The sequence below is a fragment of the Nocardioides marinisabuli genome (genome assembly GCF_013466785.1).
In the GTDB taxonomy this organism is placed as follows: domain Bacteria; phylum Actinomycetota; class Actinomycetes; order Propionibacteriales; family Nocardioidaceae; genus Nocardioides; species Nocardioides marinisabuli.
Window position 1 is genome coordinate 1516445 of the sequence record NZ_CP059163.1, and the last position, 115343, is coordinate 1631787.

At 71.9% G+C, this 115343-nt stretch carries 101 protein-coding genes, 3 tRNA genes and 1 pseudogene (2 of these 105 running past the window's edge); 71 read left to right on the top strand and 34 right to left on the bottom strand.

What is annotated here, in order from left to right:
* The 3 genes from H0S66_RS07335 to H0S66_RS07345 form a co-directional block, all read right to left on the bottom strand.
* Window positions 1–311, bottom strand: the 5' portion of a protein-coding gene (locus H0S66_RS07335; RefSeq protein WP_179614808.1) for an ABC transporter permease. The gene continues 694 nt to the left of window position 1, outside the view; the window shows 311 of its 1005 coding nt (coding positions 1–311); its start codon is at window positions 309–311; the stop codon falls past the left edge of the window.
* 40 nt (window positions 312–351) lie between these two features.
* Window positions 352–2007 (bottom strand): ABC transporter substrate-binding protein, encoded by a 1656-nt coding sequence (locus H0S66_RS07340; protein WP_179614809.1) that lies wholly within the window; start codon window positions 2005–2007, stop codon window positions 352–354.
* A gap of 240 nt (window positions 2008–2247) precedes the next feature.
* Window positions 2248–5235, bottom strand: a complete 2988-nt coding sequence (locus tag H0S66_RS07345) for a replicative DNA helicase (RefSeq protein WP_179617246.1) — start codon at window positions 5233–5235, stop codon at window positions 2248–2250.
* A 622-nt stretch (window positions 5236–5857) separates the two neighbouring features.
* On the opposite strand from H0S66_RS07345, the gene H0S66_RS07350 reads away from it, so the two are divergent.
* Genes H0S66_RS07350 through H0S66_RS07360 form a run of 3 tightly spaced genes read left to right on the top strand, consistent with a single transcriptional unit; the run spans window position 5858 to window position 9100 of the window.
* Window positions 5858–7243 carry an MATE family efflux transporter gene (locus tag H0S66_RS07350; protein WP_258017148.1) on the top strand — a complete coding sequence of 462 codons (1386 nt, stop codon included), beginning with the start codon at window positions 5858–5860 and terminating at the stop codon, window positions 7241–7243.
* Window positions 7244–7253: 10 nt separating this feature from the next.
* Window positions 7254–7826 carry a hypothetical protein gene (locus tag H0S66_RS07355; protein ID WP_179614811.1) on the top strand — a complete coding sequence of 191 codons (573 nt, stop codon included), beginning with the start codon at window positions 7254–7256 and terminating at the stop codon, window positions 7824–7826.
* 59 nt (window positions 7827–7885) lie between these two features.
* Window positions 7886–9100, top strand: coding sequence for a hypothetical protein (locus H0S66_RS07360; protein WP_179614812.1), 1215 nt, complete (start codon window positions 7886–7888; stop codon window positions 9098–9100).
* 84 nt (window positions 9101–9184) lie between these two features.
* On the opposite strand, the gene rplI is transcribed toward H0S66_RS07360, so the two are convergent.
* From rplI to rpsF, 4 genes are all read right to left on the bottom strand, one after another.
* A complete protein-coding gene (gene rplI / locus H0S66_RS07365) occupies window positions 9185–9631 on the bottom strand; it encodes a 50S ribosomal protein L9 (RefSeq protein ID WP_179614813.1) in 447 nt (148 codons plus the stop codon).
* A gap of 14 nt (window positions 9632–9645) precedes the next feature.
* Window positions 9646–9882, bottom strand: coding sequence for a 30S ribosomal protein S18 (rpsR, locus tag H0S66_RS07370; protein WP_179614814.1), 237 nt, complete (start codon window positions 9880–9882; stop codon window positions 9646–9648).
* Window positions 9883–9981: 99 nt separating this feature from the next.
* Window positions 9982–10587 (bottom strand): single-stranded DNA-binding protein, encoded by a 606-nt coding sequence (locus tag H0S66_RS07375; RefSeq protein WP_179614815.1) that lies wholly within the window; start codon window positions 10585–10587, stop codon window positions 9982–9984.
* A 137-nt stretch (window positions 10588–10724) separates the two neighbouring features.
* Complete coding sequence (rpsF, locus tag H0S66_RS07380; RefSeq protein ID WP_179614816.1) at window positions 10725–11015, bottom strand: 30S ribosomal protein S6; 291 nt, start codon at window positions 11013–11015, stop codon at window positions 10725–10727.
* Between the two features lie 260 nt (window positions 11016–11275).
* Between rpsF and H0S66_RS07385 the strand changes: the two genes are divergently transcribed.
* From H0S66_RS07385 to H0S66_RS07400, 4 genes are all read left to right on the top strand, one after another.
* On the top strand, window positions 11276–12283 hold the full coding sequence (locus H0S66_RS07385; protein ID WP_179614817.1) for a serine/threonine-protein kinase: 1008 nt from the start codon (window positions 11276–11278) through the stop codon (window positions 12281–12283).
* Between the two features lie 208 nt (window positions 12284–12491).
* A complete protein-coding gene (locus H0S66_RS07390; RefSeq protein ID WP_179614818.1) occupies window positions 12492–13301 on the top strand; it encodes a deoxyribonuclease IV in 810 nt (269 codons plus the stop codon).
* A 10-nt stretch (window positions 13302–13311) separates the two neighbouring features.
* A complete protein-coding gene (locus H0S66_RS07395; RefSeq protein WP_420846869.1) occupies window positions 13312–14502 on the top strand; it encodes a lipid II:glycine glycyltransferase FemX in 1191 nt (396 codons plus the stop codon).
* Between the two features lie 7 nt (window positions 14503–14509).
* On the top strand, window positions 14510–15619 hold the full coding sequence (locus H0S66_RS07400; RefSeq protein WP_179614819.1) for an alanine racemase: 1110 nt from the start codon (window positions 14510–14512) through the stop codon (window positions 15617–15619).
* A 97-nt stretch (window positions 15620–15716) separates the two neighbouring features.
* Here H0S66_RS07400 and H0S66_RS07405 read toward each other — a convergent pair whose 3' ends face one another.
* The gene (locus H0S66_RS07405) at window positions 15717–17171 is read right to left on the bottom strand and encodes a glycosyltransferase family 87 protein (protein WP_179614820.1); all 1455 of its coding nucleotides are present in this window, start codon (window positions 17169–17171) and stop codon (window positions 15717–15719) included.
* Complete coding sequence (locus tag H0S66_RS07410) at window positions 17168–19450, bottom strand: transglycosylase domain-containing protein (protein WP_258017149.1); 2283 nt, start codon at window positions 19448–19450, stop codon at window positions 17168–17170. The genes H0S66_RS07405 and H0S66_RS07410 overlap by 4 nt, the downstream gene beginning before the upstream one ends.
* Window positions 19451–19642: 192 nt before the next feature.
* On the opposite strand from H0S66_RS07410, the gene H0S66_RS07415 reads away from it, so the two are divergent.
* The 3 genes from H0S66_RS07415 (at window position 19643) to H0S66_RS07425 (ending at window position 25605) form a co-directional block, all read left to right on the top strand.
* A complete protein-coding gene (locus H0S66_RS07415) occupies window positions 19643–20332 on the top strand; it encodes a PadR family transcriptional regulator (protein ID WP_179614822.1) in 690 nt (229 codons plus the stop codon).
* Between the two features lie 20 nt (window positions 20333–20352).
* Window positions 20353–21438, top strand: a complete 1086-nt coding sequence (locus tag H0S66_RS07420) for an inositol-3-phosphate synthase (protein WP_179614823.1) — start codon at window positions 20353–20355, stop codon at window positions 21436–21438.
* Between the two features lie 195 nt (window positions 21439–21633).
* A complete protein-coding gene (locus tag H0S66_RS07425; RefSeq protein ID WP_179614824.1) occupies window positions 21634–25605 on the top strand; it encodes a PKD domain-containing protein in 3972 nt (1323 codons plus the stop codon).
* Window positions 25606–26003: 398 nt separating this feature from the next.
* On the opposite strand, the gene H0S66_RS07430 is transcribed toward H0S66_RS07425, so the two are convergent.
* Both H0S66_RS07430 and H0S66_RS07435 read right to left on the bottom strand, forming a co-directional pair.
* Window positions 26004–26501 (bottom strand): SRPBCC family protein, encoded by a 498-nt coding sequence (locus H0S66_RS07430; protein ID WP_179614825.1) that lies wholly within the window; start codon window positions 26499–26501, stop codon window positions 26004–26006.
* A gap of 33 nt (window positions 26502–26534) precedes the next feature.
* A complete protein-coding gene (locus tag H0S66_RS07435) occupies window positions 26535–27947 on the bottom strand; it encodes a CCA tRNA nucleotidyltransferase (RefSeq protein ID WP_179617248.1) in 1413 nt (470 codons plus the stop codon).
* A gap of 115 nt (window positions 27948–28062) precedes the next feature.
* On the opposite strand from H0S66_RS07435, the gene H0S66_RS07440 reads away from it, so the two are divergent.
* From H0S66_RS07440 to trxA, 7 genes are all read left to right on the top strand, one after another.
* Window positions 28063–30429: a DUF6049 family protein gene (locus H0S66_RS07440; protein ID WP_179614826.1), complete on the top strand. Its 2367-nt coding sequence runs from the start codon at window positions 28063–28065 to the stop codon at window positions 30427–30429.
* Window positions 30426–32081 carry a murein biosynthesis integral membrane protein MurJ gene (gene murJ / locus H0S66_RS07445; protein WP_258017150.1) on the top strand — a complete coding sequence of 552 codons (1656 nt, stop codon included), beginning with the start codon at window positions 30426–30428 and terminating at the stop codon, window positions 32079–32081. The genes H0S66_RS07440 and murJ overlap by 4 nt, the downstream gene beginning before the upstream one ends.
* A gap of 55 nt (window positions 32082–32136) precedes the next feature.
* On the top strand, window positions 32137–34239 hold the full coding sequence (locus tag H0S66_RS07450) for a protein kinase family protein (protein ID WP_179614827.1): 2103 nt from the start codon (window positions 32137–32139) through the stop codon (window positions 34237–34239).
* A 7-nt stretch (window positions 34240–34246) separates the two neighbouring features.
* The gene (gene sigM, locus H0S66_RS07455) at window positions 34247–34963 is read left to right on the top strand and encodes an RNA polymerase sigma factor SigM (protein WP_179614828.1); all 717 of its coding nucleotides are present in this window, start codon (window positions 34247–34249) and stop codon (window positions 34961–34963) included.
* Window positions 34964–35095: 132 nt separating this feature from the next.
* Window positions 35096–35878 carry a hypothetical protein gene (locus tag H0S66_RS07460; protein ID WP_179614829.1) on the top strand — a complete coding sequence of 261 codons (783 nt, stop codon included), beginning with the start codon at window positions 35096–35098 and terminating at the stop codon, window positions 35876–35878.
* A gap of 131 nt (window positions 35879–36009) precedes the next feature.
* Window positions 36010–37005: a thioredoxin-disulfide reductase gene (gene trxB / locus H0S66_RS07465; protein ID WP_179614830.1), complete on the top strand. Its 996-nt coding sequence runs from the start codon at window positions 36010–36012 to the stop codon at window positions 37003–37005.
* A 101-nt stretch (window positions 37006–37106) separates the two neighbouring features.
* A complete protein-coding gene (gene trxA / locus H0S66_RS07470) occupies window positions 37107–37430 on the top strand; it encodes a thioredoxin (protein WP_179614831.1) in 324 nt (107 codons plus the stop codon).
* Window positions 37431–37471: 41 nt separating this feature from the next.
* Here trxA and H0S66_RS07475 read toward each other — a convergent pair whose 3' ends face one another.
* Window positions 37472–38155: a GNAT family N-acetyltransferase gene (locus H0S66_RS07475; protein ID WP_179614832.1), complete on the bottom strand. Its 684-nt coding sequence runs from the start codon at window positions 38153–38155 to the stop codon at window positions 37472–37474.
* 100 nt (window positions 38156–38255) lie between these two features.
* On the opposite strand from H0S66_RS07475, the gene H0S66_RS07480 reads away from it, so the two are divergent.
* Entirely contained in the window at window positions 38256–39569 is a 1314-nt protein-coding gene (locus H0S66_RS07480) for an aminotransferase-like domain-containing protein (RefSeq protein ID WP_179614833.1), read from the top strand.
* A gap of 43 nt (window positions 39570–39612) precedes the next feature.
* Window positions 39613–40380 carry a lysophospholipid acyltransferase family protein gene (locus H0S66_RS07485; protein WP_179614834.1) on the top strand — a complete coding sequence of 256 codons (768 nt, stop codon included), beginning with the start codon at window positions 39613–39615 and terminating at the stop codon, window positions 40378–40380.
* A gap of 161 nt (window positions 40381–40541) precedes the next feature.
* On the opposite strand, the gene H0S66_RS07490 is transcribed toward H0S66_RS07485, so the two are convergent.
* From H0S66_RS07490 to rpmH, 8 genes are all read right to left on the bottom strand, one after another.
* Window positions 40542–41576: a ParB/RepB/Spo0J family partition protein gene (locus tag H0S66_RS07490; protein ID WP_179614835.1), complete on the bottom strand. Its 1035-nt coding sequence runs from the start codon at window positions 41574–41576 to the stop codon at window positions 40542–40544.
* Window positions 41573–42511, bottom strand: coding sequence for a ParA family protein (locus H0S66_RS07495; RefSeq protein ID WP_179614836.1), 939 nt, complete (start codon window positions 42509–42511; stop codon window positions 41573–41575). Before H0S66_RS07495 ends, H0S66_RS07490 begins: the two co-directional genes overlap by 4 nt.
* A gap of 219 nt (window positions 42512–42730) precedes the next feature.
* Window positions 42731–43450 (bottom strand): 16S rRNA (guanine(527)-N(7))-methyltransferase RsmG, encoded by a 720-nt coding sequence (gene rsmG, locus H0S66_RS07500; RefSeq protein WP_258017151.1) that lies wholly within the window; start codon window positions 43448–43450, stop codon window positions 42731–42733.
* A gap of 49 nt (window positions 43451–43499) precedes the next feature.
* Entirely contained in the window at window positions 43500–44051 is a 552-nt protein-coding gene (locus H0S66_RS07505) for a Jag family protein (RefSeq protein WP_219633634.1), read from the bottom strand.
* Complete coding sequence (gene yidC, locus H0S66_RS07510; RefSeq protein ID WP_179614837.1) at window positions 44048–45052, bottom strand: membrane protein insertase YidC; 1005 nt, start codon at window positions 45050–45052, stop codon at window positions 44048–44050. The genes H0S66_RS07505 and yidC overlap by 4 nt, the downstream gene beginning before the upstream one ends.
* Window positions 45053–45055: 3 nt before the next feature.
* Window positions 45056–45364: a membrane protein insertion efficiency factor YidD gene (yidD, locus tag H0S66_RS07515; protein ID WP_179614838.1), complete on the bottom strand. Its 309-nt coding sequence runs from the start codon at window positions 45362–45364 to the stop codon at window positions 45056–45058.
* On the bottom strand, window positions 45361–45705 hold the full coding sequence (gene rnpA / locus H0S66_RS07520) for a ribonuclease P protein component (RefSeq protein ID WP_179614839.1): 345 nt from the start codon (window positions 45703–45705) through the stop codon (window positions 45361–45363). The genes yidD and rnpA overlap by 4 nt, the downstream gene beginning before the upstream one ends.
* A 19-nt stretch (window positions 45706–45724) precedes the next feature.
* The gene (gene rpmH, locus H0S66_RS07525; protein WP_179614840.1) at window positions 45725–45862 is read right to left on the bottom strand and encodes a 50S ribosomal protein L34; all 138 of its coding nucleotides are present in this window, start codon (window positions 45860–45862) and stop codon (window positions 45725–45727) included.
* Window positions 45863–46412: 550 nt separating this feature from the next.
* Here rpmH and dnaA point away from each other — a divergent pair.
* From dnaA to H0S66_RS07605, 18 genes and pseudogenes are all read left to right on the top strand, one after another.
* Window positions 46413–47858 (top strand): chromosomal replication initiator protein DnaA, encoded by a 1446-nt coding sequence (gene dnaA, locus H0S66_RS07530; RefSeq protein ID WP_179614841.1) that lies wholly within the window; start codon window positions 46413–46415, stop codon window positions 47856–47858.
* Window positions 47859–48255: 397 nt separating this feature from the next.
* Entirely contained in the window at window positions 48256–49395 is a 1140-nt protein-coding gene (gene dnaN, locus H0S66_RS07535) for a DNA polymerase III subunit beta (protein WP_179614842.1), read from the top strand.
* 63 nt (window positions 49396–49458) lie between these two features.
* On the top strand, window positions 49459–50376 hold the full coding sequence (gene gnd / locus H0S66_RS07540) for a phosphogluconate dehydrogenase (NAD(+)-dependent, decarboxylating) (protein ID WP_179614843.1): 918 nt from the start codon (window positions 49459–49461) through the stop codon (window positions 50374–50376).
* Between the two features lies 1 nt (window position 50377).
* On the top strand, window positions 50378–51550 hold the full coding sequence (gene recF / locus H0S66_RS07545; RefSeq protein ID WP_179614844.1) for a DNA replication/repair protein RecF: 1173 nt from the start codon (window positions 50378–50380) through the stop codon (window positions 51548–51550).
* The gene (locus H0S66_RS07550; protein WP_338037234.1) at window positions 51540–52136 is read left to right on the top strand and encodes a DciA family protein; all 597 of its coding nucleotides are present in this window, start codon (window positions 51540–51542) and stop codon (window positions 52134–52136) included. The genes recF and H0S66_RS07550 overlap by 11 nt, the downstream gene beginning before the upstream one ends.
* A gap of 254 nt (window positions 52137–52390) precedes the next feature.
* Window positions 52391–54544 carry a DNA topoisomerase (ATP-hydrolyzing) subunit B gene (gyrB, locus tag H0S66_RS07555; RefSeq protein WP_338088072.1) on the top strand — a complete coding sequence of 718 codons (2154 nt, stop codon included), beginning with the start codon at window positions 52391–52393 and terminating at the stop codon, window positions 54542–54544.
* Between the two features lie 54 nt (window positions 54545–54598).
* Window positions 54599–57367, top strand: coding sequence for a DNA gyrase subunit A (gene gyrA, locus H0S66_RS07560; protein WP_179614846.1), 2769 nt, complete (start codon window positions 54599–54601; stop codon window positions 57365–57367).
* Complete coding sequence (locus tag H0S66_RS07565; protein WP_179614847.1) at window positions 57367–58059, top strand: DUF3566 domain-containing protein; 693 nt, start codon at window positions 57367–57369, stop codon at window positions 58057–58059. Before gyrA ends, H0S66_RS07565 begins: the two co-directional genes overlap by 1 nt.
* 117 nt (window positions 58060–58176) lie before the next feature.
* Window positions 58177–58253 (top strand) — tRNA-Ile (locus H0S66_RS07570).
* A 52-nt stretch (window positions 58254–58305) separates the two neighbouring features.
* Window positions 58306–58431, top strand: a complete 126-nt coding sequence (locus tag H0S66_RS20050) for a DLW-39 family protein (RefSeq protein WP_258017152.1) — start codon at window positions 58306–58308, stop codon at window positions 58429–58431.
* Window positions 58432–58479: 48 nt separating this feature from the next.
* Window positions 58480–58555: transfer RNA gene (locus H0S66_RS07575), tRNA-Ala, on the top strand.
* Window positions 58556–58823: 268 nt separating this feature from the next.
* The gene (locus H0S66_RS07580; RefSeq protein ID WP_179614848.1) at window positions 58824–61862 is read left to right on the top strand and encodes an amidase family protein; all 3039 of its coding nucleotides are present in this window, start codon (window positions 58824–58826) and stop codon (window positions 61860–61862) included.
* A gap of 145 nt (window positions 61863–62007) precedes the next feature.
* The gene (locus H0S66_RS07585; protein WP_179614849.1) at window positions 62008–62913 is read left to right on the top strand and encodes a hypothetical protein; all 906 of its coding nucleotides are present in this window, start codon (window positions 62008–62010) and stop codon (window positions 62911–62913) included.
* A 131-nt stretch (window positions 62914–63044) separates the two neighbouring features.
* Window positions 63045–63398 (top strand): annotated as a pseudogene (locus tag H0S66_RS20990) (SURF1 family cytochrome oxidase biogenesis protein); the annotation flags it as partial.
* A 59-nt stretch (window positions 63399–63457) separates the two neighbouring features.
* Window positions 63458–63781, top strand: a complete 324-nt coding sequence (locus H0S66_RS20380) for a hypothetical protein (RefSeq protein ID WP_258017153.1) — start codon at window positions 63458–63460, stop codon at window positions 63779–63781.
* Window positions 63778–64167: a DUF3817 domain-containing protein gene (locus tag H0S66_RS07595; protein ID WP_218876248.1), complete on the top strand. Its 390-nt coding sequence runs from the start codon at window positions 63778–63780 to the stop codon at window positions 64165–64167. Before H0S66_RS20380 ends, H0S66_RS07595 begins: the two co-directional genes overlap by 4 nt.
* Before the next feature lie 19 nt (window positions 64168–64186).
* A complete protein-coding gene (locus H0S66_RS07600) occupies window positions 64187–65029 on the top strand; it encodes a patatin-like phospholipase family protein (RefSeq protein WP_179614851.1) in 843 nt (280 codons plus the stop codon).
* A 7-nt stretch (window positions 65030–65036) separates the two neighbouring features.
* Entirely contained in the window at window positions 65037–66056 is a 1020-nt protein-coding gene (locus H0S66_RS07605; protein ID WP_179614852.1) for a 1-acyl-sn-glycerol-3-phosphate acyltransferase, read from the top strand.
* Between the two features lie 16 nt (window positions 66057–66072).
* Here H0S66_RS07605 and H0S66_RS07610 read toward each other — a convergent pair whose 3' ends face one another.
* A complete protein-coding gene (locus H0S66_RS07610; protein ID WP_179614853.1) occupies window positions 66073–66882 on the bottom strand; it encodes a hypothetical protein in 810 nt (269 codons plus the stop codon).
* A gap of 185 nt (window positions 66883–67067) precedes the next feature.
* Here H0S66_RS07610 and H0S66_RS07615 point away from each other — a divergent pair, with 185 nt between their 5' ends.
* Both H0S66_RS07615 and H0S66_RS07620 read left to right on the top strand, forming a co-directional pair.
* Window positions 67068–67580: a peptidylprolyl isomerase gene (locus H0S66_RS07615; RefSeq protein ID WP_179614854.1), complete on the top strand. Its 513-nt coding sequence runs from the start codon at window positions 67068–67070 to the stop codon at window positions 67578–67580.
* 44 nt (window positions 67581–67624) lie between these two features.
* Window positions 67625–68557, top strand: a complete 933-nt coding sequence (locus tag H0S66_RS07620) for a rhomboid family intramembrane serine protease (protein WP_258017154.1) — start codon at window positions 67625–67627, stop codon at window positions 68555–68557.
* 388 nt (window positions 68558–68945) lie between these two features.
* Here the strand turns inward: H0S66_RS07620 and H0S66_RS07625 are convergent, their stop codons facing one another.
* Complete coding sequence (locus tag H0S66_RS07625) at window positions 68946–69404, bottom strand: cell division protein CrgA (protein ID WP_179614855.1); 459 nt, start codon at window positions 69402–69404, stop codon at window positions 68946–68948.
* Window positions 69405–69500: 96 nt separating this feature from the next.
* Between H0S66_RS07625 and H0S66_RS07630 the strand changes: the two genes are divergently transcribed.
* A complete protein-coding gene (locus tag H0S66_RS07630) occupies window positions 69501–70325 on the top strand; it encodes a DUF881 domain-containing protein (RefSeq protein ID WP_218876249.1) in 825 nt (274 codons plus the stop codon).
* A 4-nt stretch (window positions 70326–70329) separates the two neighbouring features.
* Here H0S66_RS07630 and pknB read toward each other — a convergent pair whose 3' ends face one another.
* From pknB to H0S66_RS07665, 7 genes are read right to left on the bottom strand one after another with little or no spacing between them, the layout of a single operon-like run.
* The gene (pknB, locus tag H0S66_RS07635; RefSeq protein WP_179614856.1) at window positions 70330–72156 is read right to left on the bottom strand and encodes a Stk1 family PASTA domain-containing Ser/Thr kinase; all 1827 of its coding nucleotides are present in this window, start codon (window positions 72154–72156) and stop codon (window positions 70330–70332) included.
* Window positions 72153–73865 (bottom strand): protein kinase domain-containing protein, encoded by a 1713-nt coding sequence (locus H0S66_RS07640; RefSeq protein ID WP_179614857.1) that lies wholly within the window; start codon window positions 73863–73865, stop codon window positions 72153–72155. Before H0S66_RS07640 ends, pknB begins: the two co-directional genes overlap by 4 nt.
* On the bottom strand, window positions 73862–75364 hold the full coding sequence (locus H0S66_RS07645; RefSeq protein ID WP_179614858.1) for a peptidoglycan D,D-transpeptidase FtsI family protein: 1503 nt from the start codon (window positions 75362–75364) through the stop codon (window positions 73862–73864). The genes H0S66_RS07640 and H0S66_RS07645 overlap by 4 nt, the downstream gene beginning before the upstream one ends.
* A complete protein-coding gene (locus H0S66_RS07650) occupies window positions 75361–76776 on the bottom strand; it encodes an FtsW/RodA/SpoVE family cell cycle protein (protein ID WP_258017155.1) in 1416 nt (471 codons plus the stop codon). Before H0S66_RS07650 ends, H0S66_RS07645 begins: the two co-directional genes overlap by 4 nt.
* Window positions 76773–78113: a PP2C family protein-serine/threonine phosphatase gene (locus tag H0S66_RS07655; RefSeq protein WP_179614859.1), complete on the bottom strand. Its 1341-nt coding sequence runs from the start codon at window positions 78111–78113 to the stop codon at window positions 76773–76775. Before H0S66_RS07655 ends, H0S66_RS07650 begins: the two co-directional genes overlap by 4 nt.
* Window positions 78110–78598: an FHA domain-containing protein FhaB/FipA gene (locus H0S66_RS07660; protein ID WP_179614860.1), complete on the bottom strand. Its 489-nt coding sequence runs from the start codon at window positions 78596–78598 to the stop codon at window positions 78110–78112. The genes H0S66_RS07655 and H0S66_RS07660 overlap by 4 nt, the downstream gene beginning before the upstream one ends.
* Window positions 78591–79304, bottom strand: coding sequence for an FhaA domain-containing protein (locus H0S66_RS07665; RefSeq protein WP_179614861.1), 714 nt, complete (start codon window positions 79302–79304; stop codon window positions 78591–78593). Before H0S66_RS07665 ends, H0S66_RS07660 begins: the two co-directional genes overlap by 8 nt.
* Before the next feature lie 185 nt (window positions 79305–79489).
* Here H0S66_RS07665 and H0S66_RS07670 point away from each other — a divergent pair.
* Window positions 79490–79576, top strand: a tRNA-Leu gene (locus H0S66_RS07670).
* 97 nt (window positions 79577–79673) lie between these two features.
* On the opposite strand, the gene H0S66_RS07675 is transcribed toward H0S66_RS07670, so the two are convergent.
* Window positions 79674–80000, bottom strand: coding sequence for a DUF1508 domain-containing protein (locus H0S66_RS07675; RefSeq protein WP_179614862.1), 327 nt, complete (start codon window positions 79998–80000; stop codon window positions 79674–79676).
* A 439-nt stretch (window positions 80001–80439) separates the two neighbouring features.
* Here H0S66_RS07675 and H0S66_RS07680 point away from each other — a divergent pair, with 439 nt between their 5' ends.
* The 23 genes from H0S66_RS07680 to H0S66_RS07790 all read left to right on the top strand — a co-directional run bounded on the left by H0S66_RS07680 (window position 80440) and on the right by H0S66_RS07790 (window position 103893).
* Window positions 80440–80796, top strand: a complete 357-nt coding sequence (locus tag H0S66_RS07680; RefSeq protein WP_179614863.1) for a hypothetical protein — start codon at window positions 80440–80442, stop codon at window positions 80794–80796.
* A gap of 246 nt (window positions 80797–81042) precedes the next feature.
* Entirely contained in the window at window positions 81043–83490 is a 2448-nt protein-coding gene (locus H0S66_RS07685; RefSeq protein WP_179614864.1) for a type I restriction-modification system subunit M, read from the top strand.
* Window positions 83487–84722, top strand: a complete 1236-nt coding sequence (locus H0S66_RS07690; RefSeq protein WP_179614865.1) for a restriction endonuclease subunit S — start codon at window positions 83487–83489, stop codon at window positions 84720–84722. Before H0S66_RS07685 ends, H0S66_RS07690 begins: the two co-directional genes overlap by 4 nt.
* Window positions 84719–87835 (top strand): type I restriction endonuclease subunit R, encoded by a 3117-nt coding sequence (locus H0S66_RS07695; RefSeq protein WP_179614866.1) that lies wholly within the window; start codon window positions 84719–84721, stop codon window positions 87833–87835. The genes H0S66_RS07690 and H0S66_RS07695 overlap by 4 nt, the downstream gene beginning before the upstream one ends.
* Complete coding sequence (locus H0S66_RS07700; RefSeq protein WP_179614867.1) at window positions 87822–88544, top strand: M48 family metallopeptidase; 723 nt, start codon at window positions 87822–87824, stop codon at window positions 88542–88544. The genes H0S66_RS07695 and H0S66_RS07700 overlap by 14 nt, the downstream gene beginning before the upstream one ends.
* Window positions 88545–88735: 191 nt before the next feature.
* Window positions 88736–90028, top strand: coding sequence for an HsdM family class I SAM-dependent methyltransferase (locus H0S66_RS07705; RefSeq protein ID WP_179614868.1), 1293 nt, complete (start codon window positions 88736–88738; stop codon window positions 90026–90028).
* 3 nt (window positions 90029–90031) lie between these two features.
* Window positions 90032–91192 carry a restriction endonuclease subunit S domain-containing protein gene (locus H0S66_RS07710; RefSeq protein WP_179614869.1) on the top strand — a complete coding sequence of 387 codons (1161 nt, stop codon included), beginning with the start codon at window positions 90032–90034 and terminating at the stop codon, window positions 91190–91192.
* Window positions 91180–92151 carry a hypothetical protein gene (locus H0S66_RS07715; protein ID WP_179614870.1) on the top strand — a complete coding sequence of 324 codons (972 nt, stop codon included), beginning with the start codon at window positions 91180–91182 and terminating at the stop codon, window positions 92149–92151. The genes H0S66_RS07710 and H0S66_RS07715 overlap by 13 nt, the downstream gene beginning before the upstream one ends.
* 204 nt (window positions 92152–92355) lie before the next feature.
* A complete protein-coding gene (locus tag H0S66_RS07720) occupies window positions 92356–93294 on the top strand; it encodes an IS3 family transposase (protein WP_179614871.1) in 939 nt (312 codons plus the stop codon).
* Between the two features lie 80 nt (window positions 93295–93374).
* Complete coding sequence (locus H0S66_RS07725; RefSeq protein WP_179614872.1) at window positions 93375–93785, top strand: hypothetical protein; 411 nt, start codon at window positions 93375–93377, stop codon at window positions 93783–93785.
* A complete protein-coding gene (locus H0S66_RS07730) occupies window positions 93782–94153 on the top strand; it encodes a hypothetical protein (protein ID WP_179614873.1) in 372 nt (123 codons plus the stop codon). The genes H0S66_RS07725 and H0S66_RS07730 overlap by 4 nt, the downstream gene beginning before the upstream one ends.
* A 448-nt stretch (window positions 94154–94601) precedes the next feature.
* A complete protein-coding gene (locus H0S66_RS07735) occupies window positions 94602–95204 on the top strand; it encodes a TetR/AcrR family transcriptional regulator (RefSeq protein ID WP_179614874.1) in 603 nt (200 codons plus the stop codon).
* Entirely contained in the window at window positions 95201–95716 is a 516-nt protein-coding gene (locus H0S66_RS07740) for an SRPBCC family protein (protein ID WP_179614875.1), read from the top strand. Before H0S66_RS07735 ends, H0S66_RS07740 begins: the two co-directional genes overlap by 4 nt.
* Entirely contained in the window at window positions 95713–96927 is a 1215-nt protein-coding gene (locus tag H0S66_RS07745; protein WP_179614876.1) for a cytochrome P450, read from the top strand. Before H0S66_RS07740 ends, H0S66_RS07745 begins: the two co-directional genes overlap by 4 nt.
* A gap of 65 nt (window positions 96928–96992) precedes the next feature.
* A complete protein-coding gene (locus H0S66_RS07750) occupies window positions 96993–97976 on the top strand; it encodes an SDR family NAD(P)-dependent oxidoreductase (RefSeq protein ID WP_179614877.1) in 984 nt (327 codons plus the stop codon).
* Between the two features lie 54 nt (window positions 97977–98030).
* Entirely contained in the window at window positions 98031–98828 is a 798-nt protein-coding gene (locus tag H0S66_RS07755) for a DUF4129 domain-containing protein (protein WP_179614878.1), read from the top strand.
* The gene (locus tag H0S66_RS07760; protein WP_179614879.1) at window positions 98825–99292 is read left to right on the top strand and encodes a hypothetical protein; all 468 of its coding nucleotides are present in this window, start codon (window positions 98825–98827) and stop codon (window positions 99290–99292) included. The genes H0S66_RS07755 and H0S66_RS07760 overlap by 4 nt, the downstream gene beginning before the upstream one ends.
* Window positions 99293–100264, top strand: coding sequence for an AAA family ATPase (locus tag H0S66_RS07765; protein WP_179614880.1), 972 nt, complete (start codon window positions 99293–99295; stop codon window positions 100262–100264).
* Between the two features lie 47 nt (window positions 100265–100311).
* Entirely contained in the window at window positions 100312–101565 is a 1254-nt protein-coding gene (locus H0S66_RS07770; protein ID WP_179614881.1) for a DUF58 domain-containing protein, read from the top strand.
* Window positions 101562–102077: a hypothetical protein gene (locus H0S66_RS07775; protein ID WP_179614882.1), complete on the top strand. Its 516-nt coding sequence runs from the start codon at window positions 101562–101564 to the stop codon at window positions 102075–102077. The genes H0S66_RS07770 and H0S66_RS07775 overlap by 4 nt, the downstream gene beginning before the upstream one ends.
* Before the next feature lie 46 nt (window positions 102078–102123).
* Window positions 102124–102825, top strand: a complete 702-nt coding sequence (locus H0S66_RS07780) for a hypothetical protein (RefSeq protein ID WP_179614883.1) — start codon at window positions 102124–102126, stop codon at window positions 102823–102825.
* A 115-nt stretch (window positions 102826–102940) separates the two neighbouring features.
* The gene (locus H0S66_RS07785) at window positions 102941–103423 is read left to right on the top strand and encodes a glutathione peroxidase (RefSeq protein WP_179614884.1); all 483 of its coding nucleotides are present in this window, start codon (window positions 102941–102943) and stop codon (window positions 103421–103423) included.
* Complete coding sequence (locus H0S66_RS07790) at window positions 103420–103893, top strand: SRPBCC family protein (RefSeq protein ID WP_179614885.1); 474 nt, start codon at window positions 103420–103422, stop codon at window positions 103891–103893. Before H0S66_RS07785 ends, H0S66_RS07790 begins: the two co-directional genes overlap by 4 nt.
* 110 nt (window positions 103894–104003) lie before the next feature.
* Here H0S66_RS07790 and H0S66_RS07795 read toward each other — a convergent pair whose 3' ends face one another.
* Both H0S66_RS07795 and H0S66_RS07800 read right to left on the bottom strand, forming a co-directional pair.
* A complete protein-coding gene (locus H0S66_RS07795) occupies window positions 104004–106373 on the bottom strand; it encodes an MMPL family transporter (protein ID WP_179614886.1) in 2370 nt (789 codons plus the stop codon).
* Between the two features lie 82 nt (window positions 106374–106455).
* Window positions 106456–107082, bottom strand: a complete 627-nt coding sequence (locus tag H0S66_RS07800; RefSeq protein WP_179614887.1) for a TetR/AcrR family transcriptional regulator — start codon at window positions 107080–107082, stop codon at window positions 106456–106458.
* A gap of 155 nt (window positions 107083–107237) precedes the next feature.
* On the opposite strand from H0S66_RS07800, the gene H0S66_RS07805 reads away from it, so the two are divergent.
* Window positions 107238–108575 (top strand): NAD-dependent malic enzyme, encoded by a 1338-nt coding sequence (locus H0S66_RS07805; RefSeq protein WP_179617257.1) that lies wholly within the window; start codon window positions 107238–107240, stop codon window positions 108573–108575.
* A 27-nt stretch (window positions 108576–108602) separates the two neighbouring features.
* On the opposite strand, the gene H0S66_RS07810 is transcribed toward H0S66_RS07805, so the two are convergent.
* Entirely contained in the window at window positions 108603–109412 is an 810-nt protein-coding gene (locus tag H0S66_RS07810) for a hypothetical protein (protein ID WP_179614888.1), read from the bottom strand.
* Window positions 109413–109571: 159 nt separating this feature from the next.
* Here H0S66_RS07810 and H0S66_RS07815 point away from each other — a divergent pair, with 159 nt between their 5' ends.
* From H0S66_RS07815 to H0S66_RS07830, 4 genes are all read left to right on the top strand, one after another.
* A complete protein-coding gene (locus H0S66_RS07815) occupies window positions 109572–109946 on the top strand; it encodes a hypothetical protein (RefSeq protein WP_179614889.1) in 375 nt (124 codons plus the stop codon).
* Window positions 109947–110069: 123 nt separating this feature from the next.
* Window positions 110070–111572: a fatty acid desaturase gene (locus H0S66_RS20995; RefSeq protein ID WP_179614890.1), complete on the top strand. Its 1503-nt coding sequence runs from the start codon at window positions 110070–110072 to the stop codon at window positions 111570–111572.
* A gap of 41 nt (window positions 111573–111613) precedes the next feature.
* Complete coding sequence (locus tag H0S66_RS07825; RefSeq protein ID WP_246305117.1) at window positions 111614–111763, top strand: ferredoxin; 150 nt, start codon at window positions 111614–111616, stop codon at window positions 111761–111763.
* Window positions 111764–111846: 83 nt separating this feature from the next.
* A complete protein-coding gene (locus tag H0S66_RS07830) occupies window positions 111847–112422 on the top strand; it encodes a TetR/AcrR family transcriptional regulator (RefSeq protein WP_258017156.1) in 576 nt (191 codons plus the stop codon).
* 81 nt (window positions 112423–112503) lie between these two features.
* Here the strand turns inward: H0S66_RS07830 and H0S66_RS07835 are convergent, their stop codons facing one another.
* Window positions 112504–113394, bottom strand: coding sequence for a GTP-binding protein LepA (locus H0S66_RS07835; RefSeq protein ID WP_179614892.1), 891 nt, complete (start codon window positions 113392–113394; stop codon window positions 112504–112506).
* Between the two features lie 22 nt (window positions 113395–113416).
* Between H0S66_RS07835 and H0S66_RS07840 the strand changes: the two genes are divergently transcribed.
* Both H0S66_RS07840 and H0S66_RS07845 read left to right on the top strand, forming a co-directional pair.
* Complete coding sequence (locus H0S66_RS07840) at window positions 113417–114838, top strand: MFS transporter (protein ID WP_258017157.1); 1422 nt, start codon at window positions 113417–113419, stop codon at window positions 114836–114838.
* On the top strand, window positions 114835–115343 hold the start of the coding sequence (locus H0S66_RS07845) for a M15 family metallopeptidase (protein WP_258017158.1). It continues 826 nt past the right edge of the window; 509 of the gene's 1335 nt are visible here — the first part of the coding sequence; its start codon is at window positions 114835–114837; its stop codon lies off the right edge, out of view. The genes H0S66_RS07840 and H0S66_RS07845 overlap by 4 nt, the downstream gene beginning before the upstream one ends.

Genomic DNA, 115343 nt, shown 5'->3' on the forward strand with positions numbered 1-115343 from the left:
GTGGTGGCCAGCTCGATCGTGGCGGGGAACCGTTCGAAGAAGGTCGTCAGGACCGGCTGGCCGGTCTTGATCGAGTCCCCGAAGTCGCCCTGCAGCAGTGCCTTGACGTAGATCAGGTACTGCTGCAGGAGCGGTTGGTCGAAGCCGTAGGACGCGTTGACCCGGGCGATCCCCTCCGGGGTGGCGCGCTCCCCCAGCAGCGACCGCGCAGGGTCACCGGGGAGAGCGCGCACCCAGGCGAAGAGGAGCACCGAGAGGCCGAACAGCACCGGCACCAGCAGCGCCAGGCGCCGCAGCGCGAACTTCAGCATCGACTGCCTTCGGAGTCAGAGGTGCGGGGACGGGTGCCGGTCAGCCGACCGAGACCACGTTCCAGACCTCGTCCTGCACCGGGCTCTGCTGGTAGCCGCTCACGTCGGGACCGAAGGCCAGCGACGGGACCGGGTGGGCCAGCGGGACACCGGGCAGGTAGTCCATGACGAGCCTGTTTATCTCCTCGTAGAGTGGCTCCTGCTCCTCGGGCGTGGGCAGTCCGCGGGCCTCGCGCAGGGCGTCGAAGATCTCCGGGTTGTCGAAGCCCCACTCGCTGCTCTTGGCGCCGAAGAAGACGCCGAGGAAGTTGTCGGTGTCGTTGTAGTCGCCGGTCCACCCGAGCAGGTGCAGGCCGTGCTTGGAGGTGCCCTGGATCTTCTCGAGGTAGTCGGGGCTCCACTGGTCGGCCGTGGGCTTGATCTTCAGGCCCACCGCCTCGAGCTGGGAGCGGATCACGTTGAACGTGTCCTCCGGCTGGGGCATGTACGGGCGGCTGACACCGGTCGGGTAGTTGAACTCGATGGTGGCGCCGTCGGCACCGGCGTCGGCGAGCATCTGCTTGGCGAGCTCGGGGTCGAACTCGTAGGTCTGCACGTCGTCGGTGTAGCCCATCACGCTGTCCGGGATGAACTCGATCGCCGGCTGGGTGCCCTCGGGCATCGAGGCGCTGATGATCTCCGGGATGTTGAGCGCGTGCGCGATGGCCTGGCGGACCTGGGGGTCGTCCAGCGGCTTCTGCTGCTGGTTCATGCCGAGGTAGAGGACGTTGAAGGGGTCCCGGTTGACGATCTGGAAGCCCTCCTCCTCGAGCGGCGCGATGTCGGCCGGGCCGACCAGGTCGAAGCCGTCGATCTCGCCGGCACGCAGCGCGTCGGCACGGGCCTTCGGGTCCTCGATCGCGACCACGACGGCCTCGTCGACGATCGCCGGGTCGCCCCAGTAGTCGTCGTAGCGCGCCAGGGTGACGTCCTGCCCGCGGTTCCAGGCGTCCAGCATGAACGGGCCGGTGCCCGTGGGGTGCTCGGTGGAGTACGCGGAGTTCTTCGGGTTGGTGGCCCCGTCGTCCTGGAACTCCTCCAGCGCGCTGGGGCTCTGCATCGAGAACGCCGGCAGCGACAGCGCGGAGATGAAGCCGGCGAAGGGCTCCTTCAGGTTGATCGTCGCGGTCAGCTCGTCGTCGGCGGTGCAGGAGTCGTAGATCGCGGAGTCGGCGCGGTCGCCGGTCGCGAAGCCGCGGAACAGCGCCGCGTAGTAGTAGGTCAGGTCGTCGGTCTGGGCCGACTCGGGCATGTTGTACCAGCGGTCGAAGTTCGAGCAGACCGCCTCCGCGTCGAAGGCGGTGCCGTCGTGGAACGTGACGTCCTCGCGCAGGTCGAAGGTGTAGCTCAGGCCGTCCTCGCCGGTCTCCCACTCGGTCGCGAGCAGCGGCGCGGGGTCGGCCGTCCCGGGCTCGGTGCCGACGAGGCCCTCGAAGATCTGGCGGGCGACCCGGAAGCTCTCGCCGTCGGAGGCGAAGAACGGGTCGAGGGTCACCGGCTCGGCGGACCCGGCGAAGACGAAGGTGCCGCCGCTCGCGCCGTCACCACCGTCGCCCGCGTCGCCGTCGCGCTCGCTCTCGGCACAACTGGTCAGGATCAGCGCAGCGGCGGCCAGTCCGACCAGACCTGCGCGCGTTGACTTCTGTGTGGACCGCACGTGTCACCTCAATTCGTCGCGTCTCGCCCGAGTGACGAAACAGAACCTGCGGGACAGTAGCGCGCCGATGTGACGTAGAGCACTAGCCCGGCCCCCGATCGCGTGTCGCGATCCGGCAACGATTTCTGGGAGGGCCACTCGCGTGTCCGGCCGTACCGACCGGGAGTGTGGAGTCGTGGATGAACCAGGTTGATCTAGGACTCCACACTTCCAGCCCGTCGTCGGCGAATGCCTCCGCCGTCAGTGCGCCATGTCGACGAACCGCGAGTAGTGACCCTGGAAGGCGACCGTGATGTCGCGGGTCGGGCCGTTGCGGTGCTTGACCACGAGCAGGTCGGCCTCGCCGGGGCGGGTCGACTCCTTCTCGTAGGCGTCCTCGCGGTGCAGCAGGATCACCATGTCGGCGTCCTGCTCGATGCTGTTGTGCAGGGCGATGCCGTTGGCGACGAAGTTGTGCACGCCCAGGACCGTGGCGTCGTACACCGGCTGCTCGCCGATGGGCTCGACGCTGGCGATGGCATCCCAGTAGATGTCGTTGGTGGCCAGGACCTCGAGGTCGGCGTCGCCGAGGACTCCGGCCACCTCGGCCAGCCGTTCGCGGCTCGGGGCGTGCTTCCACATGGTCGAGCCGCCGAACGAGGTCCCCATGGCGGTGGCGAACTCGCGGTGCGTCATCCGGCGGTCCGCCAGCTCCTGGCGCACGCGCCCCCAGACCTCCTGCGGCACGGTGTCGAGGTTGGTGTTGGGCCGGACGTCGCGCAGCGCCGCCGCGAGGCGGGCGACCTGCTCGCCGCGGGCACCGTGCACCCCGATGTCGTCGAGGAACCGCAGCTGGTTCTCGGCCCCGACGACGTGCACGTGCCAGCCGTCGCGGTAGCCGGCCTTGCGGACCCGCTTGATGCGGGTGAAGACGTTGAACCTGGCGAGGAGCCTGGTCACGTCGTCGGCGAGGCGGCGGCTCGTGGTGGCGTAGTAGACCCTGCCCGTCCCGCGCTTCTCGTCCAGGTGGACGCACCCGTCGGTGGCCCACAGGTGGTGCAGGAAGAGGCCCACCTGCTCCTTGGGCAGCCCGAAGACCCAGTCGGGCACGAACTTCTGGTGGCTGCGGAGACCGAAGAGCGCGTCCTCGTCGAGCCAGGCCGCGATCGGGTTGCGCCGGCCACGGGCGAGCCGGTACGGCGCGGGGAGGCGCAGCGTGGTGACCCGGGCGGCCGGGTACTCGTCGCGGACCGCGGTGATGCCGAACCGGCGGGAGGCAGCCTCGGCCACCGCCGCGAGGTTGGCCTCGTCGACGCTGGCGTAGCGCAGCGGCTGGCGCTCGACGAAGGACCCGTCACCGAGCAGGTGCGCGAGCAGGACGACCTCGTCGGGGTCGCGCGGAGTGATCTGCATCGGGGGCGGCACGTGGCGCACCGAGCCCACGCGCGAGCCGGTCGTCAGCTCGGCCAGCGGCACCCAGCCGTCGTAGGTCAGGAACGGGTGGTTGCCGGTCGCCTCCACCGTGCGCCCCGAGGCGAGCGTGACCCGGTACGTCGCCTTCGTCCCGCTGGGGAAGGCGTGCGTCAGGGTGCGCGGCACCAGCTTGAGCCGCTCGTCCAACGCCCAGACGGGGACGTCGGTCGCGCCCGTCGCCATCAGCTCGCCCAGGGTGATCTCGGCGTTCGTGTCGGCGCGCAGGAGCCGGGTGTCGGCGGTCAGGCAGCCGGACTCACGCAGGTCGCTCATGGCAGGGCGCTTGTCGGCGCGCTGCTCAGAGCCACGGTTGAGCTGCGACAGCGCGATGATCGGGACCTCGAGCTCCTTGGCCAGCAGCTTGATCTGGCGCGAGAACTCCGAGACCTCGAGCTGGCGCGACTCGACCTTCTTGCCCGAGCTCATCAGCTGCAGGTAGTCGATGACGATCAGCTGCAGGTCGTGCTTCTGCTTCAGCCGCCGCGCCTTCGCGCGGATCTCCATCATCGTCATGTTGGGGCTGTCGTCGATGAAGACTGGGGCCGAGGAGACCTCGCCCATCTTGCGCGCCAGCTTGGTCCAGTCGTCGTCACCCATCGCGCCGTTGCGGATGTGGTTGAGCGGCACCTTCGCCTCGGCCGAGAGCAGACGCATGGTGATCTCGGAGCGCGTCATCTCGAGGCTGAAGAAGACGCTGGTCAGGTTGTTGTGGATCGACGCCGCACGGCAGAAGTCGAGGGCCAGGGTGGAGTTGTGCGTCGGGATCATCGACCGACCCGCGAGATACAGGTGGTCCTCGTTGTCCACCTGGACGCAGCGCACCGGGACGGACTCCACCGCCACGACGTCGACGAGCTTCACCTCGGACCCGTCGGGCATGGCGATCACATGCGTGGCGCCGCGGTCTGCGGCCAGCTCGGCAGTCGTGGCCACTCCGCTGCGGCCGGTCGCCAGTGCCGTGGTCAACCACTGGTGCTCGGCGTCGGCGACGATCCGCGAACCGTCGGAGAACTCGACCTCGTAGCAGGGCCGTCCGGTCATCACGTCGGTCGCCGCGACCACCCTGGTGGGACGACCCTGGGCGTCGTACAGCAGGTCGCCGACCGCGACGTCCCCCATGGTGGTCCACCCGGTCGGGGTGGGCAGTGGGGTGTCGAGCGCCAGTGCCTTGCCCATGGCGGGGCGGGCCGCGACGATGATCATCTGGCCCTTGTGCAGGCCGTTGGTCAGCTCGTCGAGGTCGGCGAACCCGGTGGGCACGCCGTAGATGCCCGACTCGCGGTTGCCGATCGCCTCGATCTCGTCGAGGACGCCGTCCATGATGTCGGAGAGCGGGGCGTAGTCCTCGCCCGACCGCTTCTCGGCGAGCTTGAAGACCTCGGCCTGGGCCTGGTCGACGATGTCGTCGACCTCGCCCTCGCCGGCGTAGCCGATCTGCACGATCTTGGTGCCGGCGTCGACGAGGCGGCGCAGCACCGCCTTCTCGCGCACGATCTCGGCGTAGTAGCCCGCGTTCGCCGCGATCGGGACGTTGGCAGACAGCGTGTGCAGGTAGGGGGCCCCGCCGACCTTCTGCAGCTCACCCCGACGCTGCAGCTCGGCGGCGACGGTGACCATGTCGACCGGCTCGCTGCGGCCGTAGAGGTCGATGATCGCGTCGTGGATCGTCTCGTGGGAGGGCCGGTAGAAGTCGCCGCCGCGCACCCGCTCGGTGACCTCGGAGATCGCGTCCTTGCTGATCAGCATCGAGCCCAGCACCGACTGCTCGGCGGCCATGTCCTGCGGCGGCGTGCGGTCGTTGGGGCCGCTGCGCGGACGCTCGCCCGGCGCGTAGGAGACGGGCCCGTCGCCCCAGTCCTCGTAGGGCGGCTCCTCGGCCGTGCGGCCGCTCTGCTCGGTGACGCTCAACGTGCTCTCCCATGGCTGGTCCCGGACCGACCCCGTGCCGGCTGGGCCGGTGCCCACGACGCTAGGACCGGCCACCGACAACGCGGCGCCGGACCTCGTGGAGACCGGTCCCGGACGACGTCTCGAGGACCTCGTCCGCGTGACCGTACGTGGGGATCCGCCTCAGCGGAAAGCGAGTTGTCCACAGGGCCTGGGGATAACCCGGGGATGCCCGTGGACGACACGCGAGGACGTGTGCACTGCCTGGGGACACAACTGTGGAGAACCAAGTCACGGCAACGACAAAACGCCCTCTGACCTGGGCGAACGGATCTCCCCACCTGTGGACAGAAAATTGTGGGCAGGACGACGTCGTTCACCCGCCGGCCGCGCTCCGGATGCCTGGATGTTTGTCGACAAAGCGTCGACTAGCGCAGTTTCCACAACTTGTCCCCAATACGGGACAGATGCCGGCGACCGGTCTCGACCAGCACGCGCCTACGATCCGCGGGTGAGCCCGCGCAGCGCCCCGTCCGAGCACCGGGCCACCGATCGCGAGATCTGGCGGCTGGCCGTCCCGGCGTTCCTCGCGCTGGTCGCCGAGCCGCTCTTCCTGCTCGGCGACGCGGCCGTCGTCGGCCGGCTGGGCACCCCCGAGCTGGCCGGTCTGGGCATCGCCGCGGTGGTGCTGCAGACCGCCGTCGGCCTGTGCGTCTTCCTCGCCTACGGCACCACCGCCGGCGTCGCGCGCCGCCTCGGCGCCGGCGACCTGCGTGGCGCGCTGGCCCAGGGCGTCGACGGGCTCTGGCTGGCGGTCGGGATCGGGGTGGTGACCACCGTGGCCGGCGTCGCGCTCACCGACCCGCTGGTCGCGGCCTTCGGTGCCGGGCCCGAGATCAGCGAGCAGGCCACGACCTACCTGCGCATCGCCTTCCTCGGCACCACGCCGCTGCTGGTGATGCTCGCCGCCACGGGGGTGCTGCGCGGCCTGCAGGACACCCGCACCCCGCTGTACGTCGCCGTCGGCGGCAACGTGCTCAACATCGTGCTCAACGTCGTGCTCGTCTACCCCGTCGGCCTCGGCATCGCCGGCTCGGCGATCGGCTCGGTCGTCGCCCAGGTGCTCAGCGCCGCCGTGCTCACCGTGGTCGTCGTGCGCGGCGCCAGGGCGCAGGGCGCCCCGCTGGGCCCCGACCTGCCCGGCATCCGCCTGGCCGCCCGGGCCGGGGTGCCCCTGGTGGTGCGCACCCTGACCCTGCGCGCCGCCATCCTCACCACGACGTACGCCGTCACCCTGGGCGCCGCCCCCGGCGCCGGGCTCGACGTCGACCTGGCCACCCACCAGCTGGCGATGACCCTGTGGGGGTTCCTGGCCTTCGTGCTCGACGCCATCGCGATCGCGGCGCAGGCCCTGACCGGACGCACCCTCGGCGCCGGCGACGTGGCAGGCACCCGGCGGCTGACCCGGCGGATGCTGCGCTGGGGCGTGGTCAGCGGGGTGGTCACCGGAGTGCTGCTGGCCGCCGCGAGCCCGCTGCTCGGCCCGCTCTTCAGTCGGGACGCAGCCGTCCACGAGGCGCTGGTGCCGGTGCTGCTCATCGCCGCCCTGGGCCAGCCCGTGGCCGGCATCGTCTTCGTGCTCGACGGGGTGCTGATCGGAGCCGGTGACGGCCGCTACCTGGCCGTCGGGGGGCTCCTCACCCTGGTCGTCTACCTGCCCGTCGCCCTGCTCGCCGCCTCGTGGGGCGGGCTGCTGGCCCTGTGGGTCGCCTACACGACGGCTTTCATGGGCTCGCGGATGCTGGTGCTGGTGCTCCGCGAGCGCAGCGACGCCTGGGTGGTCACCGGCGGGGGCACCCCCGGCCCGTCCCGGACCCGCTCGGGCGCCGGGTCGTAGGCTCCCCGCCATGGCCCCGCTCTCCCTGGTCGCCTCGGGCCTGCTCCTGGTCGCGCTCGTCGCGCCCGTCGGCGGGTACGACGTGCTGGCCGACTGGGTGGGCTGGGCCCTGGTCGTGGCGGCGCTGCGCCGCCTGCCCCGGACCTCGGCGACCCGGCAGCGACCGGTCCTGGTCGGGCTGGCCGTCACCGCGGGCCTGCTCTCCGCGCTGCTGTGGTTCCCGCTGCTGCACGAGGCGCTCGCCGACGTCGACCCCGCCATCGCCTGGGCGCTGAGCCTGCCGGCGCTGCTGGTGACGGTCCTCCTGGCCCACGAGCTGGCCGCGGCCGCCGCCGGCGCGCACGACCCGGCCCCGCGGCGGCGCTGGCACCTGGTGCGCACCGTCGCGGTGCTGGTCGCCGTGCTGCCCGTCCTCGTCTACGGCGCTGGTCTGGACCAGCTCGAGCCCCTCGCCTTCGTGCTCGCCGACCTCCTGATCCTCACCGTGATCGTGATGCTGCTGGTCGATGCGCGGCGCCCGTGGGCCGGCGGCACCCCCCGCGACTTCGGTCGAAGCGCCGCGAGGACCGCCCGGGATTCGTAGCCTGAGGCGGAGCGGGGCGTTGAAGCATCGACCCCGCCAGCCCCCTCGGAGGAATCTCGATGACCGTCCCCCCGTCCGTACGTCGTGGCGCGGCCCTGTCCGTGGCCGCTCTCGTCGGCGCCCTGCTGCCGGTGCTCGCGATGCCGGCCGCCCACGCCGAGCCCGGCTGCCTCAGCGAGGCAGCACCTCCCGGCGAGCTCCCGATCCCGCTGCCGCTGCCCTCGCCGATCGGACCCGGCGACCGGTGCGACGACAGCGAGCCACCCGTCACCTCGGCCGTGACGGCCTCCCCCGCCCCCAACGAGGCGGGCTTCATCGCCCAGGACTCGGTGACCTTCACCTTCTCCGGCGCCCACACCGACGCCGACACCGACCCGATCGCGTTCGAGTGCCAGTTCTTCAACACCCCCGAGGCCCCGCCCGAGGACGAGTGGACCGCCTGCACGAGCCCGATGACGTACGACGACCTCGAGGACACCCGGCGCGAGCTCGGTGGTCGCGAGACCCCCTACACCTTCAGGGTGCGGGCCTACGACGCCGCCGACCGCAAGATCGACGCCACCCAGAACGACCTGATCCTGGGTTCCAACGGGGCCGAGACCGACCTGCCCGACGTCGACCAGACGCCGGAGGAGGCCACCTTCAAGCTCGACACGGTCGCCCCCGTCGCCCGCATCTTCAACCAGCCCTTCGACCCCGAGACCCCCGACCGCCCGATGCTCACCACCGACAGCCCCACGCTGCGCATCACCGGCTCGGAGTCGCCGCTGGTCTACACCTGCGACATCGACGGCGAGGCGATGCCCTGCCGCGACGACCACGTGACCTTCAAGGACCTCGGGCCCGGCACCCGGACCCTGAGCGTCTCGGTGACCGACCGGGCCGGCAACACCTCGGCCCTGCCGGCCACGACCAGCTTCACGGTCCCCGAGGACCTGGTCTCCCCGGGCCGTCGCTGGGCGACCAAGCGCCGCGCCAAGTCCTTCGGCGGCGACTACCTGGAGGCGTCGGCGTACAAGACCAAGATCACCGTCGCCGGCGTCGACGTGCGCGAGGTGCGCCTGCTGGCCACCACCGGGCCCACGAGCGGCAAGCTGAAGTACAAGATCCCCGGCGGCGTGTGGCAGAAGGTCAAGCTCGGCGGCAAGCGCACCACCCGCAGCGACGTGGTCGTCGTGCGCAACGAGCAGAGCGCCTCCTTCACCGGCAAGATCGCCTTCCGGGTGATGAGCCGCGGCAAGCCGGTGCAGCTCGACGCGATCATGCTGCGCTGAGCCGCAGCCCCGACGCACGACGACGGGCCCGGACCTCCAGTGGAGGTCCGGGCCCGTCGCGGTGCTGCAGGGTGCTGCTGGGTCTCAGGCCTTGACGACGTTGAGGGCCACCGTGGCGGACACCTCGTCGTGCAGCCGCACGGAGACCTCGTGGTTGCCGAGCGAGCGGATCGGGTTCTTGACCGCGATCGTGCGCTTATCGACGGCCTCGCCGGTCGTCTCGGTCAGCGCCGAGGCGATGTCGGCGGGGGTGACGGCGCCGAAGAGACGCCCGCCCTCGCCGGCCTTGACGGCGACGTTGACCGTCGACGCCTCGAGCTTGGCCTTGATCTCAGCGGCGTGGTCGTGGTCGCGGACCGCGCGGCTGGTGCGCGCGGCCTTGATCGACTCGACGGTCTTCTCGCCGCCGCGGGTCCAGCGGATGGCCACGCCACGGGGCACGAGGTAGTTGCGGCCGTAGCCGTCCTTGACCTCGACCACGTCGCCCGGGCCACCGAGACCGGTGACCTCCTGGGTCAGGATGAGCTTCATCGTCCGTGCTCCTCTCAGCGACCGGTGGAGGTGTAGGGCAGCAGGGCCACCTCGCGGGCGTTCTTGACGGCGATGGCCACGTCGCGCTGGTGCTGGACGCAGTTGCCGGTCACCCGACGCGCGCGGATCTTGCCGCGGTCGGAGATGAACTTGCGAAGGAGGGTGGCGTCCTTGTAGTCGACGCCGCTCGCCTTCTCCTTGCAGAACTGGCAAACCTTCTTCTTGGGCTTGCGAATCACTGCCTTGGCCATTGTGGTGCTTCCTTTCTAGAAGCCCGCCCCGGAGTGGCTACCGGGTCGGAATGGGTCAGGTTTGTCTGGACAGGTGGTGCTGGACCGAGCGGTCCAGGATCAGAACGGGGGCTCCTCGCCCACGCCGGGGGCGCCCCAGGGGTCGTTGCCCTGGGCCGGGGCCGGCCGGGACTGGCCCCCGCCGAAGCCGCCGCCCTGCTGGCCCCCCTGCTGGGGAGCCGGCGAGGCCCACGGGTCGTTGGCCGGGGCTGCGCCCTGGCCCCCGCCCTGCTGGCCGCCGCCGGAGTAGCCTCCGCCGCCGCCCTGGCCGCCACCGGAGTAGCCTCCGCCGCCGCCCTGACGGGTCGTGCGGGCGACCTTGGCGGTCGCGTAGCGCAGGGACGGGCCGACCTCGTCGACCTCGAGCTCCATCACGGTGCGCTTCTCACCCTCGCGGGTCTCGTAGCTGCGGGCCTTGAGCCGGCCCTGGACCACGACGCGCATGCCCTTCTGGAGGGACTCGGCGACGTTCTCCGCGGCCTGCCGCCAGATCGAGCAGGACAGGAACAGCGCTTCGCCGTCCTCCCACTCGTTGGTCTGACGGTTGAGGGTGCGCGGCGTCGACGCGATCCGGAAGTTGGCCACGGCCGCCCCCGAGGGGGTGAAGCGCAGCTCCGGGTCGTCGACGAGGTTGCCGACCACCGTGATGACGGTCTCGCCTGCCATGAGGTCTCCCTAGCGGTGTGCTGATCCTGGTGCTGTTCGGTCGTCCGAGACAGCGTTCGCGACCATGGTGGCCGCTCGCGCCGACATCGGACAGGGGTCATCCACAAGTGGACGACCCGAGGCGTCGAGCCGGGGGCTCAGTGCGCGTCGGGCCGGATGACCTTGGTGCGCAGGATCGCCTCGTTGAGGCCGAGCTGACGGTCGAACTCCTTGACCGTGTCGGGCTCGGCGTTCAGCGAGATGACGGCGTAGATGCCCTCGGCGTTCTTCTTCACCTCGTACGCGAGGCGACGACGTCCCCAGACGTCGACGGACTCGACGGTGCCACCGTCCTTGGTGATCACGTTGAGGTACTTCTCGAGGGACGGCTGAATCGTCCGCTCTTCGAGGCTGGGGTCGAGGATGACCATCACTTCGTAGGCACGCATAGCGGTCTCCACCTCCTCTGGACTCGGCGGCCACGGTCTCTCCGTGGCAGGAGGGCTGTGCGAAACCCGCACCCGGCGCACCGCTGAGCGGCGGGCTGGTGGGAGCGGGGCCCGAGGACACGGACCCGTCGGTGGGTCGTGCGATCTCGGACAGCGCAAGATACCAGCGCGCCGCGGTGTCGGCCCAAACGTCGTCCACAGCCCACACGCGCGCGAGGACCCAGGCGTGCGCCGGGCGGGGACGGGGTAGGGGGCTGGCGATGAGCCACCGTCACGCCGCCCCCTCCCTCGCCCCCTCCGTGGCGCCCGCCCCGACGGGCCCGCCGGCCCGCCTGGTCGGGCGCTACGAGCTGGCCGACCGCATCGGCGCCGGGGCGATGGGGTCGGTCTGGCGGGCCTGGGACCACCAGGCCGGGCGCTGGGTGGGCGCCAAGGTGCTCGACCAGGCCCGAGGTGGCGCCCCGACGGAGGCCGCCGGGCTGCTGCTGCGCTTCGTGCGCGAGCAGTCGGTGCGCATCGCGCACCCCCACGTGGTCGCCCCGACCGGCTGGGCGGCCGAGGACCACGTCGTCGTGCTGACCATGGACCTGGTGCGCGGCGGCTCGCTCGACGTGCTGCTCGCCGAGCACGGCGCGCTGCCCGAGAGCTACGTGCGGGTGCTGCTGGCCCAGCTGCTGCGCGCGCTGGCCGCGGTGCACGAGGCCGGGGTGGTGCACCGCGACGTCAAGCCCGCCAACCTGCTCCTCGAGCCGACCGGCGCCGCCCGGCCCCACCTGCGCCTCGGCGACTTCGGCGTCGCCACCCTCCAGCACGAACCGCGCCTGACCCGGCACCCCGGCGCGGTCGGCACCGACGGCTACATGGCCCCCGAGCAGGCGCGGGGGGCGCTGCCCGACCCCCGCCAGGACCTGTACGCCGCCGGCGTCGTGGCCCTCGAGCTCCTCACCGGCCGTCCGCCCACCCGCGAGGGCCCGCCGCCTCTCCCGCCCGGTGACCTCGCCGGTCTGCTGGCGGCGCTGACCAGCCCCGACCCGGCCGGCCGGCCACCCTCGGCGCTGGCCGCCCTCGAGCGGCTGCACCGGCTGGGCGTGCCGCCGGGCACGCCCTGGGACGAGGAGCCCGGCCCGCCGTACGTGCCCGACCGCCTCGGCGAGCCGCCGGCGCCGCGCGCGCCCAGCCGGGGTCCCGACCGGCGCACCGTGCTGGCGGCCTGCTGCCTGGTCTCGGCCGCGGTCCTCTGCGTGGTGGCGCTCGCGCTGCTCGTGTGAGGCCGGCCGGGGCTCACCGACGGCGCAGCAGCACCAGCCCGACGAGCACCAGCACGAGCGCGAGGAGCAGCAGCACCGTCGCCGCCACGAGCCGCTCGTCGGCGACCAGCGGCAGGGGCACGCTCACGTCCACGGCACCAGCGTGCCCGGGCCTCCGGCCCGCAAACCCCCGGGCGGGGGCGTCGGTGCCCGCTCCTAGGCTGGGGCCATGTCGTCGAAGTCCCAGCAGCTGCCGATCGGTGCCCACGTCGACCAGGCCGACCCGGTCGGGGAGGCGCGCGAGCGCGGGGTCCCGCTGGTGCAGATGTTCCTCGGCGACCCGCAGGGCTATCGCGGGCCCGAGGTCGCCCACCCCGGCGGGGCGGCGGGCCTGCGCGCCGAGGCCGAGGAGGCCGGGGTCGACCTCTACGTCCACGCGCCGTACATCGTCAACGTCGCCACCACCAACAACCGCATCCGGATCCCCAGCCGCAAGCTGCTGCAGCAGCACATGGACGCCGCCGCCGAGATCGGCGCCAAGGGACTGATCGTGCACGGCGGGCACGTCAACAAGGCCGACGACCCCGCCGTGGGCTTCGACAACTGGCGCAAGGCGGTCGAGGCGACCGACCTCAAGATCCCCCTGCTCATCGAGAACACCGCCGGCGGCGACAACGCGATGACGCGCTACCTCGAGCGCATCGAGGGCGTGTGGGCCGCGATCGGCAGCGCCGAGGGCGCCGACATGGTCGGCTTCTGCCTCGACACCTGCCACGCCCACGCCGGCGGCAACGCCCTCGAGACCGTCGTGGCCGACGTGCTGGCCATCACCGGGCGCATCGACCTGGTGCACGCCAACGACAGCCGTGACGACTTCGGCTCCGGGGCCGACCGGCACGCCAACTTCGGCGCCGGGCGCATCGACCCCGACCTGCTCGCCTCGGTCGTGCGCGACGCCGGCGCGCCCGTGGTGATGGAGACCCCCGGGCCCGCCGAGGCGCACGTCGCCGACGCGGCCTGGCTCCGCGATCGGCTGTAACGTCGCGGCTGTGAGCCCCGCAGCGACCCGTGCCGAGCCCAGCGCCCCGCTGAGGGTGCAGGAGATCCCGCCCGCCGACCACCTGGCCTTCCTGGACGGGCGGTCCTCCGCGAGCTTCCTGCAGACCCCCGCCTGGGGCCGGGTCAAGGCCGAGTGGCGCCGCGAGTCGCTGGGCTTCTTCGCCGGCGACGAGCTCGTCGGCGCCGCCCTGGTGCTCTACCGCCAGCTGCCCCGGCTCAAGCGCTACCTGGCCTACGTGCCCGAGGGCCCGGTCATCGACTGGGGCGACGACGACCTGGCCCGCTGGCTCGAGCCGCTGGCCGCGCACTGCCGGGCCCGGGGGGCCTTCGGGGTGCGGATGGGCCCGCCCGTGGTCACCGCCCGCTGGAGCGCCCAGCAGGTCAAGGACGGCATCGCCGACGACGCCGTACGCCGCCTCGGCGACCTGGCGCCGCTCGAGCGCGACGTCGTGGGGGCGCGCGTCGTCTCCCAGCTCGAGTCGCTGGGCTGGCGCCACCAGGGCGTCGAGGGCGGCTTCGCCGCCGGCCAGCCGCAGTTCGTCTTCCAGGTGCCGCTCGTCGACGACGACGCGGCGCCCCTCGACGAGGACGCCGTGCTCAAGGCGATGAACCAGCAGTGGCGGCGCAACATCAAGAAGGCCGCCAAGGCCGGCGTCGAGGTGCAGTCGACCTCGGGCGTCGCCGAGGCCCTCGAGGCGCTGCCGGACTTCCACGAGCTCTACGTGCACACCGCCGAGCGCGACCACTTCACCCCGCGCCCGCTCTCCTACTTCCGCACCATGGTCGAGGCGCTGGCCGGCGAGGGCGAGCAGCTCGGCCAGCCCGACCGCCTGCGCCTGCACCTGGCGCGCCACGAGGGCGACCTGGTCGCGGCGACCATCGCGATCCGGGTCGGCACCCACGCCTGGTACTCCTACGGCGCCTCGTCGACCGAGAAGCGCGACGTGCGCGGCTCCAACGCCGCGCAGTGGGCGATGATGCGCGACGCCCTCGCCGCCGGCGCCCACGTCTACGACCTGCGCGGCATCACCGACACCCTCGAGGCCGACGACAGCCACGTCGGGCTGATCCAGTTCAAGGTCGGCACCGGCGGCCAGGCCGTCGAGTACGCCGGCGAGTGGGACCTGCCGCTCAACAAGGTGCTCTACCGCGCCTTCAGCCTCTACATGGCGCGCCGGTGACCGCGCGATGAGCCTCACGCTGACCGTCGACGGCCCCCGCTGGCGCGAGCACCTGCGCCGCACCGCCGCCGCCCACCCCGGGCTGGTGCCCGTGGTCAAGGGCAACGGCTACGGCTTCGGGCTGGGCCGCCTCGCGCGGCGTACCCAGTGGCTGGCCGAGCAGGACCTGGGCCACGAGCCCGGGGCCGGCACCTGCGACACCCTGGCCGTGGGCACCTACGACGAGATCGGCGAGGTCGCCCAGCGCTTCGGCGGCAGCATCGTGGTGCTCACCCCCTGGCGACCCTTCGGGACCGCGCTCGAGGCGACCGACGACGACCACCTGGCCGAGCGGCTGGTGCACACCGTGGGCCGGCTCGAGGACCTGCGCGACCTGCTCGAGCGCCGCCCGCGGGCGCGGTTCGTCCTCGAGCGGATGACCAGCATGCAGCGCCACGGGTTCACCGCCCGCGGCCTCTGGTCGGTCGGCGAGGTGCTGCGCGCCCACCCCGGCGCCCGCCTCGAGGGCGTCGCGATGCACTTCCCGCTCGCGCACGGCTCGCACACCTCCGAGGCCTCGCGGCTGCTCACCGACGTGGTCGGCGCCGAGCTGCCCGAGGGCGACGGCGCGCGCACGGTGTGGGTCTCGCACCTCAGCGACGCCGAGCTGGCCGGGCTGGCCGCGCGCTGGCCGGAGTACCGGTTCCGCTCCCGGATGGGCACCGGGTTGTGGCTCGGTGAGCGCTCCGCACTGAGCGTGACCTCGACGGTCCTCGACGTGCACCCCCTCGAGCGCGGCGACGTCTTCGGCTACCGCGGGCGCACCGCCCCGAAGTCGGGGCACCTGCTGGTGGTGACCGGCGGCACCGCCCACGGCATCGGCCTCGAGGCGCCCACCGGGGACCTCGGGCTGCGCGGTCGCGCCGCCACCCTGGCCCGCGGCGGCCTCGACGCCGTCGGGTTCGTGCGCTCGCCGTTCTCCATCGACGCCAAGCAGCGCCTCTTCGCCGAGCCGCCGCACATGCAGGCCTCGATGCTCTTCCTGCCCACCGGCGCCCGGGTCCCGGCCGTCGGCGACCTGCTCGACGTCCGGGTCCGCTACACCGCCACCACGTTCGACCGCGTCGTCGTCACCTGAGGCTGCCCGGCGGAGTCGTGGCCCGGCTGCATGAGTCCCCGGTCGACCGGTGACTCATGCACTTGTCAGGTGTTGCAACACCCACTAAGTGCAGGAATCACCGGCTGACCGGGGACTCATGCACGGGCGCCGGGGCCCCCGGGGGTACGTCGGTCGGGGGCGGTGGGGGCAGCGGGCGGCGTACGGGGTCGTGCTGGGGGCGCCACACGTCGCGGGCGACCAGGGCCACCAGGTAGAGCTCGGCACCCACCCGCAGCACGATCGCCACCCAGTAGAAGCCGGCGTCACCGCCGCCCCCGGCGTCGAGGAGCCCGCCGAGGTACCACCACACGGCGGCGAAGTAGAAGACCTCGCCGGCCTGCCACACCAGCTGGTCGCGCAGGCGGGGGCGGGCCAGCACGGCGAGGGGCAGCAGCCACAGCACGTACTGCGGCGAGTAGACCTTGTTGACGAGCAGGAAGCCCGCCACCAGCAGGAAGCCCAGCTGGGCCAGGCGCGGGGTCTCGGGGGCCAGCATGCCGAGCACGAAGACGCCGGCGCACCAGGCGGCGAAGAAGGCCAGCGACGCGGTGTTGATGGTGGAGGGGTCGATGTCGAGGTCGCCGGCCTGCGCGGCGACCAGCCACAGCGAGCCCAGGTCGGCGCCGCGCTCGGAGTTGAAGGACCAGAAGACCCGCCACTGCTCGTAGCCGGTGAGCACCGCCGGCAGGTTGGTCAGCAGCCAGGCCACGCCCGCGCCCAGCCACACCACGCCGAGCTCGCGCCAGCGGCGCCCGCGCAGGCAGATCACCAGCACCGCGCCGAGCAGGAACAGCGGGTAGAGCTTGGTGGCGGTGCCGACCCCGATGAGCACCCCGGTCAGCAGCGGCCGCCCGGTCGCCCACGCCCACAGGGCGCCGGCGACCAGCACGACGGCGAGCAGGTCCCAGTTGACCAGGCCGGTCAGCAGCAGCGCGGGCGAGACCGCGAACCACAGCGCGTCCCACGGCCGACGCGCGTGGGTGCGGGCCAGCAGCCACACCGCGAGCAGCGTCAGCACCGCGAAGCCCAGGGCGTTGACGATGACGAAGGCGCGGATCTCGCGCTGCACCTCGGCGTCGCCGAACAGCGAGCCGGGGTCCGCGGCGCGGCGCTCGGCGAGGTCGGGCAGGCCCCCGAGGCCCTCGGTCAGCCCCTGCGCCACCAGCGCGGTGCCCCACGCCCAGTAGGAGATGCCGACGGGGTACTCCATCACCTCGGGGTAGCGCTCGCGCAGCGACTCGTCGCCGGAGTAGGGCCACGCCCGCTCCGCCAGCGCCCGCCCGGTGTAGAGGTAGGGCAGGTCGGAGTAGCACATCTGGCTGAAGCGGGCGTCGCTGTCGCTCCAGGTGTCGGAGTAGCACGGCGCCTTCTGGAGCATCCCCAGCGCCACCACCACCGCGGCCAGCGCGAGCAGCACCCGCACCGGCGTCCACCAGGGGTGCCGCCCGGCCCGCTCGCCGAGCGGCCCGCCGAGACCCTCGCTCAGGGTCGCGGCGAGCGGGTCCTCGCGCGTCGGCGCGGCGTCGGTCACTGCGTACGGCGTCGCTCGGCCGTCGCCGCGCCGCCGGCGCGACCACTCGGGCTGGCCGAGGGCCCGCCACCGCTGGCGGCGCCGCCGGACGGCGACTGCGACGGCGACGACGAGGGGCTGCTCGACGGCGAGGAGCTGCCGCTGGGCCCGCAGAGGATCCCGTCGCAGTCGTCGGTGGGGCTCGGGGTCGGCGTGGGCGCCTGGGTCGTCGGCTCCTCGGTGGGGGTCGGCTCCTGGGTCGGCGTCGGCTGCCTGGTGGGCGACTGCCGGGTCGGCTGCGGGGTGGTGGGCGCCGGCGGCGCGGTCGTCGGCGCGTAGCCCGGGGGCGCCTCGCCGTCGACGAAGACCGGCTCGGGGAACTCCTCGACCTCGAGGCCCTCCATCAGGTCGCTCATCACCGCGAGCCAGGTGTCGGCGGGGTAGGCGCCGCCGAAGTACTCCGGCAGCCAGCCCTGCAGCTGCTCGTTGCCCTTGCCGCGCACGTACATCACCGCGGTCGACATCTGCGGGGTGTAGCCGGCGAACCAGGCCGAGGAGACCTCGCCCTTGCCGTTGGTCGCGGTGCCGGTCTTGCCGGCCGCGGGCCGGCCCAGCGCCAGCGCCGCTGTGCCCGAGCCGCCGGTGACGTTCTGCTGCAGGGCGTAGGAGACGTCGGCGGCGATGTCGGCGCTGACGGCGCGCTCGGTGCTGTCCTCGTGGGTGTACTCGACCTCGCCGTCGGCGTTCACGACCTCCTCGACGACGTACGGCTCGGCGTAGACGCCCTCGTTGGCGATCGTGGCGTAGGCGTTGGCCATGTTGATCGGGCTGACGGTCGCGTTGCCCAGGGCGATGCCGGTGATCGGCTCCAGGCCCGGGGACGTCGGCGGGATGCCGGCCGCGTTCTTGCCGGCCTCGGCCGGCGGCACGCCCATCGCGTTGGCCATGTCGAGGACCTTCTGCGGGCCCTTCTCCATCGCCAGGGTCATGTCGATGAACGCGGAGTTCGCCGACTTCTGGGTCGCGTAGACCATGTCGATGGCCGACCCGTAGCTCTGGTCGCCCTGGTTCTCGATCTCGGTGCCGTCGGGCAGCTCGTAGGGCGAGTTGCCGTCGAAGGTGTCGCGCAGCGAGAAGCCCTCCTTGATGGCCGCGGCGAGCGCGAAGGCCTTCATGGTCGAGCCGGCCTGGCCGCCGGTGACGGCCCAGTTGTACTGCGACTGCACGTAGTCCTGGCCGCCGTAGAAGCCGCGCACCGCACCCGTGCCGGGCTCGACGCTGGCCACTCCGACGTGCAGCTGCTTGTCGCCGAAGCCCTCGGGGCGGGCCTCGAGGACGCCCTCCTCGGCGGCCTTCATGGCCTCCTCGGTGAAGGTGGTGGTCACGCGCAGGCCGCCGCCGTCGATCTCGTCGTCGGTGAAGCCGAGCCGGTTCAGCTCGTCGCGCACCATCTCGAGGACGTGGCCCTTCTGGCCGCCGTAGGTGCTCTCCGCGGCGATCTCGGGGAACTTCGGCAGCCGCTTGACCGCCTTCTCCGCGGCCTCGGGTGTGATCGACTCGAGCTTCTCCATCTGGCTCAGCACGTAGGCGTAGCGCCCCTCGAGCAACCGCTTGCTCTCCTTGCCGCCGGCCGGGTCGAAGCGCGAGGGATTGTTGAGCACCGAAGCCAGCACCGCCGACTGGCGCAGGTTCATGTCGGTGGCGTCCTTGCCGAAGTACGCCTGCGCGGCCGCCTGCACGCCGTACGCGCCGCGACCGAAGTAGATGGTGTTGAGGTAGCCCTGCAGGATCTCGGTCTTCGACTGCTTGCGGTGCAGCTTGAGGGCCAGGATCGCCTCCTTGACCTTGCGCTCGTAGGAGCGCTCCTGGGTCAGGTAGAGCACCTTGACGTACTGCTGGGTGATGGTCGAGGCGCCCTGGGTGTCGTCACCGGAGGCGTTGTTGAAGAAGGCGCGGGCGATGCCCTTGGGGTCGAGCCCGGAGTCGCTCCAGAAGGACTGGTTCTCCGCGGCGACCACCGCGTCCTTGATCGAGTCGGGCATCTCCTCGTAGCTGATCGAGGTGCGGTCCTGGGTCGCGAAGCGGCCGGCCTCGGTCTTGCCGTCGTCGTAGTAGACGAAGGTCGTCTCGGTCTCGAACTCGGCGTTGGGGTCCGGGATGTCGGTGCTCTGGTAGAGGTAGAAGAACCCACCGGCAGCCAGCAGCGCGCCCACGAGACCGGCGATCGAGCCCCACTTCAGGACGCTCAGCGAACGCTGCTTCCACGTCCGCGGGGTCTTCTTCTTCGGCGTCTTCTTCACGGCCGGGCCCTCGGCCCTGCGCTTGGCTGTCACGTCGGTGCTGCTCCAGGGGAAGGGGGCGCGACCAGCACGCCCGGTGGTCCGGACCGTCCATCAGGGTACGCAACCGGCCCGAGGACGCACCGATCCTCGCGACCCGGCGTGATAGAAGCAGTTTTCTCATCGCGGGGATATATCGCTACGATATGTCGCATGGCACGCCGTGGAGAGACCATCGAGCTGGCAGTCCTCGGACTGCTGCACGAGGGACCCATGCACGGCTACGAGCTGCGCAAGCGGCTGAACCTGATGCTCGGCTGGGGCCGGGTGCTCTCCTACGGCTCGCTCTACCCGACGCTGAAGAAGATGCTGCGCGCCGGGCTGATCGAGGAGTCCGCGCCCACCCGCACCCCGGTGAGCCGCCGGCCCCGGATCACCTACCAGGTGACCCCCGCCGGCACCCTCGAGTTCGAGCGCCTGATGTCGGAGGTCGGCCCCACCGCGTGGGAGGACGACAACTTCGACATCCGCTTCGCCTTCTTCTCCTCCACCGACATGGAGATCCGCCTGCGGGTCCTCGAGGGACGCCGCACCCGGCTCCAGGAGCGCCTCGAGCGGGTGCAGGGCCAGCTGTCGATGACCCAGAAGGAGGTCGACCGCTACGCCGCAGAGCTGCAGCGCCACGGCGTCGAGTCGGTCGAGCGCGAGGTCAAGTGGCTCTCCGACCTCATCAACGCCGAGCGCGGCGTGGCCCACCCCGGCCCGCACGAGCGCACCACCGGCGAGCAGCACGACGACCTGCCCGAAGACCAGCACGAAGACCAGCACGTCCCACCGGCCGCCTCACCCGAGGTGCCGGCGACCACAGCTCGACTCGCCGGCCCCGCGGCCGGCGAGTCGTGAGACAAGGAAGGAACGACCCGATGGGTTCGGTTCGAGTAGCAATCGTGGGAGTCGGCAACTGCGCCACCTCCCTCGTCCAGGGTGTCGAGTACTACAAGGACGCCGACCCCGAGGGCAGCGTCCCCGGTCTGATGCACGTCATGTTCGGCGACTACCACGTCAAGGACGTCGACTTCGTCGCCGCCTTCGACGTCGACGACATGAAGGTCGGCAAGGACCTCTCCGAGGCCATCCACGCCTCGCAGAACAACACGATCAAGATCGCCGACGTCCCGACCCTCGGTGTCGAGGTCCAGCGCGGCCCGACCCTCGACGGCCTGGGCAAGTACTACCGCGAGACCATCGAGGAGTCCGGCGCCGAGCCGGTCGACGTCGTGCAGGTGCTGCGCGAGCGCGAGGTCGACGTGATGGTCTCCTACCTGCCCGTGGGCTCGGAGGAGGCGGACAAGTTCTACGCGCAGTGCGCCATCGACGCGGGCGTCGCCTTCGTCAACGCCCTGCCCGTCTTCATCGCCTCCGACCCCGAGTGGGCCAAGAAGTTCGAGGACGCCGGCGTCCCGATCGTCGGCGACGACATCAAGAGCCAGGTCGGCGCCACCATCACGCACCGCGTGATGGCCCGCCTCTTCGAGGACCGCGGCGTCACGCTGGACCGCACCTACCAGCTCAACGTCGGCGGCAACATGGACTTCAAGAACATGCTCGAGCGCGAGCGCCTGGAGTCCAAGAAGGTCTCCAAGACCCAGGCCGTCACCTCCAACCTGACCGGTGAGCTCAAGGGCAAGATCTCCGACCGCAACGTCCACATCGGTCCCTCGGACCACGTCGAGTGGCTCGACGACCGCAAGTGGGCCTACGTGCGCCTCGAGGGCCGCGCCTTCGGCGACGTCCCGCTGAACCTCGAGTACAAGCTCGAGGTCTGGGACTCCCCGAACTCCGCCGGCATCATCATCGACGCCCTGCGCGCCGCGAAGATCGCCAAGGACCGCGGCATCGGCGGCCCGATCATCTCGGCGTCGTCGTACCTGATGAAGTCCCCCCCGGTGCAGCTGCCCGACGACGAGGGTCGCCGCCGCGTCGAGGCCTTCATCGCCGGCGAGGAGTAAGCACCTCCCCCCAGCACGACCCAGCACGACCCAGCACCGAGGACGGCGCGGACCCACCGGGTCCGCGCCGTTCGTCGTACCCCCCTCGCGGGTGAGGGCGGTGAAGAAGGGCGGCCCGCTCGTAACCCGTGGCCCACGGGGGTCGTTGGCCCGGGGTACGCGCCCCTACCGGGGGCGCCCGTCTCGAGGACCACCATGCATCCCACACCCCGCCACCGCCGGCGACTCAGGGCCACCGCCCTGCTCGCCGCCGGCACCACCGCTCTCTCCGGTCTCGGCGCCCTCGGTCTCGGTGCGGCCACGGCTGCCACCGCCGAGCCCGCTAGCAGCCTCAGCAGCGCCACCAGCGCCGTCGCGGCGGCGTCCGCGCCCGGCGTCATCGCCGCCCCGCCCAGCAAGGCCTCCCTCGGCGACCTCGCCGTCGAGAACAGCTTCGTCTCCTCGGTCGGCTGGGTGAAGCCCGCCGAGAGCTACCCCTCGCGGATCCTCCTGACCAACGCGGGCACCACGCCGGTCACCGGCGTCACCGTCAGCGTCACCGCCCCGCGCGGCAGCACCATCACCGCCGTGCGCCCGCCGAGCGGCACCTCGACCACCCCGGTCGCCTCCGGCGGCACCGACACCCTGACCTGGACCGTGCCCCTGGTGCCCGCCGGCAGCGCGGAGTCGCCCGCCCGGGTCACCCTGGTCCTCGAGCACGAGGCCGACTCGCTGGCCCAGGAGCCCACCATCGTGTGGCGCGACCTGTCCAGCACCGCGAAGGTGACCCGCGCGGCCCAGAGCACCAGCGTCACCAGCCACGGCCCCAAGGTGATCCCGCCCAACGAGATCTACGAGACCGCCCGCTACGGCGACCGGCCGTTCCCGATCGTGCCGGTGCAGTACACCGACCGGAAGTACCAGGCCACCCACACCGGCGGTCAGCTCGAGAAGATCATCAACGACCCGACCTTCGAGGGCTCGACCTTCAACCTGTTCCAGGAGATGAGCCTGGGCCAGCTGTTCCCCGAGGGCACGGTGCCCTCCGCGGGCCTCGACGGCACCGACTTCGCCTACGAGCCGGGCTTCGACTTCACCGGTGTCGAGCTGGGCCAGACCTGCACGGGCGGCCTGACCTACGCCGACTCCCCGCTCGACCCGGCCGGCACGCCGCTCTACCCCGAGCGGATCAGCGACGGCGTCTACAACCTGCCCGGCAACACCGCCTACTACGGCGCCGACGCCAACGGCTCGGCCCTGGTCGGCGCGCTGGCCGGGGTCGGTGCGCTGCAGGCCATCGACAGCGGCTGCGGCACCCCGGGCAAGATGGTCTACGACGCCGCCGCGATCGCCGACCCCGAGGTCGACTACTCCGACTTCGACACCGACAAGGACGGCGTCGTCGACTTCTTCATGGCCGTCTTCGCCGGCTGCGGCGGCAACGGCGCCTCCCAGCTCACGATCCTGGGCTGCGAGTACACCGACGTCTCCTACGACAACGTGTGGCCGCACTCCTCGTCGCTGGAGTTCTACTACACCGACCCCGAGACGGGTCTGGCCGGCTTCACCACCGACGACCAGCTCAAGGACCTCGAGGGCCGCCCGCTCTGGTACACCGACACCACGCGGACCACGATGACCACCACCGACAAGGGCAAGGACCTCGTCGTCTACGTCCGGGTCGGGCCCTACAACGTCAACCCCGAGACCGCCATCGACGCGGCCAGCGTCATCAGCCACGAGTACGGCCACTCGCTGGGCCTGCCGGACTTCTACTCCACCGGCAGCCGCGAGACCTACGGCGACTGGAACCTGATGGCCACCGACCAGTCGCAGAACATGGACGCGTTCTCGCGCCAGGAGATGGGCTGGGTCGTCCCGCAGGTCCTCGACGCCTCGACCTCGGTCACCGGCTGGAAGGACTCCAAGACCGACATCGACGCCATCACCTGGCAGACCCCCGACGGCACGCCGTACACGCTGCGCGAGGGCACCGACGGGCGCGTGCAGAACTCGCCGATGTACGTCGCCAAGCTCCCCGGCCGCCAGCTCCTCGACCCGGCCGTCTTCGACTCCGGTGACAAGGCGAGCAAGACCCACGCCTGGTGGTCGGGCTCGGGCAACGACTTCGGCTGCGCCCCGCAGAGCGGTCGCAACCTCGACGTGGCGATCCCGCAGCTGGCCACCGTGCCGGCGGGCAGCACCGTCGAGCTGTCGATGAAGTCGTGGTGGGACATCGAGTGGGACTACGACTACGGCTTCGTGCTCACCACCACCGACGGCGGCAAGACCTACACATCCAACGAGTCGGAGAACGGCTACACCACCTCCAACACCGACCCGTTGGCCGGCAACCCCAACCAGAACCAGTGCCAGGCCACCTTCGACCACGGCCTGACCGGCACCTCCGGCAGCTACGCCGCCGGCTCGGAGGCCCTCGACCGCAAGCTCGGTGAGACCCCCGAGGCCGTCTTCCTCGCCGACCGCTACGACATCAGCGAGCTGGCGGGCAAGGAGGCCGGTGCGCTGCGCTTCAGCTACGCCACCGACCCGGGCCTGGCCCGGCCCGGCTGGTTCGTCGACGACCTCAAGGTCACCGTGACCGAGCCCGGCAAGGCGCCGTACGACGTGCTGGTCACCGACCTGGAGACCAGCGGCGGGCCCGACGACGGCCGGATCTTCAACGGCGGCTGCCGCAAGGACCTGACCGTCGCCCAGAGCTGCACCCAGGGCTGGAAGTTCCTCCAGGCCGGGGCGGCCTCCGAGCAGGACCACGCCTACTACCTGGAGATGCGCGACCGCTCCGGGTTCGACTTCGACGGCAAGGGGCAGGCCGACCGCGGCGGCGCCGCCTTCGAGGCCGGGCTCTCCCTGGTCTACACCGACGAGGCGCACGGCTACGGCAACACCGGCACCGACAACCCGCCGGCGCAGTCGCCGCTCGACGCGACCCCGACGCCGGGCAGCGACACCCCTGAGCTGAACGACGCGGCCTTCACGGCCGCGGCCGCCCGCTCGAGCTTCTCCGACGCCCCGGCGAAGCCCCACGTGGACAACTACTCCGACCCGAGCACCACCTCGGGCGACTGGGAGTTCGCCTTCGGGTGCCTGGGCTTCACCGTGAGGTCGATGTCGGGCGACGACGCCGCACCGGCCAACAACCTCACCGGCGACGTCGACCTCACCGTCGGCTCCGGCTGCGGGGAGTTCAACTACGGCTACCTCGACGAGGAGCCCGCCGCCGACAACACCGCACCGGAGGCCGTCGCCAAGGCGACCCCCACCACGGTCGGCACCGGTGAGGACGTGACGCTCTCGGCCGAGGGCACCACCGATGCCCAGAGCGGCGTCGAGGACCTCGACTTCGTCTGGGACTTCGGCGACGGCGGCGAGACCAAGGACGCGACCGGCGAGGTCGTGACCGCGTCGTACGGCACGCCCGGCACCAAGACCGCCACGGTCACGGTGACCGACCCGCAGGGCGCCGTGGACACCGCGTCGGTGACCATCACCGTCACCGAGGACGGTGCCGGTGGCGGCGAGAACACCGCCCCCACGGCCGAGGCGAAGGCCAAGCCCGCGCGCGCCACCGACTCCCGCTCGGTGCGGCTCTCGGGCAAGGGCTCCAGCGACCTCGAGACCGGCTCGAAGGACCTGAGCTACACCTGGGACTTCCACGACGGCGGCAGCGAGGTCGACGCCCGTGGACGCCGCACCAAGCACCGCTTCCGCGAGGTCGGCGTCCAGAAGGTCACCCTGACCGTCACCGACGAGGACGGCGCCAGCGACACCGACACGATCCGCTTCCGCGTGCACCGCTTCTCGGCCTGCCAGTCCGGCAAGGTCGAGCGGTCGGGCTCGTGGCGCACGGTCGGCTCCCAGCGCGGCCCCGGCGGCAACTACTGCGACAACGCCGCCAAGGGCCAGGGCCAGGGCAAGGACGTGCTGCGCCTCGACTTCAGCGGCCCGCAGGCCGCCGTGGTCTACGGCACCGACGCCCAGGGCGGCAAGGCCACGGTGCTGGTCGACGGCCAGCGCGTCGGGGTCATCTCGTTCAAGAACGACGAGCCCTCGCGCCGGGTCAGCCTCGAGCGGGTCTTCAACGGCCTCGGCAAGGGCCAGCACACCCTCGTGCTCAAGGTCCGCTCGAAGTTCGCCTACGTCGACGGCTTCGTCACCAAGAAGTAGTCACCACCGCACCACCGACCGGCGCCGGTCCCCTCGGGGGCCGGCGCCGCGTCGTCGTACGGGGGGTCGCCGTCGGTCGAGCAGTGACGAGCGCCAGCGAGGAACGTCGTCGAGACCCCGCGAGAACCGCGCTCGCCGTACGCCATGGGCTCACCGGGTCTCGGCGACGCTCGAGCCTTCGGCCCTCACTGCTCGACCAACGGGGGGGGCACCGTTGGTCGAGCAGTGACGAGCGCCAGCGAGGAACGTCGTCGAGACCCAGTGAGGTGCGCGCTTGCCGTACGCCATGGGCTCACGGGGTCTCGGCGACGCTCGAGCCTTCGGCCCTCGCTGCTCGACCAACGGCGGGCGCCCTGGTTGCTCGGCCAACGGGGTGCCGCTGGCCGACCAGGCGGCGGTCAGGACTCGAGGGTGGCGCGCATCCGCTCGAGGGTGCGCTGCATGCCCTGCTGCATCTCCTGGCCGAAGGCGGGGACGCCGCCGAAGGCGACCTTGGTCAGGCCCTTGGAGAGGGGAGAGATGCCGTCGGGGGTCTCGCGGCGGTGCACGATGCGGGTGCGGGTGCCGTCGTCGAGGGGCTCGAGGGTGAAGGACCACACGGTCCAGTTCTCGGTGACCCGGAAGGCGATCTCGCGGTGCGGGTCGAAGCGCACCACCTTGGCCTGGGTGGGCCAGTGCATCCAGCCCCGGTGGTTGAGGTTGACCATCCGGCTGCCCGGCCCGACGGCGCCGCCGGGCACGAAGGTGCGGCGCACCTGCGGGCTCCACTCCGGCATCCGGCGCAGGTCGCTCACCAGCGCCCAGGTCTGGGCCGGGGTCGCGTCGACCTCGATCTCGGCACGCAGGTCGTGCTCGCGGTGGTCGGGCGCGTTGCTGGGGGTGGCTGCGGTGGTCATGAGCGGACCGTACCGTCGGTATGGGCCGGTCGGCTACCGCTGCGCCCACCAGGCGAGCAGCTCCTCGCGGGCGCGCTCCTCGCCCAGCGGGCCGTCGTCCATCCGCAGCTCGAGCAGGTGCCGGTAGGCCTGGCCGACCTCGCGCCCCGGCCCGATCCCGAGGATCTCCATGATCTGGTTGCCGTCGAGGTCGGGGCGCATCGCGCCGAGCTCCTCGGCCTCGGCCAGCCGCTCGATGCGGGCCTCGAGGTCGTCGTAGGTGCGAGCGAGCCGCTCGGCCTTGCGACGGTTGCGGGTGGTGGAGTCGGCGCGGGTCAGCACGTGCAGGCGGGTCAGCTGGTCGCCGGCGTCGCGGACGTAGCGGCGCACCGCCGAGTCGGTCCACTCCCCGCTGCCGTAGCCGTGGAAGCGCAGGTGCAGCTCGACCAGGGCGCTGACCGCCTCGATCTCGTCGTTGGAGAAGCGCAGCGCCTTCATCCGCTTGCGGGTGAGCTTGGCGCCCACGACGTCGTGGTGGTGGAAGGTGACGGTGCCGTCGTCGAGGAAGCGCCGGGTGCGCGGCTTGCCGACGTCGTGCATGAGCGCGGCCAGCCGCGAGACCAGGTCGGGCCCGCCGAGGCGCTCCTCCTGGTCGATCGACTGCTCCAGCACGGTCAGGGTGTGCTCGTAGACGTCCTTGTGGCGGTGGTGCTCGTCGCGCTCCAGGGCCAGCGCGGGCAGCTCGGGCAGCACCCGCTCGGCGAGCCCGGTCTCGACCAGCAGCGTCAGCCCGCGGCGGGGGTGCGGCGCCATGACGAGCTTGACCAGCTCGTCGCGCACCCGCTCGGCCGAGATGATCTCGATCCGCTCGGCCATCGCGGTCATCGCCGCGACCACGGACTCGTCGACGTCGAAGCCGAGCTGGGCGGCGAAGCGCGCCGCGCGCATCATCCGCAGCGGGTCGTCGGAGAAGGAGTCCTCGGGGGTGCCGGGCGTCCGCAGCCTGCGGTGGGCCAGGTCGAGCACCCCGCCGTACGGGTCCTCGACCTCGCGGCCGGGCAGCCGCACCGCCATCGCGTTGACGGTGAAGTCGCGACGACCAAGGTCGCCGGCCAGGGTGTCGCCGAACGCGACGTCGGGCTTGCGCGAGGACGGGTCGTAGGACTCCGAGCGGTACGTCGTCACCTCGACCTGCCACTCGCCCTTGCGGCAGCCGATGGTGCCGAAGTCGCGGCCCATGTCCCAGATCGCGTCGGCCCAGCCCTTCAGCAGCCGCTCGGTCTGCTCGGGCCGTGCCGAGGTCGTGAGGTCGAGGTCGTTGTGGTGGCGACCCAGCATCGCGTCGCGCACCGGCCCACCGACCAGGGCGATCTCGTGGCCGGCGTCGGTGAAGCGGCGACCGAGCTCGTCGATCACGGGGGCGATGCGGTCCAGCTCGGCGGCGACCGATCGCTGCACCTCGACCATGCTGAGGGGGGCGGGCTCGTCGTGGGGCACGGGCCGACAGTCTAGGTGCGCCTCCGCGCAGCGGGTGCGGTGCACGGTGCCCGGCCCCGTGACGGGGCCCCACTAGAGTCGGGGCGTGGTCCTCCCCCGTGCACTGCCCCCTGCCCACGGGGCCCGACCCGGTCGACCCGGTCGACGCAGGAGCCGCCGCGGGCGCCTGGCTGCGGGCACGCTCTGCGCCGCGCTGGTCGGCACGCTGGCCGCCGTGGGGGCGCCGAGCGGCACCGGGCCGGCGTACGCCGCCGCGGCCGAGGACCCCGCCGAGCCGCTCAGCGTCACCATCGACTCGCTGACGCCGGGCGAGCTGCCCCGGTCGGGCCCGATCGAGGTGACCGGCACCGTCACCAACGTCGACGACCAGACCTGGACGACCGTCAACCTCTACCCCTTCCTCGGCGACTCGGCCCTGACCACGCCGGCCGAGCTGAGCCGGGCGCGCGACACCCCGGTGCGCAACTTCGTCGGGGCCCGGGTCACCGACCCGGGGCCCTACGCGACGATCGAGACGCTGGAGCCGGGTGAGTCGGCCGACTACTCCTTCACCGTGGCCCGCTCGCGCCTCGACGTCGACGAGCGCGGCGTCTACTGGTTCGGGGTGCACGCCCTGGGCCAGGACGCCGCCGGGCGCGACCTCAACGCCGACGGCCGGGCCCGCACCTTCCTGCCCTGGGTCGGCGCCGAGGAGCGCAGCCTGCCGGTCTCGGTGGTGGTGCCGCTGCGGCGCCGGGTGCTCCACGAGGCCGACGGCCGGGTCGCCGGGCTGGAGTCGTGGAGCCGCGCGCTCGACGCCGACGGTCCGCTCGCCCGGCTGGTCGAGTTCGGGGCGGGCGCCGACGGCGCCCCGCTGACCTGGCTGGTCGACCCGGCCGTGACCGACGCCGCCGGGCGCCTGGCCGCCGGCAACCCCGCCCGGTCCATCGAGCCGACCATCGACCCCCGCGACCCCGACGCCCCCGACCCCGACGGCACCGACGGCACCGATCCCTCGGGGAGCTCGAGCCCCTCGGGCCCCGCCGAGGACGGGTCGACGGATGATCCCTCGGCCCCCGCGGACCCCGACTTCCCCGAGACCACCGGGACCGTGCCCGAGCGCCTCGGCGACGACGCCGTCGACGGGCTCGACGCCGAGCAGGCCGCGCTCGCGCGCAGCGCCGGCGACTGGCTCGACGACCTCGCCGCCGCGGTGGGGTCGGGCTCCCAGGTGCTCGCGCTGCCGTACGGCGACCTCGACGTGGCCGCCGCCTCGCGGCTGGCCCCCGAGCTCTACCGCTCCGCGCGCCGCCGCTCCGGCTCGGAGCTGGAGGGCGTCGAGCTGAGCACCAGCCCCGGGCTGGCCTCGCCGCTGGGCTTCCTGCCCGTGGAGGCCCTGGCCGAGGCCCGCGAGGACGAGACGATCCTGCTCACCGACCGGATGCTCGGCGGCCAGCGCGCCGACGACCCGCTGCCGAGCGTGGTCTCCATCGAGGGGCGCGACGTGGTGCTCTCCTCCTCGGGGGCCGTCGACGGCGGCCCGGGCCCGGGCGAGCGGCTGTCGTCGCTGGCGCTGCGCCAGCGGATCCTCAGCGAGGCCGCGGTGCGGCTGCTCGACACCGGTCAACGCTCCCCCCTGGTGCTGACGCTGCCGCTGGGCTGGGTGCCCGACGGCGACCCGGCCGACTTCTTCGAGGGCCTGGGCACCTCCTGGGTCGACCTCGACACGGTGGCCGAGGCGACGGCCGACCGCCGCGCGCGCCGGGTCGACAGCGACGAGCTGACCTACCCCGACTCGCAGCTCGAGGCCGAGCTGGGCGCCGCCGACCTCGCCGCCGCGACCGAGCTCGTGGCCGCCGGCCAGCACCTGCAGGACCTGCTCACCTTCAACGACCGGGTCGCCTCGGTGGTCTCCGCGCAGGCCTACCCGACCGCCTCCTACCTGACCCGCCCGGTGCGTGCCGCCGCGCTGCGCTCGGCCCAGGCCGCCACCGACGACGTGCGCGACCTGCTCGGCGCCGTCGAGGTGAGCGCCCCGCCCGGCGTGACCCTCTCGAGCGCCAGCGGCCGGCTGCCGGCGACCATCACCAACACCCTCGACCAGACCGTCACGGTGCGCCTCGACGCCCGCTCCGACCAGCCGATGACGCTGCGGGTGCCCGAGAGCATCGAGGTGCCGCCCGAGAGCTCGACCACGGTGCTGCTCAACGCCACCACCGAGCAGCAGGGGGTGCACAACGTGACCCTGGTGCTGACCGACGTCAACGACGTGCCGCTCGGTGACGTCGACGTGGTCCCGATCCGGGCCGCCCAGGTCAGCCGGGTGATCTGGCTGATCATGGGCGCCGGCGCCGCGCTGCTGCTGGGCGCCATCGTGGTCCGGCTCGTGCGCCGGGTGCGCGCGGCCCGCGCCGAGCACCCCGACGAGCACTCTTCCGGGCACCCCTCCGACGTCCCCCAGGAGCAGGCGTGAGCACCACCAGCACCGACGAGGAGCGCTCCAGCATCCTCGGCTCGTCGGCCGTGATGGCCGCCGGCACCACCTTCTCGAGGCTGAGCGGCTTCGTCCGGGCCACGCTGCTGGCGGCCGCGCTCGGCAACCTGCTGCACGCCGACGCGTTCCACATCGCCAACACGATCCCGAACATGCTCTACATCCTGCTGGCGGGCGGCGTCTTCAACGCCGTGCTGGTGCCCCAGCTGGTGCGGGCCCTGACGGACGACGAGGACGGCGGCGAGGCCTACACCAACCGCGTCGTGACCCTGGCCGGGCTCTTCCTGGCCGCGGTCACGGTGCTGCTGGTGATCGCCGCGCCGCTGGTGGTGGGCCTCTACACGACCGACTGGCCCCCCGAGGTCCGCGACTCGACGGTCGACTTCGCGCGCTACTGCCTGCCGCAGGTCTTCTTCTACGGCATGTTCGTGCTGGTCGGGCAGATCCTCAACGCCCGTGGCACGTTCGGGCCGATGATGTGGGCGCCGATCGCCAACAACGTGGTCGCGGTGGCCACCCTGGTGGTCTACCTGCTGGTCTTCGGCGCCGCCCGGGAGTCCGAGCGGTTCGCCGGGTTCAGCACCTCCCAGGAGCTGCTGCTGGGCCTCGGCTCCACCGCGGGCATCGCGCTGCAGCTGCTGGTGCTGCTGCCCTACCTGCGGCGCGCCGGCTTCCGCTACGCACCGCGCTTCGACTTCCGGGGCACCGGCCTGGGCCACACCCTGCGCCTGGGCGTGTGGACCGTCGGCTTCGTGGTGGTCAACCAGGCGGCGTACACCGTCGTGATCTGGTTGGCCTCGACCGGTACCGCCGGTCGTGACCCCGAAGGCACAGGCGCGACGGTTTACGCCGCGGCGTTCCTGATCGTGATGGTGCCGCACTCGATCATCACGGTCTCGCTGGCCACCGCGATCCTGCCGCGGCTCTCGGCGCGCGCCGCCGGCGGCGACCTGCGGGCGCTGGGCGAGACGCTCTCCTCGACGCTGCGCACCGCGCTGGCGGTGATCGTGCCGTTCGCGGCGCTGCTGCCGCTGCTGGCCCCCGACCTGCCCCGCATCCTCTTCGGGTACGGCGCCGCCGCGGACTCGGTCGACAACTACGTCACGACCCTGGCGCTCTTCGGGCCGGGGCTGGTCTTCTTCACCGTCCACTACGTGGTGCTGCGCGGCTTCTACTCCCTCGAGCAGACCCGCACCGTCTTCTTCGTGCAGTGCGCGGTCGGCGTGACCAACGTGGTGGTCGCCCTGGCCCTGGTGCTCAGCACCGGTGCGGCCTTCACCGCGCCCTCGCTGGTGCTGGCCTACGCGGCGGCGTACGCCGTCGGCTCGGTCGTGTCGTGGTCGGTGCTCTCGCGCCGGGTCGGCGGCCTGGGCGGGCGGGCCCTGCTGCGCTTCGCCGTGCGCGCGCTGCTGGTGGTCGCGGTGAGCACCTCGGTCGCCGCCGCAGCGGCCTGGGGCCTGCACCAGGTCGGCCCCGAGGAGAGCCGGCTGATGGCCGGCCTGCGGGTCGTGGTGACCGGCGCGGTCGACGTCGCCGTCTTCCTGGTCCTGGCCCGTCTGGTGCGCCTGCGCGAGGTGACCGACGTGCTGCGCACCCTCACCCGACGCGCCCCCGCCCCGCAGCACGACTGACCCCCCTACGATGGCGGGGCAGCCACCCACCGCCGAGCCCCCGCGAAGGAGCGCAGTGCCCCACTCGATCCGGCCCGGTGACCTGCTCGCCGGCCGGTACCGGCTCGTCGACCTGCTCAGCGAGAGCGGGAGCGGGCGGTTCTGGCGCGCCCACGACCGCATCCTGGAGCGCCACGTGGCGCTGCACGTCATCTCCGCCGAGGACCCGCGCGCCGAGGGTCTCCTCCGCGCCGCCCGCCGCTCCGCCACCGTGCTCGACCCGCACATCCTGCGGGTGCTCGACGCCGAGGAGGTCGACGGCCTCTGCTACGTCGTCAACGAGTGGGGCACCGGCACCTCGCTCGACATCATGCTCGGTGCCGGCGGCGTGCTCTCGCCGCGCCGGGCGGCCTGGCTGGTCGCCGAGGTCGGCGCCGCCGCCACCGTCGCCCACGCGGCCGGGGTCGCCCACGGCCGGCTCAACCCCGAGAACGTGCTGGTCGACCTGCACGGCTCGATCCGGGTCATCGGGTGGTGCGTCGACGCCGCGCTGCACGGCCGGCCCGAGAGCCGGGTCGAGGACGACGTCGACGACCTGGCCGGGCTGCTGTACGCCGCGCTGACCGGCCGCTGGGCCGGCGCCTCCGACTCCGCCGTCGTCTCGGCACCCCGCGAGCACGGCCGGGTACTGCGGCCCCGGCAGGTGCGGGCCGGGATCCCCCGCCAGCTCGACGTGCTCTGCGACGAGGTCCTCGACCTGTCGGGGCGGGGCCGCGGGCTGCGGGCCCCCGAGTCGGCGCGCGGCCTGACCGCGGCCCTCGAGGACTTCGTCGGGGACCCCACGGGCATCCCCGAGTCGCTGGTCGAGCGGCTGGTCTCGCGCGGCAGCGGCCCGGTGCGCTTCAGCGCGGTGCCCGAGCTGGGGCTGCGCCCTGCCGACGAGCCCGAGGTCGAGCCGACCCGGGTCGTGCGGGCCGAGGACCTGCCCCGCGACGAGCCGACCGTGGTCGTCCCCACGCCCGAGCCCACCCCGTCCGACGAGCCGGCCGCCTCCGACGTACCGGCCCCGTCCGACGTATCGGCACAGCCCGACGAGCCCACCGTCGTCACCGAGCTGCCGAGCGGCGACCCGGACACGAACACCGACACCGCGGACACGGACACCGAGGCGGAGCCGGTGGAGGCCCCCGACGCCGCGGGGCCGACGACCCAGGCCGACGGCCGGCAGGCCGCCTCGTCGGTCGACCTGCCGACCGAGGCGGGCCTGCCCTCCTTCGACGAGCAGGAGGACCGCAGCCGCCGCCAGGTGCCCGGCCCCCCGCCACCCCCGCTGGAGGAGCCGACCCCGCGTCCGCTCTTCGCCCCGGAGCCGCCCGAGGGCACCCCGGTCCGCCGGGCCCGGCCCGGCGCCGCCTCCACCCCGACCGGCGCCGGCGACTACTGGCCCTGGGACACCGGCACCGGGCACGGCACCGGCCACGGCACCGGCGTGGGCGCGCTGGGCTCGATGACCCACACGGGCAGCGGGCTGCTCGACACCGGCGTGCCCGCCGACGACGACCAGGTCCCCGGGCGCAGCACCTTCCGCCTCGCGGCCCTGCTGCTGGCCGGTGTGCTGCTGGTGGTCGCCGTGGCGGTCGCCTTCAACCTCGGGCGCGGCCGCACCCCGCTGGGCAGCGTCCCCGACGACGAGGCCTCCCCCACCGCGGGGACCTCGGCCACCGCCTCGGCCACGCCCGAGCCGCTGACCGGGCTCAGCGTCACCGACCTCGACCCCCAGGCGGACCCGCCGGAGGAGAACCCCGAGCTCACCCCGCTGACCGTCGACGGCGACCCCGCCACCAGCTGGCGCACCTCCACCTACCGCCAGGACCTCGGCCCCGCCGGGCTCAAGACCGGCGTCGGCCTCGTCGTCGACCTCGGCGACCCGGCCGAGGTGCGCGGCGTCGAGCTCGACCTGCTGGGCGAGGGGTCGCAGGTCCAGCTCTTCGTCACCGACGAGGCGCCCAGCGGCGTGGCCGACCTCGAGCCCGTCGCCGACGTGAGCGCCGGCACCCAGGAGCGCATCGAGCTCGACCAGGCCGTGGCCGGTCGCTACGTGACCGTGTGGTTCACCTCCCTGCCCGACGTGGGCGACGGATTCCGCGCCGAGGTCTCCGAGATCCGGGTGCTCGGGTGAGCACCCGATGAGGGGGCACCGCCAGGACGAGCGGCCGCTGGCCGAGCTCGACGACCGGGCCCTGCTGGCCGCCCACGTGGCGGGTCGCGAGGGTGCCTTCGGCGAGCTCTTCGCCCGCCACCGCGACCGGCTCTGGGCGGTCGCGCTGCGCACCTCCGGCCACCCCGAGGACGCCGCCGACGGCCTGCAGGACGCCATGGTCGCCGCCTACCGCCGCGCCGGGTCGTTCCGCGGGGACGCCGCCGTGACCACCTGGTTGCACCGCATCGTCGTCAACGCCTGCCTCGACCGGCTGCGGGCCGCGCGCGTACGCCGTACCGACCGGCTGCCCGACGACCTGGAGGAGTACGGCGACCGGGGCGACGCCCGCACCGCCGCCCCCGAGACCGAGGACCCCGCCGAGCACTCGGTGCGCGCGGAGCGGCGCCGGGCCGTGGTCGACGCCCTGGGCACCCTGGGCGCCGACCAGCGCGCCGCCATCGTCCTCGTCGACATGGAGGGCTACCCGGTCGCCGAGGCGGCCCGCATCCTCGACGTCGCCGTAGGGACCGTGAAGTCGCGCTGCTCGCGCGGCCGGGCCCGCCTCGCCGCCCACCTCGCCGACCTGCTGGTCGACGACGACCGGGCCCCGGGCCAGGCCCACCACCCCGCCGCAGGGAACCCCGACGCGGGCCCGCACGTCCGACCTGACGACCCGCGCGGACCACCCGCTCCGCGCTCCTGACCCTGGGCCCGACCCCGAGCCCGCCCCGAGCCTGACCGCACCGGCTGGCAGACCCCGGCCACCGGCAGCAGCTGGCCACCGGGGAGGATGACCCGTCAGCACCCACCCGCACCAGCCACCCGAGGAGGCGAGATGTCCGGGCACCCGACGCCCTCCCCCGAGGAGGAGGCCCGGCTGCGGCGCCTCCTGGCCGACGCCCGGCACGAGGCTCCCGTGCCCGGCGACGTGGCCACCCGCCTCGACGAGGTGCTCGCCCGGCTCGAGGCCGGCGAGGACGTGCCCAGCGGGGTCAGCGGCACCGGGGTCCTCGAGCTGGCCGCCGCGCGCCGCCGGCGCGCCGCCTCGATGCTCGTCGCCGCCGCGGCCGTGATCGCCGTCGGGATCGGCCTGGGCCAGGTCGTCGACCTGTCCGGTGCAGGCTCCAGCGGTGACTCCAGCAGCGCCGGCGAGAGCGTGGCCGACGAGCTCGGCGCGCGCAGCACCGCCCCCGACCGCGGGGAGACCAGCGACGAGCCGGGCTACGACGCCGGGGCCGAGAGCGGTCCCGCGGCCGGGTCCACCCTGACCCGCGACCAGCCCAGCCGCGGTGTCGTGGTGGTCGACCGGCGCTTGGCCCGCGTCGACGACGACTCCTTCGGCGACGACGCGGCCGTGGTGCAGCGTCGCGCCATCCGGGTCGGCGGCGGCCCCTCGGCCAGGGTGGCCCGCCTGCGCGCCGCCCCCCGTCCCGTCGCGCGACGCTGGCAGGACTGCGCGCCGGCCGAGTGGGGCGCGGGCCTGCCCGTGGCCGTCCTGTACGACGGCGAGCCGGCCGTGCTGGCCTTCCGCGAGCCCGCGGGCGACAGCCAGGTCGTCGACCTGCTGCAGTGCGGCACCGGTGGGGTGCTGCGCAGCACCACCCTCCCCCGTCGATGACCCGCCGCTGACGCGCCGCTGAGACCTGCCTCACCCGCTCCGGCACCTCCGGGAATGCCGCTCGCCTAGGATCGGTTGGACCCGACGGACCGGGAACCGGTCCACCCCCAGACCGAGGAGCAGCTGGACGCATGTCCGAGAACGACATCCGCAACGTGATCATCATCGGCTCGGGTCCCGCCGGGTACACAGCGGCGGTCTACGCCGCCCGTGCCAACCTGCACCCGCTGGTGTTCGAGGGCTCCGTCACCGCTGGTGGCGCCCTGATGAACACCACCGAGGTGGAGAACTTCCCCGGCTTCCGCGACGGCATCATGGGCCCGGCCCTGATGGACGAGATGCGCGGCCAGGCCGAGCGCTTCGGCGCCGAGCTGGTGGCCGACGACGTCGTCGAGGTCGAGCTGGCAGGCGAGGTGAAGACGGTGCGCACCGCCACCGACACCCACCGCGCCCGCGCCGTCATCCTGGCGACCGGGTCGGGCTACCGCGAGCTGGGCCTGCCCCGCGAGAAGGAGCTGTCGGGCCGCGGCGTCTCCTGGTGCGCGACCTGCGACGGGTTCTTCTTCCGCGACCAGCACATCGCGGTCGTCGGCGGTGGCGACTCGGCCGTCGAGGAGGCCACCTTCCTGACCCGCTTCGGCTCGAAGGTCTCCCTGATCGTGCGCCGCGACGAGCTGCGCGCCTCCAAGATCATGCAGGAGCGCGCCTTCGCCGACCCCAAGCTCGAGATCCTGTGGAACACCAAGGTCGCCGAGATCAACGGTGCCGACAAGCTCGAGTCGCTGACGCTGGAGGACACCACCACCGGCGAGCAGCGCCCCCTCGACGCCACGGGCCTGTTCATCGCGATCGGCCACGACCCGCGCTCCGAGCTGCTCGTGGGCCAGATCGACCTCGACGACGAGGGCTACGTCGTCGCCGAGCACCCGACCACCGGCACCAACCAGCCCGGCGTGTTCGCCTGCGGCGACCTGGTCGACCACCAGTACCGCCAGGCGATCACCGCGGCCGGCACCGGCTGCGCGGCCGCGCTCGACGCCGAGCGCTACCTCGCCGAGCTCGAGCACGTCGCGGCCACGCCCGCCGAGGCCCAGGCCCGCGCCGACGCCGAGGCCGTCGGGGCCTGAGCCCCACCGGCGCGGGTCGCGGAACATCGCGGCCCCGCCGGGTGTTCCTCCACCGCAGCACCCACCACCTCCCCGCACCCCAGATCCCGAAAGGTCCCACCATGGGCAACATCTCCGCCGTGACCGACGCCGAGTTCGACCAGACGGTCCTGATGGCCGACAAGCCGGTCCTCGTGGACTTCTGGGCGGAGTGGTGCGGCCCGTGCCGCCAGGTCGCCCCGATCCTCGACGAGCTCGCCGGCGCGCACGGCGAGAAGATGACGTTCCTGAAGATGAACGTCGACGAGAACCCCGTGACCCCCTCGTCGTACCGGGTCACCGGCATCCCGACGATCAACGTCTACCAGGGCGGCCAGGTCGTCAAGACCATCGTCGGCGCCCGTCCGAAGGCCGCGCTGCTCAAGGAGCTCGCGGACTTCATCTGAGCCGCCGCGCCCAGCAGACCGCTCGGCGAGCCCCCGTCACCTCACGGTGCCGGGGGCTCGCTGCGTTCGGCGGCCGGTACGCCGGCCGGGCGCACCACGCCGCGCAGCCGCTCGATCGCGGCCTCCACCTCGTCGCGCCAGCTGAGCGCGGAGCGCAGGTCCATGCGCATCCGGGGCGTGCGGGGGTGCGGACGCTGGGTGCCGAAGCCCACGCCCCCGAGGAAGCCCACCGGCAGGGTGCAGCGCGCCACCTGGGTGGCGCCTGCGGGCTCCGCGCCCCCGGACGGGGCCACGGGGCCCCCGACGTGCCCGAAGGCCTCCACGGCGCGGATCCCGCCGCGCCCGAGCAGGTCGCGGGCCATCGCCTGCACCAGCACCCGGCCCAGCCCGCCCCGGGCGTGCTCCGGGGCGACGTACCCGCTCACCAGCAGCACGGCATCGGGCGAGACCGGCGAGGTCGGGAAGGCGTCGGCCCCGGGCACCAGGACCGGTGGCGCGTAGACCAGGTGGCCGACCGGCCGGGAGTCCACGAGCACGACCCGCCCGCAGGAGCCCCACTCGCGCAGCACCCGGGAGACCCAGGCCGCCCGCTCGTCGGCCGCCTCCTGCGGCGTGCAGGGCCGGGAGCGGCGTACGGGGTCGAGCTGCCAGGCCGCGCACGTGCGGCACGGCGCGTCGAGCTCCTCGAGCAGGTCCAGCGTCAGCCGGACGACCCTGCGCGCCACCCACCTCACCTGCCTCGCCGACGACTGTGAGCCGATCGACCCGACCAGCACGCGATCCCCGCGTGCACACGAGCCCGGCATCCCTCATGCTAGACCTGTCATGGATTCCTCACCCGCGCGCTCGCAGACCCGACTCGACTCGTTCGTCGACCGCTACGCGGCGCGCACGGCCGGCATGACCGCCTCGGAGATCCGGGCCCTCTTCGCCGTGGCCTCGCGGCCGGAGGTCGTCTCGCTGGCCGGCGGGATGCCCAACATCTCCGGGCTCCCGCTCGACGTCGTCGGCGGCGCCATCGGGGACCTCGTGGAGCACCAGGGCACCGTGGCGATGCAGTACGGCTCGGGCCAGGGCGTCCCCGAGCTGCGCGAGCAGATCACCGACGTGATGCGCCTCGAGGGCATCGAGGCCCACCCCGACGACGTCGTGGTCACCGTCGGCTCCCAGCAGGCCGTCGACCTGGTCACCCGGGTCTTCTGCGACCCCGGCGACGTCGTGATCTGCGAGGCGCCGTCGTACGTCGGCGCGCTGGGCGTCTTCCGCGCCTACCAGGCCGAGGTCGTGCACGCCGAGATGGACGCCCACGGTCTCGTGCCGGAGGCGCTGCGCCAGGCGATCGCCTCGGTGAAGGCCGCCGGCAAGACGATCAAGTTCCTCTACACGATCCCGAACTTCCACAACCCGGCCGGCGTGACGATGTCGGCTCAGCGGCGCACCGAGGTGCTGGAGATCTGCCGCGAGGAGGGCGTGCTGATCCTCGAGGACAACCCCTACGGGCTGCTGGGCTTCGAGCGCGAGCCGCTGCGGGCGCTGCGCGCCGACGAGGCCGACACGGTGATCTACCTGGGCTCGTTCTCCAAGACCTTCGCCCCCGGCTTCCGGGTCGGCTGGGCGCTGGCGCCGCACCCGGTGCGCGAGAAGCTGGTGCTGGCCCAGGAGTCGGCGACGCTCTGCCCGCCGCAGTTCTCCCAGATGGCCGTCTCGGCGTACCTGGCCAAGCACGACTGGGTCGGCCAGATCAAGCAGTTCCGCGAGATGTACCGCGAGCGGCGCGACGCGATGGTCTCCGCGCTCGACGACATGATGCCGGCCGGGTGCACGTGGAACGTGCCCGAAGGCGGTTTCTACGTGTGGCTGTCCCTGCCCCCCGGCATCGACGCCAAGGCGATGCTGCCGCGTGCGGTCACCGCGCGGGTGGCCTACGTGCCGGGCACCGCCTTCTACGCCGACGGCTTCGGCTCCAGCGCCATGCGCCTGTCGTTCTGCTACCCCACCCCGGAGCGGATCCGCGAGGGCGTGCGCCGCCTCGCCGGGGTCCTGGAGGCCGAGATGGAGCTGCGCGCCACCTTCGGCGCGACCACGCCAGAGCGCGGTCTGCCCAGCGGCTACGACGCCCCGGGCACCGACGTCTCCTGAGCCTCACCCCCCGTCGCGCCGGCGGCGTGGCAGGATCGCTCCTGTGCTGGACCTGACCTATCCCCCGATCATCGTCGCTGCCAAGACCGGATTCCGGCTCCTGGGCCAGCGCATCACCATGACGGGCACCGAGCACGTGCCCCGCGAGGGCGGCGTCCTGCTGGCCTGCAACCACGTGGGGTACGTCGACTTCGTCTACGGCGGCCTGGCCGCCAACCCCTCGGGGCGCCTGGTGCGCTTCATGGCCAAGCGCGAGATCTTCGACCACCCGCTGGGTGGGCCGTTGATGCGCTCGCTGCACCACATCGAGGTCGACCGCGGCGAGGGACTGGCCTCCTTCCGCACCGCGGTGGACTTCCTGCAGCGCGGCGAGGCGGTCGGGATCTTCCCCGAGGCGACCATCTCGCGCTCGATGGACCTCAAGGAGTTCAAGACGGGCGCGGTGCGGATCGCCGCCGAGGCCGGGGTGCCGGTGGTCCCGGTGATCCTGTGGGGCACCCAGCGGATGATGACCAAGGACCACCCGCGCGACTTCTCGCGCGGCAAGACCATCTCGCTGAGAGTCGGCGAGCCCCTGCACCCCGACGGAAGCGACCCGGTCGCCGAGACCGCGCTGCTGCGCGAGCGGATGACGACGATGCTCGACGCCGCGGTCGCGGCGTACCCCGCCGACGAGCAGCCCCCCGGCTCCTGGTGGGTCCCCGCCCGCCTGGGCGGCTCGGCCCCCACCCCCGAGGAGGCCGCCCGCCTCGACGCCGAGGAGAAGCGGGCCCGCGCCGCCAAGCGCGCGGCGAAGCGCGCCTCCAGCTGAGGCCGGGCCGGGAGTTTCATCGGGCACCCGATGGAACTGGCGGGGCCACCATGAAGCTTCGTGGTGGTGGCAAGAGATTCATCGGGTGCCCGATGAAACTCTCGGCAGGCGATATGTCGACAAATAGACTTGTCGCTACATCGATGTAGCGATCTGGCGACTCAGATCGGGCGGTCCTTGCGGTTGCGAGGGTCGATGACGTCGATGATCCGCTGCAGGTCCTCCAGCGCGGCGAACTCGACGGTGATCTTGCCCTTGCTGCGGCCCATGTCGACCTTCACCCGCGTCTCCAGCCGGTCGGAGAGCCGCTCTGCGATGTCCTCGAGCCCCGGAGCGGTGGGCTTGGAGCGCCGGGTGCGCGGCCCCGGCCGGTCGTGGTCTCCCACGGCGACGATCTCCTCCAGGCCGCGCACGCTGATGCCCTCGGAGACCACGCGCTGGGCCAGCCGGTCCTGCAGCTCCGCGTCATCGACGGCCAGGAGGCTGCGGGCGTGGCCGGCGGAGAGCACACCCGCCGCCACACGGCGCTGCACGGCGGGGCTCAGCCGGAGAAGGCGCAGCGTGTTGGAGATCTGCGGGCGCGAGCGGCCGATGCGCTGGGCCAGCTCGTCGTGGGTGCACCCGAAGTCCTCGAGCAGCTGGGCGTACGCCGACGCCTCCTCCAGCGGGTTCAGCTCCGAGCGGTGCAGGTTCTCCAGCAGCGCGTCGCGCAGCATGTCGGTGTCATCGGTCTCGCGCACGATGGCCGGGATCGCGGTCAGGCCAGCCTGCTGCGAGGCACGCCAGCGCCGCTCCCCCATCACCAGCTCGTAGCTGTCGGGGGCGGTGCGACGCACGACGACGGGCTGGAGCAGCCCGACCTCCTTGATGGAGTGCACGAGCTCGGCCATCGCGTCCTCGTCGAAGACCTGGCGGGGCTGCACCCGGTTGGGCACGATCTGGCCCACGGGGATCTCGCTGAACCAGGCTCCGTGCACGGGAGCCAGGCCGCGGTCGGCCGCCTCGGCATCGGCCGTGGCCCGCGCCGCGTCACCGGGAGCGGGAGCACCGATCTCAGCCCCGTCGACGCCGGTGGCCCCGGGGGCGTCGCCCGCACCCGGGCCGTCCTGGGACGGGGGAGTCACCGGGGCGGTCGGGATGAGCGAGCCCAGGCCCCGGCCGAGTCCCCGGCGGGTGGCGGGTCGGGGTGCGTTCACGAGCGGACTCCTCGGCTGGTGATCTCGCGCGCGGCCTCCAGGTAGGACAGCGCGCCGGGCGAACCGGGATCGTAGGTCATCACGGTCTGGGCGTAGGACGGCGCCTCGGACACGCGCACCGAGCGGGGGATCGCGGTGCGCAGCACCTGGTCGCCGAAGTGCTCGCGCACCTCCTCGGCGACCCCGGCCGCCAGGCGGGTGCGCCCGTCGTACATGGTGACCAGGATCGTGGACACGGCCAGCGCGGGGTTGAGGTGGGCCCGGACCATGTCGACGGTCTCGAGCAGCTGCCCCAGCCCCTCCAGCGCGTAGTACTCCGCCTGGATCGGGATCATCATCTCCTCCCCGGCCACCAGCGCGTTGAGCGTGAGCAGACCCAGCGAGGGCGGGCAGTCGACGATGACGTAGTCGAACCGGTCCTCGCCCGCGTCGGCGGCGCTGCCGACCGCGGGGTGGCCGTGGATGGCCTTGCGGAGTCGGCCCTCGCGGGCCACGACGCTGACGAGCTCGATCTCCGCGCCGGCCAGGTCGATGGTGGCGGGCACCACCCAGAGGTTCTCGACATCGGGGCACGGGCTGATCACGTCCGCGAGCGGCTCCCCGTCGACCAGCGCGTCGTAGGTGCTGGGCACCCCGCGGTGGTGGTCGATGTTCAGGGCCGTCGAGGCGTTGCCCTGCGGGTCCAGGTCAATCACCAGCACGCGCTGCCCCAGCTGCGCCAGCGCCGCCGCCACGTTCACCGTCGTCGTGGTCTTGCCGACCCCGCCCTTCTGGTTGGCCACGACGAACACTCGGGTCGCGTCGGGTCGAGGGGCGGGCGGCAGCGAGCGTGAGCGAAGCCGCACCGAGAGGCTGTGCTCGGCGGCGCGGGCCAGGGGAGTGGCGTCATCGGCGAAGCCGGAGGGCTGGTCGGCCAGGTCGGCCGCGGTCCGCACCCGGTAGGGCGGCGGTTCGGTTTCACGTGGAACATCGGTCCCGCCGTCGGCTGTTTCACGTGAAACCTCATCGGGGCCGACCATCGGTACTCCTGTGGATAACTTGCTGAAACTGTGGAAAGTCACGCTCAGCACGCGACATGGACCGGTGGATAACTCTGGGGAGGGACCCCGGCATCACCCCGCGACCCGTTGCGGCCGAGCCGCGACCCGTCGGGGTCACGACCGCCCGCGGGGGCGGCCACGGCGACCGCCGCGGCGAGACTTCCGTCCGGGGCGAGCCGCGGGGGACGCCCCGGTGCGCTGTGGGGGCCAGGATACCGACGCCGGGTCCGCCCAGGCCACCCGGAGCACCCACGTGGCCTCGTCGAGGACGCCGTCCCCCAGCCGACCGATCTCGGGATCGGCACAACCCCAGGCCTCGAGCTCGTCCCTGGTCCGGTCGACCTCCTCGGCGACCGAGGAGCCCTTCATCGCCACGAGGGCCCCGCTGGGCGACACCAGCGGCATCGACCAGCCGAGCAAGCGCTCCAGGGGCGCCACGGCGCGCGAGGTCACCACGTCGAACCGTCGCTGCCCGTGCAGCTCCTCGGCGCGTGCGCGCACCACCTCGACCTGGTCACCCAGCCCGAGGTCGGAGACCACCTCCTCGAGGAACGTCGTGCGCCTCAGCAACGGCTCGACGAGGGTCACCCGGACGTCTGGGCGGGCCAGTGCCAGCACCAGCCCGGGCAGCCCGGCACCCGAGCCGATGTCGCAGACCTCCACCTGGGGCGGCACCCACTCCGACAGCACGGCGCTGTTGAGGACGTGCCGGTCCCACAGCCGCGGTACCTCGCGCGGTCCGATCAGCCCCCGCTCGACGCCCGCCCCCGCCAGCAGACCGGCGTACCTCTCGACCAGCTCCAGCCGCCCGGACGGGAACACCCCCCGGGCCACGGCGGGCACGGGGGGTGTTTCACGTGAAACCGGGCCCGGAGGCTGCTGGTCACTCAGGGAGGATCACCACGAAGCGTCGGGGCTCCACGCCCTCGGACTCCGAGACCAGCCCGGCCTCGGCCACCGCGTCGTGGACCACCTTGCGCTCGAAGGGGCTCATCGGCTCGAGGTCGACCCGGCGCCCGGACTCGCGGACCTCCGCGCACTTCTCGGCGGCGAGCGCCTCGAGCTGGGTGCGCTTGTCGGCGCGGAAACCCGAGATGTCCAGCATCAGCCGGGACCGCTCACCGGTCTCGCGGTAGACCGCCAGGCGGGTCAGCTCCTGCAGCGCGTCGAGCACCTCGCCCCGCGCACCGACCAGCTGGGAGAGGTCGGCCCCGACGATCGACACGGCGGCGCGGTCGCCCTCCACGTCCATGTCGAGGTCACCGTCGAGGTCGGCGATGTCGAGGAGCTCCTCGAGGTAGTCGGCCGCGATGTCGCCCTCGTTCTCGAGCCGCTCGAGGCGCGAGGTGTCGCTCTCACCGGCGGCGGGAGTCGACCCGGTTGCCGCGTCGTCGCCCTCCTCGAGGGTCACGTCCTGGGTCACGTCCTGGGTCACGAGGAACCTCCGTTGGTCGAGTCCGGCTTGGAGGAGCCGGACTGCCGGCGCTGCTGCCGGGTCTGCTTCTTGGGCTGCTGGCGCTGCGCGGGGCGGCGCTCGGTCGGGGGAGCCACGGGCTCGTCGACGGTGACGACGTCACCGTGCTTGACGGCCTTGGCCTTGTCGCGCTGCTGCTTGGCCTCGAAGGCCGGCGTGCCAGGAGCGGGGTTGTTGCGGATCACGTAGAACTGCTGGCCCATGGTCCACACGTTGGAGGTGGTCCAGTAGAGCAGCACGCCGATCGGGAAGGCCACACCACCGAGGCCGAAGGCGACGGGCAGCACGTACAGCAGGAGCTTCTGCTGCTGGGCGTAGGGGCCGGAGAGGGCGTCCGCGGGCATGTTCTTGCTCATCAGCTGGCGCTGGGTGAAGAAGGTCGTGGCGGTCATCGCCAGCACCAGGACCAGGGCCAGGAACATCACGCCGGGGTCCCCGCCACCCTCGCGCCAGATGCCGGCCTGCCAGAAGCTGTCGGCGATCGGGATCTGGCCGAAGATCTCCGCCTCACCGAACTGGCGGGCCAGCTCCTCGGTCAGGAAGCCGTGCGCCGTCTGGTTCTTCGCGGCCTGGTCGAGCAGCCGGAAGAGCGTGAAGAAGATCGGCATCTGCAGCAGCAGCGGCAGGCAGGACGCGAACGGGTTGGTGCCCGAGTCCTTGTAGAGCTTCATCGTCTCCTGGGCGAGACGCTCCCGGTCGTGCCCGTACTTCTTCTGCAGCTCCTTGACCTTGGGCTGGATCAGCTGCATGTTGCGGCTGGCCTTGATCTGCTTGACGAACAGCGGGATCAGCAGCGCACGGATCACCACGGTCAGGCCGATGATCGAGAGCACCCAGGACATGCCGCCGGCCGGGTCCAGGCCCAGCTGGTCGAAGAGCTTGTGCCAGAGGATCAGGATGCCGGAGATGGCGTAGTAGAGCGGCGTCGCGATGAAGCCGAAGATGTCGCCGATGATGCCCACCGATCAGGCTCCTTGCTGGGTCGTGTGCGGGGGAGGTGCGGGGCAGGGGGACTCGGTCTCGCCGGGTGGGGCGCTGTCCGACCTCGCTGGCGCCCCCCGTGCCGGCGGGACCGGGTCGTAGCCGCCGGCCGCCCACGGATGGCAGCGCCCGACGCGTCTGGCGGCCAGCCACGTGCCCCTCAGACTGCCATGCACCTGCACGGCCTCGAGCGCGTACGCCGAGCAGGAGGGGTGGTAGCGGCAGACCTGCCCGTAGATCGGGCTCACCAGCAGGCGGTAGGCGCGCAGCAGCGCGACCAGCACGTGCTTCACGGCTGCACCCGCGCCAGGCAGCGGCTCAGGTCGGTGGCCAGACCGGCGTACGACGCGGACGCTGCCTCGGGCAGCGCCCTGACCACGAGCACAGCAGAGCCCGGGAGCGACGGAACGTGCTCCCGGGCCAGGTGGCGCAGTCGGCGCTTCACGCGGTTGCGGACCACGGCGTTGCCCACGGCCTTGCTCACCACGAAGCCGATGCGCACCCCGTCGCCGTCGTCGTCACCGTCGACAGCGAGGAGGTGCACCACCAGCGTGCGGGATCCCGCGCGCCGACCTCCGCGTGAGGCGGCTCGGAAGTCCGAGCCGTCACGCAGACGGTGGGCGGCGGGGAGCAACGGCCGTGGGGGCCGTGGCTCAGACCGAGATGCTCTTGCGGCCCTTGCGGCGCCGGCCGTTGAGGATCGCGCGGCCGGCGCGGGTGCGCATGCGCAGGCGGAACCCGTGCACCTTGTGGCGACGGCGGTTGTTCGGCTGGTACGTACGCTTGCTCACGGCTGATGTTCTCTTTCGCTGGACGTCTGTGCAGTGTCGACCCGGCCTGGTCCGAGGGGGTCTCCCCGGCTGCGGCGCAGGTTGTGCCCGTGCGCGGACGCACGGTCGGTGTCGCCCTTCGGCTGGCACCGCCCACCCACGACGCAGGCCCCGCAGGTACGGGGTTCGGCGTGGACATGCGGCACCAGTCGACATCGAGTGACCGGCCAACGGTACGCGCGGGGTGAGACCAGGGTCAAACCGGCGCACTCTACCTGTGGAGCAGCCCCGCGAACCTGTGGACAACATCTTGCTGGGGCCCGGCACGGGGGGATAGGTTCGACGCTCTCGGGGACCCCCTCGGGGTGCGGTCGGACCTGGGCGAGAGCCCGGGGCGCGTCCGCCGCGCGGGGTCGGAAAAGCGCTTCTGATCTGGGCAGACGTGATTCGGATCCGGCGGCCTCACGGTCGCCGGAGCCACACCCCCAGTACCCCACCCACACCACCCACAGCCTGTGGAAAAGGTTGTGGAACGAGGTGGGACCAGACCGGACGAGGCAGGAGATCCACCGTGGAGGACAGCAGCTCGGAGCTGGGGAACGCGTGGGCCAGCGTGCTCGCGGACCTGCAGCCCAACCAACGGGCCTGGCTGCGCGCCAGCGAGCCCGTCACCCTGCACGGCAACACCGCCATCGTGGCGGTGCCCAACGACTTCACCCGCAACCAGCTCGAGGGCCGGCTGCGCGGGCAGCTCGAGGACGCGCTCACGGTGCGCTTCGGCCGCGAGATCCGGATCGCGGTGACGGTCAACCCGGAGCTGGAGGAGGGCCTCGCCGACGTGCCTCGTCCGGCCACCCCCGCGGAAAGTCACTATGTCGACATGTCGACTCAGGTGGTCCCGGTCCCGGTGGAGGCGCCCATGGCGCACGTCCCGGACGAGCGTCCGGCGCCCGCGCCGGTCCAGGCGCCCAGCGCCCTCGAGACGAGGCTGAACCCGAAGTACACGTTCGAGACCTTCGTGATCGGCTCGTCCAACCGCTTCCCGCACGCCGCGGCCGTGGCGGTGGCCGAGGCCCCGGGCAAGGCGTACAACCCGCTGCTGGTCTACGGCGACTCCGGGCTGGGCAAGACCCACCTGCTGCACGCCATCGGCCACTACGTCCGCTCGCTCTACAACGGCGCCAAGGTGCGCTACGTCTCGAGCGAGGAGTTCACCAACGAGTTCATCAACGCGATCCGCGACGACCGGCAGGACCGGTTCAAGCGGCGCTACCGCGACGTCGACGTGCTGCTCATCGACGACATCCAGTTCCTGGAGGGCAAGACCCAGACCCAGGAGGAGTTCTTCCACACCTTCAACACCCTCCACAACGCCAACAAGCAGATCGTGCTGACCTCCGACCGCCCGCCCAAGCGGCTCGAGGCGCTGGAGGACCGGCTGCGCAACCGCTTCGAGTGGGGCCTGATCACCGACGTGCAGCCCCCGGACCTCGAGACGCGGATCGCGATCCTGCGCAAGAAGGCCGCGATGGACCGCCTCACCGCGCCGCCCGACGTGCTGGAGTTCATCGCCTCCAAGATCCAGACCAACATCCGCGAGCTGGAGGGTGCGCTGATCCGGGTCACGGCCTTCGCGAACCTCAACCGCCAGGAGGTCGACATGACCCTGGCCGAGATCGTGCTCAAGGACCTGATCCCCGAGGGCGGGGAGCCCGAGATCACCGCCGGCCTGATCATCGCCCAGACCGCCGCGTACTTCGGGCTGGCCATCGACGAGCTCACCGGCCCCAGCCGCGGTCGCCACCTGGTGATGGCACGCCAGATCGCGATGTACCTGTGCCGCGAGCTGACCGACCTGTCGCTGCCCAAGATCGGCGCCCAGTTCGGCAACCGCGACCACACGACGGTGATGTACGCCGACCGCAAGATCAACCAGCTGCTCGCCGAGCGGCGCGCGGTCTTCAACCAGGTCAGCGAGCTCACCAACCGCGTCAAGCTGCAGGCCCGCCAGGGCTGAGCCCCGCGGGTCGAGCCGGCGCCCCGCCGCCGGTCGAGCCTGTGGACCAGGTGCCCCCCGACGTGCGAACTACACGGGGAGGATCTGTGGAACCACAGCGGACGGCGGCGCACGGACGAGGTGGCTGCACACGCCGACGCTGCTCGTCCGGATCCTCCTCCACACCCCCTGTGCACAGACATCGAGCGTGCTGACCTGCACGTTCGATGTTCATCCACAGATTCCACCGTTGCTATGACTCCTACGGACCTCCACCTAGGTCACGAGACCGGTCAACTTGTCCCCGATCCCCTTCCTGGGGAAAACGCCCCGGACCTCCCGACGCTCCCGCCCTCGTGGCAGGATCTGTCATCCATCCGCCCCAGACCGCGCCCGCCTCGAAGAAGGACTCCCCACCGTGAAGTTCCGCGTCGAACGTGACGTGCTCGCCGACGCCGTCGCGTGGGCAGCCCGCAGCCTCCCGGTCCGACCCAGCGTGCCCGTGCTCGCCGGCCTGCTGGTCGAGGCGACCGACCAGGGCCTGGTCCTGTCGACCTTCGACTACGAGACCTCGGCGCGGGCCACGCTGCCCGCGGAGGTCTCCGGCGAGGGCCGGGCGCTGGTGAGCGGGCGGCTGCTGGCCGACATCTGCCGCAGCCTGCCGGCCAAGCCGGTCGAGATGGTGATCGACGGGGCCCGGGTCTCGCTGACCTGCGGCTCGGCGCGCTTCAGCCTCCAGACCATGCCGGTCGAGGACTACCCCTCGCTGCCCGAGATGCCCGCCGCGACCGGCACCGTGCAGAGCGACCTGTTCGCCCACGCCGTCGCCCAGGCCGTCACCGCGGCCGGCCGCGACGACATGCTCCCGGTGCTGACCGGTGTGCGCATCGAGATCGACGGCTCGTCGATCTCGCTGCTGGCCACCGACCGCTTCCGGCTCTCCCAGCGCGAGCTCGGCTGGGATCCCCGCACGCCCGACGAGTCGATGGCCGCCCTGGTGCCGGCGAAGGTGCTCGGCGACACCGCCAAGTCGCTGACCGCCGGCAGCGAGGTCACCATCGCCCTGGCCGCCAGCGGGTCGGGCGAGGGCATCATCGGCTTCGAGGGTGCCGCCGGCGGCGGGATCCGGCGTACGACGACCCGGCTCCTGGACGGCGAGTTCCCCAAGGTCCGCAGCCTGTTCCCCAGCGAGCACCTCACCGTCGCCAAGGTCGACAAGGCGGCGCTGATCGAGTCGGTCAAGCGCGTCTCGCTGGTCGCCGAGCGCAACACCGCCGTCCAGCTCGCCTTCAGCGACGGCGTGCTGACCCTCGACGCCGGCTCCGGTGACGAGGCCCAGGCCTCGGAGTCGATCGAGGCCGACGTCGACGGCGAGGACCTGACGACGGGCTTCAACCCTCAGTTCCTGCTCGACGGACTCACCGCGATCGACGAGTCGGTCGTCGAGCTGGCCTTCACCCAGGCCTCCAAGCCGGTGGTCATCAGCGGCTCGCCCGCCGAGGGCGACACCGACCCCGGCTTCCGCTACCTGCTGATGCCGCGCCGCCTGCTCTCCTGACCCGGGCGCGCGGCCCCAGCAGCACAGCCCACCCGCAACCGGCCCCACAGCTAGGAGCGCACCATGGACATCGGACTCGTCGGACTCGGCAAGATGGGCGGCAACATGCGCACCCGTCTGCGCAACGCCGGCCACACCGTCATCGGCTACGACCTCGACCCCGAGAAGCGTGACGCCGACAGCCTCGAGGCGATGGTGGCCGAGCTGCCCTCGCCCAAGGTCGTGTGGGTGATGGTGCCCTCGGGGAAGATCACCCAGGAGACCGTCGACGCGCTCGGCGAGCTGCTCGGCGAGGGCGACCTGGTCATCGACGGCGGCAACTCGCGCTGGACCGACGACCAGGCCCACGCCGCCCAGCTCGGCGAGAAGGGCATCGGCTTCGTCGACTGCGGGGTCTCCGGCGGGGTCTGGGGCCTCGAGAACGGCTACGCGCTGATGTACGGCGGCAGCCCCGAGGACGTCGAGAAGGCCCAGCCGATCTTCGACGCGCTCAAGCCCGAGGGCGACTTCGGTGCCGTGCACGCCGGCAAGGTCGGCGCCGGGCACTTCTCCAAGATGGTCCACAACGGCATCGAGTACGCCGTCATGCAGTCCTACGCCGAGGGCTGGGAGCTGCTGCAGGCCGTCGACGTCGTGGACAACACCACCGAGGTCTTCCGGTCCTGGCGCGAGGGCACCGTGATCCGCTCGTGGCTGCTCGACCTGCTCGTCGGGGCCCTCGACGACGACCCGGGCCTGGCCTCGATCGCCGGGTACGCCGACGACTCGGGCGAGGGCCGCTGGACCGTCGAGGCCGGCATCGAGAACGCCGTCGCCACCCCCGCGATCACGGCCGCGCTCTACGCGCGCTTCGTCTCGCGCCAGGACGACTCGCCGGCGATGAAGGCGGTCGCGGCCATGCGCAACCAGTTCGGCGGCCACGCGGTCAAGGGCGTGGAGAAGACGACCGACGAGCCCGGCCCGGAACCCGACCTGGCATGACGTGCACGTCTCGCACCTGACCCTGCACGACTTCCGCTCCTACGCCACCGCCGAGGTGGCGCTGGAGCCGGGTGCCACGGCGTTCATCGGGCGCAACGGCCAGGGCAAGACCAACCTCGTCGAGGCGATCGACTACCTCTCGCGGCTCTCCTCCCACCGCGTCGCCTCCGACGCACCGCTGGTGCGGGCGGGGGCCGAGCAGGCCGTGGTCCGCGCGGCCGTGGTCCGCGACGGGCGCACGGCCGTGCTCGAGGTCGAGCTGAACCCCGGGCGCAGCAACCGCGCCCGGGTCAACCGGTCGCCGCTGCCCCGGGCCCGCGACATCGTCGGCCTGGTCCGCACGGTCGTCTTCTCGCCCGAGGACCTCGTGCTGGTCAAGGGCGACCCGTCCGACCGCCGCCGCTTCCTCGACGACCTGCTCGTGCTGCGCGCCCCACGCCTGGCCGGGGTCCGCGCCGACTACGACCGGGTGCTGCGCCAGCGCAACTCCCTGCTCAAGACCGCCGGGCAGGCCCGCCGCGGATCCTCCTCGCAGGAGGGGGCGCTGGCCACGCTCTCGGTGTGGGACGACCACCTCACCCGCACCGGCGGCGAGCTGCTGGCCGAGCGGCTGGCGCTGGTCGAGGCGCTGCGTCCCTACCTGGCGCGGGCCTACCAGATGGTGGCGCGCGGGGCCGGCCGCGACGACGCGGCCCTGGAGTACCGGCCCAGCCTCGACATCGGCGAGGCCCGGTCGGCCCCCGACCTGGCTGCCGCGCTGCTGGCCGAGGTGGAGCGGCGCCGCGGCGACGAGCTCGACCGGGGACTGTCGCTGGTCGGCCCGCACCGCGACGACCTGCTGCTGAGCCTGGGCCACGGCGCCGCGAGCGACGAGCAGGACGCTCCGCAGCGGCTCCCGGTGAAGGGCTACGCCTCGCACGGGGAGTCGTGGTCCTTCGCGCTCGCGCTGCGGCTGGCGTCGTACGACCTGCTGCGCGACGACGGCGACGACCCCATCCTGATCCTCGACGACGTCTTCGCCGAGCTCGACACCGAGCGCCGCGAGCAGCTGGCCGACCTCGTGGCCGGTGCCGAGCAGGTGCTCGTGACCGCGGCGGTGGCCGCCGACGTGCCGAAGGCCCTCGCCGGCGTGCGCTACCTCGTCGGTGGCGGCGAGGTGCGCCGTGAGTCCTGAGGACTCGCCCGGGGACGCACCCGGGCAGCAACCCGAGCAGCAACCCGGCGAGCAGGCGGGCCCGGCGGAGGGGGTGGGCGAGGAGGAGCACGTGGACGACGGGCTCGACCTGGCCCGTCGCATCGCGCGCGCCACGGCCGGGGCGGGCGGGACGCCCGCCAGAAGGCGGCGGCCGCGGCGGCCGGGCGGGTCGCCGGGCGACAAAGGATCCGGCGCCCACCCCGACGACCGCGACCCGCAGACCCTCGACTCGACCCTGGGCAGGCTGGTGGCCGACCACGGCTGGGAGCTCGACCTGCGGGTGCACGGGGTCTTCGGCCGGTGGGTCGAGATCGTCGGCGCCGAGCTCGCCGACCACTGCACCCCCGAGTCCTTCGCCGACGGGCGGCTGGTCGTGCGCACCGACTCCACGGCGTGGGCCACCCAGCTGCGGCTGCTGGCCCCCTCCCTGGTGCGCCGCCTCAACGAGGAGCTGGGCCACGGCACCGTGACGGTGATCGAGGTGCTCGGCCCGCACCTGCCGACCTGGCGCAAGGGTCCGCGGTCGGTGCGGGACGGGCGCGGCCCCCGCGACACCTACGGCTGAGCGGACCGGGGCCGGAGGTCGCACAGGCGATCTGGGGCGCTGTGGGTGGTACCCGTACCCGTCGACACCCCCGGCAGGCGCTCCCAGAGGCCTCCACGAGCCCGTGAGCGACTCTTTTTGCGTCCCGACACCGCGTTGCTGGGGACGAGAGCGTGTCCTGCGGGCTCCTGAGCGGTAACATGGCCCCCGGGTCGCCTCTGGCGACCCGACCCATGTCCTGGCTCGCCCCACGAGCCTGCAACGAAGAGGTGGACGTGTCCGACGAGACCCCGACCCCGGACGACCAGCAGGACCCGGCCGCAGCCCCCGCGGCGACAGCACCTCCCCCCGAGACCTCTCGGGCGGTCGTCGAGGACAAGCGTCCCAACGGGGTCGAGTACGACGCCTCGGCGATCCAGGTCCTCGAGGGCCTCGAGGCGGTGCGCAAGCGCCCCGGCATGTACATCGGCTCCACCGGCGAGCGCGGCCTGCACCACCTGATCTGGGAGATCGTCGACAACGCGGTCGACGAGTCGCTGGCCGGCTACTGCGACCGCATCGTGCTGACCCTGCTGGCCGACGGCGGGGTGCGGGTCGAGGACAACGGCCGAGGCATCCCCACCGGCACCGCGCCGGGCCAGGAGCTGCCGGCGCTGACGCTGGCCCTGACCGTCCTGCACGCGGGCGGCAAGTTCGGCGGCGGCGGCTACAAGGTCTCCGGCGGCCTGCACGGCGTCGGCGTCTCGGTGGTCAACGCGCTGTCGACCCACGTCATCGCCGAGGTCAAGAACCGGGGCCACCTGTGGCGCCAGTCCTTCTCCATCGGCGTGCCCGACGCCGACCTCGAGCAGGTCCGCCCGCTGCGCGACGACGAGGGCACCGGCACCACGATCACCTACTACCCCTCGCCCGACATCTTCGAGACCACCACGCACTCGCTGGAGACGATCACCTCGCGGGTGCGCGAGTACGCCTTCCTCAACAAGGGCCTCGAGATCGTCGTGCGCGACGAGCGCCCCGCGGCCGACGCGGTGATGGACGCCGTCGAGGACGAGACGGTCGCCGACGACGTCGACGGCAGCGGTCCCGCGGCGATGCAGCGCGGCGCGGCCGGCGGCAGCGAGCAGGTCTTCCGCTACGACCGGGGCCTCGTCGACTTCGTCGAGCACCTCAACCGCACCAAGACCGTCGCCAACCCCTCGGTGATCTCGTTCGAGGCCGACACCCCCGAGTCGGTCGAGAACCACATGAGCCTCGAGGTGGCGATGCAGTGGAACACCTCGTACGCCGAGTCGGTGCACACCTTCGCCAACACCATCAACACCCACGAGGGCGGCACCCACGAGGAGGGCTTCCGCTCCGCGCTCACCTCGCTGATGAACAACGCCGGCTTCGACTGGGGGTTGATGAAGAAGCAGGAGGACCGGATCACCGGTGACGACATCCGCGAGGGCCTGACCGCGATCATCTCGGTCAAGCTCGGCGAGCCGCAGTTCGAGGGCCAGACCAAGACCAAGCTCGGCAACACCGAGGCCAAGGGCTTCGTGCAGCGCGTGGTCAACGACCAGCTCGGTGCCTGGCTGGAGCAGAACCCCCAGGAGGGGCGCGACATCATCCGCAAGGCCCAGGCCGCGGCGCAGGCCCGGGTCGCGGCGCGCAAGGCGCGCGACCTGGCCCGCTCGCGCAAGGGCCTGCTCGGCGGCGGTGGGCTGCCCGGCAAGCTCTCGGACTGCCAGTCGACCAACCCGGCCGAGTGCGAGGTCTTCATCGTCGAGGGCGACTCGGCCGGTGGCTCGGCCCGCCAGGGCCGCGACCCGCGGATCCAGGCGATCCTCCCGATCCGCGGCAAGATCCTCAACGTCGAGAAGGCACGCATCGACAAGGTGCTCGGCAACGCCGAGGTGCAGTCGATCATCTCCGCCCTGGGCACCGGCATCCAGGAGGAGTTCGACGGCGACAAGCTGCGCTACCACAAGGTCGTGCTGATGGCCGACGCCGACGTCGACGGCCACCACATCAACACGCTGCTGCTCACGCTGCTCTTCCGCTTCATGCGTCCGCTGATCGAGCACGGCCACGTCTACATGGCCCAGCCGCCGCTCTACCGGCTGCGCTGGAACAAGCCGCACGAACACGAGTTCGTCTTCTCCGACGCCGAGCGCGACGCGCTGCTGCGCGAGGGCCAGGCCGCGGGCAAGAAGCTGCCCAAGGAGAACGCGGTGCAGCGCTACAAGGGTCTGGGCGAGATGAACGCCAAGGAGCTGTGGGAGACCACGATGGACCCCGACCACCGGCTGATGCTCCAGGTGACCCTCGACGACGCCGCGCACGCCGACGAGATCTTCTCGATCCTGATGGGCGAGGACGTCGAGCAGCGCCGCTCCTTCATCCAGCGCAACGCCAAGGACGTCCGATTCCTCGATATCTAGGTATCTAACCCAGACCTTAGACAATCGTAGAAGCGACGAGAGAGACACAGACACGTGACTGAGACCCCCACCGACGGCGGCGGCACCGGCGGACGCATCGAGCCGGTCGAGCTGCAGACCTCCATGCAGCGCGCCTACATCGACTACGCGATGGCCGTCATCGTCGGCCGCGCCCTGCCCGACGTGCGCGACGGGCTCAAGCCGGTGCACCGCCGGGTGCTCTACGCGATGTTCGACGGCGGCTACCGCCCCGACCGCGGCTTCTCCAAGTGCAGCCGCGTGGTGGGTGACGTCATGGGTCAGTACCACCCGCACGGCGACACCGCGATCTACGACACCCTGGTGCGCCTGGCGCAGCCGTGGGTGATGCGGGCGCCGCTGGTCAACGGCCAGGGCAACTTCGGCTCGCCCGGCAACGACTCGGCCGCGGCGATGCGGTACACCGAGTGCCGGATGGCCCCGCTCGCGCTCGAGATGGTGCGCGACATCGAGCAGGACACCGTCGACTTCCAGCCCAACTACGACGGCCGCTCCTCCGAGCCGGTCGTGCTGCCCTCGCGCTTCCCCAACCTGCTGGTCAACGGATCCGCGGGCATCGCGGTCGGCATGGCCACCAACATCCCCCCGCACAACCTGCGCGAGGTCGCCTCCGGCGCCCGCTGGGCCCTGGAGCACCCCGACGCGACCAAGGAGGAGCTGCTCGACGCGCTCCTCGAACGGGTCAAGGGCCCCGACTTCCCCAACGGCGCCACGATCGTGGGCCGCGAGGGCATCGAGCAGGCCTACCGCACCGGTCGCGGCTCGATCACCCAGCGCGCGGTCATCGAGGTCGACGAGGACAGCAAGGGCCGCACCTGCCTGGTCATCACCGAGCTGCCCTACATGGTCAACCCCGACAACCTGGCCCTCAAGATCGCCGAGCTCGCCGACTCGGGCAAGGTGCAGGGCATCTCCGACGTGCGCGACGACACCTCCGACCGCACCGGCCAGCGGCTGGTCGTGGTGCTGCGCCGCGACGCGGTCGCGCGGGTGGTGCTCAACAACCTGCTCAAGCACACCGAGCTGCAGACCAACTTCAGCGCCAACATGCTCGCCCTGGTCGACGGGGTGCCGCGCACGCTGTCGATCGACGCCTTCATCTCCAACTGGGTCGCCCACCAGGTCGACGTCATCCAGCGCCGCACCCGCTTCCGCCTGGCCGAGGCCGAGCGCAACGCCCACATCTACCGCGGCCTGGTCAAGGCGCTCGACGCCCTCGACGAGGTCATCGCGCTGATCCGCCGCTCCCCCGACGCCGACGAGGCCCGCACCGGCCTGATCGAGCTGCTCGACATCGACGACGTGCAGGCCGAGGCCATCCTGGCGATGCAGCTGCGGCGCCTCGCGGCGCTGGAGCGCCAGAAGATCATGGACCGCCTGGCCGAGCTCGAGCTGATCATCGCCGACCTCGAGGACATCCTGGCCAACGAGACCCGGCAGCGCCAGATCATCTCCGACGAGCTCGAGGAGATCGAGGAGAAGTACGGCGACGACCGCCGCTCCCAGATCATCGCCGCCGACGGCGACCTCTCGATGGAGGACCTGATCCCCGACGAGGAGCTCGTCGTCTCCATCACCCGCGGTGGCTACGCCAAGCGCACCCTGCGCCACCAGTACCGCCTGCAGAAGCGCGGCGGCAAGGGCGTGCGCGGCGCGACGCTGCGCGGCGACGACGTCGTCGAGCACTTCATCGCCACCACCAACCACCACTGGCTGCTCTTCTTCACCACGGCCGGCCGGGTCTACCGCACCAAGGCCTACAACCTGCCCGAGGCCTCGCGCGACGCCAAGGGCGGCCACGTGGCCGGGCTGCTGTCCTTCCAGCCCGACGAGTCGATCGCGCAGGTGCTGGCGATCCGCGACTACGAGCAGGCGCCGTACCTGGTGCTCGGCACCCGCAGCGGCCTGGTCAAGAAGACCCGCCTGGGCGACTACAACTCCCCGCGCCAGGCCGGCGTCATCGCGATCAACTTCCGCGAGGACGACGACGAGCTGATCGGCGCCGAGCTGGTCGGCCCCGACGACGACATCCTGCTGGTCTCGCGCAAGGGCCAGGCGGTGCGCTTCCGCGCCGACGACGCCCAGCTGCGCCCGATGGGCCGCGCCACCTCGGGCGTCTCGGGCATGAAGTTCCGCGAGGGCGACTCGCTGCTGTCGATGTCGGTGATCCGGGCCTCCCAGGTCGCCGCCGAGGTCGCCGCCGGGCTCAGCGAGACCAACGAGGACACCCCCGACGTCGACCCGGCCTCGGCCGGGCTCGTCGAGCCGGTGGAGCCCACGGAGGTCAAGGCGCAGTACGTCTTCACCATCACCGACGGCGGCTACGCCAAGCGCACCCGCATCAACGACTACCGCCTCACCAACCGCGGCGGGCTCGGGGTCAAGGCGATGGGCCTGGCCAACGAGGACCGCGGCGGCCTGGTCGGCGCGTTCATCGTCGAGGAGGGCGACGAGGTCCTCTCGATCACCGCCTCCGGCCAGGTCGTGCGCAGCCCCGTCAACGCGGAGTTCAGGCCCACCGGCCGTTCGGCGATGGGCGTGAAGTTCGTGACGCCCAAGAAGAACGACTCCGTGGCCGTCGTGGCCCGCTCGGTCGAGGCCAAGGTGGACGCCGAGGACGGTCTCGACGAGGGTGTCGAGGACGGGTCCGTCGAGGGCACCGCGCAGCTCGAGAACGAGGCCGGCTCGGCCTCGGGTGCAACAATCGGTGCCGACGACGCGTCCGAGACGGTGGAGCAGAGCCGCGAGGGCGGGCCTGCCGACGACACCGAGGGTGAGAGCTGATGACCGAGCGTTCGACCGAGCCCCGCTCGACCTCCGGGTCGAGGCCCGCCGCGAAGCCCGGCTCCAAGCCGCCGGCGAAGCCGGCCGGCAGACCGGCGGGCAAGCCGGCCGGCTCCCCGGCCGGCGCCCAGTCCGGCAAGCCGGCGGGAGCGGGCGGCTCGTCCGACGACACCGCGGTGCGCCCGCCCCTCACCGAGCGCCTCCAGGGCCGCGTCACCCGCGCGGCCGAGGAGCACAAGGCCAACCGCGAGGCGAAGAAGCAGGCCGCGAGCGCGGGGTCGACGGCGCCGGCACCGACGTCCGGCAAGGGTCCCTCGCGCGGGCCTCGCCGGGCCCGGCTGCGCCTCACGCGCATCGACCCGTGGTCGGTGATGAAGACGGCGTTCCTGCTCTCGGTGGCCTTCGGCATCGTCACGGTCGTCTCCGTGCTGATGGTCTGGACGGTCCTCGACGGGGCGGGGGTGTGGGAGTCGATCAACCGCACCGTCACCGACGTGGTGGGCCAGGAGAGCGCGTCCGACTTCGACGTCGAGAACTACATCGGCACCTCGCGCGTCATCGGTTTCACGATGCTGATCGCGGCCGTCGACGTGGTGCTGCTGACCGCGATCGCGACCCTCGGGGCGTTCCTCTACAACATGGCCGCCGCCCTCCTGGGCGGCATCGAGGTCACGCTGGCCGAGGACAACTGAGGCCCGACGACCTCGGCGGCACCGCGTTTTGTCCACGCGCGAGCGCGTCGGGTAGTCTCCCCTCTCGGTCGTCCGGGTCGCTGACTCGCGCCGACCCCGCCGGTTCGCGCCGGTGTGGGGCCTATAGCTCAGACGGTTAGAGCGCTTCCCTGATAAGGAAGAGGTCACAGGTTCAAGTCCTGTTAGGCCCACCACCCCTCCAGCTCCACCCACCAGCGTGATCCGATCCGTGCCGGGAGGCCAGCCGTGAAGAAGATCCTGATGCTCCTGCTCGCTGCCGGTGGCGCCCTCGCGGCGAAGAAGAAGTACGACGAGTCGCAGGCCGAGCAGGCCCTGTGGGCCGAGGCCACGGACCCGGTCGCCAAGAGCTGACCACCGGGCCGGACGACGCCCGGGCCGCGCGGTCCGAAGTCGTCACCGGGGGCCTTGGCGCAATTGGTAGCGCACCTGCTTTGCAAGCAGGGGGTTAGGGGTTCGAGTCCCCTAGGCTCCACCACCACCTCGCACGCCCAGCGCCGTCGCGGCGCCCCTGTGGCTGTGCCCAGGCCCCACCCGGCCGGCTCTGCCCCCTCTGGCCGAGCGCGCTGCTGCGCGCTGGGCACGCGTAGCAGAAGCAGGCGACCTGCGGCGCCCGTCCCACCGCTGACCTGGGGTGATCCACCGCACAGGTCACGAAACGTCGCCGCAACCTGACGGGTGTCAGGCGGTAATCAGGGGTGGTTAGAACTCGTGGGCCCCATCACCCACGAAACGAGAAGCCCTCCATGTCCTCTGCCTCCACGGCACCCCGCCCCACCCGGTGGACGGCCGGTCTCGCCGCCGCCGCGGTCGGCGCCGGTGTCCTCGCGACCGCGCCCCCGGCGCTGTCCCAGACCAGTGTCGACACCGACAACGGCGCCACCATCGCCATCAACGATGCCCGCCGGCCCGGCCTCGACACCGGTTCGATCCGCAGCGTCTCGGGCTCCAAGCTCGAGGGCTTCGGCAACGTCTTCGTGCACGTCGACCCCGTCGACGGCGACGAGCCCCGGATGAACGACCAGATGGTGCGCGGCTACGGGCTCACCGCCTCCAGCGCCGGCTCCTACCACTCCACGCGATCGGTGCGCCTGGGTGACGTGCTGATGACCCGACGGGTCGAGGTCTCCCCGGGGACCAGCACCACGAGCTTCTTCGACACCTTCACCAACACCGCGGCCGAGCCGGTCTCGATCGAGGTCTCCTTCGGCGGATCACTCGGCTCCGGCCTCACCTCGACCACGAGCCCCAACAAGGCGAGCGTCATCGACTCGAGCAGCGGCGACGACGTGGTCGACCCCACCGACACCTGGATCGCGGCCGCCACGCCCGGCGCCACCCGCCCGACGGGCGTCGTGGTGGGCTCGGGCGTCGACTCGCTGACCGACCAGCAGTCCGACCCGTTCACCACGCCGTACGTCGCGACCGGCAGCCGGGCCAACGACCTCGGCTTCCTGCGCGAGCTGAGCATCGAGCCCGGCGAGACCGAGTCGCTCCTGCAGTACGCCGTCATCGGCGCGGTCTCCGACACCACCCAGGTCGCCCTCGACGCGGCCGCGCTGGCCGCCGCCCCCGACCTGTCGACGCTGAGCATCGACGAGATCTGCACCCTGCAGAACTGGGACCTGGCCACCTACGAGGCCGCCTGCGTGGGCGCGGAGCCGCTGCAGGTCCCCGCCGCCGACCCCCAGGTCGAGCACATGACCGACGTCGCCTACGACGTCACCGGCAAGACCATCGCCGACCTGCAGGCCGACATGGAGGCCGGGACCGTCACCTCGGTGCAGATCACCCAGGCCTACCTGGACCGCATCGAGGCCTACGACTCGGGCTCGTGGGGCTTCCACTCCTTCATCACGGTGGCCGACGACGCCGTCGAGCAGGCCCGCGAGGCCGACCGGGCCCGCGCCGCCGGCGCCACCGGCGACCTGCTCGGCGTGCCGATCGCGCTCAAGGACATCTACGACACCGAGGACATGCCCACCACCGGCGGCACGCTCGCGCTGGAGGACTGGGAGCCGGGCCGCGACGCCTGGCAGGTCGAGAAGCTGCGCGAGGCCGGGGCCGTGATGATCGGCAAGACCAACCTCTCCGAGTTCGCCAACTCGGGCTCGTGGAGCGACAGCGGCTTCATGCAGAGCTGGAACGCGCTCTACCCCTCGAAGACCTCCTTCGGCTCCAGCGGCGGCTCGGCCACCGCGGTCGGCGCCGACCTGGCCCCGGCCGCGATGGGCACCCAGACCGGTGTCTCGCTCTACGCGCCCTCCACCGGTGCCGGGCTGTCCACCTTCCGCGGCACCGACGGCCTGACCAGCACCAACGGCGTGATGCCGCTGACCTGGGCCACCGACTACGCCGGCGCGATGGCCAAGTCGGTCACCGACCTGGCCATCCTGCTCGACGCCACGGCCACCCAGGAGACCGGCAACAACCCCGAGGACCTGCTCACCTCGCGCGTCGACAACGACCTGCGCCCGGTGGAGTGGAAGTCGTCGCTGAGCGCCGACGCCCTCCAGGGCCGCACCATCGGCTACGTCCCCACGGCCTTCCAGTCCTCCTCCGTCGTCGACGACACGGCCGGACAGGTCGCGCTGGCCAAGGCGCGCGCCGCGATCGAGGCCGCGGGCGGCACCCTGGTGCCGCTGGCCGAGGGAGCGGCGACGTCGCCGTCGGCGCCGCCCAGCGCGGACTACCCGACCAGCGGCAACGCCGGTGCCGAGGGCTGGGAGCGCTACATCGCCGAGGAGCGCCCCGGCGTCTTCCCCTACACGACCAAGGAGCTGAAGGAGCACGAGGCGAACCTGCCCTACAACGTCTCCGGCAACTACACCGCGCAGCCGATGGACGACGCCAGCGTCGAGAACCTGCTGGCCCGTCGCGACGCCTACAAGTCCAACGCCGCCGCCTGGATGGACACCGCCTTCGGTGACCAGCCGGTCGACGCCGTCATCTACCCCGGCTTCCTGAGCAGCATGGGCAACAACGACGCCTCCTCGGCGATCATGAGCGCCGACCGCGCGTCGGGCGTCATCACCCAGAGCGTCGGCCTGCCCACCGCCATCCTCCCCGTCGGCTCCAACGACGAGGGCCAGTCCAACAACATCCAGATCGTCGGTCGCGCGTGGCAGGACGCCGACGTCCTCGGGATGGGCTACGCCCTGGAGCAGAAGGCCGACGCCGCTGTGCAGACCACCTTCGCGCCGGCGCTCGAGTGGAGCGGGCCGGCCGAGTCGGTGACCTCGCTGAGCCTCGACAGCACCGCGACGACGTACGGCGAGAGCGCCACGGCGACCGTCTCGGTGGCGGCCGACCCGGCCGCCACGGGCTCGGTCACGGTCGAGGTCGCCGAGACCTCGGTCAGCGGTGAGCTGGTCGACGGCAGCGTCGAGCTCGAGCTGCCCTCCGACCTGCCGGTCGGCACGCACCTGGTGACCGCGACCTACGAGGGCTCGCCCACCGTGTCGCAGAGCGTGGCCACCTCGACCCTCAAGGTCACCAAGGCGGCCCCGTCGCTGAGCGTGGCGCTGACCAAGAAGGTCGTGAAGCTGGGTCAGCGCGCCAAGCTCAAGGTCCTCGTCGACGGCGCGACCAGCCGCGCCACGGTCCTGGTCTACGACGGCGACGACGTGGTGAAGTCGACCACGGTCCGCAACGGCTCGAAGAAGGTGAACCTGCCCAAGCTCGGCCTGGGCAGGCACCGCCTGCGCGCCTACGTGGTCACCGGCGCTGACTACGAGGCGGCGTGGAGCCGCAAGGCCATCCTCCGGGTGGTCCGCAAGAAGTAGCAGCCCCGGCACCTGAGCCGGCACCTCAGCCGGCACCTGCGGAGCGGCAGCGCCTCGGACCCTCGGGTCCGGGGCGCTGCCGGCTGCTCGGCCCGCATCGGGGGGATCGGCCGTGGCGGCGGGGTCGCGGTGGCAGAATCACCGGGTGCTCTCCCGTCTCCCGCTGCTGCTCGCCGCCGCCGTCGTGGCGCTCGCCGGGTGCAGCAGCCCGATCGAGCCGCCCGACGCCAACGAGCCGGCCGTGCCGCTGGCCACCGAGACGGCTGCCGACGAACGGCCCCCGGCCGCCCGGGTGGTGCTCGACTACGTGCCCGCCGACGTGGCGCGGGTGACGGTCACCGACTACGACCAGGTGGCCCTCCAGCTGGGGCTGGGCGAGCTCTCCAGCGACCTCGACGCCGAGGAGCGCTCCGAGTTCTGGCGACGGGCCGAGACCGAGACGGTGCTGCTGGCCGACGGGCTGCTGCGCCCGGTGCAGGGCCGCCTGCAGCAGCAGTTCTCGATCGGCCAGGAGGACGTGCGCTGGGAGGCCCGGCTCTTCGACGCGGCCGGGCGCGAGGTCGGCTTCGTCCAGCAGTGGGCCGCGGTCGTCGATCCCGCCGTGCTGCGCCGCGCCGCGGCCGCGGGCGTCGGTGCGCTGCGCGGGGCCACGGTGGTGGCCGAGGAGAGCCTGGTGCTCTCCGGGGTGGCCGCACCGGTCGAGGAGCCGTGGGGCGGGGACCAGGTCGGCGCGCTCGTCGACGGCCCGGCCACCTCGACGTACCTCGAGCTCGGCTGCGTCGACGAGGCGGGTGCGGGCGACCTCGACGAGCTGGCGGCGTACACCCTGTCCTTCGGCAGCGTGCTGGCCACCGCGCGCCTGGGCGCCCCCCGCCGCGACCTCTTCGACCGCCTCGAGGCCGCCGCCGGCGACGAGGCCTTCGCCGAGGTGTTCTCCGGCGGTGCCGCCGACCCCTCCAGCGGACGGCTCGGCTACGAGATCGCCTCCCCGGCGCGCGCCGCCGCGCTCACCCTGCGCCGCCAGCTGCCCTTCGCGGCGTGCGCTGACTGACGGGCACGACTGAGGGGCGCCACTGAGGGGCGACTCACAGCCGGGCCCGCCCGGGTCCCGCCTATCCTGGAGCGGTGACTCCGGCCCTGTCGCCCCGCTACTGGGGCGCCCACCTGCTCGCGCTGGTGCTGGTGGCCGCGGCGGCCGGCCTGGGCTGGTGGCAGTACGCCGCCTACCAGGCCCAGCAGGAGGCCGAGGCGCGTGACCTGACCCGCGCCGACCCCGTGTCGCTGGCCGAGGTGATGGGCCCCGACGACCCGTTCCCCGCCCCGTCGGTGGGCCAGCCGGTCACCGTCGAGGGCACCTGGGTGCCCACCGGCACCGTCTACGTCGCCGGCCGCGAGCACCAGGGCACCGACGGCTTCTGGGTGCTGACGCCGCTGGCCGTCGGCGGCGCCGACGAGCCGGCCCTGCCGGTCGTGCGCGGCTGGGTCGCGAGCCCCCACGACGCGACCGCCCCCCCGAGGGCGCCGGCTCGGTCCAGGGCTGGCTGCAGCCCGCCGAGGGCACCGGAGCGGCCGACGACGACCGCACCGACGACGTGGTGCCCCAGGTGCGCACCGCCGACCTCATCCAGCACGTCGAGCAGGACCTCTACGGCGCCTACGCCGTCGTCGACCACGACGCACCGGTCAACGAGGCCCTCGTGGGCGCCGACGCGCTCGAGCCCGCCGACCTCGCCGCGCTGCCCCGGGCCGCTGGCTCCACCGGCCTGCGCAACCTGCTCTACGCGCTGGAGTGGGTGATCTTCGGCGGCTTCGCGGGCTTCGTGTGGTGGCGCTACGTGCGCGACCTCACCCGCGCCCCGGTCGTCGAGGCACCGAGCGAGCCGGAGCCCGAGGACCGCCCGGTAGCGTCGACCACGTGAACGACGAGCTGCGCGCCCCGCTGCGGGCGTACCGGGTGATGGCCACGATCGTGGGCGTGCTGCTGGTGGTGCTGGTGCTCATCGGGCTGCCGCTGCACTACGGCTACCTGGTCTCGGACGCCGCCTGGCTGGCCCAGGACAGCGGCGCCGGCTGGCAGCTGGGCTCCGACATCTCCGCCTACCTCGGCGTGGCGCACGGCTGGCTCTACATGATCTTCCTGTTCTGCGCCTTCTGGCTCTCGCGCCGGGCCGAGTGGGAGATCGGGTTCACCGCCGTCACCCTGGCCTCCGGCACCGTGCCGCTGCTGAGCTTCTGGGCCGAGCACCGCGCGACCCGCCGGGTGCGGGCCCTCCAGGCCGCCGACGCGGCGCCCGCGCACCGCTGACGACGGACGGCACGAGCCGATGACCACCGCCTTCGTCCTCGGCGGTGGTGGCGCGCTCGGTGCCGTCGAGGTCGGCATGGTCGCCGCCCTGCTCGAGCGCGACGTGCGCCCCGACCTGGTGCTCGGCACCTCCGTCGGCGCGATCAACGGTGCCTTCCTGGCCCAGGAACCCGGCCCCGGGGTCGTCGAGCGGCTCACCGGGCTGTGGCGCTCCGTGGCCGCCAACCGCCACGAGGTGTACGGCGACCGCCCGCTGCGCAGCGTGCGCCGCGCGGTCGCGACGGGCACCCACCTCTACTCCGCCCGGCCGCTGGCGACCCGGCTGCGCGAGGAGCTCGGCGACGTCGACTTCGCCGACCTCGCGGTGCCGCTGCAGGTGTGCGCGGCCAGCATCGAGCGGGCGGCCGAGCACTGGTTCGACAGCGGCCCGGTCGTCGAGGCGGTGGTGGCGAGCGCCGCGGTGCCGGGGCTGCTGCCCCCGGCCCAGGTGGGCGGGGAGCACTTCCTCGACGGCGGCATCGTCAACTCGGTGCCCGTCGCCCGCGCCCACCAGCTGGGCGCCACCCGCATCTTCGTGCTCCAGGTCGGCCGGGTCGACCGGCCGCTCCAGCCGCCCCGCCGGCCCTGGGAGGTCGCCCGGGTCTCCTTCGAGGTGGCCCGCCGGCACCGGATGAACCGCGAGCTCGCCGAGCTGCCGCCCGAGGTGGAGGCGCACGTGCTGCCCGCGCGGGGCACCTCGGCGCGCGACGACTCGGTGCGGGCCGGCACCGACTTCCGAGACGTCGAGCGGCGCATCGAGCTGACCCGGGTCGCGAGCGGGGAGTACCTCGACGCCCTGGGCCGAGGAGCGGGGCTGACATGATCACCGCGTGAGCATCCTGCGCCGGGCCGTGACGGCGCCGGTGGTGGTGCTCCTGACGGTGCTGGTCTGGGTCACGCTGCCGCTGTGGCTGATCGGCGCGGCGGCGCTGTCCCCCTTCGTCCCCGGGCACTGGCGGGCGCTGCGGCTGACCTGGCTGCTGGTCGTGGCGCTCACCGCCGAGACCCTGCTGCTGGCGGTCCTGCTGGGCACGTGGCTGGCCAGCGGCCTGGGCGCGCGGCTGCGCACGGCGTACTGGGAGGGCGTGCACTACGACCTGGTGCAGGGCACCATGTGGCTGCTCTTCAGCGAGGCCCGCCGGGTGCTGCACCTGAGCATCGTCACCGAGGGGCCGGCCCCCGACGCCCACCCCGGCGAGCCGCTCCTGGTCTGCTGCCGACACGCCGGCCCGGGCGACTCCTTCACGCTGGTCCACGCCCTCATGGACTGGTACGACCGCGAGCCGCGGGTGGTGCTCAAGGACACCCTGGCCTGGGACCCCGTCGTGGGCACGCTGCTGCGCCGGCTGCCCTCACGGGCGATCAGCCCCGGCTCGGGGGAGGACCTCGAGGCCCAGATCGCGGCGCTGGCCTCCGACCTCGACCGCGACGACGCGTTCGTCATCTTCCCCGAGGGCGGCAACTTCACCCAGGAGCGCCGCGACCGCGCGATCGAGCGGCTCGACGGGCTGGGCCTGCACGCCATGGCCCGCCGCGCCGAGACGATGATCCACGTGCTCGCCCCGCGCCCGGGCGGCGTCCTCGCGGCGCTCGACGCCGCGCCCGAGGCCGACGTGGTGATGGTCGCCCACACGGGGCTCGACCACCTGCTCACCGTGCGCGACCTGTGGCGCGAGCTGCCGATGGACAAGCAGCTGGTGATGCGCTGGTGGCAGGTGCCGCGCGAGGAGATCCCCCGCGGGCGCGAGGAGCGGATCGAGTGGCTCTACGACTGGTGGCAGCGCATCGACGAGTGGGTCGAGCAGCACCGGCCGGAGGATCTCTCCCCCGGCCGGCGCGCCCGACGCTAGACGACCAGCAGGTCGATCAGCTGTTGTGCTTGTCGTCGTCGATCTCGACGACCTCGGCGGGCTCGTCGGGCGTGGTCACCTCGTGGGCGGACCCGGCGGCCTCGTCGGCGAGCGCCTCGTCGGGCGAGGAGCCGCCCGTGTCGTCGCTGGCCCCGGCCATGGGAGCCGCCGGGGTGGGGGCGGCGCCCGCACCGGCCGCCGTCGCGGCAGCGGCCGCACCGGTGCTGCTCGCGGGCGGGCTCGGCACGTAGGAGGACTGCCAATTCTGCGACTCCTTGCCGCCCTGCAGCTTCTTGGCCACGACCCCGGCCACCGCGGCCAGGCCGCCGACCAGGACCAGCTTCTTGAGCTTGCCGCCCTTCTTCTTGGGCTTCTCGCCCTTCAGCTCCGCGACCTTGCCGGTGGCCCTGCCGCCCAGCTCGCCCGCGCGCGCCGCGGCGCGCTCGTTGAGGTCGGTGGCCTTGGCGCCGGCGTACGCCGCACCCGAGGCGACCAGCGGGGCCGCCTTGGCCTTGGCGTCGGCCAGCGCGGGGCCCGCCTTCTCGCGGGCCTCCTGGCCCAGCACCACGGCGCGGTCGCGGGCGTCCACGACGTACGGCGTGGCGCGGGTGCGGGCGTCGACCAGCGCCGGACCCGCCTTGGCGCGGGCGTCGGCGATGGCCGGGCCCGCCTTCTCCTTGGCGTCGGCCACCAGGTGGCGCGCCTCGTCGCGGGCGGTGCTGACCGCCGACTCGACCTGGGGACGCACGGAGTCCACGACCTGCTCCACGTAGTCACCGGCCTGTTCGATGAGGGACTTCTTCTTGCGCAGACGCATCCGCGTCACTTCCTCTCCTCGGTTTGTGATCCATTCGACCACGACGGCCATGGACCCACCCTGGCACCCTGCGCCCCACCCAGGGGTGCGAGGTCACCTGCAGGAGGGCCTTTTGCGCCTCCGTGCGAGGATCGTCCCGCACGCACCACGCGTCGTCGTACACCCAGAAGTACCCCCTCTCGCGAAAGGCAGTCATGGCGGACCCGCAGGCCATCCTCAAGACCAACCGGGGCGACATCGTCCTGAACCTCTTCCCGAACCACGCGCCCGAGACGGTCGCGAACTTCACGGGCCTCGCCACCGGCGAGAAGAAGTACGACGCCGGCAACGGCAAGACCGGCCCGTTCTACGACGGCCTGGGCTTCCACCGCGTCATCGCGGGCTTCATGATCCAGGGCGGCTGCCCGCTCGGCACCGGCACCGGCGGCCCCGGCTACACCTTCAAGGACGAGCCGCACCCCGAGCTGGTCTTCGACAAGCCCTACCTGCTCGCGATGGCCAACGCCGGCCCGGGCACCAACGGCTCGCAGTTCTTCATCACCCTGGGCGCCACGACGTGGCTCAACCACAAGCACACCATCTTCGGTGAGGTCGCCGACCAGGCCTCGCGCGACGTCGTCGACGCCATCGGCAGCACCCAGACGGCCGCGGGCGACCGCCCCGTCGAGCCCGTGGTCATGGAGTCCGTGGAGATCGTGGAGGCCTGAGGCACCCGCCTCACGCGCCCACCCCACGCACACCGCCTGATCTCGTGAGCCAGTCGCCCTCGCCCGAGCCGGGCCCTGGCGTCGGGGTGCCGGTCTGCTACCGGCACCCCGACCGCGAGACCTACATCCGCTGCCAGCGCTGCGACCGGCCGATCTGCCCGGACTGCATGCACGACGCCTCCGTGGGCTTCCAGTGCCCCGAGTGCATCGCGGCGGGCGCGCGCGAGACCCGCCAGAACCGCACGGCGTACGGCGGGCTGCGCCCGACCGACGCGAGCCGCACCTCGATCGCGCTCATCTCGCTCAACCTCGGCGTGTGGCTGGCGATCCTGCTCACCGGTGGCTCGGCCAGCCGGCTGGTCGACCTGCTGGCGCTGCGCACCAACGGCGTCTGCCTGACCTCCGACGGCGGCTTCGACGTGCCCCGCGCGGTCTGCGACGGGGCCGGCACCTGGCTGCCGGGCTTCGTCGACGGCGCCTTCTGGCAGGTCCTGAGCGCCGGCTTCACCCACGTGCAGCTGATGCACCTGGGCTTCAACATGCTCGCGCTCTACATCATCGGCCCGCAGCTCGAGGCCGTCCTGGGCCGGGCGCGCTTCCTCGCGCTCTACCTGCTCTCGCTGCTGGCCGGCTCGGTCGTCGTGCTCTGGGCCGCCGGCCAGTACGGCGCGACCGTGGGCGCCTCGGGCGCCATCTACGGTCTCTTCGCCGCCCTGCTGATCGTGGCGCGCAAGATCGGCGCCGACATGCGCCAGCTGCTGATCCTGGTCGGCATCAACGTCGTGATCACCTTCGCGGTGCCCAACATCTCCTGGCAGGGCCACCTCGGCGGCTTCCTCGGCGGTGCGGTCGTCGCCGCCCTGCTCGTGCACGCCCCCCGCGGCCCGCGCCGCTCGGCCTTCCAGCTCGTCGGGCTGGTGCTGGTCGGCCTGACCCTGGTCGCCGCCGCGGTCCTGCGCATCGCCGCCCTCTCCTGACCCGGCGCAAATACCCCGCCGACCCGGCGCATATCTCGCGCTGAGCCGTCCTGGATCTCGCGCCGAGCCGGCGCGAACCCGCACGTCCTGCTGCCGCGCCGGCGGCGTACGCCGGTCCGGGCCGGCTCGACGGGAGATGTGCGCCGGGTCAGCGCGGGATTTGCGCCGGGTCAGCGCGGGATATGCGCCGGGTCAGCGCGAAGTCTGGGCCGGGCGGGCGGGTGGTTGTCCACAGGTGGATCCACAGGTGTGGAGAACTACACGCGTGTGATTCCTCCACAGCGTTGTCCCCAGATGTGCAGAACCGCCCGCCACCGGAGGGTGACGGGCGGTCCTGGTGCGGTGCTGTGTCGAACGCTGGGGCGGGCCCGCGCGGGGCCCGGCGGGATCACTCCCAGCGGGTGGCGAAGATGAAGCCGACGCCCATGAAGGCGATGCCGACGAAGAGGTTCGACTGCAGCAGGTCGTTGAAGACCGGGATCTGGTCGAGCTTGTCGTTGGCGAAGATGTAGTAGACGCAGATCCACACCAGGCCGATGAGGAAGCAGCCGAGCATGCCGGTGACCACGCCGCGGCCGCGGCCCATGGGGGTGCTGGGGTGCGCGGAGATCGCCAGGCCCAGGAAGAGCAGCCCGAAGCCGATCACGTAGTTCCAGCGCACCAGGTCGGCCATCCAGGCAGGGCTGCCCGGCTCGGCCTCGAAGTCGGTCGGGTCGGCGCGCACGCCGAAGTAGTAGTAGAGCACCCATGCGATGCCGGCGACGACCAGCAGCAGCGCGGCCACCGACCGGGGCGTCACGACCGGGCCACCCGGCTCGGCCAGCTCGTCCTTGACCTTCTGTCTCACGTCTACTCCTGCAGGTGGTGGGCCACGACGCGTCCTCGCAGCCTGCGGCCCCCGCGGGCTCGGTGCGCCCGTGGGTCGCGGGCTACCTTAGTGGTCATGACGACGGGTTCCCACGCGAGGCCGGACCCGGGGCCGGGTCCCCGGGGCTGGTGGGCCCGCGTGCGCGCTCGTGCGGGCGTCGTGGCCGGGGGGTCGCCCGACGCGCGCCGCCCCGGTGGCTGGCGGGTCCTGACGCCCACGGTGGCGCTGCTCTGCGGCAGCCTCTTCACCGTCAGCGCCATCAGCTCCGACGGCACCGACCTGCGCCCCGGCATCACCGACCTGGTCAGCCTGGTCAGCTCGGAGGCCGAGCAGTACGAGCAGCTGCGCAGCCGCGTGGAGTCGCTGACCGAGGAGGTCAACGACCTGACCAGCAGCCTCGCCGACCGCGACGTCGCCCGCGTGCAGGGCCGCATCGCCGACTACGCCGACCCGGCCGGGCTGGTGCCCGTCGAGGGCGAGGGGATGACGGTCACGCTGACCGACAGCCCCCTGGGCAAGGACGACACCGACCAGCCCGAGCGGTTCCTGGTCGTGCACCAGCAGGACATCCAAGCCGTGGTCAACGCGATGTGGCGCGCCGGGGCCGAGGCGGTCACCATCCAGGGCCAGCGGCTGGTCTCCACGACCGGCATCAAGTGCGAGGGGCCCTCGGTGACCCTGCACGGCGTGCCCTACCCGCCGCCGTACGTCATCTCGGGCATCGGCGACCCCGACGAGCTGCGGGCCTCCATCGACGCCGACCGCTACCTCTCGCTCTACCGCCAGCAGGCCGAGCAGGACGACATCCTCATCGGCTGGGACGCCGAGGCGGACGAGAGCATCGAGGCGCCGGCCTACTCCGGCCTGCTCGACCTGTCGTACGCCGAGCCCATCACCTGACGGCTCAGGCGCGGGGCCGGCGCCGACCCTGGCGTCCGTTGCCGTTGCCGTTGCCGTTCCCACGGCCGTTGCCGCCGCCCAGCAGCCCATCGGACGGGGAGGGGTCGTCGGAGGGCTCCTCGCTGGGCTCCTCCGAGGGCTCCTCGCTGGGCTCCTCGGACGGCTCCTCGGTCGGCTCCGGCTCCTGGGCCACGAAGAGGTTGACGTCCTGGCCCTGGGAGAGCCGCTCCCCGGCGGCCGGGATCTGCTCGGTGACGGTGCCGGGCTCGGCGTCGGGGTCGGAGTCCTCGCGGATCACCGGGTTGAAGCCGGCGTCGCGGACCTTCTGCTCGGCGACCTGCTGGGGGTCGCCGACCACGTCGGGCACCTTCTCGGGGCCTTCGGAGACGATGATCGTGACCGTCGAGCCGTCCTCGACCTGGGTGTCGGCCGGCGGCTGCTGCTCCAGGACGAGGTTGCGGTCCTCGTCGGAGGAGCGTCGCTGCACGTCGACGTCGAAGCCCTGGCCCTCGAGCGTGCTCGCCGCCTGGTCGCGGAAGAACCCGGTCACGTCGGGCACCGCCACCTCGGGCAGCCCGGCCGAGACGGTCAGCAGCACCGTGGAGCCCGGGGTGACGAAGCTGTCCCCCGAGGGATCCTGGGCGATGACGCGCCCGGCGGGCCGGTCGGAGGTCTCGAACTCGGTGTCGACCCCGAACCCCTCCTCGCCCAGCAGCCGGCTCGCGGCGGCCTCCTGGCGCCCGACCACGTCGGGGACCGCCACCTCCTCGGGCGCCGAGGGGAAGAGCCGTGGCCACACCAGCGCGCCCGCGACGACGAGACCGATGACCAGGAGCCCGAGCGCCACCAGCCAGCCGACCGGCCGACGCTCCTCCTCCACCGGCGGCAGCGGCGCGGCCTGGGTGGGCACCGGCCGCGAGGCCACCGCGGTGGCGGCCACCGGGGGCGGCAGCGGCGGGGGCACCGTGGCCTGCACCGGCCGTCCGGCGAGGTAGCGCTCGATGTCGGTGCGCATCGCGGCCGCGGACTGGTAGCGGTCCTCGACGCGCTTGGCCAGCGCCTTCATCACGATGGCGTCGACCTCGGGCGGCAGGTCGGTGTCGTGGTCGGAGGGAGGCTGGGCCTGCTCGCGCACGTGCTGGTAGGCCACCGCGACCGGGGAGTCGCCGACGAACGGCGGTCGCCCGGTGAGCAGCTCGTAGAGCAGGCAGCCGGCGGAGTAGACGTCGCTGCGCGAGTCGACGGTCTCGCCGCGCGCCTGCTCGGGGGAGAGGTACTGCGCGGTGCCGACCACGGCCGCCGTCTGCGTCATCGTCGAGGAGGCGTCGCTGATCGCTCGCGCGATCCCGAAGTCCATCACCTTGACGTCGCCGGTCGGGGTGAGCATCACGTTGCCGGGCTTGATGTCGCGGTGGATGATCCCGGCCCGGTGGCTGTAGTCGAGCGCGGCCAGCACGCCGCTGGTGATCTCGAGGGCCCGCTCGGGCAGGATCTTGCGGCCCTCGCGCAGGATGTCGCGCAGGGTGCGCCCGGCGACGTACTCCATCACGATGTAGGGCTGCTGCACCCCGGAGCCGTCGGTGGCCTCCTCCTCGCCGGTGTCGTAGACCGCGACGATCGCCGGGTGGTTGAGCGAGGCCGAGGACTGCGCCTCGCGGCGGAAGCGGGCCTGGAAGGTCGCGTCGCTGGCCAGGTCGGTGCGCAGCCGCTTCACCGCGACCACACGGCCCAGCCGGGCGTCGGTGCCCTTGCGGACCTCGGCCATGCCGCCGCGACCGAGCATCTCGCCGAGCTGGTAGCGCCCGCCGACGGTGGGAGGGGTGCCGCTCATCCGGTCGCTCCTTCCGTGGGCCCGCCAGCGGTGCCGGCCGCCGGGCTGGTGGCGGGGGCGGCGCTCGGGCGGCCCGAGGGGGAGCCGCTGGGGCTCTGGCTGGTGGTCTGGCTGGGGGTCTGGGCGGGGTCGGTGGGCACCGGCTCCTCGCTGGGGGTCGGGGAGGGCGCGGGGGCCTGGCCGTAGTAGCCCACGGTGACCGTGTCGCCCTCCTGGAGGGTGCCGGTCGGGTTGACCGACGCGACCACGCCCTCCTCCTGGGTGCCGTCGTTCTCGATCTCGTCGAGGGTCACCGAGAGGCCCTGGCCGCGCAGGTCGGCCTCGACGTCGCGCACCTGGCGCCCGGTGTAGTCGGACTCCGCGATCTCGACGGTGGCCGGCTGCGTCGGGGTCGGCTCGGTCGGCGTGGGGGTGGGCTCCGCCGACGACGACGTGGGGGACGGCTCGCGCGAGGGCTGCTCGACGGGGGCCTCCTCGTCGTCGCCGCCGGTGACGAGCAGCACCACGATCAGGGCCCCGACGGCCGCGAGCAGCAGCACCATCAGCACGATCGCCCACGGGCTGCGCCCCGAGCCGCGGTGCCCGTCGCCGTCGCTGGTGGTGGTCGTCGTGGTCACCGGCCCGGCGGCCGGCGTGCCGTCGGCGGGGGTCGCCCCGGCGGCCCCGGCGGCCCCGGCACCCAGGCCGGCCCCGGCACCCAGCCCGGCCGCTGCTCCCGCCGCCGCCCCGGCGCCCGCCGCCGGCATCACGCGGGTGGAGTCGGCGGGCTGGTCGACGACCGCGGTGGCCGCGGTGCCGGCGCCCGCGCCCGCGCCGCTGGGGTCGCGCAGCGCCGCCGCGAACGCCTGCGCGTCGGGCCAGCGCTCGGCGGGATCCTTCGCCAGCGCGCGTCGTACGACGGCCGCGAGCGGCGCCGGCACGGCCTCGGGCAGCTCGGGGACCGGCTGGTTCAGGTGCGCCAGCGCGGTGGTGACCGGGGAGTCGGTCTGGAAGGGGCGGCGCCCGGCCAGGCACTCGAAGGCCACCACGCCGAGGGCGTACACGTCGGAGGAGGCGGTGGCGGTCTGGCCGCGGGCCTGCTCGGGCGAGAGGTACTGGGGGGTGCCCATGACCTGGCCGGTCTGGGTGACCCCAACGGCCTCGGCGGCGCGGGCGATGCCGAAGTCGGTGACCTTGACCCGGCGGTCCGGGGTGACCAGCAGGTTGGCCGGCTTCACGTCGCGGTGCACGATGCCCGCGGCGTGCGCGGCAGCCAGGGCCGTCGCGGTCTGGGCGAGCAGGTCGGAGGCGACCTCGGGGTCCATCGGCCGCCCGGGGCGCAGCAGCGCCGAGAGCGGCTGGCCCTCGACGAGCTCCATCACCAGGTAGGGGCGAGGCAGCCGGGGCCCGTCGCCGGTGGCGGCCTCGCCGAAGTCGTAGACCGCGGCGATGCCGGGGTGGTGCAGCGAGGCCGCGTGCTGGGCCTCGGTCTCGAAGCGGCGGCGGAACTCGGGGTCCTCGGCGTACTCGGCCTTGAGCAGCTTCACGGCCACCTGGCGCCCGAGCGTGGTGTCGGTGCCGCGCCAGACCTCGCCCATGCCGCCGGTGGCCAGGCGGGAGTCGAGCCGGTAGCGACGGGCGCCGTCGGCGTAGCCCTCGCCGTCGCCGGAGCCGTCGTCGGGCCCGTCGCCGGTGGGCAGCACGCCGGTGGGGGTGTCGTCGTCGCTCATCGGTTGATCACCGCTTCCATGATGGCCTTGGCGACCGGGCCGCCGAGCAGGCCGCCGGCGATCTCGCCGCGGGCCCGGCCGGGGGCGTCCTGGATCATCACCGCGACCGCCACCTGCGGGTCGTCGGCGGGGGCGAAGGACACGAACCAGGCGTACGGCGCCACGTCGTCCTGCCCGCTCTGGGCGGTGCCGGTCTTGCCGGCGACCTGGAGGCCGGGGATGGCGGCCGGGGACGCGGTGCCGTTGTCGACGGTGGAGACCATCAGCTCGGTGAGCTGGTCGGCGGTCGAGGCCGACACCGCCTCCGAGAGCTCCTCCTGGTCGGTGGCGTCGAGCTGGTCGAAGTCGGGGCTCTGCACCTCGTCGACGAGGAACGGCTTCATCACGGAGCCGTCGTTGGCGATGCCGGCGGCCACCATCGCCATCTGCAGCGGGGTGGCGGCGACCTCGAACTGGCCGATGCCGGTCTGGCCGGTCTGCGGCTCGTTCATCCCCTCGGGGAAGCGCGAGGTGGCCTGGGGCAGCAGGTCGTCGAAGTACTGCTGGTTGAACCCGAAGGCCTCCGCCTGCTCCTGCATCGCGTCGGCGCCGAGGTCGACGGCCAGCCGGGCGAAGGTGGTGTTGCAGGAGTTCTCCATCGCCTGGGCGAAGGGGATGCGGTCGGACCCGCAGTCGCGGCCCTCGTTGTCGATGAGCCCGGAATCGTCGCTGGTCAGCGGCAGCTGGTAGCTCGGCCCGCCGGGCACCAGGTCGTCGGCCTCGTAGTCGCCGCTCTCGATCGCTGCGGCCGCGGTGACGATCTTGAACGTCGAGCCGGGGGGCAGCGTGGTCTGGATCGAGCGGTTCAGCAGCGGCTCGTCGTCGTCGGCCTCGAGCCGCTCGGCCGCGGCGTTGACCTCGGTGAGGTCGTGGGAGGCCAGCGGGTTGGGGTCGAAGGTCGGCAGGGAGACCATCGCGAGCACCTTGCCGGTGCGGGGCTCCAGGGCGACCACCGAGCCCTGGCCGTCCTCGCCCACCGCGGCGCGCAGGCCGTCGAAGGCGGCCTGCTGGGCGGCGGGGTCGATGGTGAGCTGGACGCTGCCGCCCTGGCTCTCCTTGTTGCTGAGCAGGTCGACCAGGCGGGTCACGAACAGCCGGTCGTCCTCGCCCGAGAGCAGCTCGTTGTAGGTCTGCTCGACCCGCTGCTGGCAGCCCGCGCAGGTGGCCGGCTGGGCGTTGTAGAAGTTGAACCAGCCGGTGAGGTGGCTGTAGAGCAGCGGCTTGAGGTAGGTGCGCTGGTAGTCGTATCGGTCGTCGACCGGCTCGCTGACCGCGATCTCCTCCTTGCCGACCAGGATCGCGCCGCGCTGCTGGGAGAAGCGCTCGTCGAGGGCGCGGCGGTTGTTGGGGTCGTCGTTGAGCCCGTCGGCGCGCAGGAACTGCAGGTAGGTCACGTTGGCCAGCAGGGCCACGAAGAGCAGCAGGCAGAAGACGGCGATGGTGCGGATCGGCTTGTTCATCGCTGGACCCTCACCACCTGGGTGTCGTCGTCGGAGCCCTGGTCGCCGGCTGCCGAGAGGTCGGGCAGCGGGCGCCGGGCGAGGTCGGAGACGCGCAGCAGCAGCGCCACGATGACCCAGTTGGCCACCAGCGAGCTGCCGCCGTACGACAGGAACGGCGTGGTGAGGCCGGTCAGCGGGATCAGGCCGGTGACACCGCCGACGACCACGAAGACCTGCAGCGCGAGCACGGCCCCGAGGCCGGCGGCCAGCAGCTTGCCGAAGCCGTCGCGCGAGATCAGCGCGGCGCGCAGGGCCCGCTCGACGATGATGCCGTAGAGCAGCAGCACGGCCATCAGGCCGGTGAGACCGAGCTCCTCGCCGATGGCGGCGATGATGAAGTCGGACTCGGCGAAGGGCACCCGGCCCGGGTCGCCGGCGCCGAACCCGCGACCGATCAGGCCGCCCCAGGCCATCCCGAAGAGCGCTTCGAGGGGCTGCTCGCCCCGGCCGTCGGTGCCGGCGCCGTAGTGGGAGAACGGGTCGAGCCAGATGTCGACACGGGTCTGGACGTGGCCGAAGACCCGCCAGGCCATCAGCGCGCCGCCGAGGAAGAGCCCTCCGCCCACGACCAGCCAGCCGGGCCGCTCGGTGGCGACGTAGAGCATCACCAGGAACAGGCCGAAGAACAGCAGGCTGGAGCCGAGGTCCTTCTGGAAGACCAGGATGCCCAGGCTGATCAGCCACATCCCGAGGATCGGGCCGAGGTCGCGACCGCGGGGCAGGTCGACGAACAGCACCCGGCGACCCGCCAGCGCGAGGGCGTCGCGGTGCAGCACCAGGTAGCCGGCGAAGGCCACGACGAGCAGCACCTTGGCGACCTCGCCGGGCTGCAGGCTGAAGGGCCCGAGCTGGATCCAGATGCGCGCCCCGCGCACCTCGTTGCCGATCAGCGGCATCATCGGGGTCAGCAGCAGCACGATCGCGGCCAGCCCGCTGGTGTAGGTGAAGCGGGTCAGCACCCGGTGGTCGCGCAGCAGCACCAGGGTCGCCACGAAGAGGCCGACGCCGACGGTCATCCAGGTCAGCTGGCGCGAGGCGAAGCCGCTGCCCTCGGCCAGGTCGATGCGGTGGATGACGGCCAGGCCCAGGCCGTTGAGGGCCGCGACGACGGGCAGCAGCACCGGGTCGGCGTACGGCGCGACCAGCCGCACCACGACGTGGCAGCCGATGATCAGCGCGGCCAGCCAGCCGCCGTACCCGACAAGGTCGGCGGGCACGCTCTGCTCGACCCCGATGCCGACGGCGGCGTAGGCGCCGATGCCGACCAGGAGGGCCAGGACCAGCAGGAAGAGCTCGGCGCCGCGGCGGCGGCGGTGGACGAAGGCCAGCGGGCCCGAGGGGGCGGGGTGGCCGGTGGCGGGGCTGCTCACGGGGCCTCCTCCCCGGTGTCGCCGGTGTCGCCGGTCTCGGGGGACATCTCGCCGGCCAGGTTGTCCACGATCGACTCGGCGTCGGCGAAGTCGTCGGCGACGATCCCGTCGCGCACGCCCTCGGCCACGAAGGCCGGCAGCCGGTCGAGCTCGACGTTGGTGGTCGCGAAGGGCTCGGAGAGGTCGAGGCCGGGCAGGCTGGTGTTGACCCCGCGGTAGATCACCACGGAGCCGTCCTGCTCGCCGACGTAGTACTGCGACTGGCTCCACGACCACGCGGCGGCCGCGACCATCCACAGCAGGCCCGCGACGATCAGCAGCACCATCAGCCGGCGCAGCCAGAAGAACCGCGAGGGGGCCCGGGGGGCGTAGCGCGCGGTCTCCGGGTCGATCGGGTCGCTGGGGATCGCGTGCACGTCGGCGGGCAGGTCGGGCAGGTCTGCCTGCACGGGCTCGAGCTCGCCGGTGTCGCCCGAGCGGTGGCCACGGAAGATGCCGGTGGGCCGCGGACCCTTGGGCGGGCGGCGGCGCAGCTCGGCGGCGGCGCCGACCAGCAGCGGCTGGAGCTCGGCGAGCTCGTCGGCGCGCGCGGTGGCGCCCTCCTCGTCGAGCACGTCGGCCACGACGCAGGTGACGTTGTCGGACGAGCCGGCCTCGAGGCTGGCGCGCACCAGCTCGACGGCGGCGTAGTCGGGGGTGCCGGTGGAGAGGATGTCGGCGAGCCGGGCGTCGTCGAGCACCCCGCTGGCGCCGTCGGAGCAGACCAGCAGCCGGTCGCCGGGCAGCAGGTCGGCCAGGAACAGGTCGGGCTCGGCCTCGTGCACGCCGTCGAGCGCCTTTAGGATCAGGTTGCGGTGCGGGTGGACCCGCGACTCGGGCTCAGTGATGCGGCCCTCGTCGATGAGGCTCTGCACGAACGTGTGGTCGTGGGTGATCTGGCTGATCTCGCCGGCGCGGTAGAGGTAGGCCCGGCTGTCGCCGATGTGGCCGACCCCGATTCGGGTGCCGTCGAAGTACAGGACGGTCGCGGTGGTGCTGGTGCCGTTGAGGGCGGGCTCGTCGTCGACGATCTCGCCGATCCGGTCGTGGGCCCGGTGCAGGGCGCCGGCCACCCGGCCCAGCAGGTCGTCGGGGGACAGCTCGCCGGGCGGGTCCTCGTCGAGGCGGCGCAGCTGCTGGACGGCGGTGCCGCTGGCGATGTCGCCGCGGGCGGCGCCACCGACCCCGTCGCAGACCGTCAGCAGCCAGGGCCCGGCGTACCCGGAGTCCTGGTTGTCCTTGCGGACCCGACCCACGTCGGAGATCGCGGAGTAGTGGAGCCGGAGCGGGCCGCTCACTTGCGCAGCTCCAGGATCGTCTTGCCGATGCGCACCTGGGTGCCCATGGTGATCGTGGTGGGCTGGGTGATGCGCACGGTGCCGATGTAGGTGCCGTTGGTGGAGCCGAGGTCCTCCACGAACCACTGGTCCCCAGAGGCGGCGACGCGGGCGTGGCGGGTCGAGACGTAGTCGTCGTCGAGGCGGATCGCGGCGTCGGAGCCCCGCCCGATCAGCAGCGGCGCGTCGGCGAGGTCGGCGCGCTCACCGGCGTTGCCGCCCTCGACCACCAGCAGGTGGGTCGGGGCGCCCCGGCGCTTGCCGGGAGGCTTGGCGGCCTTGCCCCGCTTCTCCTTCTTGGCCGGCGCCGCCTGGGCGCCGCGGGCGGTCTCGGGCACCCGGGCGCCGAACATGTCGGAGCGGATCACCGAGATGGCGGAGAGCACGAAGATCCACAGCACCGCCAGGTAGGCGATGCGGATCAGCAGCAGGGTCAGCTCAGACATCGGGGTGCTCCTGCTCGATGCGCACGGTCATGGTGGTGCTGCCGATCTTGACCTCGGTGCCGTCGTCGGCGATCGAGCTGGTCATCTTCTGCCCGTCGACCAGCATCCCGTTGGTCGAGCCGAGGTCGCGCACGTCGACGCGCGGGCGCTCGCCACCCGCGTCGACGCGGAACTCGATGTGGCGCCTGCTCACCCCGGGGTCGTTGATGCGCACGTCGGCGTCGGTGCCGCGGCCCACGACGACGCTGCCGCCCAGCAGCGGGTGCTGGGTGCCGTTGACCTCGAGCAGGGCCCGGGCGCGCCCGACCTGGGTGTGGGTGCTGTTGCCGGTCACCCGCGCCTGCGCCTGGCTGCGGATCCGGAACCGGCCGGTGGTCAGGTCCTCGGCGCCCTCGAACTCGATGCTGATGGGCCCCGGGAAGGAGTAGGCGTTGGCCTGGGCGTGCTCCTCGAGCTGGCGCACCAGCTCGTCGGCCATCGCGGTGTCGTACGGCGCCAGCCGCTCCAGGTCGGTGCCGGAGAGCTCGACGTGGAAGTCGTTGGGGACCAGGCGGCGCTGGCGCGAGAGGATCTGGGCGTTGTTGTCGCACTCGCGCTGCAGCGCGGCCGCGATCTCCACGGGCTGCACCGCGGAACGGAACGCGCGCGCGAACGCTCCGGAGATCATCTGCTCGAGCCGCTGCTCGAACCGCTGCAAGGCGCTCACTCGGCCTCCTTCCGTCCTCGGCGACGCGGGAGCCGGCTCCTCAGGCAGGCCGACCGGCCCGGCTGGGACGCCGGGTCGGACCCGATCGTAACGGGGTCGGGCGGCCGGGGTGGGCACCCCCGACCCCCAGGGGCGGCCCGGTTTGGGGAACGGCCGGCCGCTGGGCTAACCTCATCACGCTTCAAGCGCGAGTGGCGGAATAGGCAGACGCGCACGGTTCAGGTCCGTGTGTCCGAAAGGACGTGGGGGTTCAACTCCCCCCTCGCGCACCACGGCCGGTTTAGGTGTTACCGGCCCAGCAGTTTAGGTAACAGAGAGGGCCCCTGGCCTGCGGAGACGCAGACCAGGGGCCCTTCTGGTTCACCTAGGTCAGGCTGCCATGCCGGCAGCGGTCCCAGCGTTCTCGCGCACCCTCGCCGCCGCCTGCTCGGCGGCGGAGCGGCTCGAGAACGACTCACCGGAGCTCGCGACCTTGTCGGAGCCGCGCCACGCCCTCCACCGCCAGGCATCACCTGCGTCCTGGTAGATGTCGTACCGGGCCGTCTTGGTCCCGGCCTTGAACGCAGCGGCGGCTCGCTGGGCGTTGTAGCGCGAGTCGAAGGACTCTCCGGCCCACGCGACCATCTCGTTGTTGCTGGCGTACAGCCACCAGCTCGGCTTCCCAGCCGTGTTGTCACCGACGTGGAATCGCCACATGGCGATCCTCCAATCCCCCGCATGAGCGGGCTCTTGCGCGAGCGAGAGACGTGGTGGTGTGATGGACGTTCTTCCGTACGGCGACATCCCCACGTCCCGTGCACCTCAGCGCCCGGCCTGGCAGCCGGGCGCTTTGGCTTTTCGCGCGGGTTTCGCGCCACCTGAGGTCTCAGGGGGCACATCCAGTGAACCTCGCCTGGCGGTCCGTGCAGCGCTACAAGATGGCGTGTCGGTCAAGGTTTCGCGGCCATATCGCGCGGATTAACAGCGCTGTGGTTTGGCGCGCCTGCGCTCTTCAGGACGCCGTCGGCGCGAGAGTGTGCGGGCAGGACGGGATCGATTCGCGCGGATAGGCGGACACATGGATAACCGAGATGAACAGACGTCGCTAGGTCAGATCGCGAGCTACTGCGGTCGCCTGTCGTGTCGGAAGCCGATCGTGCAGGAGATCGGCCCGGGCCGCCGCAAGGAGTTCTGCTCGGAGACCTGCCGGCGGGGAGCCGATCGCGACTACAAGCGCGCGAAGGCGCACGTGGAGTTCTTCGAGGAGCAACTCCGCCGAACGCAGCATGAGGTGGCGACGTACGGTCGGCGAGCCGACGAGGGCGTTCTGACTGCCGATGAGGTGGTTCGACTGCAGTCGGAGGCCCGGGTCGCGCTGGTGCGCGCCTCGACCGTCGCGGAGCTCGGCGGGGATCAGCCAGAGCGGATACGCGCGGAGCTGGACGCTCTCGTCGCGGCCGTCCGCCCGATCTTGGACGCGGGTCAGACGCTGCTCGCGGTTCACACCGCGTAGGCAGTCGTCTCCAGCAGGCTGGCGCGGTTGCTCCAGGCTCCGGCGCTTCTTGTCCGTTGCCTGAGGCGGTCCTCGACTACTGCGCGCCACCCGTATTCATCCGTCGCGGCCGATTAGGCTCACTCTTGCGGGGACGAGCGTGTTGTGTCAGTCTTCTCGGCTTTGCTCGTGCGACCCCGCGGTCCTCGCGATCACTCGAGTGTTCGGTGGGCAACAGGCATGCCCATAACGGTAGGAAGGCCGATCGTGGCACTGAAAAAGTCCGACCTCTACTCCTCGCTGTGGAGCAGCGCTGACGAGTTGCGCGGCAGCATGGACGCCAGCCAGTACAAGGACTATGTCCTGACGCTGCTGTTCGTGAAGTACGTGTCGGACAAAGCTAAAGCCGACCCATACCCGCTCATCGAGGTGCCCGAGGGCGGCTCATTCGACTACTTGGTCACGCTCAAGGGCAAGGCTGATGTCGGCGAGAAGGTCAACGTCGCGATCCGCAAGCTCGCCGAGGCGAACGACCTCCAAGGCGTCATCAACAACGCCGACTTCGACGACCCGACCAAGCTGGGCTCCGGCAAGGAACTCCAGGACAAGGTGTCGAACCTGATCGGGATCTTTCAGGACATGGACTTCTCAGGGTCGAAGGCCGAGGGAGACGATCTCCTGGGTGATGCCTACGAGTACCTGATGCGGCACTTCGCAACCCAGTCCGGAAAGAGCAAGGGTCAGTTCTACACACCGGCCGAGGTCTCCCGTGTCATGGCCCAGCTGCTGCAGATCCCGGCTGGAACCCCGAAGGCCACGACCGTCTATGACCCAACCTGCGGCTCCGGTTCGCTTCTCATCAAGGTGGCCGACGCGGCTCCGAACGGCCTGACGATCTACGGCCAGGAGAACGACAACGCCACCTGGGCGCTCGCCCGCATGAACATGATTCTGCACGGCAATGAGACCCACGAGATCGTACAGGGCAACACTCTCTCGGACCCGAAGTTCCGAACGGGCGACAAGCTCGCAACATTCGACTACCTGGTCGCCAACCCGCCATTCTCCGTGAAGACATGGAAGAACGGCCTCGACGAGGACTACGACCGCTTCGACGGCTTCGGCTGGCCCCCGGAGAAGAACGGCGACTACGCGTTCCTACTGCACATGGTGAAGTCGCTCAAGTCGACCGGTAAGGGCGTCGTCGTCCTGCCCCATGGCGTCCTCTTCCGTGGTAACGCCGAAGCGACAATCCGCACCGAGCTCATCAAGCGCGGCTACATCAGGGCGATCATCGGCCTGCCCGCGAACCTGTTCTACGGCACAGGCATCCCCGCTTGCCTCATCGTCCTCGATAAGAACGATGCCCAGGCACGCACCGGCATCTTCATGATCGACGCAAGCAAAGGCTTCGAGAAGGACGGCCCCAAGAACCGCCTTCGACCACGCGATATGCACAAGATCGTCGACGCCTTCGTCAACCAGAAGGAGATCGACCGTTACTCCCGCATGGTGCCGCTGAGCGAGATCTGCGACAAGAAGAACGACTACAACCTCAACATCCCGCGCTACATCGACAGTTCCGAGCCCGAGGACATCCAGGACCTCCACGCCCATCTGCGAGGCGGAATCCCGAACCGCGACCTCGACGCGCTGCAGCCGTACTGGGACGCGTTCCCCAGCCTCCGCAGCCAGCTGTTCAAACCGCTTCGCGAGGGCTACTCCGAGCTGACCGTCGACAAGGCTGACATCCAAGTCACGATCACTGGCTCCTCGGAGTACGTCGCCTTCGCGGAGGGCACGTTGGCAAGGGTCGACGCCTGGTGGGCGGACAAGCGCAAGCTTCTCGTCGACATCACTGACACGACGCGACCGAACGACCTCATCCATGACGTATCCGAGGCTCTTCTCGAAGACTTCCGTCCGAGGCCTCTGATCGACGAGTACGGCGTCTACGAGCAGCTGATGAGCTACTGGAACGCCTCGATGCACGACGACGTCGCCCTCATGGTCAGCGAAGGATGGGACCGCGCAGCCAAGCCGCGTCTTGCCCGGACTTGGAAGGACAAGAACAACAAGACCAAGTTCGAGGAGGCCCACATCGTGACGGGTGCACGTGCCGCCGCGAAACGTTGGGTCATGGACCTGATCCCGCCGGAGTACGTGATCGCGCGATTCTTCCCGACGGAGAAGGCGGAACTCGATCAACTAGTCGCCAATCATGAGGCTGCGACGCAGGCCCTTAATGAGTACACGGAGGAGCACGCCGTCGAGGAAGGTCTGCTCTGGGAGGCCGTCGAGGACGACAAGATCAGCAAGGCGCTTGCGGCTGTGCGGCTGCGCGTCGCGAAGCGCGAGGGTGCGGAGGCAGACGAGCTGGAGGCACTCCAGCAAGTGATCAAGCTCTACGACGCGGAGGCCGCAGCCAAGAGGGCAGTCAAGGACGCGACGGCGAAGCTTGAGGGCAAGGCCCTGGCGCAATACGCGAAGCTGTCCGTCGAGGACGTCCAGGCCCTCGTGATCGACGACAAATGGGGCGGAACGATCCGGAGCCGGATCGGGACCGAAGTGACTGCCCTGGGCCAGGTGCTGGTTGCTCGCCTTTGGATGCTTGGGGAACGCTACGAACGAACCCTGCTCGAACTCGACGCCGAGGTCGAAGCGGCTAGAGCCAAGGTCGCAGAGCATCTCGGTGCTATGGGGGTGCTGGAATGACGAGTGTTGTCACCGAACTCGGGCAGATCACGACTTGGCTTTCGGGCGGGACGCCGTCCCGCGCGAACGAGAGTTATTGGGCTGGGGACATTCCGTGGATCTCCGCGTTCACGCTGAAGCAGACTCGGCTCAGTGACTCGGATCAGCATCTGACGAGCGCGGCGGTTACCGCGGGGAGCAAACTCGCGCCGCAAGGCGCAATCCTCGTTCTCGTGCGTGGCATGGCACTGCACCGGGAGGTGCGGGTCGGCATCGCGACCCGGCCGCTTGCGTTCAACCAAGATGTGAAGGCGCTCATCCCCGGACCTGGTGTAGATCCAGAATTCCTCGTCTACTCGCTTCAAGCCCGGGTGGCTCTGATTCGCGGCTTGGTGAGCTCCGCGGGGAGCGGAACTGGCGTCCTCGACACCTCTCGCCTCAAGCGCCTCCCGCTTTGGCTTCCGTCCAAGGGAGAGCAAGTCCAGATCCGAGAGATGATCGCTGGCGCGGACGAGCAGTGTGACGCGCTCGCCGGGCTCATTGCGAAGAAGCGTGAGATCAGGCTGGGGATGCTTCAAGCACTGCTGACCGGTCACGTCAGGCTTCCCGGATTTGACGATGAGTGGCGAGAGATCGTGCTTGGCGACCACGTTTCGTATCTGAGGACGGTTCCGCTCTCGCGTGAGCAGCTCGACGAGTCGTCTCCGCTGCGGTGCCTCCATTACGGCGACATCCACACAAGAGCGAGCGTCCGCCTCGACGCGGCGACCGAGGCGATGCCGCGGGCTCAGGCCGTGCTTGCGGGCCAGGCTGGCAGGCTGGCTCCTGGTGATGTTGTCTTTGCTGACGCGTCCGAGGACCCAGCAGGCGTTGGCAAGTCTGTGGAGATCACGAACGTTCCAGCTGGGGGCGTTGTCCCCGGCCTTCACACCATTGCGGCGCGATTCGACCGCGCAGTTCTGGCCGACGGCTACAAGGCGTATCTACAGTTCATCCCGAATTTTCGTGAGTCCTTGCTGCGTCTCGCCGCGGGTACCAAGGTGCTTGCGACAACCCGCAACTACATCTCGAGTGTGCGACTTGTTGTTCCGGGTGTCGAAGAGCAGTCGGCAATCGCGCGTGTCCTTCTCGACGCCGATGCCGAGATCGACGCGTTGGAGCGTCGCCTCGAGTCGGCCCGAGCGATCAAGACCGGCATGATGCAAGAGCTGCTCACTGGTCGTACCCGTGTTCCCATGGAGGTCGACCTATGAGCAACGTCGGCCAGAAGGAACGTGAGACTCAGAACCGGGTCGTTGCGCACTTCCGGGATCGCTTGAGGTACGAGTACGGCGGCAACCTGGAGGACCGGGACAACCCCAATGTCGACGAGCTGCAGCTCCGTCAGAACCTGCTGGCTCGCAAGGTTGACCAGGAACTCGTCACGCGTGCGATACAACAGCTCCTGACCGCTGCCTCCCTCGGATCTGGTCAGTCGCTCTACGACGCCAATCGCAAGGTGTACGACCTGCTGCGCTACGGCGTAAAGGTCAAGAAAGACGTCGGCGAGAACTTCGAGACGGTGTGGCTCATCGACTGGGACAACCCGGCCGCGAACGACTTCGTGGTCGCCGAGGAGGTCACGGTCAAGGGCGAGCACACCAAGCGGCCAGACATCGTGCTCTACGTCAACGGCATCGCGATGGGAGTCATTGAGCTCAAGCGCTCCTACGTCAGCGCGAGCGAGGGCATCCGCCAGAACATCGGCAACCAGAAGCAGACCTTCGTGCGGCCGTTCTTCACCACGGTGCAGCTTCTTTTCGCCGGCAACGACGTCGAGGGCCTGCGCTACGCCGTTATCGACACTCCGGAGAAGTACTGGCTTGAGTGGAAGGAGGCTAAGACCAGTCAGCTGGGCGCCGATGTCGCGAACCCGCTGGACCGGGCCATTACCCAGATGTGCTCCAAGGGGCGCTTCCTCGAGCTCATTCACGACTTCATCGTGTTCGACGCGGGCACCAAGAAGACCGCGCGCCACAACCAGTTCTTCGGGGTGAAGGCGGCTCAGGCCCGCATCCGCTCCCGCGAGGGCGGCATCATCTGGCACACCCAGGGCTCGGGAAAGAGCCTAACCATGGTCTGGCTCGCCAAGTGGATCCAGGAGAACCAGACCGACGCCCGCGTCCTGATCATCACCGACCGAACTGAGCTCGACGAGCAGATCGAGAAGGTCTTCGGCGGGGTCAACGAGAAGATCACGCGGTCGCGCTCCGGTGCGGACATGGTCACGCTCCTCAACCAGAGCCACCCGTGGCTCATGTGCTCGCTCGTGCACAAGTTCCGTGGTTCCGATGACGAGTCCTCGCGCGACGAGGACGCGGCGGACTTCATCAAGGAACTCAGCGGCACTATCCCCGCGGACTTCAAGGCCAAGGGTGACATCTTCGTGTTCGTCGACGAGGCGCACCGCACCCAGGCGGGCAAGATGCACCGCGCAATGAAACAGCTGCTGCCGGAGGCGATGTTCATCGGCTTCACTGGCACCCCGCTGCTCAAGGCCGACAAGGTGACGAGCATCGAGACATTCGGGTCGTTCATCCACACGTACAAGTTCGACGAGGCCGTTGGCGACGGCGTGGTGCTCGACCTGCGCTACGAAGCGCGGAAGGTCGACCAGGAACTCAAGGGTGCCGCCCAGGTGGACAAGTGGTTCGACCTCAAGACCCAGGGCCTGACCGACCTCTCGAAGGCTCGCCTGAAGAAGCGCTGGGGCACGATGCAGAAGGTCACTTCGGCCAAGTCCCGCGCAGAGATGATCGTCCAGGACGTCCTCATGGACTTCGCGCGCGAACCCCGGCTGATCTCCGGACGTGGCAACGCCATGCTCGTCGGCGACGACATCTACCAGGCGTGCAAGTTCTACGAGCTCTTCGCTCAGGCCGGATTCAAAGGCAAGGTTGCCATCGTCTCCAGCTACGTTCCCAACGCCACCAAGATCTCCAAAGAGGATGCCGGCGAGGGTGACAATGAGGAACTCCGGAAGTACGACATCTATCGCCAGATGCTGAGTGACTACTTCAACGAGCCTGCCGACAAGGCGGTGCTGCGCATCGAGGAGTTTGAGAAGGAGGTCAAGCGCCGCTTCATCGAGGAGCCGGGACAGATGAGGCTGCTCATTGTCGTCGACAAGCTTCTGACCGGCTTCGACGCACCGAGCGCCTCCTACCTCTACATCGACAAGAAGATGCGCGACCACGGTCTCTTCCAGGCCATCTGCCGCGTCAACCGCCTCGATGGTGACGACAAGACCTACGGCTACGTCATCGATTACCGCGATCTCTTCAAGTCCCTCGACAAGGCCATCACCGACTACACCTCCGAGGCTCTCGACGGCTACGCCAAGGACGACATCGAAGGTCTCCTTGAGGATCGCATCAAGCAGGAGCGCGAGGACCTGGACGAAGCGCTCGAAAGGGTCAAGGCGCTCTGCGAGCCGGTCGCCGCACCCAAGGGAACGGTCGAGTACCAGCACTACTTCGTGGCATCGGTGCCGGGGGACGTTGAACAGATTAAGGACAACGAGCCCAAGCGCGGCGAGCTCTACAAGTCCGTCGCGGCACTGATCCGCGCGTACGGAGCACTGGCTAACGACATGGACCGCGCTGGCTACACCGCTGCCGAAGCCAAGGCCATCAAGAACGACGTCGCGTACTTCGTCGCCGTCAAGAACGAGGTCGAGGTCGGCGCCGGCGAGAACATCGACATGAAGCAGTTCGAGGCGGGCATGCGGGCGCTCCTCGACACCTATATTCAGGCCGACCCCGTGGAGCAGGTCGCCACCTTCGACAAGGGTCTTGTTCAGCTCATCGTCGAGCGCGGCGCCGACGCCATCGACATGCTGCCCGAGGGGATCAAGAAGAGCCCTGAGGCGGTCGCCGAGACGATCATCAACAACGTCCGCAAGACGATCGTCGACGAACGCGCAATGAACCCGAAGTACTACGACCGCATGTCCCTGCTGCTCGACGCCATCATCGAGCAGCGACGTCAGGACGCGATCGAGTACGCGGAGTTTCTAGCCAGGCTCCTTGAGCAGGCCGAGAAGATCGGGAAGGGCGAGTCCGAAGCAGGGGTCACCCACCCAGATTGGGCCAGCACGCCGGCGCGCCGAGCGCTCGTCGATTTCGCGTGGCCACAGGGCATCGAGATCGACATCGAGTACGTCCACGACATCATCCAGAGCGCCAAGGAGCACGGCTGGGCGGGGAACCCAATGAAGGAGCGCGCGCTGGCTCGTGAGCTGCGCAAGATACTGCCAGACGGCTTCGACAGCCAGAGCATGAAGGAGCTCATCGACCGACTCAAGGAGCACGATGAGTACTGCTAGCGCCTACCTCACCGTCGCAGGTCTTGGCGTCGACGTCATCTACAAGGACATCAAGAACCTGCACATCTCGGTGTATCCGCCGGTGGGCCGGGTGCGAGTCGCGGCCCCGCAGCGGACTGACGAGGACACGATCCGACTTGCCGTCGTCCAGCGGCTGCCGTGGATCAAGCGTCAGCGTGAGCAGCTACAGAAGGCGGAGCGCCAGTCGAGGCGCGAGATGCTCTCGGGTGAGACCCACTATGTGTGGGGAAAGCGGTACCAGCTCGACGTGTCCCGCGCCGGCGGCCACTACCGCGTCGAGGCCAAGGGCAAGACCCTGTGGCTGGTGACGCCGAAGGGAACTGACGCGGACGGTCGCCGCTCGGCGTTGGATCGCTGGTACCGCCGTCAACTCAAGGAGGCCGTGCCTGCCCTTCTGGAGAAGTGGCAGCCCATCGTCGACGTCGAGGTGGACAAGGTCGTCGTCCGCCGCATGAAGACGAAGTGGGGGACCTGCATCGCGCATTCCCGCACGATCTGGCTCAACCCGGAACTTGCGAAGAAGAACCCCCGGTGCCTTGAGTACATCGTCGTCCACGAGCTGGTGCACCTGCTGGAGCGCGGCCACGGCGATCGCTTCGTTGAGCTCATGAATCAGTTAATGCCCGACTGGCGGGCCCGGCGCGACGAACTCAACAGGGCTCCCTTGGCGGAGGAATCGTGGGTCTGAACATGTTGGAGTCATGCAGCCGGCAGCGGGGGCCGGTGGCATCAGCAGGCACGATGCGGGCGACGAGGTTCCAACCTCAGCCGATGGCCACGATCGGATCAGATGATCCGGGTTCCAGAAATTGGTAGCAGAGGGCTCGTTAACGTGATACGTTCTCCGGCTCGCTTTCACCCGAAGAATGAGGAAGTCACATGCTGAATGAGCCGCAGCGCCGAGCGGATATCCGCACCACGCTGCAGGCTGCCGGGTACTCGGTCATTCAGTTCGAACCGGCTATCGGCAGCACCAATGACTTCCGCCCGGACGTGATCGCGTTCGCCGCCGACTCCCATGGAAACCTGATTCCCCGGGTTGCAATTGAAGTCAAGTCCGGTGTTGCCATGAAGCGCCCAGAATTCGTCCTCCCCGCGCTCGCGCGGAGCCGCGAACTTCTGGGGACGACGGAGCACTACGCAGTTATCGGTGACCAGTGGTACCGAGCCGACCGAGGACTCCGCTCGGTCGAACGCGTACCGGGACCTGATCCGCTCGACGACACCGGGGTGGGAAGCGGCTTCGTTACCGACCTTTCGCTGGCAACCTCGCTGCTTCTCGATCGACTCCGAGCGGAGGCGGGTGACCGACGAGGTCGTGAATCCACCACTACCTTCCCGCCAGCCGACATCATGGCTGAGACATTGCTGCCCGGCGTCGAGACGGTTAGCGGCGACTTCGTCCCGGTCGACCACAAGGTGCTTTGGCAGGCACGACGGCAAGCGCTGGTGGAGTTCGCCAGCGGCGCGCGTTCGACCAGCGCCCATGTTTCGGACTCTCTCATTGCCCAAGCCGTCGCCCACCTGATCGGCTCACGGCTTGATGGCACCGTGCTCGATCCGTTCTGCGGTACGGGGTCCTTCCTCTGGGCGGCCTTGGACCGCGCCGTGCAAATAGAAGGTCCGGTGGAGTTCGTGGGTGTCGAGCGCGAGCCAGATCTCGCCGAGCTCGCGGGACATATCGCTCTCTCCGCTCCCATGCCCGCGACCGTCACCTGCGATGACGCGTTTTCAACGGAACTGCCCGAGGCCCAGGCCGTCGTCTCAGCGCCGCCCATCGGAGGGCGGATGCAGGGCGAGCGCCACTCCCTGCTGACCGGTGATCAGACTTCTGAGACGGAGCTAGCTGCGCTGGACGCTTGCATTCGCACCCTGGCCCCCGGGGGGCGAGCGGTACTGCACCTGCCTATTGGCGTCACCTTCAAACGCGGCGTACACGAGCGCTACCGTGACTTCCTGTCGAACGAGTGCCGGGTGGCTGCTCTGATCGGCCTTCCGCCGGGCGCCCTTGAGGGCACGCAGATCAGGTCCCTTCTGCTCGTGGTTGATCGAGATCAGCCGGGCGACACGTTCGTGGCCCAGCTCGGCGCCGACTGGCGCACACAGCTGGAGAAGGACGGCGCCGCGCTCCAGGCGGCACTGGAGCATGTCGACGACAGTTCGAGGGGGTGAGGCATGCTCACCAGTACTGTCGTCGACCTCCGACGGATGCCCAGCTGGGACCCGAGGCAGCTCACCGCCGAGGCCTTCTCCTGGCCAACAAGTGAGCCTTTGGTGCCAGTTCGTGGACTCGCCACCCGTGTAGCGGCGCAGTCCTTCGCCGATGCCGGGGCGCCAGTTGTGCTGCCCCAGGGCATCGATCAAAGCCGCGGTGGCATCCGGAAACGGGCGAACACCTACCAGGGTCCGGTCTTCCAGGTAGGCCGCGAGTTGCGCGAGGGTGATGTGCTCATTCCCCGAGCCGAAGCTGGCCCGGCGCTGTACATCTCGCGGAAACGCCAAGGCTCTCTCTTCGCTGGGAAGTTCCTCGCTCTACGGCCATTGAACGAGCGGACCGCCCTGTGGCTTTGGGCCGTCCTGAGTTCGCAAACTGGTCAGCGCTGGCGCGGAAGCCTCAGCCGCGGTTCCATCTCCCCGATCCTCGACGCGCTGACGCTCCTGGATTCGGCGTTGCCGCTCCCAAGCGAGGCAGATCTGCGTGGTCTTGCTGATCGGCTTCAAGCCGAGGAGCGCACGACGCACATCGACGAGGAAGAGCCGGCTCAGACGTGGTGGCGCGCGGTCGACCTACGGGACCACGGGTGGCACCTGTCGCTGGCGACCCCAGAGCCCGAGATCCTCCACGCGGGGACACCGCTGAGTGCCTGGAGTGCCGACATTCGACCAGGCCGCAACATGAACGCGGTCGCGGTGGAGGGTGAGGTGCCCGGCTATCTCCCCGTTGCTGACATCTCAACGCTCAGTGGCAGGCCGCCTCGACGCTGGGCGCCCGCTGATGGCGACAACTCGGTCATCGCTGAGCCAGGGGACCTGCTGGTGGCAGCCCTCGGCAATGCGGCGCATGCGAGCATTGCCGAGACTCCAGCCGCCATAGACGCGAAGGTCTTCCGGGTCAGGCTGGCCACACCTGAGGTCGGGCCATGGATCGCGCGCTACCTCAACTCTCAAGCCGGCTACCACGCGCGACAGGTCTTGCTCACCGGTTCGGCGTTGCCACACCTCAGACTCGATGACCTCGCGCGGCTCCCCATCCCGGAAGGTGAGCTCCGGGCGCAATCCCCCGAACCTCTCCAGCCGTTGGCGACCCGCCTGGAGGACCTCCTGTGGTCGCGTTGAAGTGCGAGCTCTCGCCGGTGGTATTCGCCGAGCTGTACCAGCAGTTGCTGTCATCAGGTCGTGACCTGCGAGAGTCAGTCGAGCTCCGGCTCGCCGACCTCGGCTACGACCTCGAGGACCTGCAGTCATGGGCTGAGCTATACCGAGCGAACTGGCAGGCCCAGCTCCCGTACCTCAACGCCGACACGGCAGGCGACTTCGCGTGCTCCGAGGAGCACGCCATCGTGGCCAGTTGGCTCCTGGCCGGGCTGCGAAACCACAGTGATTCAAGTGCCTTGTCATACGCCCTGGACACTGCCGTACAGCAACACACGCTGGGGACCACTGGACTTGAGGGCACCCCACGCCCGCTGTCTCTGCTACCCGTCATCCGCGGATGGACGCTCGGAGCCGTGGCGCCAACGAGTGTCCCGAACTTGCCGATGGTCCTCGCACGACAGCCAGACGATGAGGCGATCGCCGCGGCGTACCAAGGGCTGATTGAACACGTGCTCCACCTCGACGTGGCGGCGGAGCACCCGTGGCCGGAGTTGATGGGATCCGCGATCTACGTACGCGCCGGCGGTCTGGCCGGTGCGTTGCGCCCACCACCCCCTCCGCCGCCGAACCATGGCCTCTCCTGGTCGATCGAGAAGCTCATGGGAGAGTCCCAACGTCAGATCTCCTCATCGATCTTGTCCCGACTTAGGAGCAACTGGAACGGGTGGGTGGAGAGGCGAAACGTCCTCACCCACGTGCGGCTTGATGAAGGGATGGGGAGCGCGACCTTCAGCGCGGCAACTGCGCTCGTCCGGACTTGGGACGATGTGGAGACGACCTTGCTGGCGATCACCCACTTCGTCTGCCAGGAGGTCTCCATGGAGTTGTTCGAGCCGCCACTGCCGGCAGCTGTAGCGAAGGACCCCTGGCGCCGCTACCTCAAGCGTGAACTTGAAGACGCTTGGTGGATGAGTGCCTAGGAAGACAAACGACGGGGGATGCCATGCCGTATGAACTGGGCAAGCGGCTGGTGGTCGGCGTTGCCTCCAGCGCACTGTTTGACCTTAGAGTCCGATGCCTACTTCCGAGAGCACGGCGAGCTGGCGTATCGCGAATACCAGGACAAGCACTGAATCGCGCTGGGTTGGTTGGAGTCTCCATCGTTTGGAAACGAGGATGGACTCATGCCGAAGGACACGACCGCGGGGAAGCCGACGGCGCGTCGCTACAGCCCTGAGGAGAAGGCCGCTGCAGTGCGGATGGTCAGGACCCTGCGTGCCGAGCTCGGCACCGAGCACGGCACGGTCCAGCGCGTCGCCGCCCAGCTGGGGTACGGCACCGAGTCGGTGAGGTTGTGGGTGCGTCAGGCCGACATCGACGAGGGCCATCAACCGGGACTCAGCACCACCGATGCGGAGAAGTTAAAGGCCCTGGGTCACGACGTCGGTCGCGACCAGGTCGCTCGGCTGATGCGGACCGCTGGCATCGAGGGGGTCCGGCGCACCAAGCGGGTCCGCACCACAAAGCCCGACCCCGGCGTGCCCCGCCACCCTGACCTGGTGGGCCGCGACTTCACCGCCACGGCCCCCAACCAGTTGTGGGTCACCGATCTGACGTTCGTGCCGACCTGGGCCGGGATCGCTTACGTCTGCTTCATCATCGACGCCTACTCGAGGATGATCGTGGGGTGGCGGGTCGCCTCGCACATGCGCACCACGATGGTCCTCGACGCCATCGAGGTGGCCCGCTGGTCACGCGGCACGACCCTGACAGGGTTGCGCTGCCACAGCGGTGCCGGCAGTCAATTCACGTCGATCCGATACGGCGAACGCCTCGCCGAAATCGGCGCCGTCCCATCGATCGGCACCGTGGGCGATTCCTACGACAATGCGCTCGCTGAGACCGTGAACGGCTACTACAAGGCCGAGCTCATCCGCGGACCTGCCCGTGAAGGACGCCCGTGGAAGACGGTCGAGGACGTCGAGCTCGCGACCTTGTCCTGGGTCCACTGGCACAACCACGACCGCCTGCACGGCTACTTGAACGACGTCCCTCCAACAGAGTTCGAGGAGACGTTCTACGCTCAGACACGGACCGACCAACCCCTGGTCGGAATCCAATAACCCGAGTCTCCATCAGACCCAGGGCGATTCACTTCGAGATCGGTGCGGTTAACAACGCCGATGGCACCAAGGCCGACGGCGTGTACCTCTTCAACGGCGTCCCGCTGTGCCCTGGCGCAGCCCGCCGCCTCGAGGAACTCGCCGGCACCCTCACGAAGCCCGAGGAGGCGAAGATGAGTGACCAACAGTTGCTTGCCCACGCGGAGGTGCTCGCCGAACTCGAACCGCTGCGGATGCGCACCAACGGTCGTCCCCAACTGGTGCCGCTGCGTAAGCGCGGCGGACAGAGCAAGACGGCCGCGTCCGCCGGGCCGGAGATGGTCATGAAGGTCACGGTCACCTGCCCCATGATCTCCGGCACCGCCCGCTGCCCCGTTTTCGATGAGTTCAATGACGCTGCGTTCTCACACTTGCCCGCAGTGCCAGACGCCCCGATCCATCTCGACGATCACCAGCGGCCGCTTGCTGTCGAAACGCCAACGGCAACATGACGATCAACATCCCCCTCCCAGCGTTCAAGACTTGGCAGGACTTCATGGTGGGCTCCTTCGAGCACTGCGACTGGTACACGAGCCCGCGGAGCGCAGCCGAACGGTGGAACTCGCTGCTCAAGCGTGCTCACGGCGGAGCCGACTTCTCCCGACGGTCCATCGCCCCCCGCAAGGCCGCCTTCCATGCCCTCACAGTCGCCGTCTCGATCGCAGTCACCAACCGGCGGGCGCTGCAGACCTACGAGGCCAACATCAAGACCCGCGGCGGCGTCCTGCCCGAGCCGCCGGGCAAGCAGCACAAGGCACGCCGCAAGATCAGGCTCAAGACGGCCCGCGCGGCCAGGCGAACCCAACGCATCGCCGCCTGATCACGCGGCCCATCGAAGGCGCCCACCCCACCCGGGGTCGGGCGCCTTCGGCGTACTCCCAGCTATAGGGTTCAAGCGGGTCGCGCAAACGAATCGTGGGAGTTCTCCGCCGCGAAATCGGCGGGATCGATTCCAGCCGATCGGAACCGCCGACGACCCGGACCGCCTAGCGGTCCACCCGCAAGGCGGCAGCTCGCCAGAGGCGCACCAGCGGGGCTGAGACGCGCCGTTTCACGCCTCTGACCTGCGCAAATGAATCGTTGGAGAAGTCAGAACGAATCGTGGGAACCGCCATCCGACTCGCCAACCACGCAGGAAAGATCAACCGGTCACCACCACATGACGAACGGCCGGGTCCTCAGGACCCGGCCGTTCGTCGTTCCACGAGGTCGTCGCGCCGTCTGGTCCACCCTTGTGCGCTCCAGGGAACTGATACACACTGCCCGATGTGTCTCAGGTAGCGCGCCGGCCCCGCTCGGACCGGACCCAGGTCGACGCCCTCCTCGACGCCGCGGGCCTGGCCTTCGAGCGCTTCGGGGTCGCGCAGGCCACGATGGTCGACGTCGCCACGATCGCGGGCTGCTCGCGGGCCACGCTCTACCGGCAGTTCCCCAACCGGGAGTCGCTGCGGATGGCCTTCGTCCACCGGGCCACCCTGCGCATCGCCGTCGAGATCGCGCCCCACCACGTCCCCGGCGACCCCGCCTCGATGGTCGACCTCATCCAGCGCGGCATCCGCGCGGTCCGCTCCGACCCCCTGCTCGCGGTGTGGTTCGAGCCGCAGAACATGTCGGTGCCGATGGCGCTGAGCCAGGGCTCGGAGCTCCTGCGGGAGATGAGCACCGCCCTCGCGCAGGAGTACGCCGACGACCCCGACGCGCTCGCCGACGCCGAGCTGCGCGGCGCCTGGATCCTGCGCTGCATCGTCTCGCTCCTGGCCATGCCGGGCGAGAGCGAGGAGGCCGAACGGGTCTCCCTCACCACGTTCCTCGTCCCGCTGCTCCTCCCGGGCAGTGCCGACCACAGCGCCAGAACAGGAAGCCGACCATGACCTCTCTGCCCTGCGACAAGGTGGGACTCGACTTCTTCGACTCCGCCCCCACGCTGCACCGCGTCGAGCGCGAGCTCGCCGCGACGCCGGCGGAGGTGTTCGCCGCCTTCCTCGACGCCGAGGCCTGGAAGACCTGGGCCGTGCCGATCACCCGCGTCGAGTGGACCTCGGGATTCCCGCTCGAGGTGGGCTCGACCCGCACCGTGCACATGTGGGGCGGCGTCGTGGCCCACGAGGAGTTCCTGGCCTACGCCGAGGGCACCCGGATGGCCTTCCGCTTCAACGAGGTCTCCCGGAAGGCGGTGCGGGCCTTCGCCGAGGACTACCAGGTCACCGACCTCGGGGGTGGCCGCTGCCGGGTGGTGTGGACGATGGCCATGGACACCGGCCGCCGCGCGGGGGTGGGCGCCCGGCTCGTCGACCCGGTGATGCGGGTCGGGCTGGGGCACATGCTGGGCCGCTTCGCCCGGCTGGTGGAGTCGCGGTCGGCCTCGACGGGGGCGGGCCGATGAGCACCGACCGGCTGGCCGACGTCGACCTGACCGACGCCTCGGTGTGGGAGCAGGCCGCACCGCACGACTGGCTCGACCGGCTGCGCGCCGAGAGCCCGGTGCACTGGCACGACGAGTCCGACGGGCCCGGCTTCTGGGCCCTGACCCGCCACGAGGACGTCCACCGGGTCTCGACCTCGCCCCGGGAGTTCTCCAGCCACGCCGGCGGCCCGTTGCGCCTGGACCCCGAGCCCGACGCGCTGGAGCAGCTGCGGATGGTCATCATCGGGATGGACCCGCCCGACCACCGGACCTTCCGGGCCATCGTGTCGAAGGCCTTCACCCCGCGCACGATGGCCCGCCTCGAGGCGTCGCTGCGCGCGGAGACGGTGCGCGTGGTCGGTGAGCTGCGCGACGCCCGGCGCTGCGAGTTCGTCACCGACGTCGCCGCCCGGATCCCGATGTGGTCCATCAGCGAGCTGATGGGCGTCCCGCCCGAGGACCGGCAGCGGCTCTACGAGCTCAGCCACGCGCTCATCGACGACCAGGACCCCGAGATCGCGCCGACGCCGGACACCGCCCTGGTCGCCTCCGCCGAGATCTTCGCCTACGCCGCGGAGATGGCGGTGCGGGAGCGGGCACATCCCTCCGACAACCTCACCGGCGCGCTCCTGCAGGCCGAGGTCGACGGTCGCCGCCTCGACGACATGGAGTTCACCCTCTTCTTCCTGTTCCTCATCGTCGCCGGCAACGAGACGACCCGCACCGCCACCTCGCAGGGCCTGCTCGCGCTGCTGCAGCACCCCGACCAGATGCAGCGGCTGGTGGCCGACCCGGGCCTGGTGCCCTCCGCGGTGGAGGAGATGCTGCGCTGGGAGCCGCCGATCCAGCACTTCCGGCGCACGGCGACCGAGGACCTCGACCTCGGTGGTCAGGCGATCGCCCGCGGAGACAAGGTCCTGATGTGGTACGCCGCGTCGAACCGCGACCCCGCCGTCTTCGCCGACCCGCACGCCTTCCGGATCGACCGCTCACCCAACCCGCAGCAGTCCTTCGGCATCGGCGAGCACTTCTGCCTGGGCGCCAACCTGGCGCGCATGTCGCTGCGGCTGCTCTTCACCGAGCTCCTCGCCACGGTCCAGAACGTCCACCTCGAGGCGCAGCCGCGCCGGCTGCACTCGAACCTCATCAACGGCATCAAGGAGATGCGGATCGGCTACGACGTCCGGTAGGAGCAGCGGCCCGCGGGTGGCGGGGGTGAGCGGCCCCGGGCCGGCGCCTGCCTAGGCTCGGGGGCATGGACTCCCACGCGCTGCTCGCCCGTGCCGTCGACGCGACGCTGGACCGCTCGGTGGTGCTGGGCTACACCTCGATCGGCTCCGGCGTGCGCCGCAGGTTCTGGCCGGCCGACCCCGAGCCCGGCTCGCTCGCCGGCAAGCGGGTGCTGGTCACCGGCGCCACCTCGGGCATCGGGGAGGCGATGGCGCGCTCGTTCCTCGACCTCGGCGCGACCGTGCACCTGCTGGGCCGCAACTCCGACAAGGTCTCCGACTACGCCCGCGAGCTGCGCGTCGAGGTGCCCAACGCCGACATCGTCGAGGAGGTCTGCGACATCAGCGACCTCGACGCCGTGCGCGCCTTCGCCACCGACCTCGCCGGGCGCGTCGACGCGCTGCACGGGCTGGTGCACAACGCCGGGCTGATGCCGCCCGAGCGCACCGAGAGCGCGCAGGGCCACGAGATGTCGCTGGCCGCCCACGTGCTCGGCCCGCACCTGATGACCCACCTGCTGCGCGAGCGGCTCGTCGCCGGGCCCGGCTCGGTGGTGTGGATGAGCTCGGGCGGGATGTACGGCTCGGGCCTGGCCACCCGCGACGACGACGCCATCGAGTACCGCCGCGGCGAGTACAAGGGCGTGCAGGCCTACGCGCGCACCAAGCGGATGCAGGTCGTGCTCGCCGACGCCTGGACCACCGAGCTGGCCGGCACCGGGGTCAAGGTCGAGAGCATGCACCCGGGCTGGGTGCGCACCCCCGGCGTCACGGCGAGCCTGCCCACCTTCGACAAGGTCGTCAGCCGGCTGCTGCGCGAGCCCGAGGACGGCGCCGACACCGCCGTCTGGCTGGTCGCCACCCGGCCGGCCTCGGGCGGGCAGCACTTCTGGCACGACCGGGCCCAGCGCCCCACCACCTTCGGCTGGCAGCGCGAGCAGGACCCCGACCTGCGCGCGCGCCTGCTCGAGTACGTCGCCACGGTCACCGGCACGCCCCGGCTGCGCTGAGCGTCCCCGGGCTGGCCCCTCGACCGGGGCGCCCGCCGCGGCTACGTTGACGCGATGGGGTCTCGGGCTTCCTCAGAAGCGGCGGCGCGCGCCGCCGTGGCGGCGGTGGTCGCGTGCACCCTGCTGGTGCTGCTGCTGGCGGTGTGGGCGGCCTCGACCGGCCCGGGGGAGGTGCTGCGCGGCGACGGGCCCGACCGGCTCACCCTGCCCTCGTCGACCCCGACCTCGCCGTCGGCCGCCGACCTCGGCCCTCCGGCCGGCCGGCCGCCGCCACGCACCGAGGAGACCTCGCCGCTGCTCGGGCTCCTGGCCACGGTGCTGGTGGTGCTCGTCGGGGGAGCCCTGGCGCTGGGGCTGGTGGCCGGGGCGGTCCTGACCGCGCGCTACCTGTGGCGGCTGCGCCCGAGCACGGGCGAGGCGCGCGAGCACGTCGACTTCGACGTGCTGGACGGCTCGTCGCGAGAGGCGCTGCGGCAGGCGCTGCTCGCCGACCGCGACGAGCAGCGACGAGCCCTCACCCGGGGCTCGCCCCGCAACGCGATCGTGGCGACCTGGCGTCGCGTCGAGACCCTGGCCGCCGAGGCCGGGGCGACGCCCCGCGCGTCGGAGACCTCCACCGAGCTGGCCCTGCGCGTGCTCGACCTGGTCGGGGCCGACGCCGCGGCCGTCACCGCGCTGGCCGAGGAGTTCCGGGCCGCACGCTTCAGCCGGCGCGAGGTCGACGAGGCCGCGCGGGCCCGGGCGCTGGCGCTGCTGGACGACCTGCACGCCGGGCTGGCGGCCCGACCGGGGGCTCAGTCGGGCGCTGGGCCGAGCGCTGGGTCAGGCGCTCCGACGGGGGTCCCGTCGTGAGGCGGCGCTGGACGTCGCGGGTCGCGGTCGCCGTCGGGCTGCTCGGGGTCGTGCTGCTCGTGCTCCAGGTCGCCGGCTTCGACCCGGTGCCGGCCCGGGTGGTCCTCATCGGCGCGGTCTGCGCCGCCGCCACCTGGGTCACCCTGGACGTGCTCGTCGACGCGGGCCCCGGCTGGGAGGTCGACGTCGCCCCCGCGGTGCCCGAGCCGAGCGCCGACACCCGCCTCGCGACGTACCGGCGGATGCTCGACAGCCACCGCCAGGGGGCCGGGGACGACCCGGCGGTGCGCGACGCCCTGGCGCGACTGGCGCGGCGCTCGCTGGCGCACCGCCACCACCTGGCGTGGGACGACCCCGCCGCCGGGCAGCACGTCCACCCCGACCTGCGCACGCTGCTGGGCGCCCAGCGACCCCTGCGCCCCGCCGAGATCGAGCGCTGCCTGCACCACATCGAGGAGATCTGAATGTCGTCACCCCTGTCCGTCGCCGAGGCCGGACGTCGAGCCGCCGAGGTCCTCGTCGAGGTCGAGCGCGTCGTGATCGGCAAGCACGAGCAGCTCGAGACCGTGCTGGCGGGGATCCTGGCCAAGGGCCACGTCCTGCTCGAGGACGTGCCCGGCCTCGGCAAGACCCTGGCCGCGCGCAGCCTGGCCCAGGCCCTGGGCCTCGACTTCGCCCGCGCCCAGTTCACCCCCGACCTGCTGCCGGCCGACCTGACCGGCTCCTTCATCTACGACCAGCGCAGCCGGGAGTTCGAGTTCCGCCGCGGCCCGGTCTTCACGGGGCTGCTGCTGGCCGACGAGGTCAACCGGACCCCGCCCAAGACCCAGGCCGCGCTGCTGGAGGCGATGCAGGAGCGCCAGGTCACCGTCGAGGGCCGCACGTTCGTGCTGCCCGAGCCGTTCCACGTCGTGGCGACCGCCAACCCGGTCGAGCACGAGGGCACCTACCCGCTGCCCGAGGCGCAGCTCGACCGCTTCCTGCTGCGCGTCTCCTTCGGCTACCCCACCGCCGACGAGGAGTACGCCGTGCTCACCGGTCGGCTCGGGCGGCGCCGCGAGGAGGTCGTGCTCGACCCGGTGACCGACGCGGCCGGGCTGCTGGCCATGCAGGCGGCCGTCGAGGGCGTCGAGGTCGACGAGAGCGTCGGGCGCTACTGCGTCGCCCTGGCCACCGCCACCCGCACGCACCCGCAGGTGCTGACCGGGGCCTCGCCGCGCGGCTCGCTGGCGCTGGTGCTGGTCGCCCGGGCCCTCGCGGTGCTGCGCGGGCGCGACTACGTGGTGCCCGAGGACGTCAAGGCCGTGGCGGCCCCGGTGCTGGCGCACCGGATCCAGCTGCGGCCCGAGCTGTGGATGTCGGACGCCTCGACCGAGCAGGTCGTGGCCACGGTGCTCTCGTCGGTGCCGACGCCGGCCACCCTGGAACCCGCGTGACCCGCTGGCGGGCCACGGCGTCAGTGGGGCGGGCCAGCCTCGTCGCGGTGGCTGCGACCACGCTGGCGGTGCTGCTGGGCGACCCGGTGCTGGTCGTGCTGGTCGCCCCGCTGGCGCTCTGCGCGGCCCTGGGGCTGCTGCACGTCCCCGGCTCCGCGCCCCGCCTCGACGTGCGCCTCGACCACACGGTCCTGCACGAGGGACAGGGCACGACGTCGCGGCTGCGGCTGCACGACGCCGACGCGGCCGAGCACGTGGCCAGGGTCAGCGGCCGCGCGCCGTACCTGGCGCTGCACCCCGCCGATGGCGTCGTCGGGGCGCTGCGGTCGGACCCGTCGTACGGACCCGCCCTCGAGGTCGGCCCGCGGCGGTGGGGCGTGCGCCGCCCGGCGGGGGAGAAGGTGGCGTTGACGACCGCCTGGGGCGGCTGGCGGTGGGGGCCGGTGCCGGTCACCGCTCCCTCGCTGCGGGTGCTGCCCGGTCGCGCCGCCTACGACTCGCGCGCCGAGATGCCCCAGCCCGTCGGGCTCGTGGGGGCGCACCGCGCCCAGCGCACCGGGACCGGCTCGGAGTTCGCGGGGATCCGCGGCTTCCGCGTCGGGGACCGGCTGCAACGGGTCAGCTGGCGGGTCTCCCTGCGCACCGACGAGCTGCACGTCGTCTCCACGCGCAGCGAGGAGGACACCGCCGTGCTGCTGGTCGTCGACGCGCTGGCCGACCACGGCCGCTCGGGTGGCGTCGACGGCGAGGAGAGCAGCCTCGACCTGGCCGTGCGCGCCGCGGCCGCCGTCGCCCGGCACGTGGGGCGCAGCGGTGACCGGGTCGGCCTGCGGGTGGTGGGGCCCGCCACCGGGGTGGTGGGCTACGGCTCGGGCGCGCGTCACCAGCAGCGGATCCTGGCGACGCTGGCCGGCGTGCGCCCCGGCCGGGCGCCCGAGGTCGACGCCGAGCGGATCCGGCTGCCCGTGGCGCCCGGCACCGTGGTCGTGGTGTTCTCACCGATGCTCGACGACCTGGTCTCGACGCTCACCGCCACCCTGACGCGCAAGGGGCTGCCGACCCTGGTCGTCGACACGCTGCCCCGTGCTGCGCACGGTCCTCGGCCCGGACCGGGGCACGGTCCTGGGGCCGGTGCCGAGGAGCTGGCCTGGCGGATGCGGCTCGTCGAGCGCGACCTGCTGCTGGGCGAGGTGGCGGCGCACGGCTGCCCCGTGGTGCCCTGGCGCGGGCCCGGCACCCTCGACCAGGTGCTGCGGGGCTTCTCCGGCCCGGCCCGCGCATCGAGGGCGGGAGCACGGTGACCCGCTGGCTGGGGCCGGTCGGCCCGGGTCAGTGGCCGGTGCGCGCCCTGGTGGCGACGATGCCGCTGCTCGCCCTGCTCTGCACGCTGGGTGCCGGCCAGGCGCCGGCGCCGTGGCTCGCGGGCCTGGTGCTGCTGCTCGGCGTGGGCTGGGCGTGCTTCCCCGAGTCGGCGGTCGGGGCCACCGTGCTGGTCGTCGTGGTGGCGTGGTGGGGGATCGGGCTGCGCGAGGGCCTGCACCCCTGGGCGCTGCCCGCGGCCCTGGCCCTGCTGACCGCCCACGTCGCCGCGACGCTGGCGGCGTACGGGCCGTTGGCCATGCCGGTCGACCGCGCCCTGACCCGGCTCTGGGTGCGCCGCGGCCTGCTGGTCTGGCTGGCGACGCCGGTGACCTACGCGCTGGCGGTGGGCGTGGGCGGGAGCGTGCCCCCCGCCCCGGTCTGGCTGGTGGGCCTGGCGGCCGTGGCCGCTGCGGCCACCGCGGCGTCGGTGCTGCTGGGCAGGCCCGACTGAGCGGGGGGTCGGGCCCGGCCCGGGACGCCGCCCGGATACTGGGCGCGTGAGCCGTCGACTGAAGACCATCCTGCTCGTGGGCGTGCTGGTCGCCATGGTCAACCTGCCGCTGGTGGGCAGCCTGCTCCAGGACCGCGACCTGCGCACGAACGGCACCCGGGTCGAGGTCGCCGCCGAGCCGGTCGAGGTGGCCGACCCCAGCGGCGACGAGCTCGACCGGCTGGTCGCGGTGGCCCTGCCCGACGCAGTGGTCGAGGCCGTGGTGGGCGAGCAGGCCGAGGACGGCGCCGCCGAGGCGCAGGACGAGCGGATCGTGGTGCAGCTCGAGCAGGCGGCGTACGACGACGTGGTCGCGAGCGGGCGTGCCGAGGTCGTGCACCTGCCCGACAACCCCAAGGTCTACCGTGTCACCGGCCGCGAGACGGGCAGCACGGCGCTGGTCACCACCCTGGCCGTCGACGCCGCGCTGGTGGTGCTCGTCGGGCTGTTCCTGGCGCTGCGCCACCGCCTGCGCCCCGAGCTGCGGCTGGTGGCGACCGGCGACCTGGTGACCACCACCGAAGCCGACGGGCTGCTCGAGCGGCTCGAGGCGCAGTCCTACCGGGTGCGCGGGTCGGTCGCGCTCGTCGAGGACGACGACGTGGTGCTCGTGGTCGGCGACCGGCGGGTGCGGGTGCACCTCGACGGCCACCACAACCCCGCCGGCCGGCTCGACCACGTCGAGGTGCGCGGCACGATGGTCGGCTGAGGGGAGCTGGCGCCGGCTCGGCGGGGAAGTGGCGCCGGCTCGGCGGGGAACTGGCGCCGGGTCGCGTCCTGGCGGGTGGGGCGGCGGTGACCGGCGGGCTGCCACACTTCCGGGCATGACCGCCCTGGACGACTTCACCGCCCGCAGCATCGACGGCCGGGAGGTGGACCTCGCCGACTACCTCGGCCAGGTCGTGCTCGTGGTCAACACCGCCTCGCAGTGCGGCTTCACCCCCCAGTACCAGGGGCTCCAGCAGCTGCACGACACCTACGCCGAGCGCGGCTTCAGCGTGCTCGGCTTCCCCTGCGACCAGTTCGGCGGCCAGGAGCCGGGCGCCGACGACGAGATCGCCGGGTTCTGCGAGCGCAACTTCGGCGTCACCTTCCCGCTGTTCTCCAAGGTCGAGGTCAACGGCGACGACGCCCACCCCCTCTACCAGTGGCTGCGCTCGGAGAAGGGCGGGCTGCTGGGCAGCAAGATCAAGTGGAACTTCACCAAGTACCTGATCGGGCGCGACGGGACGGTCGTCGACCGCTACGCGCCCACCACCAAGCCCGAGAAGATCGCCGCCGACATCGAGAAGGAGCTCGCCCGATGACCCGCTTCTCCGCCAGCACCGAGGCCACCGCCGTCGTGAAGGCCACCCGCCAGGAGATCTGGGACCTCCTGGTCGACCCCGACGCGATCGCCGAGATGACCCCCTTCGTCAAGCGCATCACCGCCGACGGTGACCACTGGCGCTGGGAGATGAGCGGGCTGGAGGTGCTCGGCAAGAACGTCTCGCCCGCCTTCACCGAGAAGATGACCTTCACCGACCTCGAGCGCATCGAGTTCCGCCACGACCCGCCCGAGGGCACCACCGAGCGCTCGGCCGTCGAGGGCTGGTACGAGCTCTCCGACGCCGACGAGGGCACCCACCTGGCCACCAACCTCGAGATCACCCTCGACCTGCCGCTGCCCAAGGTCTCCTCCAAGGCCGTCACCGCCACGATGAGCGGGGTCATCGAGAAGATGGGCGACCGGTTCTCCAAGAACCTGCTCGACCGGCTGGGCACCACCGAGGCCTGAGCGCCCCCGGCGTACGACGACAGCAGCCCCCGGCCGACCGGCCGGGGGCTGCTGCGCGTGGTGCTGGGCCCGGGTGGTGCTGGGCCTGGGTGGTGCTGGGCGCGAGCGGGTCAGACCCGCTGGCTCTGCTCGTCGGTGAGCTCGTCGAGCTCGCTGTCGAGGTCGCTCTCCTCCTCGTGGTAGCCCGGGCCACGGTCGAGCTTCTCGCCCTCCACGTCGACGTCGGGCAGCACCTTGTCGAGCCAGGCCGGCAGCCACCAGGAGCGGTCGCCCATCAGGTAGAGCAGGGCCGGGATCAGGACCATCCGCACGACGAAGGCGTCGAAGACGATCGCGATCGCCAGCGCGAAGCCCATCGACTTGATGATGGCGTCGTCCTGGAGCATGAAGGCGGAGAAGACCGCGGTCATGATCGCGGCGGCGGCGGTCACCACGCGGGCCGAGTTGCGGAACCCGTCGACGATCGCGTCGGGGGTCGACATGCCGTGCACCCGGGCCTCGCGGATGCGGGTCACCAGGAAGACCTGGTAGTCCATCGCGAGACCGAAGACGACGCCGATGAGGAACAGCGGGATGAAGCTGACCAGCGGCTGGCCCTCGACGAATCCGCCCCAGCCGAGCTGGAAGACCGCCACGGTGGCGCCGAGCGTGGCCAGCACCGAGAGCAGGAAGCCCAGGGTGGCGGTCAGCGGCACCAGGATCGAGCGGAAGACGATCATCAGCAGGATGAAGGCCAGGCCCACGATGATCGACAGGTAGACCGGCAGCGCGTCGGCCAGGCGGTCGGAGACGTCGGTGGTGATCGCGGTCAGGCCGGTGACACCGAGGTCGGTGCCGGTGGCGTCCTCGATGCCGGACTCGCCGTCGCGCAGCTCGGTGAGCAGGTCCTGGGCCTCGGCGTCGGCGGGGCCGAACTCGGGCAGCACCTGCACCAGGGCCCCGGTGGGGCTGGCCTCGGGGGTGCCGGGCTCGGCGGTGGGGTCGGCGTTGGTGGCCACGACCTGGGCGTTCTCGACGCCCTCGAGGCCGCTCGCCCAGCCCACGACCTCGCCGAACGCGGCGCCCTGCTCGCCGTCGGCCACGTCGCGGGCGTCGACGACGACCAGCAGCGGGGCCTCGCGGCCGGGCCCGAACTCGGCCGCGATGATGTCGGAGGCCTGGCGCTGGGTGGTGTCGCTGGCGGCGGTGGAGTCGGTGGGGAAGGCCAGCTGCAGCTCCTTGAGCGGGATCGCGAGGGCACCCAGCGCGACCACGACGGCCAGCACGAGGGCGACCGGTCGCTTGCCGACCCAGCGCGCCCAGCGCACGCCGTTGTTGACCACCAGGCCCTGCTCGTCGCGCTGCGGGGCGTAGCGGCGCACCTGGGCGCCGAAGGCCCTGCGGCCCAGCATGCCCAGCACCGCCGGCAGCAGGGTGAGCGAGATCAGCACCGCGACGAAGACGGTGGCCGCGGCGGCCAGACCCATCGCGGAGAGGAACGGGATGCCCACGACCGAGAGCGCCGAGAGGGCGATCAGCACGGTCAGGCCGGCGAAGACGACCGCCGAGCCGGCGGTGCCGACCGCGATCCCGACCGCGCGGGCCCGGTCGTCGGTGTGGTGCAGCTCGGTGCGGTAGCGGGCCAGGATGAAGAGCGTGTAGTCGATGCCGACCGCGAGGCCGATCATCGTGGCCAGGATCGAGGTGCTGCTGGAGATGTCGACGAAGGCGGTCATCGCGGTGACGCCGGTCAGGCCGATGGCCACGCCGATGAGCGCGGTGATGATCGGGAGGCCGGCGGCGACCAGCGAGCCGAAGGTCAGGATCAGCACCAGCAGGGCCACGCCGATGCCGAGGGCCTCGGAGGCCAGGCCGGGGGTGGCGAAGCCGGTCGCGCCGGGGCCGTTGGCCTCGACGACCAGGCCCTGGTCGCGGGCGTCGTCCATCACCTCGTCGAGCGCGTCGAGCGTCTCCGGCTCGACGTCGGCGGGCGTCTCGACGTCCCAGGTGTAGGTGATCAGCCCGGTGCGCCCGTCCTCGGTCAGCGGCGAGAGGGCCGCCGCGTCGGCGCGGGCCTGCTGCACGTCGCCCCCGCTGGCGCGGGCCTGCTCGACGAGCATCTGCTCCTGGCCGGCCGCGACCTCGCCGGGGGGAAGGATCTCGACGTCGTCGGCCTGCTGGGGTAGCGCGGCGAGGTCGGCGATGAGCTGGTCGACGACCTCGGCGTTGGCGTCGTCGGCGAGGGTCTCGCCCTCGGGCGCCTGCACCACGACGTTGACGTTGGCCTGGTCGAAGGCGCTCGTGGCGCCGGGGAAGAGCTCGGCCTGGAGGTCCGCGGCCTGCTCGGAGGGGATGCCGGGGATGGTGAAGTTGTCCGACATCGGCTTGGAGAAGGCGGCGGCGAGGCCGATGATCACGGCCAGCACGGCCACCCACGCGGCGATGAAGAACGGCCAGCGTCGATAGGCGGTGGTCCCGAGTCGGGCGAGCAGGGTGGCCATGGTGTCTCTCTCCTGTGTACGGCGTACGGCGTCGGTGGGCAGCGTCGGCTGCGGGTGGGGTGCGGGTGTGGGGCGGGTCGGCTCAGCGGCCCAGCAGCTCGCCGGCGGCGTGCAGCTGGTCGACGAAGAGGTCGACGAGGTCGGTGTCGGTGGGGTCGTCGGCGGCCAGGTAGACGCGCATGGTGGAGTCGAAGACCCCGACCAGCAGGCGCACCAGCAGGTGGGCGCGGTCCTCTCCCAGGTCGGGGTCGCGCCGCAGCAGCAGGGCGGCGATCTCGTCGGCGGTCTGCTCGAAGTGCTGGTGCACCGCCTCCATGAGGCGGTTGGAGCAGGTGAGCAGGGTGCGCCGCATCGCGACGTTCTGGGGGTCGAACTCCTCGTCGGCCAGGATCGGTCGGGCGAGGGCCGCCAGGTCGGCGACCAGGCCGCCGGTCGGGCCGCCCTCGACGAAGGTGGCGAAGGCGGCGAGGGCGACCGGGTCCTCGCGGCGCGTCGGTGAGCCGGCCGCCCCGAGCACGGCGTCGACCTTGGAGCCGAAGTAGTTGAACAGGGTGCGGCGCGAGACCTCGGCGGCCGCCGCGAGCTCGTCCATCGTCCAGCCGTCGAGGCCACGGTCCCGGGTCAGCTGCATGGCGCACCGGTTGATGCGGGTGCGGGTCAGTGCCTGCTTGGTGGGGCGAGCCTCGACACCCGTTGCACTTTCAGCCATGGAGTGCATTCTGCACTATCGATCCAAAAGTGCAGAACTTTGTGCGCAGCGTCACAAGCGGGTGCGCGCGCGTGTCCGACTTGCCGGTAACCGCTCGGTGGGCGGAAGGTGAGCACGTGTCCAGGTCAGCCACCACCTCGTCGTACTCGATCACCATGCGCCTGCACACGGCGCCGGACCACGGGGTGGTGGGCGCGGTCGCGACCGCCATCAGCACCGCCGGCGGCATCGTCACCGCCATCGACGTCGCGGAGTCCAGCCACGAGCGGCTCGTCGTCGACGTCACCTGCTCGGCCGGCGACGCCGACCACGCCCAGGAGCTCCAGGACGTCGCCGCCACGGTGCCCGGGGTCGAGGTCTACCGCACCAGCGACCGGGTCTTCCTGCTGCACATCGGCGGCAAGATCGAGGTCGGCTCCAAGGTGCCGCTGAAGAACCGCGACGACCTCTCGATGGCCTACACCCCCGGCGTGGGACGGGTCAGCATGGCGCTCTACGAGAACCCCGACGACGTGCGCCGCCTGACCATCAAGGGCAACTCCGTCGCGGTCGTCACCGACGGCTCGGCCGTGCTCGGCCTGGGCAACATCGGCCCCGGGGCGGCGCTGCCGGTGATGGAGGGCAAGGCGGCGCTCTTCAAGCGCTTCGCCGACATCGACGCCTGGCCGATCTGCCTCGACACCCAGGACACCGACGAGATCGTGCGCGCCGTCGAGCTCATCGCCCCCGGCTTCGGCGGCATCAACCTCGAGGACATCGCCGCCCCCCGCTGCTTCGAGATCGAGCGGCGCCTGCGCGAGAGCCTCGACATCCCGGTCTTCCACGACGACCAGCACGGCACCGCCATCGTGGTCCTCGCCGCGCTGACCAACGCCCTGCGGGTGGTCGGCAAGCAGCTCGACCAGGCGCGCGTCGTGGTGGCCGGGGCCGGCGCGGCCGGCACCGCCATCGTGACCCTGATGCTGGCCGCCGGCGTCGGCGACGTGGTGGTCTGCGACAAGGACGGCGCCCTCTCGGCCGACGACGACACGCTCTCGCCCGCCATGGCCGAGCTGGCCTCGCGCACCAACCGCGAGCGGCGCCGCGGCGACCTGCACACGGTGCTGCACGGCGCCGACGTCTTCATCGGCGTCTCCGCGCCCGGGGTGCTCCAGGCCGAGTGGATCCCCGACATGGCCGACGACGCCGTCGTCTTCGCGCTGGCCAACCCCGACCCCGAGGTCGACCCGGCCGAGGCGTCGAAGTACGCCGCCGTGGTGGCCTCGGGCCGCTCGGACTACCCCAACCAGATCAACAACGTGCTGGCCTTCCCCGGCGTCTTCCGCGGTCTGCTCGACGCCCGGGCCTCCAACGTGACGATCGAGATGATGCTGCGCGCCGCCGAGGCGATCGCGCACGTGGTCCACGACGACGAGCTCAACCCGAGCTTCATCATCCCCACGGTCTTCCACCCCGACGTGCCCGGCGCGGTGGCCTCGGCCATCAAGGGCTGAGCCCCGGGCGAGCGAGGGTGGGGGCGCTCAGCCCTCGCCCGACGGGTCGGCCTCGGGGGCGGCCAGGCGCAGCTCGTCGAGCGGGCGCACGCTGACCCGCCGGTCGAGCGCGCGGCCGACGTCGGGGCGGCGCTGGGCGACCACCGTGACGGCGTACGGCGCGCCGCGCAGCAGGAAGCTGCCACCCCAGCGGCCCTCGTCGGGGCCCGACTTCAGCCTCGAGGCCCGCCACCGCTCGCGGCGCACGCCGCTGGAGGAGCGGTCGGCGTTGGACTCCACACCGTGGAGCTGGTCGAAGTAGCGCCGCGCGGCCTTGGCGCCGTTGACCTGGCTGTAGGTGATCTGCACGGGCCCGGCGATCGAGACGTCGCAGGTCCACATCGCGGGGCGCTGGTACTGCGGGTTGGCGGCGAGCTCGTCGCGGCAGTCGAGGCGGTCGGGGTCGAAGGACGGGAAGACGTGGCGCAGCCCGTCGCGACCCGTGGGCAGCGCGCAGGAGCGCTCGTCGGTCTTCTCCTCGCCGTCCCAGCAGGTCACCGCGTCGGTGGCGGCGTCGCTGGTGCCGCTGCTGGCCGACGGCTCGTCGTCGCCGGGCCACAGCAGGGTGCTGCCGACGTACGCCGCCACCCCGAGGCCGGCCAGGAGCGGGACGACCACCAGCGCGGTGCGGGCCCGGCTGGGCCGCGCGTAGAGCGCCTCGAGCATGCCCGGCGGCAGCCCCGCGGGCAGCGGGCCGCCGCTCCGGTCCTGGTCTGTGGCCTGTTCTGCGGCTGGGTCCGGGACGGGCTCGTCGGACCGCTCGTCCGGGCGCGCGTCGGGACGTCGGGGAGCACTCACGTCCGCCTCCTCGTGGTCGGTGGCACGGCGGGGCGCCCCCATTGTGCCCCGCGTCACGACCTCGTGGCCTCACCTGTGCGGGCTGGCGACGGTCTGGACCGGTGGGCGCCCGGGACCTTCGACCCGTGACCGGCGGCGCGGGGGCGCGCACCATGAGTCATGTCCTACGGAGTGCTGACCTCGAAGACCGGGCACCTGCTCGTCGAGACCACCACGGGCACCGGCACCGCGGCGTCCGACGCGGCGCTCGACCGGTTCCAGACCGTGTGGGGCTCGACCTGGGTCGCCGGGCGCCTCACCCTCACCACGCTGCACCTGACGTTCGTGCCCATCCGCGTGGCACGCGGCGCGGCGATGCTCACCCTCGACCTGCGCGAGGTCACCGGGGTGGAGCTCGGCGGGGGCCGGGTCTCGCGCGCCGTGGGGGTGCGCACGGCGGGCCACGTCACGCGCCTGCGCTGCCACGGGGCCCCGGCCCTGGCCCAGCAGGTGGCCGACCTGGCGATGGCGGCCGGCGCCCGCCGGAGGCCGTGAGCGGCCGACCTACCGAGAGACGTCGCACCTTTACAAGTCACTGCCTCTTGTCAATCTGCTTGACATTCCCTACGGTGATGTCAAGCAGATGTCGTGACCCCCGTCACCGCCAGGAGGCTCCCCGTGGCCAGCAGCACCCCCTCGTCCGTCCCCCGACCCACCGCACCCGGCTCGTCGGGCAGCGGCTCGACCGTGCCCGAGGGGTCCACCGAGGCCTGGCGCGACCACAAGCGGTTCCTGTGGCTGATCGGCCTGGTGGTGCCCTCGCTGGCCTTCGTCGCCGGCGGCGGCTGGGCGCTGACCGGGTGGGGGGCGTTCTTCTGGATCGGCCCGATCATCGTGCTGGTGGTCGTGCCCGCCATCGACCTGGTCGCCGGCCTCGACCGGGCCAACCCGCCCGACGACGCGATCGAGGCGCTCGAGAACGACAAGTACTACCGCTGGATCACCTACGCCTTCCTGCCGATCCAGTACGCCGGCTTCGTCGGCGCGATGTACGTCATCGCCGAGGGGGCGCCGTTCGGGCTCGGTGAGCTGAGCACCGTCGACAAGATCGGGCTCGCGCTGTCGATCGGCGTCATCGGCGGGATCGGGATCAACACCGCCCACGAGCTGGGCCACAAGCGCGAGGCCAACGAGCGCTGGCTCTCGAAGATCGCGCTCGCCCAGAGCTTCTACGGCCACTTCTACATCGAGCACAACCGGGGCCACCACGTGCGCGTGGCCACCCCGGAGGACCCCGCCTCCAGCCGCTTCGGCGAGAGCTTCTACCGGTTCTGGCCGCGCACGGTGCTGGGCTCCCTGCGCAGCGCCTGGCACCTGGAGCGCAAGCGCTACGCCCGCAAGGACACCCACCCCTTCCACCTCGGCAACGACGTGCTCAACGCCTGGTTGATGTCGGCGCTGCTGTGGGGCGCGCTGGTCGTGTGGCTGGGCCCGGTCGTGGTCCCGTTCCTGGTGCTGCAGGCCGTCGTCGGCTTCTCGCTGCTCGAGGTCGTCAACTACATGGAGCACTACGGGATGCGCCGCCAGAAGGTCGGCGTCGGCACCCGCCAGCGCTACGAGCGCGTCGACCCCTCGCACTCGTGGAACTCCAACAACATCGCCACCAACGTGCTGCTCTACCACCTGCAGCGCCACAGCGACCACCACGCCAACCCCACGCGGCGCTACCAGACCCTGCGCGACTTCGAGGAGAGCCCCGTGCTGCCCACCGGGTACGCCGGCATGATCGTGCTGGCCCTGGTGCCGCCGCTGTGGCGCCGGGTGATGGACCCCCGCGTCCTCGCGCACTTCGACGGCGACCTGACCCGCGCCAACCTCGACCCCCGCAGGCGCGAGCGGATCCTGGCGCGCTACCCGGCTCCCGGCGCGGTGGCCGCGGCCGAGCGCGTGGCCGACCCCTCGGCCGCCGCCCCCGCCCCCGCCCTGGTCGTCGAGGAGGAGGTGCTGGCCGCCCGCTGCCCCGGCTGCGGGTACACCTACGAGGTCGCGGTCGGCAACGAGCTCGAGGGCTTCGCCGCCGGCACCGCCTGGGCCGACATCCCCGACGACTGGTGCTGCCCCGACTGCGGGGTGCGCGAGAAGGTCGACTTCGTCGCCCTGAGCAACGCCGAGGCCCGCTGATGCGCATCGTGGTCGACCGGGACAGGTGCGAGGGCCTGGGTATGTGCGAGGCCATGGCCAGCGACGTCTTCGAGCTCGACGACGACGAGGTGATGCACGTGCTCGACGAGACCCCCGAGGAGTCGCAGCGCTCCCACGTGCACGCCGCCGTGCAGGCCTGCCCGGTGCTGGCGCTGAGCCTGCAGGGCTAGGACCCTCCGGCGCTCGGTCCCGGCCCGAGGCTGACGGCCCGGCGATGACGGCCGGTGCGCCCACGCTTCCTACACTCGGGGGCGTGAGCACCGCCGCCCTCCCCAGCATGCGCGACCGTGTCGTCGACGCCGCCGTCGTGCTGACCACCGAGGTGGGGTGGGCCAAGGTGACGATGGCGCGCCTGGCCGACGAGGTCGGCGTGTCGCGCCAGACCGTCTACAACGAGGTCGGCACCAAGGCCGGGCTCGCCGAGGCGATGATCCTGCGCGAGCTCGACCGCTTCCTGGCCGCGGTGACCGCCTCCTTCGACCAGCACCCCGACGACCTCGTCGAGGCGATCCGCGCCGCGGCCCGGGCCGTCCTGGAGGTGGCTCCCAGCAACCCCCTGCTGCACGCCGTCGTCTCGGCCACCCACGGCGCCGACACCGAGCTGCTGCCGCTGCTGACCACCCACGCGGGCTCGCTGCTCGCGGCGGCCCAGGACGTCATCGCCGCGCGCATCGCGCCGTACGACGTCGACCTGGGCGCCGAGGAGCTCGACGCCGCCATCGACATGGTGGTGCGGATCGTGCTCAGCCACGTCATGCAGCCCTCCGGCCCCGCCGACCGCACCGCCGACCGGATCGCCTGGATCGCCGCCCGGGTGCTCGGCTCCTAGCGGGCCGGGCGCGGGAGTTTCATCGGGCACCCGACGAAGCTCCTGCCGGGACCATGAAGCTTCATGGTCCCGGCGACAGGTTCATCGGGTGCCCGATGAAACTCCCTCGGCACGGGCCCGAGACCGCTCGCGCGCCTCGCGGAAGGCGGCGGTGACGTACGCCGGCACCGGGAGGCCCTTGTCGCGGGCCCACAGCAGCTCCATCTCGACGCGCGCGATCTGGGCGGTGAAGTCGGAGGAGTCGTCGATGCCGAGGGTGGCCATCAGGTCGCCGAAGTCGGCCAGCTGCTCGTCGTCGTTGGCGCCGACAGGGGAGAAGGAGAGCCGGCGCAGGTGGCGCACCAGCCACTTCTGCCAGGGCGCCAGCTCGGCCCACAGCCCGCGCGCGGAGAGCTGGTAGAAGGCGAAGTGCCCCGGCTCCTGGCGCTTGATCGGGGCGATGATGGTCTCGGCGACCGCCTGCTCGCCCATCTCCCGGACGCCGTCGTGGAGCAGGTTGTAGGCCAGCACCGCCGAGCGCTCGGTGGCCATGCCGGTGAGGTAGTAGAGCATCCGCGAGACGTCCTGGAAGGCCGACGCGTGCCCGAGCGCACCGAGCACCTTGAGCTTGGTGCCGATCGAGTCGAGGTCGGCGTCGGCGGGCGGGCGGCCCAGGCGTACCTGCAGCTCGTCGAGGATCCGCCCGTGCTGGATCTCCTGGGGCTGCCACACGTCGCGGTAGAAGTGCACGTCGACCTCGGGCGGGTCGGGCAGCATCGTCATCAGCTCGAGGACGTTGCGGTCGACCTCGAGCTCGACCCGGGCCATGTAGTCGAGCACGTGGCCGAAGCGCGCCTCGAAGCCGACCGGGTCGACGACGGTGAAGTCGACCGAGTCGAGGCTGATGGGCGGGTGCTCGGCGCCGAGCCGGTCGACGTGGTCGACCAGGCGCTGGTCGGCGGCGCTGCGGGCGGACGGGCGGGAGCGGGACACCCCTGGATCCTAGGGTGGGGCGGTGAGCACTCCCGCACCAGCGCCCGGCGCCGGCGGCGTCCGGGTCGGTACGGCGACCGGCCGCGCCGTGGTCGCGGCCGCGACCCTGGGCTCGGCGATGTCGCTCTTCGATGGCACCGTGGTCAACGTCGCCCTGCGCGTCATCGGCGACGACCTCGACGCCTCGATCGCCGACCTGCAGTGGATCACCAACGCCTACCTGCTGGCCCTGGCCTCGCTGATCCTGCTCGGCGGCTCGCTGGGCGACCGGCTCGGACGGCGCCGAGTCTTCGTCGTCGGCACCCTCGGCTTCGGCGTCGCCTCCGCCCTGTGCGGGCTGGCCCCGACCGCGGAGGTGCTGATCGCCGCCCGGGTGGTCCAGGGCGTGGCGGCCGCGCTGATGGTGCCGGGCAGCCTCGCGATGATCCAGGGCGCCTTCGACCCCGCCGATCGGGCCCGCGCGATCGGCACCTGGACCGGGCTGGGTGCGATCGCGGCGGCCGCCGGGCCGCTGGTCGGCGGCGTGCTGGTCGAGTACGCCGACTGGCGGCTGATCTTCTGGATCAACCTGCCGGTCGCGGCGCTGACGGTGTGGCTGGCGCGCGCGGTGCCGGAGACCCGCAACCCCGCGGCGGCCCGGCACCTCGACCTGCCGGGGGCGGTGCTGGCCACCGCCGCCCTGGGCGGGGTCACCTACGCGCTGGTGCAGTGGGGCGACCCGGCCGCGCTGCCGGCGCTGCTCGCCGGCCTGGTCGCGGGCGCGGCCTTCGTGGTGGTCGAGGCCCGGGTCGCCGAGCCGATGCTGGCGCTGGGCATCTTCGCCGACCGCACCTTCTCCGCGGCCAACACGGCGACCCTGCTGGTCTACGGCGCCCTGTCGGTGCTGCTGTTCATGCTGCCGCTGCAGCTGCAGGTCGTCGGGGGCCGCGGCCCCCTGCTCGCCGGGCTGGCCACGCTGCCGCTGCCGTTCGTGATGCTGCTGCTCGCCGGTCGGGGCGGAGCCCTCGGCGCGCGCACCGGCCCCCGCCTGCCGCTCACCCTGGGGCCGCTGGTGATGGCCGGCGGCGTGCTGCTGCTCCTGGGCGCCGGGCGGGCGACGTACGTCGTGGGGGTGCTGCCGGGCGTGGTGGTCTTCGCGCTGGGCCTGGCCCTGCTGGTGGCGACCCTGACCGCGACCGTGCTGGCCGCGGCGCCCGACGAGCACGCCGGCATCGCCAGCGGCGTCAACAACGCCGTGTCCCGGGCCGGGGGCCTGCTGGCGGTCGCAGCGGTGCCCGGGCTCGTGGGCCTGCGCGGGGACGCCTACGCCGACCCTGCGCTGCTGGACCCCGCGTGGACGCTGGTCGTGCTGGTCTGCGCCGGCCTCCTGCTGGTCGCGGCCGTGATCTCGTGGCTGGCGCTGCCACCCACCACCTACGCTGGTGGCGGGGGCCGCGCGGGGTGAGCCCGGGGAGGAGCACGCCTGAGGCGAGCGCGGCAGCGGGCGGTACGACCGCCGCGGCGTGCGGCGCTGGGCGGGGCGCTCGTCGTGGTCCTGCTTGCGGCGGCCTGCGGCGGCACCAGCGGCGAGGAGGCCCCACCGGGCCCGAGGCGACCGAGGTCGCCGACTCCCCGACCGCCACCGACGGCGAGGACCGCGCGGCGTCCGGTGACCCCGGTGGCCCCAGTGACTCCGAGGACGGCGACGGCTCCAGCGACGGCGAGCAGCCCACGGTCGGGCTCGACCCGGCGTTCGCGGTCGACCCACCGGGCCGGCTCAAGGACCTGCCCCGCACCGCCGACATCCTGGTGCAGACCCGGGCCGGCATCCCCGAGGAGACGCTGGCCGAGATCCGGGACCTCGAGGGCGTCCAGGACGTCGAGCAGTTCTCGATGCTCCAGGTCGGCATCGAGAACCGGGTGCTCAACCTGGCCGCCGTCGACCCGGCCTCGTTCCGCCGCTTCACCCC

Bases quoted from the DNA above. Each gene is read 5' to 3' on its own strand.
- H0S66_RS07750 (WP_179614877.1), top strand. From the start codon at position 96,993: ATGGACTCCCACGCGCTGCTCGCCCGTGCCGTCGACGCGACGCTGGAC.
- H0S66_RS07360 (WP_179614812.1), top strand. From the start codon at position 7,886: ATGACCGTCCCCCCGTCCGTACGTCGTGGCGCGGCCCTGTCCGTGGCC.
- rpsR (WP_179614814.1), bottom strand. From the start codon at position 9,882: ATGGCCAAGGCAGTGATTCGCAAGCCCAAGAAGAAGGTTTGCCAGTTC.
- pknB (WP_179614856.1), bottom strand. From the start codon at position 72,156: ATGAGCGGCACCCCTCCCACCGTCGGCGGGCGCTACCAGCTCGGCGAG.
- H0S66_RS07785 (WP_179614884.1), top strand. From the start codon at position 102,941: ATGACCGCCCTGGACGACTTCACCGCCCGCAGCATCGACGGCCGGGAG.
- H0S66_RS07730 (WP_179614873.1), top strand. From the start codon at position 93,782: ATGACGATCAACATCCCCCTCCCAGCGTTCAAGACTTGGCAGGACTTC.
- H0S66_RS07645 (WP_179614858.1), bottom strand. From the start codon at position 75,364: ATGAACAAGCCGATCCGCACCATCGCCGTCTTCTGCCTGCTGCTCTTC.
- H0S66_RS07790 (WP_179614885.1), top strand. From the start codon at position 103,420: ATGACCCGCTTCTCCGCCAGCACCGAGGCCACCGCCGTCGTGAAGGCC.
- H0S66_RS07420 (WP_179614823.1), top strand. From the start codon at position 20,353: ATGGGTTCGGTTCGAGTAGCAATCGTGGGAGTCGGCAACTGCGCCACC.
- H0S66_RS07825 (WP_246305117.1), top strand. From the start codon at position 111,614: ATGTGCGAGGCCATGGCCAGCGACGTCTTCGAGCTCGACGACGACGAG.
- rplI (WP_179614813.1), bottom strand. From the start codon at position 9,631: ATGAAGCTCATCCTGACCCAGGAGGTCACCGGTCTCGGTGGCCCGGGC.
- H0S66_RS07710 (WP_179614869.1), top strand. From the start codon at position 90,032: ATGCTCACCAGTACTGTCGTCGACCTCCGACGGATGCCCAGCTGGGAC.
- H0S66_RS07385 (WP_179614817.1), top strand. From the start codon at position 11,276: ATGAGCCACCGTCACGCCGCCCCCTCCCTCGCCCCCTCCGTGGCGCCC.
- H0S66_RS07345 (WP_179617246.1), bottom strand. From the start codon at position 5,235: ATGGCCGCCGAGCAGTCGGTGCTGGGCTCGATGCTGATCAGCAAGGAC.
- H0S66_RS07415 (WP_179614822.1), top strand. From the start codon at position 19,643: ATGGCACGCCGTGGAGAGACCATCGAGCTGGCAGTCCTCGGACTGCTG.
- H0S66_RS07805 (WP_179617257.1), top strand. From the start codon at position 107,238: ATGCGCCTGCACACGGCGCCGGACCACGGGGTGGTGGGCGCGGTCGCG.
- H0S66_RS07800 (WP_179614887.1), bottom strand. From the start codon at position 107,082: ATGGCTGAAAGTGCAACGGGTGTCGAGGCTCGCCCCACCAAGCAGGCA.
- trxB (WP_179614830.1), top strand. From the start codon at position 36,010: ATGTCCGAGAACGACATCCGCAACGTGATCATCATCGGCTCGGGTCCC.
- H0S66_RS07675 (WP_179614862.1), bottom strand. From the start codon at position 80,000: ATGTGGCGATTCCACGTCGGTGACAACACGGCTGGGAAGCCGAGCTGG.
- H0S66_RS07375 (WP_179614815.1), bottom strand. From the start codon at position 10,587: ATGGCAGGCGAGACCGTCATCACGGTGGTCGGCAACCTCGTCGACGAC.
- gnd (WP_179614843.1), top strand. From the start codon at position 49,459: ATGGACATCGGACTCGTCGGACTCGGCAAGATGGGCGGCAACATGCGC.
- H0S66_RS07795 (WP_179614886.1), bottom strand. From the start codon at position 106,373: ATGGCCACCCTGCTCGCCCGACTCGGGACCACCGCCTATCGACGCTGG.
- H0S66_RS07755 (WP_179614878.1), top strand. From the start codon at position 98,031: ATGGGGTCTCGGGCTTCCTCAGAAGCGGCGGCGCGCGCCGCCGTGGCG.
- H0S66_RS07480 (WP_179614833.1), top strand. From the start codon at position 38,256: ATGGATTCCTCACCCGCGCGCTCGCAGACCCGACTCGACTCGTTCGTC.
- H0S66_RS07390 (WP_179614818.1), top strand. From the start codon at position 12,492: ATGTCGTCGAAGTCCCAGCAGCTGCCGATCGGTGCCCACGTCGACCAG.
- trxA (WP_179614831.1), top strand. From the start codon at position 37,107: ATGGGCAACATCTCCGCCGTGACCGACGCCGAGTTCGACCAGACGGTC.
- H0S66_RS07695 (WP_179614866.1), top strand. From the start codon at position 84,719: ATGAGCAACGTCGGCCAGAAGGAACGTGAGACTCAGAACCGGGTCGTT.
- H0S66_RS07355 (WP_179614811.1), top strand. From the start codon at position 7,254: ATGGCCCCGCTCTCCCTGGTCGCCTCGGGCCTGCTCCTGGTCGCGCTC.
- sigM (WP_179614828.1), top strand. From the start codon at position 34,247: ATGAGGGGGCACCGCCAGGACGAGCGGCCGCTGGCCGAGCTCGACGAC.
- H0S66_RS07745 (WP_179614876.1), top strand. From the start codon at position 95,713: ATGAGCACCGACCGGCTGGCCGACGTCGACCTGACCGACGCCTCGGTG.
- H0S66_RS07435 (WP_179617248.1), bottom strand. From the start codon at position 27,947: ATGGTCGAGGTGCAGCGATCGGTCGCCGCCGAGCTGGACCGCATCGCC.
- H0S66_RS07720 (WP_179614871.1), top strand. From the start codon at position 92,356: ATGCCGAAGGACACGACCGCGGGGAAGCCGACGGCGCGTCGCTACAGC.
- H0S66_RS07400 (WP_179614819.1), top strand. From the start codon at position 14,510: ATGAGCCTCACGCTGACCGTCGACGGCCCCCGCTGGCGCGAGCACCTG.
- H0S66_RS07815 (WP_179614889.1), top strand. From the start codon at position 109,572: ATGTCCTACGGAGTGCTGACCTCGAAGACCGGGCACCTGCTCGTCGAG.
- H0S66_RS07600 (WP_179614851.1), top strand. From the start codon at position 64,187: ATGACCACCGCCTTCGTCCTCGGCGGTGGTGGCGCGCTCGGTGCCGTC.
- H0S66_RS07580 (WP_179614848.1), top strand. From the start codon at position 58,824: ATGTCCTCTGCCTCCACGGCACCCCGCCCCACCCGGTGGACGGCCGGT.
- H0S66_RS07705 (WP_179614868.1), top strand. From the start codon at position 88,736: ATGCTGAATGAGCCGCAGCGCCGAGCGGATATCCGCACCACGCTGCAG.
- H0S66_RS07430 (WP_179614825.1), bottom strand. From the start codon at position 26,501: ATGACCACCGCAGCCACCCCCAGCAACGCGCCCGACCACCGCGAGCAC.
- H0S66_RS07660 (WP_179614860.1), bottom strand. From the start codon at position 78,598: ATGTCTGAGCTGACCCTGCTGCTGATCCGCATCGCCTACCTGGCGGTG.
- H0S66_RS07640 (WP_179614857.1), bottom strand. From the start codon at position 73,865: ATGAGCGACGACGACACCCCCACCGGCGTGCTGCCCACCGGCGACGGG.
- H0S66_RS07460 (WP_179614829.1), top strand. From the start codon at position 35,096: ATGTCCGGGCACCCGACGCCCTCCCCCGAGGAGGAGGCCCGGCTGCGG.
- H0S66_RS07630 (WP_218876249.1), top strand. From the start codon at position 69,501: ATGACGACGGGTTCCCACGCGAGGCCGGACCCGGGGCCGGGTCCCCGG.
- H0S66_RS07765 (WP_179614880.1), top strand. From the start codon at position 99,293: ATGTCGTCACCCCTGTCCGTCGCCGAGGCCGGACGTCGAGCCGCCGAG.
- rpsF (WP_179614816.1), bottom strand. From the start codon at position 11,015: ATGCGTGCCTACGAAGTGATGGTCATCCTCGACCCCAGCCTCGAAGAG.
- H0S66_RS07700 (WP_179614867.1), top strand. From the start codon at position 87,822: ATGAGTACTGCTAGCGCCTACCTCACCGTCGCAGGTCTTGGCGTCGAC.
- H0S66_RS07425 (WP_179614824.1), top strand. From the start codon at position 21,634: ATGCATCCCACACCCCGCCACCGCCGGCGACTCAGGGCCACCGCCCTG.
- H0S66_RS07690 (WP_179614865.1), top strand. From the start codon at position 83,487: ATGACGAGTGTTGTCACCGAACTCGGGCAGATCACGACTTGGCTTTCG.
- H0S66_RS07615 (WP_179614854.1), top strand. From the start codon at position 67,068: ATGGCGGACCCGCAGGCCATCCTCAAGACCAACCGGGGCGACATCGTC.
- H0S66_RS07565 (WP_179614847.1), top strand. From the start codon at position 57,367: ATGACCGAGCGTTCGACCGAGCCCCGCTCGACCTCCGGGTCGAGGCCC.
- H0S66_RS07740 (WP_179614875.1), top strand. From the start codon at position 95,201: ATGACCTCTCTGCCCTGCGACAAGGTGGGACTCGACTTCTTCGACTCC.